105 protein-coding genes and 1 riboswitch are annotated in these 114922 nt (G+C 69.3%); of the genes, 20 read left to right on the forward strand and 85 right to left on the reverse strand.

Annotation, left to right across the window (positions count from 1 at the left end; genetic code table 11):
- Positions 1-273 precede the first annotated feature (273 nt).
- Positions 274-1122, forward strand: a complete 849-nt coding sequence (locus CJ197_RS03100; protein ID WP_102235305.1) for a hemolysin III family protein — start codon at positions 274-276, stop codon at positions 1120-1122.
- A 13-nt stretch (positions 1123-1135) separates the two neighbouring features.
- On the opposite strand, the gene CJ197_RS03105 is transcribed toward CJ197_RS03100, so the two are convergent.
- Both CJ197_RS03105 and mca read right to left on the reverse strand, forming a co-directional pair.
- Complete coding sequence (locus tag CJ197_RS03105) at positions 1136-1576, reverse strand: hypothetical protein (RefSeq protein WP_158239355.1); 441 nt, start codon at positions 1574-1576, stop codon at positions 1136-1138.
- Complete coding sequence (gene mca / locus CJ197_RS03110) at positions 1573-2484, reverse strand: mycothiol conjugate amidase Mca (protein ID WP_102235306.1); 912 nt, start codon at positions 2482-2484, stop codon at positions 1573-1575. The genes CJ197_RS03105 and mca overlap by 4 nt, the downstream gene beginning before the upstream one ends.
- A gap of 171 nt (positions 2485-2655) precedes the next feature.
- Here mca and CJ197_RS03115 point away from each other — a divergent pair, with 171 nt between their 5' ends.
- Together CJ197_RS03115 and greA are read left to right on the forward strand one after the other, a co-directional pair.
- Entirely contained in the window at positions 2656-3048 is a 393-nt protein-coding gene (locus CJ197_RS03115; protein WP_102235541.1) for a DUF4307 domain-containing protein, read from the forward strand.
- A 239-nt stretch (positions 3049-3287) separates the two neighbouring features.
- Positions 3288-3782: a transcription elongation factor GreA gene (greA, locus tag CJ197_RS03120; RefSeq protein WP_102235307.1), complete on the forward strand. Its 495-nt coding sequence runs from the start codon at positions 3288-3290 to the stop codon at positions 3780-3782.
- Positions 3783-3892: 110 nt separating this feature from the next.
- Here the strand turns inward: greA and CJ197_RS03125 are convergent, their stop codons facing one another.
- Positions 3893-5056: an AI-2E family transporter gene (locus tag CJ197_RS03125; RefSeq protein ID WP_102235308.1), complete on the reverse strand. Its 1164-nt coding sequence runs from the start codon at positions 5054-5056 to the stop codon at positions 3893-3895.
- Positions 5057-5208: 152 nt separating this feature from the next.
- On the opposite strand from CJ197_RS03125, the gene CJ197_RS03130 reads away from it, so the two are divergent.
- Entirely contained in the window at positions 5209-6159 is a 951-nt protein-coding gene (locus tag CJ197_RS03130) for an ABC transporter ATP-binding protein (RefSeq protein ID WP_102235309.1), read from the forward strand.
- The gene (locus CJ197_RS03135) at positions 6144-7859 is read left to right on the forward strand and encodes a hypothetical protein (RefSeq protein ID WP_102235310.1); all 1716 of its coding nucleotides are present in this window, start codon (positions 6144-6146) and stop codon (positions 7857-7859) included. The genes CJ197_RS03130 and CJ197_RS03135 overlap by 16 nt, the downstream gene beginning before the upstream one ends.
- Here the strand turns inward: CJ197_RS03135 and CJ197_RS03140 are convergent.
- The 7 genes from CJ197_RS03140 to glmS form a co-directional block, all read right to left on the reverse strand.
- Complete coding sequence (locus CJ197_RS03140; protein WP_102235542.1) at positions 7847-8365, reverse strand: GNAT family N-acetyltransferase; 519 nt, start codon at positions 8363-8365, stop codon at positions 7847-7849. The two genes, CJ197_RS03135 and CJ197_RS03140, sit on opposite strands and share 13 nt — an antisense overlap.
- 16 nt (positions 8366-8381) lie before the next feature.
- On the reverse strand, positions 8382-9104 hold the full coding sequence (tsaB, locus tag CJ197_RS03145) for a tRNA (adenosine(37)-N6)-threonylcarbamoyltransferase complex dimerization subunit type 1 TsaB (protein WP_102235311.1): 723 nt from the start codon (positions 9102-9104) through the stop codon (positions 8382-8384).
- Complete coding sequence (tsaE, locus tag CJ197_RS03150) at positions 9104-9661, reverse strand: tRNA (adenosine(37)-N6)-threonylcarbamoyltransferase complex ATPase subunit type 1 TsaE (protein WP_102235312.1); 558 nt, start codon at positions 9659-9661, stop codon at positions 9104-9106. Before tsaE ends, tsaB begins: the two co-directional genes overlap by 1 nt.
- Positions 9658-10830, reverse strand: a complete 1173-nt coding sequence (gene alr / locus CJ197_RS03155; protein WP_102235313.1) for an alanine racemase — start codon at positions 10828-10830, stop codon at positions 9658-9660. Before alr ends, tsaE begins: the two co-directional genes overlap by 4 nt.
- A 13-nt stretch (positions 10831-10843) precedes the next feature.
- Entirely contained in the window at positions 10844-12370 is a 1527-nt protein-coding gene (locus CJ197_RS03160; RefSeq protein WP_102235314.1) for an NAD(P)H-hydrate dehydratase, read from the reverse strand.
- On the reverse strand, positions 12367-12876 hold the full coding sequence (locus CJ197_RS03165) for a holo-ACP synthase (protein ID WP_102235315.1): 510 nt from the start codon (positions 12874-12876) through the stop codon (positions 12367-12369). The genes CJ197_RS03160 and CJ197_RS03165 overlap by 4 nt, the downstream gene beginning before the upstream one ends.
- 87 nt (positions 12877-12963) lie before the next feature.
- Complete coding sequence (glmS, locus tag CJ197_RS03170) at positions 12964-14832, reverse strand: glutamine--fructose-6-phosphate transaminase (isomerizing) (protein ID WP_102235316.1); 1869 nt, start codon at positions 14830-14832, stop codon at positions 12964-12966.
- Positions 14833-15057: 225 nt separating this feature from the next.
- On the opposite strand from glmS, the gene coaA reads away from it, so the two are divergent.
- Complete coding sequence (gene coaA / locus CJ197_RS03175) at positions 15058-16014, forward strand: type I pantothenate kinase (RefSeq protein WP_233190626.1); 957 nt, start codon at positions 15058-15060, stop codon at positions 16012-16014.
- A 141-nt stretch (positions 16015-16155) separates the two neighbouring features.
- On the opposite strand, the gene glmM is transcribed toward coaA, so the two are convergent.
- Positions 16156-17502 carry a phosphoglucosamine mutase gene (gene glmM, locus CJ197_RS03180; protein ID WP_102235317.1) on the reverse strand — a complete coding sequence of 449 codons (1347 nt, stop codon included), beginning with the start codon at positions 17500-17502 and terminating at the stop codon, positions 16156-16158.
- Positions 17503-17661: 159 nt separating this feature from the next.
- On the opposite strand from glmM, the gene CJ197_RS03185 reads away from it, so the two are divergent.
- Positions 17662-20967 carry a DEAD/DEAH box helicase gene (locus CJ197_RS03185; RefSeq protein ID WP_102235318.1) on the forward strand — a complete coding sequence of 1102 codons (3306 nt, stop codon included), beginning with the start codon at positions 17662-17664 and terminating at the stop codon, positions 20965-20967.
- A 153-nt stretch (positions 20968-21120) separates the two neighbouring features.
- Here CJ197_RS03185 and CJ197_RS03190 read toward each other — a convergent pair whose 3' ends face one another.
- The 8 genes from CJ197_RS03190 to truA all read right to left on the reverse strand — a co-directional run bounded on the left by CJ197_RS03190 (position 21121) and on the right by truA (position 28433).
- Entirely contained in the window at positions 21121-22797 is a 1677-nt protein-coding gene (locus tag CJ197_RS03190; protein ID WP_233190627.1) for a sulfurtransferase TusA family protein, read from the reverse strand.
- 89 nt (positions 22798-22886) lie between these two features.
- Positions 22887-23249, reverse strand: coding sequence for a DsrE family protein (locus CJ197_RS03195; RefSeq protein ID WP_102235319.1), 363 nt, complete (start codon positions 23247-23249; stop codon positions 22887-22889).
- Complete coding sequence (locus CJ197_RS03200) at positions 23246-23509, reverse strand: sulfurtransferase TusA family protein (protein WP_102235545.1); 264 nt, start codon at positions 23507-23509, stop codon at positions 23246-23248. Before CJ197_RS03200 ends, CJ197_RS03195 begins: the two co-directional genes overlap by 4 nt.
- A 164-nt stretch (positions 23510-23673) precedes the next feature.
- Positions 23674-24672 carry a D-2-hydroxyacid dehydrogenase gene (locus tag CJ197_RS03205; protein WP_102235320.1) on the reverse strand — a complete coding sequence of 333 codons (999 nt, stop codon included), beginning with the start codon at positions 24670-24672 and terminating at the stop codon, positions 23674-23676.
- Positions 24669-25919: a PTS transporter subunit IIC gene (locus tag CJ197_RS03210; protein ID WP_199173861.1), complete on the reverse strand. Its 1251-nt coding sequence runs from the start codon at positions 25917-25919 to the stop codon at positions 24669-24671. Before CJ197_RS03210 ends, CJ197_RS03205 begins: the two co-directional genes overlap by 4 nt.
- A gap of 278 nt (positions 25920-26197) precedes the next feature.
- Entirely contained in the window at positions 26198-26701 is a 504-nt protein-coding gene (rpsI, locus tag CJ197_RS03215) for a 30S ribosomal protein S9 (protein WP_102235321.1), read from the reverse strand.
- Between the two features lie 50 nt (positions 26702-26751).
- Entirely contained in the window at positions 26752-27195 is a 444-nt protein-coding gene (gene rplM, locus CJ197_RS03220) for a 50S ribosomal protein L13 (protein ID WP_102235322.1), read from the reverse strand.
- Between the two features lie 272 nt (positions 27196-27467).
- A complete protein-coding gene (gene truA / locus CJ197_RS03225; RefSeq protein WP_102235323.1) occupies positions 27468-28433 on the reverse strand; it encodes a tRNA pseudouridine(38-40) synthase TruA in 966 nt (321 codons plus the stop codon).
- Positions 28434-28508: 75 nt separating this feature from the next.
- On the opposite strand from truA, the gene purD reads away from it, so the two are divergent.
- Positions 28509-29870, forward strand: coding sequence for a phosphoribosylamine--glycine ligase (gene purD, locus CJ197_RS03230; RefSeq protein ID WP_102235324.1), 1362 nt, complete (start codon positions 28509-28511; stop codon positions 29868-29870).
- Complete coding sequence (locus tag CJ197_RS03235) at positions 29867-30772, forward strand: phosphoribosylaminoimidazolesuccinocarboxamide synthase (protein WP_102235325.1); 906 nt, start codon at positions 29867-29869, stop codon at positions 30770-30772. The genes purD and CJ197_RS03235 overlap by 4 nt, the downstream gene beginning before the upstream one ends.
- Positions 30773-31018: 246 nt before the next feature.
- On the opposite strand, the gene CJ197_RS03240 is transcribed toward CJ197_RS03235, so the two are convergent.
- The 4 genes from CJ197_RS03240 to CJ197_RS03255 all read right to left on the reverse strand — a co-directional run bounded on the left by CJ197_RS03240 (position 31019) and on the right by CJ197_RS03255 (position 36084).
- Complete coding sequence (locus CJ197_RS03240; RefSeq protein ID WP_233190628.1) at positions 31019-33352, reverse strand: ATP-binding cassette domain-containing protein; 2334 nt, start codon at positions 33350-33352, stop codon at positions 31019-31021.
- Complete coding sequence (locus CJ197_RS03245; protein WP_102235327.1) at positions 33342-33998, reverse strand: ECF transporter S component; 657 nt, start codon at positions 33996-33998, stop codon at positions 33342-33344. Before CJ197_RS03245 ends, CJ197_RS03240 begins: the two co-directional genes overlap by 11 nt.
- Positions 33995-34693 carry a YkoF family thiamine/hydroxymethylpyrimidine-binding protein gene (locus CJ197_RS03250; protein ID WP_102235328.1) on the reverse strand — a complete coding sequence of 233 codons (699 nt, stop codon included), beginning with the start codon at positions 34691-34693 and terminating at the stop codon, positions 33995-33997. The genes CJ197_RS03245 and CJ197_RS03250 overlap by 4 nt, the downstream gene beginning before the upstream one ends.
- Positions 34694-34732: 39 nt before the next feature.
- Positions 34733-34840: riboswitch (TPP riboswitch) on the reverse strand.
- A 461-nt stretch (positions 34841-35301) separates the two neighbouring features.
- Positions 35302-36084 (reverse strand): MBL fold metallo-hydrolase, encoded by a 783-nt coding sequence (locus tag CJ197_RS03255; protein ID WP_102235329.1) that lies wholly within the window; start codon positions 36082-36084, stop codon positions 35302-35304.
- A gap of 300 nt (positions 36085-36384) precedes the next feature.
- On the opposite strand from CJ197_RS03255, the gene purS reads away from it, so the two are divergent.
- Together purS and purQ are read left to right on the forward strand one after the other, a co-directional pair.
- Positions 36385-36636: a phosphoribosylformylglycinamidine synthase subunit PurS gene (gene purS, locus CJ197_RS03260; protein ID WP_102235330.1), complete on the forward strand. Its 252-nt coding sequence runs from the start codon at positions 36385-36387 to the stop codon at positions 36634-36636.
- Positions 36636-37361, forward strand: coding sequence for a phosphoribosylformylglycinamidine synthase subunit PurQ (gene purQ / locus CJ197_RS03265; protein ID WP_102235331.1), 726 nt, complete (start codon positions 36636-36638; stop codon positions 37359-37361). The genes purS and purQ overlap by 1 nt, the downstream gene beginning before the upstream one ends.
- 60 nt (positions 37362-37421) lie before the next feature.
- Here the strand turns inward: purQ and CJ197_RS03270 are convergent, their stop codons facing one another.
- Together CJ197_RS03270 and CJ197_RS03275 are read right to left on the reverse strand one after the other, a co-directional pair.
- Positions 37422-37739: a transcriptional regulator gene (locus tag CJ197_RS03270; protein ID WP_102235332.1), complete on the reverse strand. Its 318-nt coding sequence runs from the start codon at positions 37737-37739 to the stop codon at positions 37422-37424.
- Positions 37729-38130 carry a hypothetical protein gene (locus CJ197_RS03275; protein ID WP_102235333.1) on the reverse strand — a complete coding sequence of 134 codons (402 nt, stop codon included), beginning with the start codon at positions 38128-38130 and terminating at the stop codon, positions 37729-37731. Before CJ197_RS03275 ends, CJ197_RS03270 begins: the two co-directional genes overlap by 11 nt.
- Positions 38131-38312: 182 nt before the next feature.
- Between CJ197_RS03275 and CJ197_RS03280 the strand changes: the two genes are divergently transcribed.
- Both CJ197_RS03280 and CJ197_RS03285 read left to right on the forward strand, forming a co-directional pair.
- A complete protein-coding gene (locus CJ197_RS03280; RefSeq protein ID WP_102235334.1) occupies positions 38313-38735 on the forward strand; it encodes a PadR family transcriptional regulator in 423 nt (140 codons plus the stop codon).
- Positions 38732-39847 carry a hypothetical protein gene (locus CJ197_RS03285; protein WP_102235335.1) on the forward strand — a complete coding sequence of 372 codons (1116 nt, stop codon included), beginning with the start codon at positions 38732-38734 and terminating at the stop codon, positions 39845-39847. Before CJ197_RS03280 ends, CJ197_RS03285 begins: the two co-directional genes overlap by 4 nt.
- On the opposite strand, the gene CJ197_RS03290 is transcribed toward CJ197_RS03285, so the two are convergent.
- Positions 39819-40976 carry a class I SAM-dependent methyltransferase gene (locus CJ197_RS03290; RefSeq protein WP_102235336.1) on the reverse strand — a complete coding sequence of 386 codons (1158 nt, stop codon included), beginning with the start codon at positions 40974-40976 and terminating at the stop codon, positions 39819-39821. The genes CJ197_RS03285 and CJ197_RS03290 overlap by 29 nt on opposite strands.
- Positions 40973-42016 carry a pirin family protein gene (locus tag CJ197_RS03295; RefSeq protein WP_102235337.1) on the reverse strand — a complete coding sequence of 348 codons (1044 nt, stop codon included), beginning with the start codon at positions 42014-42016 and terminating at the stop codon, positions 40973-40975. Before CJ197_RS03295 ends, CJ197_RS03290 begins: the two co-directional genes overlap by 4 nt.
- A 34-nt stretch (positions 42017-42050) precedes the next feature.
- On the opposite strand from CJ197_RS03295, the gene CJ197_RS03300 reads away from it, so the two are divergent.
- Entirely contained in the window at positions 42051-43025 is a 975-nt protein-coding gene (locus CJ197_RS03300; RefSeq protein WP_102235547.1) for a nucleoside hydrolase, read from the forward strand.
- A 21-nt stretch (positions 43026-43046) separates the two neighbouring features.
- Here CJ197_RS03300 and CJ197_RS03305 read toward each other — a convergent pair whose 3' ends face one another.
- The 5 genes from CJ197_RS03305 to CJ197_RS03325 are packed head-to-tail and all read right to left on the reverse strand — an operon-like array spanning position 43047 to position 47351.
- Positions 43047-43439 carry a type II toxin-antitoxin system VapC family toxin gene (locus CJ197_RS03305; protein ID WP_102235338.1) on the reverse strand — a complete coding sequence of 131 codons (393 nt, stop codon included), beginning with the start codon at positions 43437-43439 and terminating at the stop codon, positions 43047-43049.
- Positions 43436-43663 carry an antitoxin gene (locus CJ197_RS03310; protein ID WP_102235339.1) on the reverse strand — a complete coding sequence of 76 codons (228 nt, stop codon included), beginning with the start codon at positions 43661-43663 and terminating at the stop codon, positions 43436-43438. Before CJ197_RS03310 ends, CJ197_RS03305 begins: the two co-directional genes overlap by 4 nt.
- 48 nt (positions 43664-43711) lie before the next feature.
- Entirely contained in the window at positions 43712-44659 is a 948-nt protein-coding gene (locus CJ197_RS03315; RefSeq protein ID WP_102235340.1) for a MaoC/PaaZ C-terminal domain-containing protein, read from the reverse strand.
- Positions 44660-44664: 5 nt separating this feature from the next.
- Positions 44665-46005 (reverse strand): 3-oxoacyl-ACP reductase, encoded by a 1341-nt coding sequence (locus tag CJ197_RS03320; protein ID WP_102235341.1) that lies wholly within the window; start codon positions 46003-46005, stop codon positions 44665-44667.
- A 29-nt stretch (positions 46006-46034) separates the two neighbouring features.
- Positions 46035-47351 (reverse strand): acetyl-CoA C-acetyltransferase, encoded by a 1317-nt coding sequence (locus CJ197_RS03325; RefSeq protein ID WP_102235548.1) that lies wholly within the window; start codon positions 47349-47351, stop codon positions 46035-46037.
- 223 nt (positions 47352-47574) lie between these two features.
- Here CJ197_RS03325 and CJ197_RS03330 point away from each other — a divergent pair, with 223 nt between their 5' ends.
- Together CJ197_RS03330 and CJ197_RS03335 are read left to right on the forward strand one after the other, a co-directional pair.
- On the forward strand, positions 47575-48207 hold the full coding sequence (locus CJ197_RS03330; RefSeq protein ID WP_102235342.1) for a TetR/AcrR family transcriptional regulator: 633 nt from the start codon (positions 47575-47577) through the stop codon (positions 48205-48207).
- The gene (locus CJ197_RS03335) at positions 48204-50354 is read left to right on the forward strand and encodes an acyl-CoA dehydrogenase (RefSeq protein ID WP_102235343.1); all 2151 of its coding nucleotides are present in this window, start codon (positions 48204-48206) and stop codon (positions 50352-50354) included. Before CJ197_RS03330 ends, CJ197_RS03335 begins: the two co-directional genes overlap by 4 nt.
- Before the next feature lie 12 nt (positions 50355-50366).
- On the opposite strand, the gene CJ197_RS03340 is transcribed toward CJ197_RS03335, so the two are convergent.
- Entirely contained in the window at positions 50367-51125 is a 759-nt protein-coding gene (locus tag CJ197_RS03340) for a deoxynucleoside kinase (protein ID WP_102235344.1), read from the reverse strand.
- Positions 51122-51826, reverse strand: a complete 705-nt coding sequence (locus CJ197_RS03345; protein WP_233190629.1) for a deoxynucleoside kinase — start codon at positions 51824-51826, stop codon at positions 51122-51124. The genes CJ197_RS03340 and CJ197_RS03345 overlap by 4 nt, the downstream gene beginning before the upstream one ends.
- 262 nt (positions 51827-52088) lie before the next feature.
- On the opposite strand from CJ197_RS03345, the gene purL reads away from it, so the two are divergent.
- Positions 52089-54416 (forward strand): phosphoribosylformylglycinamidine synthase subunit PurL, encoded by a 2328-nt coding sequence (gene purL, locus CJ197_RS03350; protein WP_102235345.1) that lies wholly within the window; start codon positions 52089-52091, stop codon positions 54414-54416.
- Positions 54417-54477: 61 nt separating this feature from the next.
- On the opposite strand, the gene CJ197_RS03355 is transcribed toward purL, so the two are convergent.
- The 21 genes from CJ197_RS03355 to rplN form a co-directional block, all read right to left on the reverse strand.
- Positions 54478-56811 (reverse strand): polysaccharide pyruvyl transferase family protein, encoded by a 2334-nt coding sequence (locus CJ197_RS03355; RefSeq protein WP_102235346.1) that lies wholly within the window; start codon positions 56809-56811, stop codon positions 54478-54480.
- 133 nt (positions 56812-56944) lie between these two features.
- Entirely contained in the window at positions 56945-59245 is a 2301-nt protein-coding gene (locus CJ197_RS03360) for an S-layer homology domain-containing protein (RefSeq protein WP_102235347.1), read from the reverse strand.
- Between the two features lie 299 nt (positions 59246-59544).
- Positions 59545-60063, reverse strand: coding sequence for a 50S ribosomal protein L17 (gene rplQ / locus CJ197_RS03365; protein ID WP_102235348.1), 519 nt, complete (start codon positions 60061-60063; stop codon positions 59545-59547).
- A 27-nt stretch (positions 60064-60090) separates the two neighbouring features.
- Positions 60091-61086, reverse strand: a complete 996-nt coding sequence (locus CJ197_RS03370; protein WP_102235349.1) for a DNA-directed RNA polymerase subunit alpha — start codon at positions 61084-61086, stop codon at positions 60091-60093.
- Between the two features lie 155 nt (positions 61087-61241).
- Positions 61242-61646 (reverse strand): 30S ribosomal protein S11, encoded by a 405-nt coding sequence (rpsK, locus tag CJ197_RS03375; protein ID WP_102235350.1) that lies wholly within the window; start codon positions 61644-61646, stop codon positions 61242-61244.
- 106 nt (positions 61647-61752) lie between these two features.
- A complete protein-coding gene (rpsM, locus tag CJ197_RS03380) occupies positions 61753-62127 on the reverse strand; it encodes a 30S ribosomal protein S13 (protein WP_102235351.1) in 375 nt (124 codons plus the stop codon).
- A gap of 283 nt (positions 62128-62410) precedes the next feature.
- Positions 62411-62524 carry a 50S ribosomal protein L36 gene (gene rpmJ, locus CJ197_RS03385; RefSeq protein ID WP_015776353.1) on the reverse strand — a complete coding sequence of 38 codons (114 nt, stop codon included), beginning with the start codon at positions 62522-62524 and terminating at the stop codon, positions 62411-62413.
- Between the two features lie 22 nt (positions 62525-62546).
- On the reverse strand, positions 62547-62768 hold the full coding sequence (gene infA, locus CJ197_RS03390; RefSeq protein WP_010550308.1) for a translation initiation factor IF-1: 222 nt from the start codon (positions 62766-62768) through the stop codon (positions 62547-62549).
- 321 nt (positions 62769-63089) lie between these two features.
- Positions 63090-63932: a type I methionyl aminopeptidase gene (gene map / locus CJ197_RS03395; protein ID WP_102235352.1), complete on the reverse strand. Its 843-nt coding sequence runs from the start codon at positions 63930-63932 to the stop codon at positions 63090-63092.
- On the reverse strand, positions 63932-64555 hold the full coding sequence (locus tag CJ197_RS03400; RefSeq protein WP_102235353.1) for an adenylate kinase: 624 nt from the start codon (positions 64553-64555) through the stop codon (positions 63932-63934). Before CJ197_RS03400 ends, map begins: the two co-directional genes overlap by 1 nt.
- Positions 64552-65856 (reverse strand): preprotein translocase subunit SecY, encoded by a 1305-nt coding sequence (secY, locus tag CJ197_RS03405; RefSeq protein WP_102235354.1) that lies wholly within the window; start codon positions 65854-65856, stop codon positions 64552-64554. Before secY ends, CJ197_RS03400 begins: the two co-directional genes overlap by 4 nt.
- 153 nt (positions 65857-66009) lie before the next feature.
- Positions 66010-66474, reverse strand: coding sequence for a 50S ribosomal protein L15 (rplO, locus tag CJ197_RS03410; RefSeq protein ID WP_102235355.1), 465 nt, complete (start codon positions 66472-66474; stop codon positions 66010-66012).
- A gap of 1 nt (position 66475) precedes the next feature.
- Positions 66476-66658 carry a 50S ribosomal protein L30 gene (gene rpmD, locus CJ197_RS03415; protein WP_158239369.1) on the reverse strand — a complete coding sequence of 61 codons (183 nt, stop codon included), beginning with the start codon at positions 66656-66658 and terminating at the stop codon, positions 66476-66478.
- Positions 66655-67329 carry a 30S ribosomal protein S5 gene (gene rpsE, locus CJ197_RS03420; RefSeq protein ID WP_102235357.1) on the reverse strand — a complete coding sequence of 225 codons (675 nt, stop codon included), beginning with the start codon at positions 67327-67329 and terminating at the stop codon, positions 66655-66657. The genes rpmD and rpsE overlap by 4 nt, the downstream gene beginning before the upstream one ends.
- Before the next feature lie 33 nt (positions 67330-67362).
- Entirely contained in the window at positions 67363-67749 is a 387-nt protein-coding gene (gene rplR / locus CJ197_RS03425) for a 50S ribosomal protein L18 (RefSeq protein WP_102235550.1), read from the reverse strand.
- Positions 67750-67751: 2 nt separating this feature from the next.
- On the reverse strand, positions 67752-68294 hold the full coding sequence (gene rplF / locus CJ197_RS03430) for a 50S ribosomal protein L6 (protein WP_102235358.1): 543 nt from the start codon (positions 68292-68294) through the stop codon (positions 67752-67754).
- A 22-nt stretch (positions 68295-68316) separates the two neighbouring features.
- Positions 68317-68715, reverse strand: coding sequence for a 30S ribosomal protein S8 (gene rpsH / locus CJ197_RS03435; protein WP_102235359.1), 399 nt, complete (start codon positions 68713-68715; stop codon positions 68317-68319).
- 66 nt (positions 68716-68781) lie between these two features.
- On the reverse strand, positions 68782-68967 hold the full coding sequence (locus CJ197_RS03440; protein WP_102235360.1) for a type Z 30S ribosomal protein S14: 186 nt from the start codon (positions 68965-68967) through the stop codon (positions 68782-68784).
- Position 68968: 1 nt separating this feature from the next.
- Entirely contained in the window at positions 68969-69538 is a 570-nt protein-coding gene (rplE, locus tag CJ197_RS03445; RefSeq protein WP_102235361.1) for a 50S ribosomal protein L5, read from the reverse strand.
- 1 nt (position 69539) lies between these two features.
- Positions 69540-69926, reverse strand: coding sequence for a 50S ribosomal protein L24 (rplX, locus tag CJ197_RS03450; RefSeq protein WP_102235362.1), 387 nt, complete (start codon positions 69924-69926; stop codon positions 69540-69542).
- 1 nt (position 69927) lies between these two features.
- Positions 69928-70296 carry a 50S ribosomal protein L14 gene (rplN, locus tag CJ197_RS03455; RefSeq protein WP_102235363.1) on the reverse strand — a complete coding sequence of 123 codons (369 nt, stop codon included), beginning with the start codon at positions 70294-70296 and terminating at the stop codon, positions 69928-69930.
- 579 nt (positions 70297-70875) lie between these two features.
- Between rplN and CJ197_RS03460 the strand changes: the two genes are divergently transcribed.
- The gene (locus tag CJ197_RS03460; protein WP_102235364.1) at positions 70876-71280 is read left to right on the forward strand and encodes a hypothetical protein; all 405 of its coding nucleotides are present in this window, start codon (positions 70876-70878) and stop codon (positions 71278-71280) included.
- 524 nt (positions 71281-71804) lie between these two features.
- Here the strand turns inward: CJ197_RS03460 and rpsQ are convergent.
- The 14 genes from rpsQ to ngcE form a co-directional block, all read right to left on the reverse strand.
- On the reverse strand, positions 71805-72140 hold the full coding sequence (gene rpsQ, locus CJ197_RS03465; protein WP_102235365.1) for a 30S ribosomal protein S17: 336 nt from the start codon (positions 72138-72140) through the stop codon (positions 71805-71807).
- Between the two features lie 20 nt (positions 72141-72160).
- The gene (gene rpmC, locus CJ197_RS03470; RefSeq protein WP_102235366.1) at positions 72161-72394 is read right to left on the reverse strand and encodes a 50S ribosomal protein L29; all 234 of its coding nucleotides are present in this window, start codon (positions 72392-72394) and stop codon (positions 72161-72163) included.
- A complete protein-coding gene (gene rplP / locus CJ197_RS03475; protein ID WP_102235367.1) occupies positions 72394-72813 on the reverse strand; it encodes a 50S ribosomal protein L16 in 420 nt (139 codons plus the stop codon). The genes rpmC and rplP overlap by 1 nt, the downstream gene beginning before the upstream one ends.
- 5 nt (positions 72814-72818) lie before the next feature.
- A complete protein-coding gene (rpsC, locus tag CJ197_RS03480) occupies positions 72819-73652 on the reverse strand; it encodes a 30S ribosomal protein S3 (RefSeq protein ID WP_102235368.1) in 834 nt (277 codons plus the stop codon).
- A 13-nt stretch (positions 73653-73665) separates the two neighbouring features.
- The gene (gene rplV, locus CJ197_RS03485) at positions 73666-74019 is read right to left on the reverse strand and encodes a 50S ribosomal protein L22 (RefSeq protein ID WP_102235369.1); all 354 of its coding nucleotides are present in this window, start codon (positions 74017-74019) and stop codon (positions 73666-73668) included.
- 53 nt (positions 74020-74072) lie between these two features.
- The gene (gene rpsS / locus CJ197_RS03490; RefSeq protein WP_010550329.1) at positions 74073-74354 is read right to left on the reverse strand and encodes a 30S ribosomal protein S19; all 282 of its coding nucleotides are present in this window, start codon (positions 74352-74354) and stop codon (positions 74073-74075) included.
- An 18-nt stretch (positions 74355-74372) separates the two neighbouring features.
- On the reverse strand, positions 74373-75209 hold the full coding sequence (gene rplB / locus CJ197_RS03495) for a 50S ribosomal protein L2 (RefSeq protein WP_102235370.1): 837 nt from the start codon (positions 75207-75209) through the stop codon (positions 74373-74375).
- Between the two features lie 46 nt (positions 75210-75255).
- Entirely contained in the window at positions 75256-75558 is a 303-nt protein-coding gene (gene rplW / locus CJ197_RS03500; RefSeq protein ID WP_102235371.1) for a 50S ribosomal protein L23, read from the reverse strand.
- Positions 75555-76523, reverse strand: coding sequence for a 50S ribosomal protein L4 (gene rplD, locus CJ197_RS03505; protein ID WP_102235372.1), 969 nt, complete (start codon positions 76521-76523; stop codon positions 75555-75557). The genes rplW and rplD overlap by 4 nt, the downstream gene beginning before the upstream one ends.
- Positions 76524-76528: 5 nt before the next feature.
- Complete coding sequence (gene rplC / locus CJ197_RS03510) at positions 76529-77209, reverse strand: 50S ribosomal protein L3 (protein WP_102235551.1); 681 nt, start codon at positions 77207-77209, stop codon at positions 76529-76531.
- 11 nt (positions 77210-77220) lie between these two features.
- Positions 77221-77529, reverse strand: a complete 309-nt coding sequence (gene rpsJ / locus CJ197_RS03515; protein ID WP_089064423.1) for a 30S ribosomal protein S10 — start codon at positions 77527-77529, stop codon at positions 77221-77223.
- A 434-nt stretch (positions 77530-77963) separates the two neighbouring features.
- Positions 77964-78863 (reverse strand): carbohydrate ABC transporter permease, encoded by a 900-nt coding sequence (locus CJ197_RS03520; protein WP_102235373.1) that lies wholly within the window; start codon positions 78861-78863, stop codon positions 77964-77966.
- Positions 78860-79867, reverse strand: a complete 1008-nt coding sequence (locus CJ197_RS03525) for a carbohydrate ABC transporter permease (RefSeq protein ID WP_102235374.1) — start codon at positions 79865-79867, stop codon at positions 78860-78862. The genes CJ197_RS03520 and CJ197_RS03525 overlap by 4 nt, the downstream gene beginning before the upstream one ends.
- Before the next feature lies 1 nt (position 79868).
- Positions 79869-81329 (reverse strand): N-acetylglucosamine/diacetylchitobiose ABC transporter substrate-binding protein, encoded by a 1461-nt coding sequence (ngcE, locus tag CJ197_RS03530; RefSeq protein ID WP_102235375.1) that lies wholly within the window; start codon positions 81327-81329, stop codon positions 79869-79871.
- 300 nt (positions 81330-81629) lie between these two features.
- Between ngcE and CJ197_RS03535 the strand changes: the two genes are divergently transcribed.
- Positions 81630-82346: a general stress protein gene (locus CJ197_RS03535; RefSeq protein WP_233190631.1), complete on the forward strand. Its 717-nt coding sequence runs from the start codon at positions 81630-81632 to the stop codon at positions 82344-82346.
- Positions 82347-82575: 229 nt separating this feature from the next.
- Here the strand turns inward: CJ197_RS03535 and tuf are convergent, their stop codons facing one another.
- The 10 genes from tuf to rplJ form a co-directional block, all read right to left on the reverse strand.
- Positions 82576-83763 (reverse strand): elongation factor Tu, encoded by a 1188-nt coding sequence (tuf, locus tag CJ197_RS03540; protein ID WP_102235376.1) that lies wholly within the window; start codon positions 83761-83763, stop codon positions 82576-82578.
- 145 nt (positions 83764-83908) lie between these two features.
- The gene (fusA, locus tag CJ197_RS03545) at positions 83909-86056 is read right to left on the reverse strand and encodes an elongation factor G (protein ID WP_102235377.1); all 2148 of its coding nucleotides are present in this window, start codon (positions 86054-86056) and stop codon (positions 83909-83911) included.
- Positions 86057-86143: 87 nt separating this feature from the next.
- Entirely contained in the window at positions 86144-86614 is a 471-nt protein-coding gene (rpsG, locus tag CJ197_RS03550; RefSeq protein WP_102235378.1) for a 30S ribosomal protein S7, read from the reverse strand.
- The gene (gene rpsL, locus CJ197_RS03555; protein WP_102235379.1) at positions 86614-86988 is read right to left on the reverse strand and encodes a 30S ribosomal protein S12; all 375 of its coding nucleotides are present in this window, start codon (positions 86986-86988) and stop codon (positions 86614-86616) included. The genes rpsG and rpsL overlap by 1 nt, the downstream gene beginning before the upstream one ends.
- Before the next feature lie 527 nt (positions 86989-87515).
- Positions 87516-88712 (reverse strand): resuscitation-promoting factor, encoded by a 1197-nt coding sequence (locus tag CJ197_RS15795; protein WP_102235380.1) that lies wholly within the window; start codon positions 88710-88712, stop codon positions 87516-87518.
- Between the two features lie 524 nt (positions 88713-89236).
- Positions 89237-93127 (reverse strand): DNA-directed RNA polymerase subunit beta', encoded by a 3891-nt coding sequence (locus tag CJ197_RS03565; RefSeq protein WP_102235381.1) that lies wholly within the window; start codon positions 93125-93127, stop codon positions 89237-89239.
- A 102-nt stretch (positions 93128-93229) separates the two neighbouring features.
- Positions 93230-96718, reverse strand: coding sequence for a DNA-directed RNA polymerase subunit beta (gene rpoB, locus CJ197_RS03570; RefSeq protein ID WP_102235382.1), 3489 nt, complete (start codon positions 96716-96718; stop codon positions 93230-93232).
- Between the two features lie 420 nt (positions 96719-97138).
- Positions 97139-102520, reverse strand: coding sequence for a S8 family serine peptidase (locus CJ197_RS03575; protein ID WP_102235383.1), 5382 nt, complete (start codon positions 102518-102520; stop codon positions 97139-97141).
- 209 nt (positions 102521-102729) lie between these two features.
- On the reverse strand, positions 102730-103119 hold the full coding sequence (gene rplL / locus CJ197_RS03580; RefSeq protein ID WP_102235384.1) for a 50S ribosomal protein L7/L12: 390 nt from the start codon (positions 103117-103119) through the stop codon (positions 102730-102732).
- A 165-nt stretch (positions 103120-103284) separates the two neighbouring features.
- On the reverse strand, positions 103285-103803 hold the full coding sequence (rplJ, locus tag CJ197_RS03585; RefSeq protein ID WP_102235385.1) for a 50S ribosomal protein L10: 519 nt from the start codon (positions 103801-103803) through the stop codon (positions 103285-103287).
- Positions 103804-104612: 809 nt separating this feature from the next.
- On the opposite strand from rplJ, the gene adhE reads away from it, so the two are divergent.
- Positions 104613-107378 carry a bifunctional acetaldehyde-CoA/alcohol dehydrogenase gene (gene adhE / locus CJ197_RS03590; RefSeq protein ID WP_102235386.1) on the forward strand — a complete coding sequence of 922 codons (2766 nt, stop codon included), beginning with the start codon at positions 104613-104615 and terminating at the stop codon, positions 107376-107378.
- Between the two features lie 168 nt (positions 107379-107546).
- On the opposite strand, the gene CJ197_RS03595 is transcribed toward adhE, so the two are convergent.
- The 6 genes from CJ197_RS03595 to CJ197_RS03620 form a co-directional block, all read right to left on the reverse strand.
- Positions 107547-109691 (reverse strand): hypothetical protein, encoded by a 2145-nt coding sequence (locus tag CJ197_RS03595; RefSeq protein WP_146007692.1) that lies wholly within the window; start codon positions 109689-109691, stop codon positions 107547-107549.
- Between the two features lie 92 nt (positions 109692-109783).
- Entirely contained in the window at positions 109784-110512 is a 729-nt protein-coding gene (locus CJ197_RS03600; RefSeq protein ID WP_199173863.1) for an ABC transporter ATP-binding protein, read from the reverse strand.
- Positions 110513-110548: 36 nt separating this feature from the next.
- The gene (locus CJ197_RS03605) at positions 110549-110899 is read right to left on the reverse strand and encodes a hypothetical protein (RefSeq protein ID WP_102235389.1); all 351 of its coding nucleotides are present in this window, start codon (positions 110897-110899) and stop codon (positions 110549-110551) included.
- A gap of 110 nt (positions 110900-111009) precedes the next feature.
- Positions 111010-111690: a response regulator transcription factor gene (locus tag CJ197_RS03610; RefSeq protein ID WP_102235390.1), complete on the reverse strand. Its 681-nt coding sequence runs from the start codon at positions 111688-111690 to the stop codon at positions 111010-111012.
- A gap of 225 nt (positions 111691-111915) precedes the next feature.
- Positions 111916-113133, reverse strand: coding sequence for a hypothetical protein (locus CJ197_RS03615; protein ID WP_102235391.1), 1218 nt, complete (start codon positions 113131-113133; stop codon positions 111916-111918).
- A 110-nt stretch (positions 113134-113243) separates the two neighbouring features.
- Positions 113244-114893, reverse strand: coding sequence for a peptide MFS transporter (locus CJ197_RS03620; RefSeq protein WP_233190632.1), 1650 nt, complete (start codon positions 114891-114893; stop codon positions 113244-113246).
- Positions 114894-114922: the final 29 nt, after the last annotated feature.

A 114922-nucleotide genomic window follows, 5' to 3' on the forward strand; every position in this document is an offset into this window, starting at 1 on the left:
TCGGAACCTCCCTCCCCTGCTGCGCTCTGCCGAGCCGCACTCGCATCACGAGCCCGGTCATCGGCGCCCGGTGATCCTCCGGGTCTGACCCATTATCGGCCACGGCAGGCCACGCGCTGCTCTCTGCGCGGAATCCACACCGGACAGACACAGCCGGCCGTCTCCCGAGCAGCAGACACTCGCAGATCCCGCCGCGAACTCCTCGCCCCCGCGCCGGTCTCGAATCCTGCCGACGGTCTCGTAACCTACGGCCTCGTAGGTTACGGTTGCGCCATGCACACCACGCTGCGCCAGGGCCGCGCCTCCGGCCCCTCCCCCGCCGAGGCGCCCACCACCGCTGGAAGCGCCGCACAGGAGCTCACCGCCGCGGTCGCCGAGAGCGGTGGGACCCTCGAGGTGGCCGATGAGGATCTGCCCACCGCCGAGAAGTTCCCCTTCGCCCCGCGCACCCTGACCCGGGCGATGGCGCGCCGCGCCACCCAGCTGGGACTGCAGCTGCCCAAGCCGCGGCTGCGCGGCATGCTGCACCTGATCGCCTTCCCCACCTCGCTCGTGGCCGGGCTGGTGCTCGTCGCCCTCGGGCAGACCCTTCCCGTGCGGCTCGCGAGCGCCGTGTTCGTTCTCACCGCCGCGATGCTGTTCGGCATCAGCAGTATCTACCACCGCGGCACATGGACTCCGCAGCGCGCCGTGATCCTGCGCCGTTTCGATCACGCGAACATCTTCCTCATCATCGCGGGGACCTACACCCCGCTGGCGGTCGCGCTGCTCGAGGGGCGTGCGGCCATCACGCTGCTGGCGATCGTGTGGGGCGGGGCGCTGCTGGGCGTGTGCTTCCGTCTGTTCTGGACCGGTGCGCCGCGCTGGCTGTACGTGCCGGCGTATGTGGCGCTCGGCTGGGTGGCCGTGTTCTACATGCCGCAGCTGCACGCCGGGGGCGGCTGGGCGGTGGTGTGGCTGCTGATCGCAGGTGGGGTCGCCTACACGGCGGGCGCGGTCATGTATGCGCTCAAGCGCCCGAACCCCTCATTCGTGTGGTTCGGCTTCCACGAGATCTTCCATGCCGGCACCCTGATCGGCTTCGGCTGCCACTTCGCCGCGGTGCTGGTCTCCGTGCTGTGAGCGCGCCGACGCTTCAGCGCCCCGTCGGCTCCGCCCCGGGACCATCCTCCGGCTCGGCCGACGGCTCTCCCTCATGCGGCGGCTCCTCGAGGCCCGAGCGCGGCTCGACCGGCTCCTGCTGCGCGGTGCCCTCCGCCTCCTGCTGCGCAGTGTCCTCCGCGGCGTCATCCTCTGCTCCGCTCACGCCGCCATCACGCTGCGGATCCTGGCCCCGCGCCCGCTGATCGGCCTGCTCCTGGCGGGCCATCCGCTCGGCGACGCGATCCTGCGCCTGGACTCGACGGGTGCGGCGCGTCATATCCACCACGAGCAGCAGCACCAGCAGGGCGAGCACGAACATCGCGAAGAAGCCCGGCAGCCCTGGGGAGACGGTGACGAGGTTGAACTCCTCCCCGTCCGAGGGGCCCGGTGCGGCGTGCAGCAGCGCGGGCAGCAGCCGCAGGTCGCCGCTCATGCCTGGGCCTGCAGCTCGTCGTGGCGCAGCCCCGCGAACAGGTCCGTCTCCGGCAGTCGCACCCCGATGCGGGAGATGTGCAGCTCGTAGTCCTCGGTCCCCCAGGCCTCATGCTCCACATCGTGGGCGATGCGGAAGAAGGGCCCATCGGGATCCACCTGGGTGGCGTGGGCGCGCAGCGCATCATCGCGGATCCCCAGGTATTCACGCACATCGATACGGGTGGTCAGCAGACGGTCGTGGCTCTCGTCGTAGCGCTGCAGCATCGCATCGAGCTCCTCGCTGGGAGTCCCGCGGCCATGCAGGAATCGGGTGATCGCGCTGAAGCGCTGCCGATGGAAAGCATTGATGTAGTACAGCTTCGCCACCGCCCAGGGCTCGCCGAGCTCCGGCGCATAGTCCCGGTCCGCAGCGAGGTCGAAGGCCATGAGGCTCACCCGGTTGACCATGATGTGATCCGGGTGCGGGTAGCCGCCGTTCTCGTCGTACGTGGTCATCACGTGGGGGCGCAGCCGCCGCAGCGCCGCCACCAGGGGGCGGGCGGCCTCCTCGACGGGGAGGGTCGCGAAGCTGCCCTCGGGCAGCGGCGGCAGGGGGTCGCCCTCGGGCAGTCCCGAGTCCTCGAAGCCCAGCCACTCGTGGTCCACGCCCAAGATGTCCCGCGCCGCCTCCATCTCGCGGCGCCGCACCGCGGGCAGAGTCTGGGCGGTCAGCTCCGGGTCATTGCGCAACCGCGGATTGAGCACATCGCCACGCTCCCCACCGGTGCAGGTGATGACAGTCACCTGTACGCCCTCGCGGGCATAGCGCGCGGTGGCGCCGGCGCCCTTGGACGATTCATCGTCCGGGTGGGCGTGGACGGCCACCATGCGCAGGGGCTCGTCGGGGGCGGGACGCTGCACGGTCACGAGGCTCCTCCCAAGTCGTGGGGTGGGGCGGCTGCCCCGCGGGGGTGGTGGCGCCGTCAATGCCGCCCGACGGGGTCGGGGCGGGGCGCTCATCCTCGTGGGATCGTACGCCACCTGTGGGAGAAGCTCATGGTCGCCGCGGTGATCCTCACGATGGGCGAGAATGGCTGCATGCCCGATGTCAGCTCCCGTCTCGCAGACCGCTACGGCGGCCCTCTCGTGTCCGCCTCCACCGCCCGGATCCTCGTGACCCTCGGCGCGGTGGCGTTCCTCGCGGTCGTGGTGGTCGTGGGGATGCGGCTGGCCACGCCGGCGGTGCGCGCCGATGTGATCTCGTATGAGCATCTGGCCGATGACCAGATCGGCGTCGGCTTCGTGGTGACGATGGACCCCGGCACGGAGGCGAGCTGCCGCATCCAGGCGCTGAACAAGGGCCGCGCCCAGGTCGGCTTCGTCGAGGTCGCCGTACCGGCGCAGACGGCCCGGCAGTCCACACACCACGTCGAGATCGCCACCCAGGGCGAGGCGGTCTCCGCGGAGATCGTCCGCTGCGACGCCCGCTGACCGCGCAGCGACCACCGCGCCCGCTGACCGCGCAGCGGCGGCCGCAGTCCTCGAATGCGCCACAGCCGACCCGTCGGTCCTCGGGTTTCGCGCGACAGTGTGTAAAATAGCTCGGAACCGGCAGCGTGCCGGTCATCATCACCCGCACACGGGGCGCATGAGGACATGTGCCCCGTGATTCGCGTTCAGGGGCCCTCGTATCGGGCCCCTGCGCCACAGACATCGACAGGAGTGACCCTATGAGCGACCAGCCGAACGGCACCTGGCTCACCCAGGACGCGTACGACCGCCTGGCGAAGGAGCTCGAGGAGCTCGAGGGCCCCGGCCGCACCGAGATCACCGAGCGCATCGCCGCGGCTCGGGACGAGGGCGACCTCAAGGAGAACGGCGGCTACCACGCCGCCCGCGAGGAGCAGGGCAAGATGGAGGCCCGCATCGCGGACCTCAAGCATCTGCTGAAGCACGCCGTGGTGGGCGAGGCGCCCAAGGATGATGGCGTCGTCGAGCCCGGCATGGTCGTGAAGATCTCGATGGCCGGTAAGGAGCGCACGTTCCTGCTGGGCAACCGTGAGATCGCCGACGATGAGGAGAACCTCGAGGTGTTCTCCTCGCAGTCCCCGCTGGGCAGCGCCATCCAGGGCTCGAAGGTGGGTGACACGGTGGAGTACACCGCGCCCAACGGGAAGTCCTTCCCGATCGAGATCCTGCGCGCCAAGCCTTACCGCTCGGCCTGAGCCCCGTCGGCCCGCTGCGGCCGGCCCCGTACACGAGCGCGGCCCCGTCCCGGTGATTCCGGGGCGGGGCCGCGCTCTTCGTCGTCGCGATGCGGGATGCCTGCGCGGCGTCAGCTGTGGCGGCGCCTGCCCGTGAGCTGGGCGAAGTGCTCCTGCAGCGCGACGTCCTCCCCCATATCCGGGTCGGGGTCACGCCCCACCATGTACAGCACCGTGGCGTTGACGAAGGCGATCACCGGGATCGCGAACAGCGCGCCGGGGATCCCGGCGATGATCGCGCCGGTGGCGACCCCGAGGAACACCGCCAGGGGGTGCAGCTCCACGGCCTTGCCCATGAGGAAGGGCTGGAGCACATTGCCCTCCAGCTGCTGCACCGCCAGCACAATCACGAGCATGATGATCGCGCCCACCCAGCTGTTGAGCACGAGCACCAGCAGGACGGCGATCGCTCCGGAGACGACCGCTCCCACCAGCGGGATGAAGCTGAACAGGAACACCAGCAGCCAGATCGGCACGGCGTAGGAGCCGAGCCCCAGCCCCACCATGCCCAGCGCGATACCGGTCGCGTCCACGGCGGCCACGAGGATCTGGGTGCGCATGTAGGCCGACAGCGCCTTCCAGCCGCGGCGGAACGCCTCATGCGTGGGCACCCGAGCCTCCGGCGGCAGCAGACCGATGACCCACCGCCAGATCCCGGTGCCGCTGGAGAGCAGGAAGAACAGTGTGAACAGGCAGATCAGGATGCCGGTGCCGATGTTGCCGAGCACCGCGGCGGTGCTGAGCGCACCGGTGACCAGCTGATCGGCGTTTTTCTGCAGCTGCTCGAGACCCTCGTCGATCGCGGCGTTGACCGTCGGGGTCTTCACCTGGAAGGTGGTGGTCACCCAGTCCACGAGGTTCTGAAAACCGGTGACGGCCTTGTCCTGGATATCCGCCCACTGCGCGAACAGCTGCCGACCGGCCAGGGTGAACATCCCCGCGATCACCAGCAGCAGGCCCAGCAGGGCGATGCCGCTTGCGGCAGCACGCCCCAGGAAGGTGTAGCGGGTCAGGACCCGGACGATCGGCGCCAGCATCGAGGCCAGCAGCACAGCGATCAGCACCGGGATGACGATGGTGGTGATCTTCAGCAGCGCCCACACCACCAGGGCGCCGGCGGCGAGGATCAGCATCAGACGCCAGGACCAGGCGGCCAGGCGCCGGATCCCCAGCGGGATCTCCTCGACCTCGGGCGCAAGGGCCGGTGGCCGGGGCGTGGGGCGCAGCTTGGACATGAGGCTCCTTCCATGAGCCGGACGGCTCAGCGAAATCCTAGTGGGCCCCGCCCACTGCGCCCTCAACCGGCAGGTGGATTGCCGACGAAGGTCGGAGAAACCCTCTCCGAGCGGGGGACCGACGCTATGGCCACAGGGTCTAGCGTGAAGGCATGTCTGAGACGAGCCCGCACTCCCCCACTCCGTTGCCACCCGATGGGTCCGTCCCCGACGCGGCGCCTGGCCGATCCGGATCCGGCGCGTCGGATCTCGGCGCGCCAGCACCTGACGCATCGGACCCCGACACCCCTGCCCCGGCACCGCTGGCCGGCGTGGCAGCCCCGATCGCCGCAGATGCGGCACGCCCCGAGCAGGCCGCCCTGTCCCTGCGCGGACTGCGGAAGTCCTTCGGCAAGACGGAGGTGGTCCACGGCATCTCCCTGGACGTCCCGCGCGGCTCCTTCTACGGGATCGTCGGCCCCAACGGCGCCGGTAAGACCACCACGCTGTCGATGGCCACCGGTCTGCTGCGCCCCGATGCGGGGACCGCACATGTGCTGGGGCACGACATGTGGACCACGCCGCTGGAGGCGAAGGCCCGGCTGGGCGTGCTGGCCGATGGGCTGCGCACCTTCGACCGACTCACCGGCCGAGAGCTGCTGAGCTACGTCGGCCTGATCCGCGGGATGGAACCCGACGTCGTGACCGAGCGCAGCGACTCACTGCTGGCCGCCCTGGACCTCGCCGGTGAGGACGGCAAGCTCGTGGTGGACTACTCCGCCGGCATGACCAAGAAGATCCTGCTGGCCTGCGCGCTGCTGCACGCACCGCGCCTGCTGGTGCTCGATGAGCCGCTGGAGGCCGTCGACCCGGTCTCCGGGCAGGTGATCCGCAAGATCCTCACCGCCTATGTCGAGGGCGGCGGCACCGTAGTGCTCTCGAGCCATGTGATGGAACTGGTGGAGGGGCTGTGCAGCCATGTGGCGATCATCTCGGGCGGCGAGCTGCTGGCCGACGGGACGCTGGATGAGGTGCGGCAGGGCGGTTCGCTCGTGCAGACCTTCATCGATCTGGTGGGCGGCGGAGACGTTGCGGAGGGGAGCCTGTCGTGGCTGGAGTCCTGACGCATGAGCACGCTGCGACCGCCGCTGCCCAGGATGTCCACCATGGGCAGGTCAGCCACAAGGATCTGATCCGGGGACTGGCCCGGCTGCGGTGGACGCTGTGGAAGCGGTCCTACCGCAAGAACATCGGCAAGCTCATCGGCACGATCATCGGGGCGCTGTACGGGATCGGCGCCATGGTGGCCCTGGTGTTCATCTTCCTGGGCACCACGCTGTGGGCCGGTGAGGGAACGGTGTTCCCCGCAATCATCCGCGGGCTCGGCGCGCTGACAGTCCTGCTGTGGGTTCTGGTCCCGCTATTCGCCTTCGGCGTCGATGACACGCTGGATCCCCGGGCCTTCGCCCTATACCCACGCAGCGCCCGCAACCTGCAGCCCGGGATGGCCGTCGCCGCAGCGCTCAGCCTGCCCAGCCTGTTCACCCTCATCGCGATCCTCATCGCCACCGGTTTCGAAGCCCTGTGGCTGGTGCTGTTCGGGCAGGGCATCGGCTGGGTGGTCGCGGCGATGATCGCGCTGCTGCCGGCGAATCTGGCGGGCTTCGTGCTGTGCCTGCTGCTGCTGCGGGCAGTGTTCGCGCACTCCGCCTCCCGCTCCTCCTCCCGCAGCGGTCGGGAGCTCGGCGGGATCGTCGCGTTTTTGGGCATGTTCGTGCTGATCTACGCCGCGTCCCTGCTCATGCAGCGCATCCCGAATGCTGTCGCCGTGGTGGACCTCTCCCTGCTGTCACGCATCGTGGAGGGTCTCGCCTGGACCCCGGTGGGGGCACTGTTCTCGGTGCCGATGGACCTGGCCGAGGGCCGGGCACTCACCGCAGCGCTGCGAGCACTGATCGGCACGGCGACCATCGTGCTCGTATGGCTGTGGTGGCGGCGCTCGATCGACGCCTCCCTCACCTCCGCGCTGGCCGGTGATGCATCCTCGGGCACCACCAGTGTCTCGCCGCTCGTGCCGCGCTTCGTGCCATCCGGACCGTTCGGCGCGGTGCTGGGCAAGTCGCTGCGGTACTGGCGGCGGGACACCCGCTACCTCGCTGCGCTCGGCACCTACCCGATCGTCGTGGTGTTCCTGGTGGCGATGGGCTTCGTGCTACCGGAGTCGCGCGGGATGATGCTGGGCATGGCCATCTTCATGCTGGGCATGAGCGGACTCAGCCTCGCCAATGAGATCGGTTTCGATGGCCCCTCCGGCTGGGTGAACATCACCGCATCGCTCCCGGCCCGCGCGAACCTGCTGGGGCGGGTGGCGGCGCAGGCGCTGCTGATGGGCCCGCCGGCCCTGCTCCTGGCGGCGCTGATCCCCCTCGTCTTCGGCATGCCGGAGATGATCGGCCTGTTCGTCCTCGGCGTGACCGGCGCGATGATCGCCAGCTGGGGAATCTCCATGCTGATCGCGACGCTCATGCCGTATCCGGCGTCCCCGCCCGGCACCAATCCGATGAAGGACAAGTCCGCGAACTCCACGAATGCGATGCTCGCCATGACCGTGTCGATGCTGGTGCTGCTCCTCGCCCTGGCACCGGCGATCGGCGTGGGGATCTGGGGAGCCGCCGTCGGCAGCACCGGACTCACGCTGCTGGCTGGAGGCCTGGCGATCCTCGCCGGGGCGATCGTGTTCGTCGTCGGCCTGCTCCTGGCGGAACGGCGGCTCGATGCGCAGTATCCGGATCTGTTCCAGAAGGTGCGGGATTACGTGTCCTGACCGGGGGTCTTTCCCGCGAGCGTGCGCTGCATGACCAGGGCGTCGATGCTGCGGCCGCGCAGGCGGTAGTAGCCGCGGCGCCGCGCGATCTCCTCATACCCGGCCGCGGCGTAGAACGCGCGGGCGCGGGAGTTGTCCTCGCGCACCTCGAGCAGCATGCGCTGCGCTCCCTGGGCGCTGGCCTGCTGCTCGCACCAGGCCAGCAGGGCGCGACCGATGCCGCGCCCGGGGTGGAGGGTGCCGATGGTGTGCAGGTCCGCGGTGTCCCCGGCGAGCATGATCCCGGCATAGCCGAGCAGCTCACCGCTCGCATCGGCCCCCGTCGCGGCGATGACGTAGCGGCGGTCGGGGTGGTCGATCTCCGCGGCGAGCTGGAAGACGGTCCAGGCTTCGTCGGGGAACAGCTCGAGCTCCGCGAACGCGATCGCTTCGACATCCTCGAGGGTGACGGGGCGCAGGGCCCACGGCCCCGTGCCCCCGTCGGCTCCGCCTGGGGTGTCGGGCATATCGGGATCGGGCATGTCAGCGCTGCCGCCGGGCATCGGGCAGGCCCAGGGCGCTCTTGCGGGCGGTGGGCTTCGCGGCATCAGGCTCGCGCAGGTACAGCGGTTCGGTGCTGGCAAGGTCCGCGCCGCGGGCGGTCTGCTGGGCGGCGGCGAGGATGAGGTGCCCGGCGTCGGCGTGGGGCATGTCGGCGGTGGCGGGCAGCAGCTCGGGGTACAGGGCGCAGCCGGAGCCGACGAGAACGTCGCAGGCTGTGAGCTCCGCGGCGACCTCGGCGGGGGCGGCCACGGCCGGGTCGGCGATGCGCTCCACTCCCCCGTCGGCGGTGCGGCGGTAGCGGGCGTGGTAGACCTCGCGGCGCCGCGCATCCAGCGCCACACCCACCGTGGTCTGGCCGGTCGCGCGCGCATGCTCAGCCAGCGCCTGGTGGGCGAGAGCATCCAGGGAGCTGAGTCCCACCAGCGGCACCCCGAGCACCGCGGCGATGGTGCGGGCGGTCACCAGGCCCACCCGCAGTCCGGTGAAGGGGCCGGGGCCGCGGCCGACCACGACGCCGGTGAGATCACGGCGCGTGATGCCGGCCTGCGTGAGGGTGTCCTCGATGAGGGCGAGAAGCACCTCGTCGTGGTGGCGGGCACGCGCATCGGTGCGCACGGCGAGGACCTCGGGGGCGGGCCCGTTCAGGGCGCCGCGAGCCACGGCGATGCTCACCGCCCCGGATGTGTCGATCCCCAGCAGCATCAGTGCGTCTCCTCATCCTGGGGAGCGCGGACCAGCCCGTCGGCCCCCGTGATCTGTGCCAACAGGGCCGCGAGGCCCTCCCGGGTGGCGGTGTCCCAGCGGGGCCCGTACCCGGTCATGACCAGGGTGCGGGGTTCATCGGGGTCGCTGGGGTCCTCCACCGCGGCGGGGCGCTCGAGCTCGATGAGCAGCACCGAGTCGGCCAGGTGCTCCACGCGGTCCCGGCCCCACTCGACGACGGTCACGGCCCGATCCAGGTCCGCATCGAGGTCCAGGTCGTCGATCTCTCCCTCTCCGCCGAGGCGATACGCGTCCACGTGCACGAGCGCGGGGCCGCCGACGAGGCTGGGGTGCACCCGTTCGATGACGAAGGTCGGGGAGGCGACGGGGCCGCGGACCTGCAGACCCGCCCCGAGGCCCTGGGTGAAGGTGGTCTTCCCGGCGCCGAGCGGACCGTCCAGGACCAGCAGATCCCCGGCCTTCAGGGCGGCGGCCAGGGTGCGGGCCACGTGGCGGGTGCCCTCGGCGTCGCGGGTGCGCACCGTCAGGCGCGTCATGCGCGCACCTCCCGCGCCACCCGCCCGGAAATCGAGGTGAGGATTTCGTAGGGAAGCGTGCCGGCGGCAACCGCCCAGTCCTCGGCCGAGGGCGCCGAGGGGCTCTCGGGGTCCCCACCGGCGTCGCCAAAGAGGAACACCTCATCGCCGGCCTGTGCGGTGCTGTCCGGCCCCAGGTCGATAACGATCTGGTCCATGGAGATGCGACCCACCTGGGGGGCGAGCTGGTCACCGCCCTCGGCGCGCACCAGGACGTGGCAGCGATCGGAGGCGGCACGGTGCAGCCCGTCGGCGTACCCGAGGGGGACCAGGCCCAGACGGGTGGTGCGCGTGGTGTGGTAGGTGCGGGAATAGCCGATGCTCTGCCCCTCGGGGACCTCCTTGACGAGGGCGAGGCGGCTGGTGAGGGTCATCGCGGGACGCAGTGGCACCTCGGAGGGCACGGGCGGGTAGCCGTACAGGGCGATGCCGGGCCGGACGATGTCACGGTGCAGGTCAGGCCGGGTGAGCGTGAGCGCGGAGTTCGCCAGGTGCTGCAGCGGGATGGGGCCGACGATCTCCTCGAGCAGCGTGCACGCGGAGTCGAAGGTCTCCACCTGCTGATCGGTGGCGGGGTCGTCGGGGTCCTCGGCGCTGGTCATATGGGTCCAGGCGGCGGTCAGGCCCAGGAAGTCGTCCTCCCGGATGGTGATGGCGACCTCGCGCACCTGCCAGGGCATGACGCCGCCGCGCCCCATGCCGGTGTCGATCTTCAGGTGCACGCGAGCGCGGCGCTCCACCTGGTGGGCGGCCTCGGAGACGAGGGCCAGCATCTGCGGGGAGGAGACGGCCACATCGATCCCGGCGCCGATGACATCGGGCAGCACAGCCCGGGCGGTCACCGGTTCGTACAGCCAGGTGAGGATCTGGGCGTCGAGCCCAGCGCGGTGCAGGGCGAGCGCGCTCGCGGGATGGGCGACGCCCAGCCAGGTCGCACCGCCTTCGAGGGCGGCGCGGGCGGCGGTGAGCATGCCGTGGCCGTACCCGTCGGCCTTCACCACGGCCATCAAGGCAGTGTGCTCCTCCAGGAGGGTTCCGAGCGCCCGGGTGTTCTGCGTGATCGCGGAGGGGTCGATCACGGTGCGGCTGGGCAGATGCCGGGGATCCTCGGCGGGCATGGGCAGGCTCATCGGGCTCCTCAGGTCAGGGGGCGCCAGGAATGTTCAGGATAGTCCCGGCGGCTGCAGGCAGGTGGTCGGCGACGTCGAGGGCTACGAGGGGCAGGCGTCCGTCGTGGGAGGCGAGGCGACCGGCCCGCCCGTGCAGCGCCGCCGCGGTCGCCGCCGCCTGCGGTCCGGGGATACCGGCGGCGAGCAGGGCGCCGAGGATCCCGGCGAGGACGTCTCCGGTGCCGGCGGTGGCCAGGCGCGGGGTGCCATCAGCCTGGCTGAGCAGGGGCCCGCCGTCACCGGGGGCGATAAGGGTGATCGCGCCCTTGAGCAGGATGGTCGCGCCGGTGGCCGCGGCAAGAGCGCGGGCGAGCTCGGCGGCGGGCAGGCGCGCATCCAGGCGCAGGCGGCGGGCCAGGCGCTCGGCTTCACCGCGGTGCGGGGTGAGCACCATGTCAGGGTGCAGGCGCGTCGCGGGGTCGAGCACGCTGAGCGCTCCGGCGTCGATGACCCCCGGCATGGACGCGCTGCTGGTGAGCAGGCGTACCCCGGCGAGGGCGCGAGGGTCCTCAGGCGGCAGGCCGGGTCCGATGACGAGCGCGTCGGTGCGGCCGATGGCATCGGCCGAGAGGTCCAGGGTGCGGCCGTCCGCGCCTGGCTCGACCAGGTGGCCGATGATCTCCGGGCGGGCGCCGAGGACCAGGTCCACGACCCGGCGCGGCGCGAGGACGCGGACCATGCCAGCGCCGGTGCGGGCCGCCCCGGAGGCGGCGAGCAGCGCGGCGCCGGGGTACTGCTCGCTGCCGGCGGCAAGCGCAACGACACCCTGCGTGTACTTCGTGGAGGCGGCGGTGGGGCGCGGCAGGTGGGCGGCGAGGTCGACGGTCTCCAGGCGCTGCACGGCAGGGGCCGTCGGCAGATGCGGCTCCAGCCCGATATCCACGAGGTGGAGGTTCCCGGCGAGCTCGGCGGCGCCGGGCAGCAGCAGACCGGTCTTCACCGCACCGACGGTGACGGTCTCCCGCGCGGCGAGTGCGCCGGGGGCGGCGCGACCGGTGGTGGCATCGACGAAGCTCGGCACATCCACAGCGATCACGGGCAGGTCATGCTCCCGCACGGCATCCAGCAGCGGTGCGATGGGGGCGGGGATCTCGGGGCGGCCGCCGATGCCGAGGATCGCATCGAGTACGACGGTGGTGGAGGTGAGGAGCTCGTCGATCTGCCCCGCGGTGAGGTCCGCGAGGCGGTGGATGGCGCCGCCCGCATCCCGCAGGGCCTGCGCGCCTTCGTCATGCAGGCTGGCGCCGGTGGCGAGGGCGTCGGCGGAGATCCGCTCGCGGCGCAGCATCGCCGCGGCGTGCAGGCCGTCACCGCCGTTGCTGCCGGGCCCGGCGAGGACCAGGATCCGGTGGTCTCCGAGGTGGTGGCCGGTGAGCTCCGGCAGCAGCGCGGCGGTGCGATCGGCCAGGGCGCGAGCGGCGCGGAGCATGAGCGGCTCCCCGGCGGCCAGCAGCGGCTGCTCTGCGGCGCGGACCTGGTCGGCGTCGTATCCACGGATCATCGGGATGGTCCCGCGGGAGCGTCGGTGCCCGTCGGCCCCACCCCGTTTCCTGAGGCGGCCTGGGCCGCAGGACCGCGCTCGGCGATGACGATCGCGGTGGCCACATCCCCGTCGTGGGAGAGGGACAGGTGCAGGTGGGTGATGTTCTGGGCTTCGGCGGCGCGGAGGGTCGCGCCGCGCAGCCGCAGGTAGGGCCGACGGGTCACGGTGCGCTCCACGGTGACGTCCTGCCAGGAGAAGTCCCCGGGGGCGCCGAGTGCCTTCCCGACGGCTTCCTTCGCGGCCACGCGGGCGGCGCGGGAGGCGTCGGAGAGGTTCCGTTCACCGTCGGTCAGCAGTCGCTCGGCCAGCGCGGGGGTGCGCTCGAACATGCTGGTCAGCCGGGCGATATCCACCACATCCACGCCGACCCCCGCGACGGCGCCGTCCTGCCGTGGGGCGAAGGCGCGTCCGCCGAAGCCCTCGGTGGGGCCGGGTTCGGGCGTCGCGGTGGGAAAAGTGCTCACCTGGGCAGTATCACACCGTTCGCGCACCCGCGGGCGCGCCGGCCGTACCCATCGGCCGCTCGATCCGGGCCGGCGAGCGCCCCCTGCTCATTCCACGGTCACGGACTTGGCGAGGTTGCGCGGCTGGTCGACGTCCAGGCCCTTCACGGTGGCGAGCTCGCAGGCGAAGATCTGCAGCGGGATCACGGTCAGCAGCGGTGCGAACAGGGTGCGGGTGCGGGGCACACGCAGCACCACATCGGAGTACGGGACCACGTCCTCATCCCCCTCTTCGGCGATCACCAGGGTCTTCGCACCGCGGGCACGGACCTCCTGGATCGTGGAGACCACCTTGGCGTGCAGGGACTCGCGGCCGTGTGGGGAGGGGACGATGACGAACACCGGCTGCCCCTCCTCCACCAGGGCGATCGGGCCGTGCTTGAGCTCCCCGGCAGCAAAGCCCTCGGCGTGGATGTAGGCGATCTCCTTGAGCTTCAAGGCGCCCTCCATCGCGGTCGGGTAACCCACGTGACGGCCCAGGAACAGCACGCTCGTGGCGTCACGCATAGCGCGGGCCAGCTGCTCCACCTCGTCGGCGCGGTCCAGGACCTGCTGGATCTGGGCGGGGATCTGCTCGAGGTCCTCCATCAGCGCGGCGATCTCATCGGCGAAGAGGTTCCCGCGCACCTGCGCGAGGTACAGGCCCAGCAGGTAGCTGGCGATGATCTGCCCCAGGTAAGCCTTGGTGGAGGCCACCGCGATCTCGGGGCCCACGTGCAGATACAGCGCCGCATCGGACTCGCGTGGGATGGAGGAGCCGCGGGTGTTGCACAACGCCACCACCTTCGCGCCCTGCTCACGGGCGTGCCGCACCGCCATCAGGGTGTCCATGGTCTCGCCCGACTGGGAGATCGCGACCACGAGGGTCTTCTCCGTGACGACGGGGTCGCGGTAGCGGAACTCATGGGCGAGCTCCACCTCGGTGGGGATGCGGCACCAGTGCTCGATCGCGTACTTCGCGACACTGCCGGCATGGGCAGCGGTGCCGCAGGCGATCACGACGATCTTGTCGATGCTGCGCAGCACGGACTCATCCACGCTCATGTCATCCAGCTGCAGCGTCCCGCCCTCGATGCGGCCGCGCAGCGTATCGGCCACGGCGCTGGCCTGCTCGTGGATCTCCTTGGCCATGAAGGAGGCGTAGCCGCCCTTCTGCGCAGCCCTCGCGTCCCAGTCGATCGCGTAGCGCCTGGGGTCGGTGATCTCCTGACCCTCGGCGTCGGTGACGGTGACGACATCGGCGGTGACGGTGACAACCTGGTCCTGGTCGATCTCGAGCGCCTCCTGGGTGGCGTCCACGAAGGCGGCGACGTCCGAGCCGAGGAAGTTCTCACCCTCGCCGAGCCCCACGACCAGCGGGGAGTTACGGCGCGCGGCGACGACGGTGCCGGGGGCATCGCGATGGATCGCCAGCAGCGTGAAGGCACCCTCGAGGCGGGCGGTCGCAGCACGCATCGCGGCCGTGAGGTCACCGGTGCGCTGCATCTCCCGGGCCACCAGGTGGGCAGCGGCCTCCGAGTCGGTGTCCGAGGTGAAGGTGTACCCGTCGCGCTCGAGCTCGGCGCGCAGGGCGGCGAAGTTCTCGATGATGCCGTTGTGCACGAGCGCCAGCTCGCCGTCGTACCCGCCATGGTGGGGGTGGGCGTTGCCGTCGGTGGGGGCGCCGTGGGTGGCCCAGCGGGTGTGGCCGATGGCGACAGCGCCCGCGGTCACCGGGTTCTCGCCGAGGACCTCCCGGAGGTTCTGGAGCTTCCCGGCACGCTTGGTGACCTGCACTCGCTCGCCCTCGAGGGTGGCCACGCCCGCGGAGTCGTAGCCGCGGTATTCGAGGCGCGCGAGACCTTGGAGGGCCACATCCAGCGGACGGGTGGTGGGCTCAGGATGCTGGGGGCCTGCATAGCCGACGATTCCGCACATGCCGCTCACGCTAACCAGCGACGGCCCGCTCGCCTGCCACAACGGCCGATCCGGGCGAGGTCTCGGTCACGTTTCGGAGCGTCTGCGCGCGGGCCTGGTCGAGAGGTGCGCGCAGCGGTCATGAATACGCACCGCCTCCTGTGCGGCGCCCTGGCGAGCATCCCGTGCCGCACTGCGCAGGCGGCGGCCGCCGTCGCGGGCCGACGGATGGAACAATGTCCTGCCATGAAGACCGCGTCGCCCACCCACGCCGTCACCCCGTTCGAGGAGATCTCGCGGGAGAACTGGGCGCGGCTGTCCCAGCAGACCCCGCTGCCGCTCAGCGAAGAGGATGTGCAGCACCTGCGAGGACTGGGGGATCAGGTGGATCTCACCGAGGTCGATGCGGTCTATCGGCCCATCTCCCGGCTACTGAACATCCAGGTCGCAGCCGCGCAAGCCCTGCGGCGGGCCCGCGAGGACTTCCTGAACCAGCATCAGCACCGCACCCCGTACATCATCGGCGTGGCGGGCTCGGTGGCGGTCGGCAAATCCACGACGGCGCGTCTGCTGCGCGAGCTCATGGCGCGCTGGCCGGACACCCCGCGGGTGCAGCTGGTGACCACCGACGGGTTCCTGTTCCCCAATGCGGAGCTGACCGCGCGCGGGATCATGCACCGCAAAGGCTTTCCCGAAAGCTACGACCGACGCGCCCTACTGCGCTTTGTGGCCGATGTGAAGTCCGGGCAGCAGCGGGTGGAAGCGCCGGTGTACTCGCACCTGACCTACGACATCATCCCCGGCGAGCGCATCGTGGTGGAGCAGCCGGATGTGCTGATCGTGGAGGGCCTGAACGTGCTGCAGCCGGCCCGGCCGCGGCGCGATGGACGACTCGGCATGGCCGTCAGCGACTTCTTCGACTTCTCCGTGTACGTAGATGCGCGGGCGGAGGATGTGCAGCGCTGGTACGTGGAGCGCTTCGGGCAGCTGCGGCGCACCGCCTTCTCCGATCCGCGCTCCTACTTCACCCGCTACGCGGATCTCACCGATGAGGAGGCCCGGCAGACCGCCACCCGCATCTGGGAGACGATCAACGGCCCGAACCTGCGCGAGAACGTACTGCCCACACGCGGCCGTGCGGACCTGGTTCTGCGCAAGGACGGGCAGCACCGGGTGCATTCAGTGCTGCTGCGCAAGGTGTGAGGGGGGCACGCCGCCATGCAGCGCCGAGTGCACCGATCTGTGGCGCTCAGGAGACAGATCGGTGCACTCGGCGGGCGTGTCGCGTCAGGGGGTCCTGAGGCCAGGCGTGCGCACAGAGTCAGGCGTGCTCACGGCCCCGGCTCACAGCGCGAGGCGCTCGCGGACGATGCCCGCCAGGCGCTCGGCGATGGCAGTCGCCTCCTCGTCGGTGGGCGCCTCAACCATGACGCGCACAACCGGCTCGGTGCCGGAGGGGCGCAGCAGCACGCGGCCGGACTCCCCCAGCTCGCGCTCGGCGGCCTCGACGGCGGTGCGCACCTCGTGGTCGATCGTGGCGCGCGCCTTGTCCACGCCGCGCACGTTGATGAGCGCCTGCGGCATGCGCGTCATCACCGAGGCGAGGTCGCGCGCGGTGCGGCCGGTCTGCACCATGCGCTGCAGCAGATGCAGGGCGGTCAGCTCCCCATCGCCGGTGGTGGCATGCTCGGCGATGATGACGTGGCCGGACTGCTCGCCGCCGATGGAGAAGCCGCCCAGCGTCATCTCCTCCAGTACGTAGCGGTCCCCCACGGCCGTCTGCCCCAGGATGATGCCGTGATCGCGCATGGCGAGCTTCAATCCCAGGTTGCTCATCACGGTGACGACGAGCGTGTCCTCATGCAGCTTGCCGCGCTCCTTGAGGTCCAGTGCCAGGATCGCCATGATCTGGTCGCCATCGATCTCGTGGCCCTCAGCATCGACGGCCAGGCAGCGGTCCGCGTCCCCGTCGAAGGCCACGCCGATATCCGCGCCGTGCTCGCGCACCGCGGCCTGCAGCGCCTCCAGGTGGGTGGAGCCCACGCCGTCATTGATGAGCCCGCCGTCGCTGCGGTCACCGATCACGTGCACAGTCGCCCCCGCGCGGCGCAGCGCCTCCGGGCCGGTGATCGCCGCGGCGCCGTTCGCGCAGTCGACCACCACGCTGATGCCCTCGAGAGAGATGTCGAGGGTGCCCACCAGGTGGGTGACATACTGCTCGATCGCCCCCTCGTACGGGGTGATGGTGCCGACGTCGGTGCCCTGCGGGCGTTCCCACTGCTCGCCCAGGCGCGCCTCGATCGCGTCCTCCACCTCATCGGGGAGCTTGGTGCCGCCGCGAGCAAAGAACTTGATGCCGTTGTCGGGCGCCGGGTTGTGGGAGGCGGAGATCATCACACCCAGATCCGCGCCGGAGGCCTGCACCAGATGGGCGAGGCCCGGGGTGGGGAGGATTCCTGCGTCCAGCACATCCACCCCGGCGGAGGCGAGGCCCGCGGAGACCGCGGCGGAGAGGAAATCGCCCGAGGGGCGGGTGTCGCGGGCGAGGATCGCGCGGGGGCGGGTGCCGCCGAAGGCACCCAGGGTGCCCAGCACGTGGGCGGCTCCCACGGACAGTTCGACCGCGAGCTCCGCGGTGATGTCGTCGTTCGCGCGTCCGCGCACTCCGTCGGTGCCGAAGAGTCGTGCCACACGGGCCTCCTTGGGTGGGGTTCTCGCCGTGAGAGTACCGGGGTCGAGCAGCGGGACGGGCGGGAACCGCCGTCCCGGCCGCGCGGGACCGGTCACGTCCAGGCGGTGGCGCACCGCCGTCGCTGCAGCGGCGTGGGTGCTGCGCGGTACGTTGGATGGATGCCCGATCCCTCGTCTCTGCCCCGGCCGCTGCCCTCGGCGATCAGTCTGCTCGTGGGTGATCGCACGGCCTCGCGGGGCCTCGCGGCAGCCCGCGCCGGCCGGGTCGACGACCTGGCCTGGGATGCGGCGGAGCAGACCGTGCGCGGGACCGTCACCGATGAGGAGGGTGCCGCGCACCGCCCATCGGCCGTTCTCGTGGAGTACGACGAGGATGCGGTGAGTCGCCGTTTCCAGCCCGCGGGGCCGGGCGGTCTGTGGCGACCGACGGTCTCGCGCTGCGGCTGTCCGGCCCAGGAGGCATGCCAGCATGTGGCGGCTCTGCTGTATCACCTGGGCGAGGTCGCCGCGCAGGCGGTGCTCGAGCAGCCGGTGGCGGAGTGGCGCAGTGTGCTGCGGCCCGTGCTGTCCTCTGCGGCGCGACCCACCGGCACTGCGGCGCCGAAGCCGCTGGCCCTGCGGGTGGATCTGCAGGCCGCGCCCGCGGCGGGTGCCTCGCGTCGGCGGCGCGTCCCGGCCACGGCGGGTCTGGTGCGCGAGGGCGCGGAGCTGTGGGTGGGGCTGCGGCCGATGACCCGCGGCAGCCGCGGCACCTGGGTGAAGGGGCAGCTGTCCTGGCGGACCTTCGAGCAGCGGGCCGCGCGGCGGGATCTGGATGAGACGCAGGCCGAGGCGCTCGCGCGGCTGTTCGCGGCCGCGGGGGTGGAGCGGTCCTATGCGGCCGGCAGCATCGAGCATCTGTGGCTGGGCACGATCACCTCCCCGCTGCTGTGGCAGGCCCTCGCGCAGGCCCGCTCGCACGGCGTGGAGCTGCTGCCCGGTGACGGCCTCGCGTCGGTGGAGCTGCTGGGGCGGGCGGAGGCGGGCCTGGATCTGCGCGCAGATGAGCATGGTGACCTGCAGCTGCGCCCCCTCATCGACGTGGAGGGCGAGGCCGCTGAGCGGGGCCGTCTGCTGGGCGGGGCCGGGGTGCTCGATGTGCTGATCGACGAGGAGGACGCGCTCCACGCGCGGATCGCGCCGCTGGCCCGCGCCGTGCCGCGCGAGCTGCGGACCCTCCTGCAGCGCCGGAGGCCGCTTGCCGTGCCCACCGCGGAGCGGGAAGCGTTCCTCGAGCTCGCCTACCCGCAGCTGCGCACTCTCACCGCCATCACCAGCAGCGATGACAGCGTTGAGCTGCCCGCAGCGCGCCGCCCCACCCTGCTGCTGCAGGCCGCCTACGCCTCCGGGGATCGGCTCACGCTGCGCTGGTCCTGGCGCTACCACGAGCCGGAGCTGAGCTTCCCGATCGACCAGCGCCACGGCGCGCATCGGGATCTCGCCCATGAGGATGCCGTGATCGCCGCGGCGATGAGCGTATGGCCCACGGTGATCGACGACTCCGCCGAGCTGCTCTCCGGCCCGGACACCGCCCGCTTCAGCGAGCATGCCCTGGATGCGCTCGCGGCGCTTGAGCATGTGGACGTGCAGATCACCGGGACCCGCCACGCCTACCGGGAGCTCGACGGCGCCCCGCAGGTGCGGATCACCCAGCATGAGAGCCCCGGGAAGAACGACTGGTTCGACCTCGGCTTCGACATCACGATCGAGGGGCGCCAGATCCCCTTCCCCACCCTGTTCGTGGCCCTCGCGCAGGGGCGTAGCCGCCTGCTGCTGCCGGACAAGACGTACTTCGCCCTGGACCATCCGGCCTTCGACGCGCTGCGGGAGCTGATCGCCGAGGGTGAGGCGCTCGCGGAATGGGAACCGGAGACCCAGCGCATCTCCCGCTACCAGGTGGATCTGTGGGATGACCTGGCGGAGGTGGCGCAGCAGGCCACCGCGAGCGCCGCCTGGGAGCGCGGCATTGCCGGGGTGCTCGCCGGAGATCCGCCGCCTGCTCCCCCGCTGCCGACGCACCTCACCGCCGAGCTGCGGGACTACCAGCAGGAGGGCTTCGCCTGGCTCGCGATGCTGTTCGCGCATGAGCTGGGCGGGATCCTCGCCGATGACATGGGGCTCGGCAAGACGGTGCAGACCCTCGCGCTGATCGCGCACGCCCGCGAACGCGTCCCGTCGGCCCCTCCGTTCCTGGTGGTGGCCCCCGCCTCGGTGCTGCCGGTGTGGCGGCGCGAGGCCGAACGTTTCACCCCGGGGCTCACGGTGCGGGTGCTGGATGCCACCGCCGCCGCGCGCGGCACCGAGGTTCCCGCGGCGATCGATGGCGCGGATCTGGTGGTCACGAGCTACACGGTGCTGCGGATCGACCAGGAGGCCTTCGCCGCGGCAGGACCGTTTCAGGGGCTCGTGCTCGATGAGGCGCAGTTCGTGAAGAACCCCCGCTCGCGCACGCACCTCGCGGCCGCGGGGATCCGGGCGCGGATGCGGCTGGCGATCACGGGCACGCCGATGGAGAACTCCCTGGCGGACCTGTGGGCGATCGCGGATCTCGTGGCCCCGGGCCTGCTGGGCACCGCGATCGGATTTCGGCAGCGCTTCACCCTGCCCATCGGCTCCGGGGAGCACCCGGAGCGCCTAGCCCTGCTGCGCCGACGGATCCGCCCGTTCCTGCTGCGCCGCACCAAGGAGCAGGTGGCCGCCGAGCTGCCCGCGAAGCACCAAGAGGTCATCACGGTGCCGCTCAGCCCGGAGCATCGGGAGGTCTACGACTCGGTGCTACAGCGGGAGCGCAAGAAGGTGCTGGGGCTCATCGAGTCCGATGTGGAGCGCGCCCGGTTCATCATGTTCCGCTCGCTGACCCTGCTGCGGATGCTGGCGCTGGATCCCGCGCTCGTGGACGCCGAGGCGTACGCGGATGTGCCCGGCAGCAAGCTCGAGGCGCTGCTGGATCGGCTCGCGGAGGTGATCGGGGATGGGCACCGGGTGCTGCTGTTCAGCCAGTTCACGAGCTACTTGGACCTGATCGGGGAGCGCCTGGCGCGTGAGGGCATCGCGCATGAGCGCCTGGACGGTTCCACACGGGACCGCGATCTGGTGGTCACGGCGTTCCGTGAGGGGCAGGCGCCGGTGTTCCTCATCTCGCTGAAGGCCGGTGGTTTCGGGCTCACCCTCACCGAGGCGGATTATGTGTTCCTACTGGATCCGTGGTGGAACCCGGCGGCGGAGAACCAGGCGATCGACCGCACCCACCGCATCGGCCAGGACCGCCCGGTGATGGTGTACCGGATGATCGCCGAGGACACGATCGAGCAGAAGGTCCTCGCGCTGCAGCAGAAGAAGGCCGAGCTGTTCGACGCCCTGACCGACGGCGGCGAGGCGTTCCGCGCCGCGATCACCGCAGAGGATCTGCGGGAGCTGTTGGGCTGAGTCGGCGCGCGATCAGACCGCCCAGCGCGGCGGGGACGCCCCAGAGGGGCCGACGGGGCGCTCGAGGGTCGCGCCGTCCCCGCGCCGCGGAGGCGGAACCGCCTCGAGCATCCCCGTCCCCGCGCCGCCACGGCGATGCCGCCTCCCTGCGCCTCAGTCGGGGACCGCTCCGTGGCGCTCCCGCAGCACGTCACGGGCCTGCGCCATGAGGCCCAGCACCCGCTCCGCCTCGCGCGCGTCGTCGATGGGGTTGTCGGCGAAGGTCGCGAAACCACAGTCGGTGGACAGCAGCACCCGTTCGGGCCCGAAAACGGCGATGGCCTTCTCCGCCCGCTCCAGGACGTCCTCGACTGTGTCGGCCTCGCTGTCCTTCTGGTTCACCACGCCCACGCACACCCGCTGATCCTCGCGGATGCCGCGCAGCGCGGAGAGCTCTCCGGCACGCGGGGTGCACAGCTCGAGCACGAGCGTGCCCACGTTCGCGGCCCGGAACAGCGGCACCAGCGGCCCGTAGTCCCCGGCGAGCGCCGCGGATTCATCCCGCGTCCAGTTGCCGCGGCACACATGCAGCGCGAGCCGCTCGGCGGGGAAGCCGTCGGTGACCCGGGTGATGAGCTCCTGGGCGAAGGCGAGTTCGGCGATGGTGTCACCGCGATCGCCCAGCGCGCCGCACATGAAGGTGCGACCGCCCTCGCCCACCTGCCCGTACAGCACTTCGGTGAGGACCGGCTCATCGATCTGCACCAGCGGCGCCCCGGCGGCCAGGAGGTCGGCGATCTCCTCGCGCAGCACCCGCACGATGTCTTCGGCGAGCTGTTCACGGTCGTCGTAGGCGCGGTCGGAGATGCACTCCATCCACATGGTGCGCGTCAGCAGGTAGGGGCCGGGCAGGCACACCTTGACCGGGCGGGAGCTGATCTCCGCGGCGGCTTCGTACTCGTGGCGTACCAGGGGCTTGTCCCGGCCCAGCGGCCCGAACACGGCCGGGTGGCGCACCTCTCCGGCGGGCACATCGAGGGCGTCCAGCTCGCGGCGGAACTCCTCGGGGTCATCGACGTAGGGCAGCAGGTCGGTGATGGGGATCAGCTGGCAGTTCTGCAGCAGACCGCCCACGAAGGAGGAGTAGTTGTCGCGGCGCTGCTCTCCGTCGGTCACCAGGTCCACCCCGGCCCGCTCCTGCGCGGCGATCGCCAGGCGCACCGCATCCTCGGCATCGGCCGCGAACTGGGCCTCATCCGCACGGCCCTCGAGGTGCTCATGCAGGGTGCGCAGCATCCAGCGCGGCCGCGGCCACGACCCCATGGTGAGCACCGACAGCGGGGCGATCGCGGGGGCCGGGGCCGGCTCGGGCAGGGCGTCGGGGATGTGCGGGGTCACCACCTCCTGGGTGATGGCCATCTGCTCCTTCGCCAGGCGCTTGCGCTGCTTCTTACGGCGCGGGGCAGGCTGAGCGGCCTCATCATTCTGTGCTGCGGCAGGAGTGGCTGGGGCTGCATCGGCGGTCGTGGTAGCCGGTGTCTCCGGCGCGGCCGCGGCGTCCGACGGTTCCTCCCCCTCTGGCGGAGTGAACGGTCCCTTGGAGACCAGGAAGCGCCAGATCTTCTCCTCCCCGTCCTCGACGTACCAGTGGACCAGGTCGTTCTTGGTCAGGCGGCACCAGGAGGGCAGATCCACCTCCACGGTGGAGTCCCGCGAGAGGATCTCCAGCAGCTGCCCGGGCTCCAGCGGATCGATGTGCTGGCGGATCATCAGCAGCAGGCCGTTGCCGCAGTCGAGGTGGCCACCGTCGAAACCGGCGGTGGGCGGGTACGGATGAGCGGTGGTGGACACGCGGGGACCTTTCGCAGCAGGGGCACGACGGCCCCCGTCAGAGCCCCGGAACAGGGCCGACGGGGACCGTCGTGGCAGGGTTCAGGGGATCAGTAGGAGACGGACGGGGTGCCGCCGGCGAGGAACTCGACGAGCTTCGCGCCGCCCACGACGGTGGCGCCCTCGACGAGGTTCTCGGTGTCGATGCCACGCTTCTTCACGCAGGGGGCGCACACATAGATGGTGCCGCCTGCCTTGACGAAGTTGCTCATGAGCTCGCTGAGCGGGGCGAAGCCCTCCTCGTGGATGTCATCGGCGTAGCCCTTCTCCGCCAGGCGCGCGCCCTCGGTGGAGAGGAACACCATGGTCTCCTGGTCGGAGCCGACGGCGGCGTTGGCGATGACGAAGCCGACGGTCGCCTTGTCGGTGTCGTTCTTGGCGTTGTTGATGATGACGTTGAACTTGGTGCTCATGCGCGCTCCTCGGGTGCGTCGGCGGTAGGGGCTGGACCTTTGCGGATGAAGAACAACGGGGGTTCAGCGTGGACCAGCTCATTGCCGGTCAGCCCGCACCAGGCGGGCATATCCCACTGCAGACCCTCGTCGGTGCCGTGGAGGCGAATGATCTCCCCTGCGGTCATCTCGTCGCGCAGCTTCAGCTTCAGCAGCACCACGAGCTCACCGCAGCCCAGGTCACCGGCATCCCACTCGTGGGTGTAGGCAGGGTGGGTCATCGGGGGTGCCTCCTCGGCGAGTGCTTCATCCGGCATTAGTGCCGGTGACCTGCAGAAACCGTAACACTCCAGCACACCTGCCCGGAGTCCGAGGTCCCGCGGCGAGGCAGAACAGCAGAAGGCCCCCGACCGGGCTGGTCGGGGGCCGCCTGACAGACTGCGGCTCAGGCCGGTTCCACCACCGTGGGGGCAGTGCCGGTCTCCGCGGCGAGCACAGCGTTGTCGAGCCCGCCGGTGACGAGGTTCTGCACCGCGGTGTCGGTGTAGAAGGCCACGTGCGGGGTCATGAGCACATCCTCACGGCCCAGCAGCTCCTCGAGCACCGCATCACCGAGGTCCTTGCCGGTCCAGTCGTAGCGGTAGTAGGGGGCTTCGTTCTCGTAGGTGTCCAGCGCCGCTCCGGACAGGTGCCCGGAGTTCAGCGCCTCCAGCAGCGCTGCGGTGTCCAGCAGGCCACCGCGGCCCGCGTTGATGACCACCGCACCGGGGGCGAGCCGCGCGAGCACGGCCGCATCGACCACGTGGTGGTTCGTGGCCAGCAGCGGCATGTGCAGGGTGAGCACATCCGCCCCCTCGACCGCCTCCTCGAGGGTGGGGGCGTACTGGCCCACCTCCCCGAAGTCCGGTCGCGGGTAGGGGTCATAGCCCACCACCTCGGCGCCCAGGGCATGGAACAGCCGGGCGGCCCGCAGACCGATCGACCCGGTGCCCAGCACGGCCACCCGCAGCGTGGCGAGCTCCCGGCCGATCAGACCCGCGAAGCGGAAATCGCGCTGGGAGTTCTTGCGCTCGATCTGCGCAAAGCGCCGCGTGAGGTACAGCGTCGAGGCGAGCACGAACTCGGCGATCGCATTGGGCGAGTACACCGGGACGTTGGTGACCACGATTCCGTGCTGCTTCGCGAGCGCCAGGTCCAGCATATCCACACCGGCGGTGCGGCTGGACAGCTGGCGGATCCCCGCCTCGGCGAGCGCCGAGTACACCTCCGGCTCGGGGCTGATGACCTGCTGCAGGCACACGGCCTGAACGCCCTTGAGCAGCGGAAGCGTGGCGGCGGTGAGGATCTCCTCGCGGGCCACCACCTCATGCTCGGGGTGCTCGCGCTGCCAGGCCTCCAGGGCCGGGCGCTCGTCCTCACGGATTCCCAGGAACAGGATCTTCATCGTGCATCTCCTTCCGCATCCGCGCTCACGGATGCCGGTGTCTGCGCGGTCTCGCGGTCCGCAGCGGTCTGAGGGGTGTCGGGGGTCTGCGGGGCGGTCGTCGCGGTGCCGTCCAGGGCGTCGCGGTCCTCGCGGGCGACGGATTCGAGCGGCTCATCGGCCTGTCCCTCGCTCACCGGTGCGCCCTGCGGGGTGAAGGCGAAGATCGAGGGCGAGTAGATGCCGGTGCGCACGCACAGAGCGTGGAACGCGAAGGCCAGGATGATCGGGGCGACGAAATACACGAGCACGACGATCCCGAGGGTCGCGATCGGCGAGGCGTCCAGGTCCTTCGCCGCCGCGATCGGGCCCACCAGACCGGACTGGCCGAAGCCCGCGGTCTCCGCGGTGCCGGTGATGTTCAGCAGGCCGCCCACCAGTCCCGTCAGGCCGCCCACCACCATGAGCGGCAGCGCCATGATCGGGTACTTCAGGAGGTTGCCCATCATCATCTTCATGGCGCCCAGGAACGTGGACCAGGTGACGCCAGCGTTGTTGACACGCAGGCTGCCGGCCAGCAGCACCGCGGCGGCGGCGCCGATGCCGACGCTGGCCGCACCGGCGGCCGGGCCGCTGATGCCAATCGCGAGGCAGACGCCGACGGTGGAGATGGGCGAGACGATCATGACCGAGAAGATCATGGCGATCAGCACGAAGGCGATCAGTCCCAGGCCCTCCTGCACGGCGATGGCGTTGACGAGCGCGCCGATGCCGGTGGTGATGTAGCGGACGTATGGCAGTAGCAGGATGCCCACCAGGCCCGCGATGCCACCGCCGATAATAGGCAGGAACAGCACGGTGAGGCTGCCCAGGCGGTTGCCCATCCAGGCCAGGATGAGCACGGCCACGGAGGCGGTGATCATGGTGTTGATGAGGTCACCGATGCCCACGAGCATCACCCCGTCGGGGCTGAAGCTCATCGCACCGGAGCCCACGAAGGTGGCGGTGCCGATGATGACCGTCTGCACGGCGGTCATGGCGAACTGCATGCCGATCAGCACGCCCACGATCACCGGGACGGTGAACTGCAGGCCGATGACGACTTGCGAGAGGGTCGTGAACAGGTCGATGGAGGGGAAGGTGCGGGCGAGGAACTTGAACAGCTCGCCCGTAATGGCGTTGGGGATCAGACCCACCACGATGCCCACGGCCGCGCCGTTGAGGACGCGGTCAAGGAACAGTTTGGGGGTCATGGGAGTGTCGAACACGAACGGTCCCTTCGGTTGGGGTCCCGTGATCGACGGGACCGGAGGAAGGTCCCCGCGGGCGCCTGATGGGCAGCCGCGCAGGCTCGGCGAGGGGTGGGATGGTGCCCCCGCACCAGGGCCCACGCTAACGCTCAAGCGATTAAGGCCGCAGGCTGTTCGTCCCGAGGTATGCGAACGGCCCCCGACCGTGGTGGTCGGGGGCCGTTCGCTGTAGCCGTTGAGCAGGCGCGATGCGTGCCCGGCGGGCCGAATGTGATCTCAGCGCGCGGGGCACGGGATCAGCGCTTGGAGTACTGCGGCGCCTTGCGGGCCTTCTTCAGACCCGCCTTCTTGCGCTCGATGACGCGGGCGTCGCGCTTGAGGAAGCCGGCCTTCTTCAGGGTGGGCCGGTTGTTCTCCACATCGATCTGGTTCAGCGCGCGGGCCACACCCAGGCGCACCGCACCGGCCTGGCCGGAGGGGCCGCCGCCGGTCAGGCGGACGAACACATCGAAACGACCCTGCAGGTCCAGGATGGTCAGCGGGTCGTTCACCTCCTGCTGGTGCAGCTTGTTCGGGAAGTAGTTCTCGAGCGAGCGGCCGTTGATGGTCCACTGGCCGGAGCCGGGGACCAGGCGGACGCGGGCGATCGCACGCTTGCGGCGGCCGGTGCCGTAGCCGGGAGCGGTCGCGGACTGGCCGGTCCCCACAGTGCCCTCAGCGGCGGTGGACTCGGTGGTGTAGTTGCCCGAGGCGATCTCGTCGGTCTCGACCTCGTGGGAGTCGTTGGTGGTCTCGGTCACGGTTCTCCTTGGTTCTTCCGTGCGGCAGGGCGAGTGGCGGGAGCCCCCGCTTACTGCGCCACCTGGTCGAAGGTGTACGGGACGGGCTGCTGAGCGGCATGGGGGTGCTCAGGGCCCGCGTAGATCTTGAGGTGCTTGAGCTGCTGCACAGCCAGCTTGTTCTTCGGGAGCATGCCCTTGATCGCCTTCTCCACGGCGCGCTCGGGGTGCTTCTCGAGCAGCTCGGAGTAGGGGATGTCGCGCAGGCCGCCGGGGTAGCCGGAGTGGCGGTAGGCCTTCTTGGCCTCCCGCTTGTTGCCGGTCAGGGCGACCTTCTCAGCGTTGATGATGATCACGAAGTCGCCTGCATCCACGTGGGGTGCGAAGACCGGCTTGTGCTTGCCCCGCAGCAGCTGAGCAGCCTGGGAAGCGAGCCGGCCGAGGACGACATCCGTTGCGTCGATGACGTACCAGGAACGCTCGACATCGCCGGGCTTCGGGGTGAACGTACGCACTCGTGCCTTCTTCTCTCGTCAGTGGTGCCCGCGCGGCGGCGCCGCCCGGGCACGGTTCGATGGACCGTGGGCACGCTTCCTTCGGTCAAAGCATGGCCCCTATGGCTGCACCCGTCCCGTTCCGCATACGATGCGACGACGGTCCTGGATGTGGGTGAGACCCCTCCTCGCGCCGGAAGTGAGAGTTCGGCTGCGGAGTCGGGCACACATCAAGGCACAACGACGCTCAACTGTAGTGGTGGCCGCGATGGAGCGTCAACGCGCAGACCCGCTCAGACGATGTGATCTGCGCCGGGCTCCGACGGGTCCGCGGCGCCGGGGCCGCGCCAGGTGCGCGAGCGCTCCGCCTGCGCGGCCAGATCAGGATCGGCCGGGTAGGCGACATGTTCGAGCGTGAGACCTTGCGGCGGCGCAAGCGGCGCGGCGCCCGGCGCGTTCCGACGGGCAGCCTCGCGGGTGCGGGCCTGAAGCACACGCTGCGGCCAGTCCTCGTCGCGCCGGCCCTCCCCCACCGGCAACAGCACGCCCACGAGTGAGCGGACCATGTGGTGGCAGAAGGCATCGGCCACAACCGTCGCGACGACAAGCCCTTCGTCGGCCCTTCCCGGCGCGGGGCGTTCCCAGGTGAGTTCGCGCAGCTCCCGCACGGTGCTCGCCCCCTTTCGCGGTTTGCAGAAGGACAGGAAGTCGTGCTCGCCCAGCAGCGCCCGGCTCGCGCGGGCCATCGCCTCCTCATCCAGCGCGGCGCGGTGGCGCAGCACATCCGTGCGCAGCGGGTCGTGGACGGCGGGAGCATCGGAGATGCGGTAGCGGTAGCGGCGCCACAGCGCCCCGAACCGGGCATCGAAATCCGCGGGCACCTGGCGGGCGGCCCGGATCACGAGGTCCGCCGGGAGGACCCCGTTCAGTCGGGTGAGCAGCGCCGCGGCGGGGCTGCGGTCCGAGCGGCCGGGGAGGGTGGCGGCCACCGGGCGGGGCAGGTCCAGATGGCAGACCTGGCCGCGAGCGTGCACGCCGGTGTCGGTGCGGCCCGCGACGGTGACCTGCACGGGAATGCGGGCGATGCGGGAGAGCGCCTGCTCGAGCTCCCCCTGGACGGTGCGCAGACCCGGCTGGGCGGCCCAGCCGTGGAAGCCGGAGCCGTCGTAGGCGAGGTCCAGGCGCAGGCGGATGGTGGGTCGGGCGGGAGGCTCGCCGGGTGTCCAGTCGGCGGTGCGGTCGAGGGGCTGCGAGGACATGCCTGCGATCGTAGTCAGAGCCTGCGGCGCGGGCGGCCGGGCACCTGCCCCGGGTAGCTCGGTACCCTGGCGGGCGTGAAGATCCTCGTCATCGGCTCCGGGGGTCGCGAGCATGCGATCTGCCGCCGCCTGTCCCATGATTCCCCTGCCCCTGAGCTCCATGCCGCCCCCGGCAATCCCGGGATCGCGCAGCTGGCCACCTGTCATGACGTGGCGGTGAGCGATCTGGATGGCCAGGTGCGCCTGGCCCGCGAGCTCGCGGTCGACCTCGTGGTCGTCGGCCCGGAGGCGCCGTTGGTCGCGGGGGCGGCGGATCGTCTGCGCGAGGCGGGCTTCGCGGTGTTCGGGCCGTCGGCGGCGGCGGCGCGTCTGGAGGGCTCGAAGTCCTGGGCGAAGGAGATCATGCAGGCCGCCGGGGTGCCCACGGCCGCATCGGTCACCGTGACTGATCCTGCCGAGCTCGAGGCGGGGCTGGACCGCGTGAACCCGCTGGGGGATGTGCCGTATGTGACCAAGGCCGATGGGCTCGCCGCCGGCAAGGGTGTGGTGGTCACCGCCGAGCGGGACGAGGCTCTCGCGCATGCGGCATCGGTGCTCGCCGCGGGTGGGACCGTGGTGCTCGAGGAGTACCTGGATGGCCCGGAGGTGTCGCTGTTCTGCGTGTGCGATGGCGAGCACGTGGTGCCGCTCGCACCCGCGCAGGACTTCAAGCGCGCGCTGGATGGCGATGAGGGCCCGAACACGGGCGGCATGGGGGCGTACTCGCCGCTGCCGTGGGTGCCGGAGGGCCTGGTCGAGGAGGTGATGGAGACGGTGGCACGGCCGACGGTGGCCGAGCTCGCCGCGCGCGACATCCCCTTCGTCGGCATTCTGTACTGCGGGCTGGCGCTCACCTCCCGCGGGGTGCGGGTGGTGGAGTTCAATGCCCGCTTCGGAGACCCGGAGACGCAGGTGGTGCTCGAACGGCTCGTCAGCCCGCTCGGACCGCTGCTGCTCGCGGCGGCGCGGGGTGAACTGGTTGAGGAGCCGCTCGCCTGGAGCGAGGATGCGGTGGTGAATGTGGTCATCGCTGCTGAGGGCTACCCGGCATCGGCCCGCACGGGCGATCCGATCACCGGGATCGCAGAGGCGGAGGCGCGCGGCGCCCATGTCATCCACGCCGGCACGGCGCTGCGCGACGGGGAGCTGGTCAGCGTCGGCGGGCGTGTGCTGTCGGTCGTGGGGCGCGGGGCGGATCTCGCCGCGGCACGGCAGACGGCGCTCGCGGCGGCCGAGCTCATCGGCCTGGAGGGCTCGCATCACCGCACGGATATCGCGGTGCGCGGCGCCCAGGGCCTGCCCTCGCTGAACCCGACCGCGAACATCGAGGACGATGCCGAGGAATCCGCTGATGCCCAAAGCAGTGGCACCGGGGCCGATGGGCAGGTGCGTGCATGAGCGCCCCGCTGACCTGTGCCCCCGAGCTGCCGGGCTGGGACCATGCCGTGACCGGCAAGGTTCGCGAGCTGTATGTGCCGGCCGGGCAGGATGCCGCATCGGCCACCGAGGTGCTGGTGGTGGCGACCGACCGCATCAGCGCCTTCGACCACACCCTGCAGCCGGGCATCCCGGACAAGGGGCGGCTGCTGACCGGTATCAGCCTGTTCTGGTTCGAGCAGCTCGCCGATCTGGTGCCCCACCATGTGCTCTCCGCGACCGATGTGCCCGCGGCAGTCAGAGGGCGGGCGCTGCGCTGCCGGGGCCTGTCCATGGTGCCGCTGGAGTGCATCGCCCGCGGGTACCTCACCGGCTCGGGACTCGCCGACTACCGGGCGGGCGGGGCCGTCGGCGGGCATGTGCTGCCCACCGGGCTCGGGGAGGCCTCGCGGCTGGACCCCGCGATCTTCACCCCCTCCACCAAGGCCGAGCAGGGCGATCACGATGAGAACATCACCGTCGCCGAGGCCCGCGACCGCCTCGGCGCAGAGCTCGTCGACCAGCTCGAGGAGCTGACGCTCGCGGTGTACGAGCGGGCGCGCACCATCGCCGCCGAGCGGGGGATCCTGCTGGCGGATACCAAGCTCGAGTTCGGGCACTCGCGGACCGACGGGACGCTGACCCTGGGCGATGAGGTGCTCACCCCCGATTCCTCGCGTTTCTGGTCCGCCGACCAGTACGAACAGGGCCGCACCCCGCCGAGCCTGGACAAGCAGTACGTGCGCGACTGGCTGACCTCCGCGGCCTCCGGCTGGGACAAGGGCTCGGCAGCCGCGCCGCCCGAACTGCCCGCCGAGGTCGTCGAGCAGACCCGGCAGCGGTACGTCGAGGCCTACGAGCGGCTCACCGGCCAGGAGTTCTGAGGCGCGAGCTCAGTGGCAGTTCCCCACGCGCGACATGCCCGCCGAAGCCGCCACCCCTCCCGCGACACGCCCGCCGAAGCTGCCGCCCCTCCCGCGACACACCCACCGAGTGCACCGATATGAGGCGAACCTGCCACGAATCGGTGCACTCGGCGGCTCGGGGCGGCGTGGCGCGCGAGGTATCAGGCAGGGTAGCGCTGGCCGGGCGTGACAGACGGGGCGCGGCGCGCGAGAGCGATCAGGCCGTCAGGCAGTGAGCAGCAGCACCGCGATCACGCATGCGACCACGCTGATCACCAGCACTGCGTCACCCCAGCCCAGCGCGACCGGTCGCCACACGGTGCGCTCTCCCTCTCCGAGACCACGGGACTCGAGCGCGAAAGCCAGATGGCTGGCGCTGCGCACAGCGTCCACCAGCACAGCGAACGCACAGCGCAGAAGCGTGCGCACTCCCGCCCGCGGCACCGTGCCGTCATCATGCAGCGGCAGGCGCACCCGATGCGCTCGAGTAATGGTGGCCCACCGGGCAGGCAGATCATCGAGCAGTCGTCGGCCAGCCAGCAGGGCGTAGGCGTAACGGGCCGGCAGCCGGGCATGCTGCTGCAGGCTGACCATCGTCTCCCGGGGATCGGTGGCACGGGTGACGGCGTACGCCCCGAGCCCGATGAGCAGGGCGCGCAGGGCGAGCGCCGTGCCCAGCACCGCCCCCTCGCGCGTGATCCGCACCGGAAGGTCCGGCCACAGCACCTCCCCGGGCCGCGAGAGCAGGTTGACCATCAGCACCCCGGCGGCGAACAGCGCAAACGGCACCTGAGCGCGCAGCAGGGCAAGGGGTCCGATCCGGCAGCCCAGCATCGTGCCGGCTGCAGCGAGGAGGTACAGCACGGCCAGCGGCAGCGGATCCGTCAGCAGGATCGCCACCGCGCTGAGGGCGGTGAGCAGGCCCAGCAGAACCGTGGGGTTACGGCGCGCCAGGACGCCGCGCCGGGGATGGCCAGACCGCGGATCGGGTGTCAGGCCAGGGCGGGCATCGGCTGCGGGCCGATGCTCGGGATCCGTAGCATCGCGCAGCCCTGCCCGGCGCAGAAGAGCGGTATCGGCCAGCAGTCGGCTCGGCGGCATCGGGCCGTGCAGCGTGCCGTCGGCGAGGACCACCACCTCATCGGCCGACTGCACCAGATGCAGGTCGTGGGTGGACAGCGCCACGGCCCGGCCCTCGCGCGCTGCGGCGCGCAGCAGGTCCGCGACGGTCCGGGCGGCGGCGCGGTCCAGGCCGAAACCCGGCTCATCGGCCAGCAGCACGGGACGCTCGGTGAGCAGCATCGCCCCGACGGACAGGCGTCGCTGCTGCCCGCCGGAGAGCCGGTGCGGGCTCTGCTCCGCCTGCTCGACCAGGTCCAGGGTGCGCAGCATCTGCTCTACGCGCTCATCGTCCGCTCCCGAGGCAGCGAGCTCCTCCCGGACGGTGTCGGCCACGAACTGCGCGGAGGGACGCTGAAAGACCAGCCCCGCGGCGCCGCCCTCGATCAGTCCGGCCGTGGGCGCATCCAACCGTGACAGCGCTCCCAGTAGCGTGGACTTTCCTGCGCCGTTGCGTCCCACCACGGCGAGGACGCGACCCGCATGCACGTCGAGGTCCACGTTCTCCAGCACGGGCACCGCCCCGCGGGACAGCGTCGCGTCGCGCATCGTGAGCACGGGATCCTCCGGGCTCGCGGGCGGCTCTGGTGCCGGTCCGGAGGAAGGTCGGGCATGGTCGTGCTCGAACTGCTGGGGCAGCCAGCATCCAGCCTCGCGCAGCGCCTCGGCGTGCTCGTCCAGCACCTGTCCCGTCGGCCCGTCGGCGATCACGTGGCCCGATCGGTCCAGCGCGATGGTCCGGCCGGGCAGCCCCTCCAGGCCCTGCTCCCCCGCCCACTCATCGAGGCGGTGCTCGACGAGGATCATGGCCGGCCTGGTCGTGGCCAGAGCAGTCTCGACGGCGCTGCGCACAGCCCGGATCGCGGGGGCGTCCAGCATCGCAGTGGGCTCGTCGAGCAGCAGCAGCGAAGGGCCGGAGACCTGGGCGGCAGCGAGCGCTACGCGCTGCAGCTCCCCGCCCGAGAGGGTCGAGGAAGCTCGCTCGGCGAGCTGCTCACCGTGCACGGCGGCGAGTGCGGCCTCGACCCGCGGGCCGATGCACCGAGCGTCGACCGCACTGTTCTCGAGCGGCAGTGCCACATCCTCATCCACCCGCGGCAGACACACCCCGGCGGAGGGATCCTGACCGAGGTAGCCCACGCGCCCGGCGACGGCGAGCACGCCGCCGGACACGGGATCGATACCGTCCACCTGCACCGTCCCCCTGACCCATCCGCGCTGGTGGGAGGGGATCGCACCGGCCAGTGTGCGCAGCAGCGTCGACTTCCCGCTGCCGCTGGGGCCCAGCAGGAGCACCTGCTCGCCGGCGCGGATCTCAGCGGACCAGGGCCCCACGCCATGGCCGTCAGGAAGGACCACCTCGAGCTCCTCGGCGCGGACGATTAGACGGTCCGCTTCCCGCTGAGCCGGGGATCCGACGGGGAACGGCTCAGTGGACACGGCGCCGCGGGGTCGCATCCGCGGGCGACCGGGCTCCGACGGGGAAGTCGGAGACCACCCCGGTGCGCTCCAGGCCGCGCACGAGCACCTTGGCCAGCAGCCCGCCGAGCACGAGCCCGGAGATCACCTGCATCACCAGGCGCAGCACGAGGATGTCCTGGCCGTACCAGCCCATCCGGAACGCGGTCCAGAAGAACACCAGACCCGCGCCGAGCGCGCCGGAAGCGGCGAAGACTCCCCAGGTGAAGCGTCGGTATCCGGTCAGCGCGAAGGGAATCTCGCTGCCCAGGCCCTGCAGAGTCGCGGAGATCAGCAGCATCGGCCCCACCGGGCTGCCGAGGAACACGACCTCGACCACAGCGGCGAGGATCTCCGCCAGGATGCCCACGCCCGGGCGGCGCAGGATCGCCAGCGCCACCGGTGCCACCAGCAGCCAGCTGCCGGATAGGACATGCTGGGCGAGATCCCCGGCCGGTCCCATCGCGATCGCGAGCAGGTTCCAGGCCTGGACGAATACCCAGTACAGGAAGCCGAAGACGACCCCGAGGACCACGATCAGCACGATCTCGCGCAGTGTGATCCGGCCCTGCGCGCGGTCGTCGGCGTGCGGGGTGGCGGAGGCAGCAGAGGAGGCGGGGGTGCTCATCGGTCGGTCTCCCCGGTACGGCGTCGGTCATGCGAGGGGCTGTTCAGCGAGATCGTGAGGTGGCTGGTGACGTGCTGGACGCTGCGCCCGACAAGGACCCAGCCGGCCAGGGCCGTCGCGATTACCTCGCCCACGTCTCCTTCCAGGCGGGTGACGAAGTGCTGCGATTCACGGAAGGTGCCCAGCTCCTTCGCATGATCGATCGCGGCGTAGATGTCGCGCATATGGTCCGGCTCCTCACCGTCGGCGAGAGCCTGGTCCGCGAGGGGGTACAGCGCCCATTCGGCCGATGCCCAGCGCCCGGTGCGTCGCACCGGCGGCATGTCGACGCTGCGCGGACCGGCTCCGCCGGGCAGCTCGCACTCCACTTCCCCGGGACATCCGCGGGAGAGCAGGATCTGCAGGGAGGCGTGGTGCTCCGTGGCCGCGAGATCCGCGGCCAGGTCGACGAGCCAGCGCTGGAGGTTCGCTTCGTGCCCGCCGGCGTAGGTGGAGACATCACCGGTCTCGAGCGTCAGCCCCGTGGTGTCCAGTCGGCTGAGCACGTCCACCAGGATGCGGGCATAGTCGTCGGCCATGACCGCGGCGGTGACACGGGCACCCACGCCGAAGCCGAGCGGCGTGGCGGTGAGTTCCGCGCGCGTGGCGGCATCGTGGTCGGTCAGGGAGGTGGCAGGGCTGGTCGTGCTGGTCACGGTCCGTGCCTTTCGATCGGCGGCACGGACTCGCGACGACCATCGCCGCGAGGAGCTCCCTGCGCCGGCATGATCCGGATCAGGTTCTACGGTCGGCGTTCACAACGCCCTCTCAGCCCGGTTCACCGGACTCCCGTGCACGCAATAGACCCTACCGCGAGAAGCGACGCAGTCCCCTCTTGCGGTCCTCACCCGGTCCGGTCGTCGGCCCGGCCACATGCGCGTGCCCGCGCTCCTCCCCGCGACACGCCCGCCGAAGTCGTCACCTTCCCCGCGACACGCCCGCCGAAATCGCCACCTTCCCCCGCGACACGCCCACCGAGTGCACCGATATGAGGCGAACCTGCCACGAATCGGTGCACTCGGCGAGCTGGGGCGGCGTGTTGAGCGGGGCCGGGGAACTGAGCCGGGGACGAGCCGAGAGGGGGCCGGGAAGGCTGCGGCGGCGTGTTGAGCGGGGACGGGGAGGCGGGGCGGCGTGACAGGCCGGGCCGGAGAAGCTACGGGGACGTGTCAAGCGGGGCTGCGCGGCTGAGCCGGGCATCTCGCGCTCCCGCCCCGGCGTTCACACCTCGACGACACGCTCCCCGTCCGGCCCGGCCCGGCGCTCACACCTCGACGACACGCTCGCCGCCGGGCCAGTCCCTCACCTCGGTACCCTCAGGGGCGAGGGCGGTGGACTGCCGCAGGTAGATCGCTCGCCCGCCGGGGCTGGCCACCGCATCGTGCACCGGCAGCGCCAGGCGCGGCCCCACGGCGCGCAGGAAGTCGATGGTCTCGGACATCTTCGACCATGGCGCGGTGACGGCGAAGGCCAGCACGTCGATGCCGTGGAACTCCTCGACGGGCTCGAGCGAGTCACCGGTGATGCCCAGACGCGGCCCGTCCCCGGCGCTCAGCACGAGGCCGGTGTTGCCCACCCGCGGGATGTCCGGGTGGATGATCGCGTGGCGGCCGCCGACGGCGCGGATCTCAAGCGCCGCCTCCTCCCCTACGGCCGACAGCTCATGGCGCTCCCCGGCGGCAAGCGGCACCAGCCGCTCCCGCGACACGGCACCTGCCGACCCGTCGGCCGAGGTGGTGCCGGATCCCGCGGCGGTGCCGGACGCCGGGGCACCCCCGTCGGCCTCCTCCTGACTGAGCAGCTGGGCCGCGGCCTCCGGTTCGGCGAGCACGACAGCGTCGGGGCTTGCGGCGAGCACGTCCCCCAGCAGCTCGGGGTCCACGTGATCGGGGTGCTGATGCGTGATGAGGACCGCATCCAGTCCGGCCAGGACCTCCTGCGGCAGGGCCCGCACGGCCTCGCCGGAGAAGGATCCGGGGTCTACGAGCAGACGTCGGCCCGCCATCTCGATGAGCAGGCAGGAATGGACGAGGTGACGGATCTTCATCGGAGCCTCCAGCTCTACGGCGTGCGCGCCGCTCGGTGACGGGTGCGACGCAGCGTCAGGTGCATCTGAGGGACAGGCGCATCTGAGAGGACACGCACATCTCGTGACGGGTGCATCTCGAACCTACCCCCGTCGGCCCGCGGGCTGCAGCCCATGGCCGTGCGCCCGGTACGATGAGGCGGTCGCTGCTGACCGGCCCGCGCCGGTCCCATCGGCCCCTCCCGCGCCGCACACTCGCGGCCGGAGACTGCAGCCCGTCCCCCGCCGCCCCGGCGGCCCCTCGCTCTCAGGAGAGTGCCCATGCCACGCGTCGTGGTCCACGTGATGCCGAAGCCCGAGATCCTCGACCCGCAGGGCAAGGCGGTCGCCGCCGCGCTGCCGCGGCTCGGCTTCGAGGGGATCTCCTCGGTGCGGCAGGGCAAGCGGTTCGAGCTCGAGGTGGACGGCGAGGTGACCGACGAGGTCCTCGCCCAGCTGCGCGAGGCCGCGACCACGCTGCTGTCCAACCCCGTGATCGAGGACGTCGTGGCGATCGACGTCGAGGAGAACTGATGCGCATCGGCGTGGTGACCTTCCCCGGCACCCTGGATGACCGCGATGCGCTGCGCGCCGTGCGTCTGGCGGGCGGGGAAGCCGTGACCCTGTGGCACGGCGATGATGACCTGCGCGACGTCCAGGCCGTGGTGCTGCCCGGCGGCTTCTCCTACGGTGATTACCTGCGCGCCGGCGCGATCAGCCGCTTCGCGCCCGTGATGGACAAGGTGGTCGACGCCGCAAAGGGCGGCATGCCGGTGCTGGGCATCTGCAACGGCTTCCAGATCCTGTGCGAGACGCACCTGCTGCCCGGCGCGATGATCAAGAACGCGCATCGCTCCTTCATCTGCCGCGACCAGCCGCTACGGGTGGAGAACACGCGCACCGCCTGGACCACGGAATACACCGACGGGCAGGTCATCCGCGTGCCGCTGAAGAACCAGGACGGCCAGTACGTGGCCGATGAGCGCACCCTCGCCGAGCTCGAGGCCGAGGGCCGCATCGTGTTCCGCTACGTGGCCAGGGCTACGCACGGCCCGGCGGGCTTCGAGGTAAACCCCAACGGCTCGCGCCATGACATCGCGGGCATCACCAACGCCGCGGGCAATGTCGTAGGGCTCATGCCGCACCCCGAGCATGCGGTCGAGACCGGCTTCGGCCCCGATCAGCCCGGGGAGGGCACCCGCACCGGCGTGGACGGCCTGGGCATGTTCACCTCGGTGCTGCGCGCCATGGCGAGCTGAGCGCGCGGGCAGGCGGGGTGCCCAACACACCGTGCGCAGCGCCCCGGGCCGACGCGCCGCTCAGACGTCGGGGCCCGCGGCGATCTGGCGCAGAGCCTCGACGTGGTCCCGCCAGCGGCGCAGCCCGTCCTTGGTCAGCGAGAGGGTGGTGCGCGGGCGCTTGCCCACAAAGCCCTTGGAAACCTGCACGAAGCCGGCCTTCTCCGGCTCACTGATCTGCTTGGACAGCACCGAGTCGGAGACCTCGACCGCATCGCGCAGGTCGGCGAAGGCCAGGTTCTCCACCGCGGCGAGCGCGGCGACGATCGAGAAGCGGACGTGATGGGCGAGCTCGGGGGCGAGGTCGAAGCGGGGGTGGGCCTTCTGCTCAGCGGTCATCGCGGCGGAACACGAGAATTGCCGCGATCCCTGCGAAGACCCAGCCCAGACCCATCAGGCCGACGAACAGCTGCGGGGCGAAATCCTCACTCGGGGCGATGCGGGAGGCCAGGTGCATGCCGAGCACGGTGAAGGTGCCGGCCACGCAGAGGATCGTGTAGAGGACGAACACAGAAGGCAAGGCACTGGGCAGCTGGCTGCGGCGGGCGTCCGCCTCGGCGAGCAGACGGCGGGCATCGGCGACGGTGGGCGCATCACCTACGGCGGCGCTGGGCGCATCACCTGCGGCGACGCCGGGCGCATCACCTGCGGCGCTGCCGACAGCAGCCGGTGCGGCGCCGGCGCCAGCTCCCTGCGGGGCGGCGGCGTGGTCGGTACGGGGTTCGGTCATGTCGGGTTCTCTTCCTGAGCGGGGCCCGGGGTGGGCCGGTCGTCGTGACACCCCACGTGCCGCAAGTACTTTTCAATTTGGCAACTACTTTCGTCGATGTGCGCCCCGACGCTCGTCGACACCTCCCCGGAGGCCACCCAGCAGGATTGACGTGCCGCTACCTACGTGCCGTACTTAGATACATGAACACCTCCACCGGCACCTCCACGGATACCTTCGCGGACGCCTCCGCCCCCGAGACCTCTCAGGCCGGCGCCGTGTCGTCCGGCGCCGGGGAGCCGACGCCTCCGTCGGCACCGGTATATCCGCCCGGATGGGTCCGGGCGCTGCTGCCGCTCGGCATTCTCTGCACGCTCGAGGAGACCGGACGTCACGGCTACGCGATCGCCCACAGCCTCGGCACGCTGGGCTTCGGCATTCCGCGCGGTGGATCGCTCTACCCGGCGCTCACCCGTCTCGAGGAATCCGGGGAGATCACCGCCCGCTGGGCACCTGGCCCATCGGGCCCGGCACGCAAGGTGTACGACCTGACCGACCGCGGCCGGGACCGCCTGCGCACAGAGCGCGCCCTGCTGCAGCGACTGCGAGAGGAGCTCGGAGCATGAGCCACGCAGACAGCACCGGACACGAACACCCCATCGACACGGACCCGGACTACCTGCGGAAGACCTTCACCGCCGCCCGCGGGGTCCCGGCCGATGGCATCTGGGCTGAGCTGGCCCTGACCCGCCTGGTCTTCGCCGATGTGCGGATCGACCTGGCCAAGACCTTCGTGGGCACCCTCGCGGCCGATGTGGCCGCCGCGGGTGAGAGCCCTGAGGAGCTCTTCGGCCCTGCCGAGGAGTGGGCGGCGCAGACCGTCACCGCCCTACGGGAGGACGGCGTGGACGTCTTCGACGATCCGCTGCGCATGTCCTTGCGCGATGCCGTGGGAACCGCGTTCTTGGTCGCGACGGGGATCGCCGTGCTCTTCGCCGTGGTGGCCGTGGCCCGCTGGCTGCTCGGGGGTGAGCCGCTGGCGCTGTCCGCCTCGATGGCGGTCGCCCCCGGCCTGCTGGGGGCTCTGCTCACCGGCCTCGCCGCCGGCTGGGGGCATCTGCGCTCCCGGCTCGCATTCCCCGTGCTCGCGGGGCTCGGGGTGCTCACGGTGATCATCGGCGCCCTGGGCATCGCCCTGCTCTTTCAGGCACTGAACCCCCTCGGGGATATCGCACCCTGGTGGGGGCTGGGCCTGATGGTCCTCGGCTACGGCACCGCGGCAGCGGCCGTGTCGGCACTCCCCTCCCGGAAAAAGCCGCCGGTCAGCACTGCGCAGCTGCCGACGAACCCGTCGCCGCTGAGCGATGAGCAGTGGCTCGAGCAGGCCCGCGCCGGGCTGCGAGAGCGGGCGGATCTGCCCGAGTCGCGGGTGCGTGAGCATCTCGAGGAGGCACGTGCCCTCGCGCAGGAAAATGCCCGCTCTCTGGACGAGGAGTTCGGCAACCCGCGCGCCTTCGCCCGCTCCCTATCCGGCGATCCGGGGCTCGCTCCCCGACGCACTGCGGTGCTGTATGCCGTGGTTGCGGTCGCCTGGGCGGTGCTGGGCAGCGCCGGGATCCTCGAGCGAGGCGGCACGGCCTGGATGGACCTCATCTACCTGGCCCTCACGGTGCTGTGCGCCTGGACGGCATGGGAGAACCTGCGGAAGGTCAGGGCCGCACGGCGCTCAGCACGGTGAAGCGGCGGTCCCGGGCACGCTCGCGCACCTGCGTGAACCGGGCCTCGAGCTGGCCGCGGTAGCGCAGATGCGAGTTGTGCACGAACCACAGCTGTCCGCCCGGAGCGAGCACCCGGGCGGCAGCATCCAGGAGGTGCTGCACGAGCGTTGCGTCGATTCCGGTGCCGTCGTGGAACGGCGGGTTCAGCAGCAGCAGGTCTGTGGACGTATCGGGCTCCCCAGCGAGCGCATCATCCCAGGTGATCCGCACGTTCGGGCGTTCGAGGTGGTTCGCGGCGAGGGTCGCGCGCGTGGAGCGGACCGCATCGGCGTCATCATTGCTGCCGAGCACCAGGGCCTCCGGGAATGCGGCGGCAAGGTAGGCGGTGAGCACCCCGTTGCCGCTCCCCAGGTCCACTGCACGCGTCGCCGTGACCTCTCCGGCGGTGACAGCGCGGTCCAGGTGGGTGAGCAGCAGGAGGCTGCCGACATCGGCCTTCGCACCGCCGAACACCCCGCCACCGCCCTGCAGGACCAGCTCGCGCTGTGTCCCTGCAATGGTCACGGGGATGGGGCCGACGGGATCCTGCGCGGCAGGGGCCTCGGCGCGGGGGCTGCTCGCCACGAGCGCGCGGGACTTGCCGACGCCGCGGGCGGCGCGGACCTCGTCGAAGCAGGTGGCTAGCGCCGCGTTCTGAGAGCGGCTCATGTGCTTGACCCGGTCGCCGAGGATCACCTCAAGATCCGTGCGGTCCGCAGCCTGTGCGTACGCGACAAGCTCCCGGGCGAGGGTCTCCAGGGCCGCGAGCCCCTTGGGGAGCCGGCCGATGACGAGGTGCGCATCGGCGCCGGTGAGGAACGCCTTCAGCGGCACCGGGTCGGGCCCGGCCGGGAGGGTGAGGCGCTGGGCGGCGACGTCGGCGGGGAACTGCGCGGCGAGCGCGGTCGCGCGGGCCTGGGAGCGGGTCCAGGACCAGACGCGGCCGCCCTCATCCCCGGTCCAGTCCAGGGCCGTGGTGGTGAGGGTGCCGGTCGCATCGCCGATGACGATCACGTCGCAGGGGCAACCGGGGCCGGTCTCCTCGGCGGCGGCGAGGATGGCCCGCTCGGTCTGGTCCGGGCTGCTCACGGTGGTGGGCTGGGCGTTCATCGGCGCATCCCTCGGCGGCCGCGGGAGCGCAGGCGGCCGTTCGGCAGCGCCGGGGCGGGCAGGGCAGCCGGGGTGTGCGCGGCGAAGGGACCGAACTGCTCATTGCCTGTTGCCAGGTGCCCGCGTTCGCGGACGATCGCGGCGATCGGTGCGTCAGCGAGGGTGCCTTCGGCGCCGATCTCCGCCTGGTAGCGGGCGCGGAACTGCTCGATCTCCTCATGGGTGCGGCCGATGAAGTTCCACCACATGATGATCTCCTCCCCCAGTGGCTCCCCGCCCAGCAGCATGACCCGCAGCGGTTCCGCGCCCTCCGCGGTCACGTCCAGGGTGCGCGTACCGTCGGGCAGCACGATGATCTCGCTGCGCTGCGCGGTGATCTGCTGCTCCCCGGTGCGTAGATGCGCGGTGCCGCGGTCCACGAGGATACCGTGCTCGAACCCGGGGTTGAGGTCCAGGTGAAGCGTCGCCCCGGCGGTGAGGTCCAGCTGCGCCATGAGCAGGTCGGTATCGGTCTGGACCGGGCTCTGATCCGTCAGCACGGTGCCGCGGGAATCGGTGGCGTGCAGGGAGCCGAGGCCTACGCGAGCCTGGGCGAGGTCGGTGGTCTGCGTGCTCGGGGTGTGGACGGTGAACTCCTGGGCGCGGAACCGGGTGCGGTCCGGCAGGGCGTACCACAGCTGCACACCATGCAGCACCGTGGTGTCCAGGGTGGAGAACTCGGAGTGGGTGATGCCGGAGCCGGCGACCATGAGGTCCACGTCCCCGGGGCGGACCAGGGTGTGGGAACCGATGGAGTCGCGGTGCGTGATCGCGCCCTCGAACAGCCAGGAGACGGTTGCGAGCCCGGTGCGCGGGTGGCGGGCCACGCGCATCCCACCACCGGCGGTGACATCGTCGGGCCCGAAGTGGTCCACGAAGCACCAGGCGCCGATGAGGGAGGTCTGCCGCGCCGGCAGGGCGCGCCGTACCGTCATCCCGCGCGGGCCGCCGAGCGGCACATCACGAGGCTCCAGGCGAAGGAACTCCTCGAGAAGGCTCATGGAGCGAGTCTACGAACGCGCCTACCCTGGCTCCATGCCCCGCTGTTTCCTCATCGACTGCGACACCGGGATCGATGACGCCATCGCCCTTGCCTATCTTGCCGCGCACCCCGCTGCCCGGATCGCGGGCATCGTCTCGACCGGCGGGAATGTGCGGACGGACCTGGTGCATCGCAACAACCGGGGGCTCGCTGAGCTGCTGGGTATCACTGCGCCGGTGGCGCGCGGCGCGGACGTCCCGCTGGTGGAGCCGCCGATGTACGCCGATGACACGCACGGCCCGGGCGGGCTGGGGCATGCCACGCTCCCGGAGTCCGCTGCCGCCGGGGATCCGCGCTGCGGCGCACAGCTGTGGGTGGACCTCGCCCGCGAGCACCCCGGGGAGCTGACCGGCCTGGTGCTGGGCCCGCACACGAATCTCGCGCTCGCCCTCGAGATCGAGCCGGAGCTGCCGCGCCTGCTCGCGGGCCTTCACATCATGGGTGGGGCGATCAACCATCGCGGCAACACGGGAGCGACCAGCGAATGGAACATCGCGGTGGACCCTGAGGCCGCCCAGCAGGTCCTCGCCGCCTTCGCCGCTGCGCCGCGCCGCCCGGTGATGGGGGCGCTGCAGGCCACCGAGCAGGTGCGGTTCACGCAGCGCGAGCTGGATGCGTTCACCGGCCTCGCGCAGGCCACGGGGCATCCGGTGGCGCAGATTCTGGTGGATGCGCTGCGGTTCTACTTTGCGTTCCATGAGGCCGACGGGTTCGGCTGGAGCGCGCATGTGCACGATCCGCTGGTCGCCGCGCACGCGCTGACCGGTGATTTCGCGAGCACCCGGCCGCTGCCGGTGGATGTGGAGCTGATGGGCACCCTGACCCGGGGACAGACCGTGGCCGATGAGCTGGGCCGCTGGGGCCGGGAGCCGAATGTTGACGTGCTCACCAATGTGTGCGCGGACGATTTCATCGCGCATCTGCTGGACACGCTCCGGTCAGCGTGGGCGGCGCCGCCGCGTCCCTGAACCGGACGATCGCAGCGCTGTTCAGCTGCCCCCGCGCAGCACCCGCACCCGAGCCTGATGCCCGCCGGAATCGAGCTTGGCGTCGCTCGTGACCAGCTCGGCACCCAGTGCCTCGGCGAGCGCGATATACGCAGCGTCATAGGCGGTGTACTGATGCCGCAGCTCCCAGATGCGCTCGGCGAGCGGTGCCGCTTCATGGCGATGGATGGTGAGCTGCGCGAAGAGGTCCCGCGCTCGATCCACCTGTGAGAGAGCGACATGACCACTCCGTGCCAAGCCGCGCAGGGCGGAGAGCACCTCGATGTCCAGCAGATGCGGTGCATGGATCTCCCCGGCGAGGAGATCGAGCAATTCCATGGGCGCGTCCCTGCCCACCAGCGCCGTGACCGCGGCGCTGGTGTCCAGGACGATCACCGTCGACCCTCGTCCCGTGCGGCGATGATCTGCTCATGAGTGGCACCACTTTCCGTGGGGCGGTCCCGCAGGCGCGCGACGATCTGCTCGTTGGTGGGCCGACGCGCGGTGAGCGTGAGCTCCTGGACCAGGTAGGCGGACAGCGACTGCCCGCGCGCGGCCGCGCGCTCCTTGAGCGTCACGGTGACGTCCGCGGGCACGTCACGGATGTAGAGCGTGGACATGCCGCCATGCTAGCAGCCTGCTAGCGGACTGGACAGTGTCCTTCCCCCTCACCCCAGCGCGCTGACCTCCACCTCGAAGCAGCGCCTGGCGGGTTTCTCGCCGCGGCCGGGCCGCCAGCCCACACAGCGCACCTCCCCCGCACCGGCGTCCTCGAACGCGACGAGCACGGTGGAGGGCAGCAGCACCGGGGCGTCGAAGGTGACGTCCCAGCGCAGCGGCCGCGAGAGGTCCACGCGCGCTTCGGTGAAGGCGCGCGAGGCGGTGTACATGCCGTGGGCGATCGCGCGCGGGAACCCGAAGGCCTTCGCGGTCAGGGCCGTGAGGTGAATGGGATTCACGTCCCCGGAGACCGCGGCATAGCGCCGCCCGGTGTCAGCACCCAGGCGCCACCGGCCCGTCGGCCGCGTAGGAGCGAACCGTTCCCGACGGCTGCCGGACTCGCCGTCCTGCGTCTGCTGTGTCTTCTCCGCCGCGTCCCCAGTCCCCGCGCCCTTGGCGAGGTAGGTGGAAACGTCGGTGGCGATGATCTGCCCGTCCTGGCCGAGGATCGTGGCGACAGCTTCGAAGGTGCGGCCCTTGCGGTGGGGCCTGAGGTCCCGCACTCGGCACTCCACGTCCACGAGCTCCCCGACCTTCACCGGCCGATGCTGAAGCACCTGGTTTCGCAGATGCACCACGCCCAGCAGTGGGAAGGGGAAGTCGCGGCGGGCCATGAGCGCAAGCGCCACGGGAAAGGCGAGCACATGCAGCACTCCGGGGTGGACGAGGTCCGTCGCGGCCCCGCCCATGAGATGGTCGAAGTCCCGAGCCCGTTCGGCGTCGATCCGCACCTTCCGCACGCGGTAGGCGATGCTCGGCAGGCGCGGCTCGCGCCCTCCCCCGCCCCGCTTCGTCCGCGGGTCGAGCGCGGCCGCGTAGATCGCGGGGAACGAGGGGACGTCGGAGAGGTCCTTGATCCGCTCCTCGCCGCTGCGGGAGGCGTCGTGGCGGTTCATCCCACTCACCGCCCCACCATGTTCTGGCCGCACACCCGCAGCGTGGTGCCGCGGATGCCGCCGGCCTCCGATGACGCCAGGAAGCTCACCGCTTCGGCGACGTCCACCGGCAGTCCGCCCTGCTGCAGGGAGTTCACCCGCCGGGCGACCTCGCGGGTGAGGGCGGGCATGCGGGCGGTCATCTCGGTCTCGATGAAGCCGGGGGCGACGGCGTTGGCCGTGCCACCCAGCGGGTCGAGCTGCGCGGCGAGCGCCTCGACAAAAGCCATCACCCCGGCCTTGGAGGCGGCGTAGTTGGTCTGGCCGCGGTTGCCGGCGATGCCGCTGGTGGAGGCGAGCGAGACCACGCGCGGATGTGAGCCGAGCACCTCCCGCTGCTCGAGCAGATTCTGCATCATCGCGATCTGGCTGGTGATGTTCACGGCCAGCACGCTGTCCCAGCGCGCGGCATCCATATTGGCGAACATCTTGTCGCGCGTGATGCCGGCGTTCAGCACGATCACATCGAGCACCTTCCCGCGCTCACGCAGGAAGGAGACCAGGCGCTGCCCGGCGTCATCCGCGGTGACATCAAGCTGCAGCGGGGTGGCGCGCAGCTCATTGGCGAGCCGGGCGAGCTCGGTGCCGGCCGCGGGGACGTCGAGAACCACGAGGTCCGCGCCGTCCTTCGCGAGTGTTCGGGCGATCGCCGCGCCGATGCCGCGGGCCGCGCCGGTGACCAGGGCGGTGCGGCCGGCGAGCGGCCGGGACAGGTCCTCGGCGGCATGTCCGTCGGCCGTGGCGACAGTGATGAACTGCCCGGCGATGAAGGCGCTGCGGGCCGAGAGCAGGAACCGCAGCGCGCCCACGACGGACGGCGAATCGAGATCGACCCCGTCGGCCACGAGGATGCCGTTGGCCGTGCCGCCACCGCGCATCTCATGGGCGAGGGAGCGCAGGAATCCCTCGACGCCGCCGCGGGCGGCATCCCGCGCGGGGTCCTCGCCGGTGGCGGGCCGGGAGATCGTGACCACGCGCGCGCCCGGGGCGAGGGAGCGCATGGCGCCAGCGAGCGGCAGCACCAGCTCGCCGAGGTCGCTGGGGGCGGTGATCTCATCGGCGACGATCACGACGGTGCCGACGCTGCGCAGCTCCTCGAAGCGGCGCCGCACATCCACGCCCTGCTTCAGCAGCAGGTGAGCGATGGTGTCAGCACCATTGGAGGCGCCGAGCACGACAGCGGGGCCCAGCAGCGCCTCGGGGCGGTCCTCACGGCGCGGCAGGCGGGCGGGGCGCGGCAGGCCCAGCTGCTTGGCGAGGGCCTTGCCGGGTCCGGTGCGGACCAGACGGGTGTAGGTGTCGGTCATGGTCTCTCCTGGAGGGCTCGGCGGGGCGGTCAGGCGGTCGCGGATTCGAGCAGCAGCACGGTGCCCTGCCCGGCGGCGGCGCACACCGAGATGAGGCCGCGCTGAGTGCGTCCGGTCTCCTGGGCGCGCTGATGCAGGAGCTTGGCGAGGGTTGCGACGAGGCGCCCGCCGGTGGCGGCGAAGGGATGCCCGGCGGCGAGCGAGGAACCGGTGACGTTCAGCTTCTCCCGGTCGATCGTCCCGAGCGCCTGCTCGCGGCCCAGCTTCTCGCGGCAGAATTCCTCGGATTCCCAGGCCGCAAGGGTGGACAGCACGGTGGAGGCGAAGGCTTCGTGGATCTCCACGAGGTCCAGGTCCTGCAGGGTGAGGCCGTGTGCGTCCAGCAGCTCCGGCACCGCGTAGGCGGGAGCCATGAGCAGGCCCTCCTTGCCGTGCACGAAGTCCACGGCGGCGCTGCGGGAGTCGACCACACGGGCCAGCGGCGCAAGGCCCTTGCTGGCCGCGTATTCGGCGGTGCCAAGCAGCACGGCGGAAGCACCATCGGACAGCGGGGTGGAGTTCCCGGCGGTCATCGTGGGTTCGGCCACCTCGGGGCTCTTCACGCCGAAGACGGGCTTCAGGGAGGCGAGCTTCTCAAGGCTCGAGTCGGGGCGGAGGTTCTGGTCCTTCCCCAGGCCCCGGTACCCGGTGATGAGGTCATCGAAGAACCCGGCGTCATACGCGGCGGCGAGCTTCTGGTGGCTGGCGAGCGCGAGCTCGTCCTGCGCCTGGCGGCTGATGCCCCACTGTGCGCCGGTGAGGGCCTGGTGCTCGCCCATCGACAGGCCCGTACGGGGCTCGGAGTTACGCGGGGCCGACGGGGCGAGGTCCGCGGGGCGAATCGCCGACAGGGCCTTGACGCGCTGCAGCGCGGTCTTGGCCGAGAACGCGCGGTGGAGGATGCGGCGCAGGCGCGGGGTCACCTCGATGGGGGCGTCGGAAGCGGAGTCCACGCCGCAGGCGATGCCGGAGGTGAAGCGGCCCAGGCGGATCCCGTCGGCCACGTGCACGGTGGTCTCCAGGCCCGTCGCGCAGGCCTTGGACATGTCCACGGCGGGGGTGCGGGGATCCAGCGGCGTGCCCAGCGCGCTCTCGCGGGTGAGGTTGAGGTCTGCGGCGAGCTTCAGCACGGCGCCTCCGGCGATGGTGCCGAGCTTCTCGCCCTGCAGGCCGAAACGGGCCACGAGCCCCTCGAGGGCGGCGGTGAGCAGGTCCTTCTCGGAGATTCCGGCGTAGGGGCCGCCGGAGCGGGCGAACGGAATACGGTTGCCGCCCAGGATCAGGGCGTCGCGCGGGGTCTCGGTCACGGTGGGGCACCTCTTCGTGGTCGGCGTGGTCGTGATCTGCGTGGTCGTGGTCGGTGTGATGGTGGTCAGTGCGGTCGCGGTCGGAGTGCGTCCCTGGGCCGCGGGGGACGGCACTGCCCGTCGGGGGTGCAGCGGCCCTCGAACCCGCCGCAGCGGGTCATATCCCGTCGGATCCCGTCGGACACTTTACATAGAACCGGGAGTACTTGATACCGTAGGTCGCGTGAATGCGACGACGCAAGCCCCCGTGGACGGCCGCTCCGCCCGCTGGGCCCAGCACCGTGAGGAGCGGCGGGCCGCACTGCTGGATGTGGCCCGCCACCTGATCCATGAGCGCGGACCGGACGTGACAATGGAAGACATCGCCAGCGCCTCCGGCACCTCGAAGTCCATCGTCTACCGCTACTTCGAGGACAAGGCGCATCTGCAGCGCGAGCTGGGCCGGGCGATCTTGGCCTCGATGCACCGCAAGCTCATCGCGCAGCTCGAGGAGCTCGAACAGCGGCTGGGGCGCGAGCCCGAACCGGCCGAGCGCATCCACGCCATGATCTTCGCCTACGTCGAGACCGCCCGCCGCTCCCCCGGCGTGTACCGCTTCATCACCCGGCCCAGCGACGGGCTGAACCATTTCCTGGAATCGATCTCGCGCCTGGTCGCCTCCTTCCTGCCCGATGGGACGCCCGCCCCGCAGGTGTGGGCGCACGGGGCCGTCGGCTTCGTGGAGAGCGCCGTGGACACCTGGATGACAGCGGATGAGGAGTCCTCCCGCCGGCCCGACCCCGCTACCGCCCGCCTGACCTCCGATCAGCTCGTGACCCATCTGGTCACCTGGCTCATGAAGGGACTGACCCCATGACCGTCGATGCCCGCTCCCCCCGCACCTCCGATGCGCCGCTCGTCTCCGCCACCCCCACCGGCCCGATCCCGCTGCCGCCGCCGGATGGCCCCCGCCTGGACCCGGATCTGGTCTCCACCGCACTGAAGGGCCGCTGGGCCGCCTCCCGCGATGCCGCCCGGGAGCGGGCGGCCCGGCCCGAGCTGCACCGCCCGCTGGATGTGACGATCTCAGAGCACCGTGAGCGCGTCTTCGAACAGATGCAGCTGCTGGCCAAGGAGCAGGTCTCCTTCCCGATGCTGCCCGAGCACCTGGGCGGCCCCAATGACAACGGCGCCAACGTCTCCGCCTTCGAGGAGCTCGTGGTCGCCGACCCCTCCCTGCAGATCAAGGCGGGTGTGCAGTGGGGGCTGTACACCTCGGCAATCATCCAGCTGGGCGATGAGGAGCAGCAAAAGCGCTGGGTGCCCGATGCGATGAGCCTCAAGACCCCCGGGGCGTTCGCCATGACGGAGATCGGCCACGGCTCCGATGTGCAGTCCCTGGCGACCACCGCGACCTTCGACCCTGAGGGCGGCGAGGACGGCGAGTGGATCATCCACACCCCGTTCCGCGCCGCCTGGAAGGACTACCTGGGCAATGCCGCCCTGCACGCGAAGGCCGCGACCGTGTTCGCGCGCCTCATCACCCGCGGCGTGGACCACGGGGTGCACTGCTTCTACGTGCCGGTGCGGGATGACGACGGCGAGCTGCTGCCCGGGGTCTCGAGCGAGGACGACGGCGAGAAGGGCGGCCTGAACGGCATCGACAACGGACGCCTCGCCTTCGACCACGTGCGCGTTCCGCGGCGGAACCTGCTGAACCGCTACGGGGATGTGGCGCCCGACGGCACCTACACCTCCCCCATCGAATCCCCTGGCCGACGCTTCTTCACGATGCTCGGCACCCTCGTACAGGGACGCGTGTCCCTGGACGGCGCCGCGAACCGCGCCTGCCAGCTGGCCCTGCACATCGCGATCACCTACGCCACGCAGCGCCGCCAGTTCACCGCCGCGGACCCCACGCAGGAGACCGTGCTGATGGACTACCAGGCCCATCTGCACCGCCTGCTGCCGAGGCTCGCCGCCACCTACGCCGGCGCCTTCGCCCACGAGCAGCTGCTGCAGGCCTTCGACGACGTGTTCTCCGGCCGCGGTGACACCCCCGAAGGCCGCGAGGACCTCGAGACCCTGGCCGCCGCGCTCAAGCCCACCTCCACCCGCCTGGCCCTGGACACCATCCAGGAATGCCGGGAGGCCTGCGGAGGCGCCGGCTTCATGGCGGAGAACCAGCTGGTGGGTCTGCATCAGGATCTCGACGTGTACGCCACCTTCGAGGGTGACAACACGGTGCTGCTGCAGCTGGTGGCCAAGCGCCTGCTGGCCGACTACACGAGCGAGCTGAAGAGCGTGGACCGCGCCGGGATCGGCCGCTTCATCGCCCAGCGCGCCGAGGTGCTGGCCCGGCGCCACACCCCCTGGGCGGATCTCTCGCAGTCGATCGCCGATCGCGGCGACCGTCGGCGCGCCTTCGACTCCCTGCGCTCCGCGGAGTTCCAGGAAGAGGTGCTGGCCGCGCGGGCCCGCGTGAAGGTCGAGGAGGTAGCGCTCGCCCTGCGGCCGGCCGCGAAGATGAGCCCGGCCGATGCGGCCGCGCATGTGAACAAGCATCAGGTGGAGATGCTCGATGCTGCCCGGGCACATGCGGACCTGGTGCGCTGGCGGGCCTTCACCGCCGGGATCTCGGCGATCGAGGATGCGGGCAGCCGCACGGTGCTCACCGATGTGCGGGACCTGTTCGGGCTCACGCTCATCGAGGATGACCTGGCGTGGTTCCTGCTCTCGGGCCAGCTCTCGGCCCAGCGTGGGCGGCAGATCTCGGCCGATGTGCGCCGTCTGCTCTGGCGTCTGCGCCCCCATGTGCTGGATCTCGTGGAGGCCTTCGACATCCGGCCCGGGCATGTGCGCGCCCCGATCGCCCTCGGCGGGGAGCAGCAGCGGCAGGAGGAGGCCGCCGCTTATTACCGGGCGCAGCGAGCGAGCGCGGACGCTCCGGTCAGTGAGAAGGCGCTGCGGGACCGCGAGAAGCAGGCCCGCCGCGGCGGTGGCGGGCGCGCCCGGCGCCGCTGAGGTTCCGGTCTCTCACCACAGCCCCGGGCGGGGATCCATCGCCCGGTGCGTGCGGATGGTGCGGCCGATCGCCCTGACCAGCGGGTCCAGGGTGTGCAGGCCGTCGTGGAGGTCATAGTCGCGCACGTCCACCCGCACCACGGGACACGCGGTGAACGAGCTGATCCACTGCTCGTACCGGGAGTGCAGGTGCCGCCAGTAGTCCACGTCGGTCTCGACCTCCATCGAGCGGCCGCGCCGGGCGATCCGCGCGAGCACCTCGTCCAGATCCGCCTCGAGGTAGATCAGCAGGTCCGGCGGCGGGAAGTACGGCGTCATCGCCATCGCCGCGAACAGCTCCGTGTAGGTGCGGTAGTCCTCCGGGCTCATCGTGCCCTGCTCGGCGTGCATCGCGGCGAAGATGTCGGCATCCTCGTAGATCGAGCGGTCCTGCACGAACCCGCCGCCGTACTCGAACATGCGCTTCTGCTCCTTGAAGCGCTCAGCCAGGAAGTAGATCTGCAGGTGGAAGCTCCACCGCTCGAAGTCGTCGTAGAAGCGCTCGAGGTACGGGTTGCCGTCGACGGACTCAAACGAGGTCTTGAAGCCCAGCCGCTCGGCCAGCGCCGCGGTCAGCGAGGACTTTCCGATGCCGACGGTGCCGGCGATGGTGATGATCGCATCGGTCGGGACGCCGCCGGCGGCATCCGGCAGCTCCAGAGCCTCGTTCTGCTCAGTGTTCTGCTCTGGGCTCTGCGCAGTGCTCTGCTCTGGGTTCTGCTCGGTGCTCATCGCTCCTCCTCCCCGCTGCGCTGCATGGCCTGCGGCGCATCGGCCGTGTCATCGTCGGCGCCCTTGCGTCCGGTGAGGTCCAGGCGGTGCTGCCCCAGCTCCGCCGCGGCGCGCACAGTCTCCAGGATGCTCTCGAGGTCCGCGGGGCGGGAGACGAAGTCCATGGTGGTCGTGTCGATCTCCACCGAGCGCAGCCCTTTCTCCCGCAGCGAGGCGGCGTAGTCGTGGTAGTCCTCGCGCAGATCCAGCAGGTACCGGTCGGTGATGAGGTGCTCGGTCTCGCGTCCGCGCCGCTCGATGCGTCGGCGCAGCACCGGCAGCTGGGCATCGAGGATCACGGTCAGATCCGGCTGCGGCAGACCGTCCACGAGGATGTCGTAGACCGCCTCGAGCTTCGCGAGCTCCTCCGGGCCCAGCGTGCGCCGCGCGAAGATGAGGTTCTTGTGGATGTTGTAGTCGCTGACCACTCCGGCGCTGCGGCCCCGCAGATCCCGCAGCTGCGTGTAGCGGCTGGTGAGGAAGAACATCTCGGTCTGGAAGGACCACTTTTGGATATCGCTGTAGAACTCGGCGAAGAACGGGTTCTCCCCGACGATCTCGGGCTGCTCGCGCAGCCCCCAGCGCTCAGACACCGCGTGCATGAGCGATGTCTTCCCCACGCCGATGGGGCCCTCCACGGCGATGAACATCTCCTGGACCACGAGCTCTTCTCTCCTCACCGCGGCGCTGCTCCGATGCCCGGGGCGTCCCGGGCAGAGACCTCACTGTAGGCCCGGCGGGGGACGAAGCAGCCCTCCACGGCGGGCCGACGGCGCACAGATCACGTCGGCCCCTGCCCACTGCCGCCCCCTGTGCCCTCCGCCACCTCCGGTGCCACCGGGCGCGCCGCGCGCCGCCGTAGACTGTGGGGGCCGCGCTATCGGCACCCCCGTACCTCGCCACCAGAACGGATCACCTGCTGCGATGACCGCTGAGCACTCCCCCGCCGCCTCCTCTGCCGCCGCCGCGGAGGTGGACACCGTCGAGCATGCCGCCGCCACCCCGGAGCAGACGCAGCCCTACGCCGATCTGGGGCTGAAGGAGGACGAGTACACGCTGATCCGCGAGATCCTGGGGCGCCGACCCACGAACGCGGAGCTGGCCATGTACTCGGTGATGTGGTCCGAGCACTGCTCCTACAAGTCCTCCAAGAAGCATCTGCGCACCTTCGGGCAGCGCACCACCGAGGCGATGCGCGAGAAGCTCCTGGTGGGCATGGGAGAGAACGCCGGCGTGGTGGACATCGGCGACGGCTGGGCGGTGACCTTCAAGGTCGAGTCCCACAACCACCCCTCCTATGTGGAGCCCTACCAGGGGGCGGCCACCGGCGTGGGCGGCATCGTGCGCGACATCATCTCGATGGGCGCCCGGCCGGTCGCGGTCATGGATCAGCTGCGCTTCGGCGCCGTGGACCATCCGGACACCGCCCGCGTAGTGCACGGTGTGGTCTCCGGGATCGGCGGCTACGGCAACTCGCTGGGCCTGCCGAACATCGGCGGGGAGACCGTGTTCGATGCCGCCTACCAGACCAACCCGCTGGTGAACGCGCTCGCCGTGGGGGTGCTGCGCCATGAGGACATCCACCTGGCCTCCGCCACCGGCGCCGGCAACAAGGTGGTGCTGTTCGGCGCGCGCACCGGCGGCGACGGCATCGGCGGCGCGTCGATCCTGGCCTCGGAGACCTTCGAGGACGAGGGCCCGGCCAAGCGGCCCAGCGTCCAGGTGGGCGACCCGTTCATGGAGAAGGTCCTCATCGAGTGCTGCCTGGAGCTGTTCGCGGCCGGCACCGTGGAGGGCATCCAGGACCTCGGCGCGGCCGGGATCTCCTGCGCCACCAGCGAGCTCGCGGCCAATGGCGGCTCCGGCATGCATATCCATCTCGAGGAGGTGCTGCTGCGGGACCCCACCCTGAACGCCGGGGAGATCCTCATGAGCGAGTCGCAGGAGCGCATGATGGCGGTGGTCGCGCCGGAGAAGCTCGAGGAGTTCTTGGCGATCGCCGCGCGCTGGGATGTTGAAGCCGCGGTGATCGGCGAGGTCACCGGCAACGGGCGGCTGACGATCGATCATCACGGCCACCGGATCGTGGATGTGGATCCGATGACCGTGGCTGTGGACAGCCCCGTCTACGACCGCCCCTACGCTCGCCCCGACTGGCAGGATGCGCTGCAGGCCGACCGCGCGGAGGACCTCCCCCGCCCGGAGAGCGCCGAGGAGATCGCCGCGACGCTGCGCACCCTGATCGCCTCCCCGAATCTTGCCTCCGCCGGGTGGGTCACCGACCAGTACGACCGGTACGTCGGCGGCAACACGGCGCTGGCCATGCCCGATGACGCCGGGGTGCTGCGCGTGGATGAGAGCACCGGGCGCGGTATCGCGATCTCCACGGACGCCAACGGTCGCTACGCGAAGCTCGACCCGCGCACCGGTGCTCAGCAGGCCCTCGCCGAGGCGTACCGCAATGTCGCCACCACCGGGGCGGTGCCGCTGGCGGTCACGGACTGCCTGAACTTCGGCTCCCCCGAAGATCCGGGGCCGATGTGGCAGCTCGTCGAGGCGATCGGCGGTCTCGCCGAGGCCTGCGAGGCCCTCGAGGTGCCGGTCACCGGCGGCAACGTCTCGCTCTACAACTCCACCGGAGAGCCGGGGCTGATCGACTCCGCGATCCACCCCACCCCCGTCGTCGGCGTGCTGGGCGTGCTGGCCGATGTGGCGCGCCGCGTGCCGACGGGCTGGCAGGACGATGATCTGCAGGTACTGCTGCTGGGCACCACGCGCGAAGAGCTCTCCGGCTCCGCCTGGGCCGATGTCATGCACCAGCACCTGGGCGGTCTGCCGCCCCGCGTGGACCTCGAGGCGGAGAAGGCGCTCGCCCGCGTGCTGATCACCGCGGCCGATGAGAGCCTGGGCAGCGCCGCGCATGACCTCTCCCAGGGCGGTCTCGCCCAGACCCTCGTGGAGTGCGTGACCCGCTTCGGCGTCGGCGCGCAGGTGGACCTCGGCGTGCTGACCGCGCGCGATGGCGTGGATACGTTCACGGCCCTGTTCTCCGAATCGCAGGCCCGCGCCGTCGTGGCGGTGCCGTCAGAGAAGGTCGAGCGTCTGCAGCAGGTGGCCGCGGAGCATGGCGTGCCGATGCTGCGCCTGGGCACAACCGGCGGAGACGCCCTCGCGATCGAGGGCGTCGGCGAGTTCGGTATGGCGGAGCTGCGGGAGCTGCGGGAGGGCACGCTGCCGCGCTACTTCGGCTGAGGCGGGACGCAGGCACAGCGGCCAGCCCCGGCGGAATCGGGAAAGGCCGCTGCGGTCGAGCTCAGCCCCGCAGCCGCCGCAGCACTCGGCGAGCCACGCGAGCACCGTGATGTGCGCCGGCGGCCAGGACCTCGCGGGCGCCCCTGCGCAGTGAGGGAGCCGAGTGCTGCGCCTGATGCTGCTGGAGCTGATGTTTTTCGATGCGTTCCAGGCGCACGGTCAGGTCTGCGAGCATCTCCTGGAGCTGTTCGCTCTGCCGGTCGGCGGTGTGCGCGATGAACAGGGGCAGGCCGATCCCATGCTGGTCGGTCCATTCCCGCAGCGCCCTGTCGCGCAGTCTGCGATCAGCGCTGATATGCAACGCGTCCTGGGCGTACATCGAGTTCGCGGAGTCACCGTGGGCGACCAGGCGATGGCGCCACTGCGCGAGCGGACGATCCACGAAGGCGAAGGGGCGCAGCGCGATCGCACGCAGGTAGAACTCGTAGTCACCCACGACACGGAAGCTCTCGTCGTAGGGGCCGACGGCCTCATGCAGGCTCCGCCGGTAGAGCACGCCGATGGGGACCGTGCGGTTCAGCTGCATCATCTCCAGCAGCCGCACCTCATCGAGCTGTCCCCAATGGATGTGACCGCCTTCCTCGACGATTCCCGCGCTGATCTCCCGCTCATAGACGAGCTGGATCTGCACCGCCGCCGCGTCCACCTCGGGGCGGGCCTCGAGCTCGGCGATGGTGTCCTGCAGGAACAGCGGGCTCCACGTGTCGTCGTCATCGTGGATGACGAGCAGCGGAGCGCTCGAGGCGGCGATCCCGACGTTGCTGGCCTGCTCCATCCCGGTGCTGTGCGTGCGATGGAGCACGCGGGCTCGTCCCGCCAGGAGCTCGGCGTACCGATCGACCACTTCTTCGACGATCGCCCGGTCACCACAGTCGTTGACGATGACCAGCTCCCAGTCCTGGCGGCTCTGGGAGATGACGTCCTGCAGCGCCCGGTCCAGCATCGTGGGCCGGTTGCGGGTGCGCATGATGATCGCGACCGCCGGTGCGGGCGGGGCGGAGGGCTCCACAGCCTCGGTATCGGGGGCCCGATAGGGGGCCAGGAGCTGCGTGAGCTCCCCGGTGAAGCGGGGACGGGCGGCGGGCTGCTCGGTGAGCATCTCGGGCAGGCCGGGGCAGTTTTTGCGGTCGTGGTCTCTGCGCAGGACCTGATCGACGTGGTGCCACCAGGACCGCTGACGCTCCAGGGCGGCCTGGCGCCCTTCCCGCAGGGTCTGTGCTTCGCCCTCGGAGTCCGCGACCACCGCGTCGACCAGCTCGTCGATCAGCGCCCGGCAGGGAGTCTGCAGGACCGGGTCCCACAGGGCGCTGCAGGGAACCGTCGCGTCACGGAGCCCGAGGGTCTCGAAGGCGCCTTCTGTGCGGATGCGTCCGTAATGGTTCAGCGGGAGCGCGAGCACACCGGATTCGGTGGCCGCTCCCAGCACCGCGGGGTGAAAGCGGGTGGTCAGCACCCAGCGGGCCGAGGCGACCTTCTGCACCGCGTCGACATCGCGCAGCAGGGGCAGCAGCTCCACCTCCCCGTCGAGTCGCTCTGCGAGCTCTTCGTGCAGGGCGAGATCTCCCCCACCGTCGTCGGGATCGGCCATATGTGCAAGCAGCTCGATACTCGCGCCCGTGCGGCTCACCAGGCTCGCCAGAGCCGTCGCAGCGATCTGCAGGTACGGCTCGCGCTCCAGCGGATCGGGGTCTGCTCCGAGGGTGACGGAGATGACGTTGCGCTGCTGTGGTATGTCCGCCACCAGGGCGAGGGCGTCATCGGGGATCAGGCCGAGTCGCGGATGCTCCGGGACCAAGCTCCGGGCCAGGCGCAGGCTGGCCATGTCACGCACCGCCACGCTCGTGCACAGCTCCAGCAGTTCCCCGAGCAGCGCACGGTCCGACGGCATCAGCTCGGGCCCCAGGGTCTGTCCGCTGAGGATCACCGGCAGCCCGAGGGAGCGGGCCACCAGGGCGGTGGCCAGCCGTTCGGACAGCAGCCAGCCATAGCGGGAGTTCAGGCCCCCTCCCCCGCCGATGACCAGAGCGTCCACGTCACGCATCGCCTCGATGAAGCCGAACAGCTTGTCCCCGCCGTCCAGGGCCTCGGGCCGACCATCGAGCACAGCCCGGATCTCGGCGAGGTAGCGGGTGCGATCCTCCAGCGGCCAGGGGAAAACCAGCGCCGGGATCTCCGGGCGCTCGGGGGATTGGCCCGGCCCGGTCTTCTCCTGACGTGACAACCGCACCACCGTGTGGCCGCGTGCCCGGAGCAGCTGCTCCTCAGCAGTGAAGATCGCTTCATCACCGACGTGGTAAACGCGTTGGTCCACGTCGCACAGCAGCGCTACGCGCATGAATCCTCCCTCGGGGCGGGCTCTCGGGATGAGGAGCCCGGACGCCCGAGGCTCATCCTGTCACGTCCCACCGCGCACAAGGCACTGCCCGCGTCAGCGCGTTCGGGGGCTCGGGGCTCCGTCGCGGCAGGCCTCAGGTCGCGTCGAGCCAGCGGGTGATGAAGGCTGCCATGGCGTCCCGCTTGGTCCCGGCGCGGGGGCGGAACGTCTTGTCGCGCCACCCCGTGGTGATGCCCAGGTTCGCCATCCAGGTGATCTCCTTGGCGAACTGGTGGGAGGAGGGCACGTCAGAGAAGCGGTTGGACGTGGAGGTGGAGGTGGCGCGCGAGACCCGGTAGAGGAATGCTGCGAACGCGCCACGCTCCACGGGATCCAGCGGACGGAACGTCCCATCGGACCAGCCCTCGGCAATCCCCTGGCTGTGGGCCCAGCAGATCTCCTTGTAGAACGTGCGCCGTGGGGAGACATCCCGGAAGGGCGAGACCGCCGGTGGGGTGTACGCGGGAGAGCCCTTGGCACGATAGATGAACGCGATCATGGCATCACGCGCGATCGGCAGGTGCGGGCGGTAGGTGCCATCGGACCACCCGGTGGTGATCTTCGAGGCCGCGAGCTCCTCGATCTCCTCGAAGAACTGCATAGTGGCCGGAACGTCCGTAAAGGTGCGAGTGATGAAGCTGTTGCGCCCGCCCTCCCGGATCGCCAGGCCGTTGTCGAAAGGCTGGGTGTACCGTCCGTCCTGCCCGCGGACGTCGGCCAGCGGGCGCCCCCAGCTGGGCCGCCAGCTGCGCCGAATCGAATCCGTTGTGGTCGCCGCCCGGGCCGAGAGCTTCGGCCCCGACACGACGATGCCCTTGGTCAGACGCGTGATGGTGAGCCCGCCCTCCTTCTGCGCCGAGGTGAGCACGGTACCGAGCGCGGACTCACCGCCGGCGGCGACGAAGGCTCGCAGGTGGTGGCGCCACCCGGAATTCATCCGGGACTGGATCCCCCATCGGAGGTTGTCCATCGTCGAGTACAGCCCGTTGCCCGGGCACGAGGTGAGGTTCACGTCCCGATGCCCGAAGAAGCGGGGCATGCTCACCATGGTGCCCCTGCTCCAGCGGGTGCCATTGACGCTCACGCGCCACGACGACTTCTCGTGGATATCGCTGCGGAAGGTCGACAGCAGCTTCCACGCCGCGACCTTCATGACGGAGTCTCGAGCCACCGCGCTGGCCGCCAGCGACGAGTAATCCCCCATCACGGAGATGCCGAAGCTGCCGGTGTTGAAGCCCAGCGCGTGGGCGCCGTTCACGTTGCGGGTCAGACCGCCCCGTCGGCCCTCGTAGATCGTTCCGTAGCGGTCGATCAGCACGTTGTAGCCGATGTCCGCCCAGCCCAGCGTGCGCACGTGATAGTCGAAGATCCCGCGGATCTGCTGCGCGGCCTGCGAGGGCGAGTAGTTGTTGGTGCCGGCAGTGTGGTGCAGCACCACCGCCTGCAGCGCAGAGCTGGTGGAGCTGGAACGGGCGGCTCGCTCATCGGCGCCCCACTGGGCGCGGGTCACGATCCGCGGCGCCCCGGGGATACCGAGATCCCGCGGGACCAGGGACATCGGCACGATCGGCCCGAGGGCAGGCCGCGCGGCCCCTACTCCCCCGCCGCCCACGGTCGCGCCGGTCGCGCCGCCGCCATCGGAGGGCGCCGGCGCATCCGCCGGGTCCTCACCTTCACCGGTCTCCTCGGCCGGGGCGGTCTCCTCGGTGAGGCGCTCCTGCGGCTCCTGAGAGGGCGTGGCCGCCTCGCCCTCGGCAGGAGGCTGCTCGCTGCGCTCCTGGGCTGCATCCTCCGCAGAGACAGCCCCCTCATCTAGCTCCAGCGGCGCCTGCTTGGGATCATCGGGGAAGTCGATCAGGTGGGCGTTCAGCGCCTCGGTGACATCCTCACCGTCGATCTCACCGATCACCTCCACCTCGGTGACATCAGCGAAGAACACCGGCTCGGTGCCGTTGGAGCGCACGCCGGTGTCCAGGTCCACAGCGACCTCGAGGTCATGCCAGGGGCTCCAGGCCCCATCCACCTGCAGGCCACGCACGGAGACGGTCGGCTCCACGCCGCCTTCCTCCCAGGTCACGCCCACCAGAGCGGCCGGATGCCCGACGATGTGGCGAGCCAGGCGGCCGTCGCGCTCGATATGCTCCGCCTCGCGCAGCGCGATGGTCGTGGTGCGCGGCTGGGCAGCCTGCGTGCCGGCTCCGGCGGCCGACGACGGCTGATCCTCCGTACCGCTGACCGGGGCATCCTCCTCACCATCGGCCAGGGCGGTGCCGCCGCCGGTGACCACGGAGGAACCCACCAGGGCTGAGCCGGCGAGGAGGGAGCGGCGCCGTGGACGCAGATCCGGTGTGCGGCCGGATGCATCGGGCAGGGGACGGCGGAGGGAGGCGGACATCGCGGATCTCCTGGGGAAGCGGGGAAGCTACAGAGTGTCCACGGCACAGCGCGAACGCGTCCACCATAGGCACCAGGTCTCGGGTGCTAGGCAAAGATTCTGCAACAACCGTTCGAATCCCGGATGACCCGCCCCACGTCGTTCCGCGTGGGGGTGAGGTCGCCACACCCCATCAGCCCGGCGGGACGACATCCCTTAGCGCCGCAGCCGCCGGCCCGCCGCGCAGCCCCCGCACAGCATGAGGCCCCGGCACCTTCCGGTGCCGGGGCCTCACGCGCAGCTGTCAGCAGCTCATCCGATCAGTCCTCGGACTTCTGCTCCTCCGCAGTGTCCTCTGCCGGAGTCTCCTCCGCCGGGGTCTCCTCGGCCGGGGTCTCCTCCGCGGGCTCAGCAGCGTCGGCCTTGGCCGCGTTCTTCGCCGCGCCCTCAGCCTCCTTCACCACGGCCTGCTTCGGGGAGTACTCCTCGGTGACCAGCTCGATCACAGCCATCGGGGCGTTGTCGCCCTTACGGGGACCCACCTTGGTGATGCGGGTGTAGCCGCCGGGACGCTCCGCGAACGTCGGGGCGATCTCCTCGAACAGGGTGTACACGACGCCCTTGTCACGCACGGTCTGCATGACGCGACGACGGGAGGCGAGGTCACCCTTCTTGGCCTGGGTGATCAGACGCTCGGCGTGCGGGCGCAGCCGCTTGGCCTTGGTCTCAGTGGTGCGAATGGCGCCGTGGCGGAACAGCTCGGTGGCGAGGTTCGCGAGGATCATCTTCTCGTGCGAGGGGGATCCTCCGAGGCGCGCGCCCTTGGTGGGTGCAGGCATGGTCGTTCTCCTTGGTGGAAATGAAGGTCAGTACTGGTCGCCGAAGTCGTCGGAGTAGGAGTCCATGGCCGACGGGTCCAGCCCGCCCACGGAATCCTTGAGCGACAGCCCCAGCTCGGCGAGCTTCGCCTTGACCTCGTCGATGGACTTCTGGCCGAAGTTGCGGATGTCGAGGAGGTCCGCCTCCGAGCGAGAGGTCAGCTCGCCGACGGTGTGCACGCCCTCGCGCATCAGGCAGTTGTAGGAGCGCACCGTGAGGTTCAGGTCGTTGATCGGCAGCGCCAGATCCGCGGCCAGAGCCTGATCCGTGGGCGAGGGGCCGATCTCGATGCCCTCCGCCTCCTGGTTCAGCTCGTGGGCCAGACCGAACAGCTCGACGAGGGTCTTGCCGGCGGAGGCCACCGCATCCCGCGGGGAGATCGCGGGCTTGGTCTCCACGTCCACGATCAGCTTGTCGAAGTCCGTGCGCTGCTCCACACGGGTCGCCTCGACCTTGTAGGTCACCTTCAGCACCGGCGAGTAGATCGAATCGACCGGGATCCGGCCGATCTCGCCGTCCATGCCCTTGTTCTGCTGGGCGGAGACGTAGCCGCGACCGCGCTCGACGATCAGCTCGATCTCCAGGCGGCCCTTGTCGTTCAGGGTCGCGATGTGCAGGTCAGGGTTGTGGATCTCCACACCGGCGGGCGGGGTGATGTCCGCGGCGGTGACCTTCCCGGCCTCCTCGCGGCGCAGGTACATCACGACCGGCTCATCGTTCTCCGAGGAGACGACGAGGTTCTTGATGTTGAGGATGACCTCGGTGATGTCCTCCTTCACGCCGGGCACGGTGCTGAACTCGTGCAGCACCCCGTCGACGCGGATCGAGGTGACCGCGGCACCGGGGATGGAGGACAGCAGGGTGCGGCGCAGGGAGTTGCCGAGGGTGTAGCCGAAGCCCGGCTCGAGCGGCTCGATGACGAACCGGGAGCGGTTGTCCGACACGACCTCTTCGGTCAGCGTGGGGCGCTGTGCGATGAGCACTGGTGGATCCTTTCAGCGAACGTCCGCCATATGACGCTCAGAAGGGGGGCGGTGGGCCTAGATGACAGATGGTCTGGTCCGTCCCGGACACGGCGATGCCCCGTCCGGCACGGCAGGCCGGGACGGGGCGGGCCCCGTCACGGCCGATGACGCGATCAGACGCGGCGGCGCTTGGCCGGGCGGGTGCCGTTGTGCGGCTGCGGGGTGACGTCCTGGATCGAGCCGACCTCGAGACCCGTCGCGGTCAGCGAACGGATCGCGGTCTCACGGCCGGAGCCGGGGCCCTTGACGAAGACGTCTACCTTCTTCAGGCCGTGCTCCTGCGCCCGGCGCGCGGCGGCCTCAGCGGCCATCTGCGCGGCGTACGGGGTGGACTTGCGCGAGCCCTTGAAGCCGACCTGACCGGCCGACGCCCAGGAGATCACGGCACCGGTCGGATCCGTGATGGACACGATCGTGTTGTTGAACGTGCTCTTGATGTGGGCCTGGCCGTTGACGACGTTCTTCTTGTCCTTGCGGCGCGGCTTGCGGGCCGCGGCCTGGCGGGTCTTGGTTGCCATGCGGCAGAACTCCTCTGGTGGGTTGCGGATGCGCCGGATCCCTCAGCGGCGCGAAGTGACTGCGGGCTCGAGCCGGATCAAGCGGCCGAGCTCAGCGCTCAGGGGATCAGCGGGTCTTCTTCTTGCCGGCGACGGTGCGCTTGGGGCCCTTACGGGTGCGCGCATTGGTCTTGGTGCGCTGACCGCGCACGGGCAGGCCGCGGCGGTGGCGCAGGCCCTGATAGCTGCCGATCTCCACCTTGCGGCGGATATCAGCGGCGACCTCGCGGCGCAGGTCACCCTCGACCATGTAGTTCGCCTCGATGTGATCGCGCAGCTTCACGAGCTCCTCGTCGGTCACCTCGCGGACGCGCTTATCGCCGGAGACGCCGGTCGCGGCCAGGGTCTCCAGGGCGCGGGTGCGACCCACGCCGAAGATGTACGTCAGGGCGACCTCGAGGCGCTTCTCGCGCGGAAGATCGACTCCCACCAGACGTGCCATGTGCAGATTCTCCTACTGTCTCGGAGGCCTGATCCGACTCCCCGCCCTGGGATGCCTCCCGGGCGCCGCAGCCTCCGTCCTGCGGGTGGCCGGCTGATGCCGGTGGAATCGTCTCTTCTGTTATGTGCCCGCAAGCGGGCAGGTGCCCCGAAGGGCTTGCCGCCGGTGCGGCGGCAGGGTCACACCAGCGGGGCAATCAGCCCTGCTCGCTGTGCTGATCTCCTCCCGTTCGACCTCGGGGACGGCTCGTACCTCGCCGGCCCTCGGCCTCACAGTTCGTCGATCAGCCCTGACGCTGCTTGTGACGGGGGTTCGAGCAGATGACCATGACGCGCGCGTGGCGACGGATCACCTTGCAGTTGTCGCAGATCGGCTTGACGCTCGGCTTGACCTTCATTGCGTTCCTTCTCCCGGGACGATCACTTGTAGCGGTAGACGATGCGGCCCCGATCGAGGTCGTAGGGGCTCAGCTCGACGACCACGCGGTCCTCGGGAAGGATGCGGATGTAGTGCTGGCGCATCTTCCCGGAGATGTGCGCGAGCACCATGTGCCCGTTGTCGAGCTCCACGCGGAAGCGCGCGTTCGCGAGCGCCTCCGTGACCGTGCCTTCGACCTCGATCACTCCGTCCTTCTTCGCCATGCCTCCCCAATCTCTCGCCTCCGGGGCCGGAGGCTGAGTTCCGCGTTGCTGAGTTCCTGACTTATCAGGTCCTGCACACCGCGACGCCAGGTGACGAGGCGGTGAGGGTGCTGCTCCCATCAGATGCCGATGCGGCACTGCCGCTGGACCATCGACGGGCCATCCGGCGAGCCCACAGACTCACCCAGAGACGCCGCGCGTGCGGAGCACACCCGATGAATCAGCTTACACGGGCACGGTCAGCAAGACCATGGCCTCGTACGATGACGCCGGTCACTCCCGCGGGGCAGCTCAAGGCCCGAAACCTCCCTCGTCGGACCCTCACTCCCCCGCCACCGGGTCCGGGGCGGCGCGCACTCCGCGCCGCGCCAGCTCCTCCTCGCCGCCATCCCCAGCAGTCAGCACGAGCAGACCCTGCTCGGTGACGGCCACCGAATGCTCTTCATGGGCAGCGCGACCGCCACCGGTGGCGCGCACCGTCCAGTCATCCTCGTCGAGCTCCCAGGTTCCCGAGCCCTGGATCAGCATCGGCTCGATCGCCAGGCACATGCCGGGACGGACCTTCGGGCCGCGCGAGCGGGTGCGGTAGTTCATGACATCCGGCGGCTGATGCATCGCGGTGCCGATCCCGTGCCCACCGAAGCCCTCCAGATGCGAGAGCGCATCCCCGGCGGCGTCGGCGACGAAGTCCTCGATCGCCGCGCCGACATCGCCCACCCGCTGAGCGGTCGCGAGCGCCGCGATACCGGTCCACAGCGCATCCCGGGTGACCTCCACCAGATCCTCATCGGCCACCGAGCGGGGCTCGCCCACCACATGGGTGCGGGCGGCATCGGAATGCCAGCCATCCAGGATCAGACCGCCGTCGATCGAGACCAGATCCCCCTCCTCGAGCACCTGCTCGCCGGGGATGCCGTGGACCACGACCTCGTTGACGCTGATGCACAGCGTGGCCGGGAAACCCATGTACCCCAGGAAGTTCGGGGTGCCGCCGAGGTCCCGGATCATCTCATGCGCGAGATCATCGAGGTGGTCGGTGGTGATCCCGGGGCGGATCTGCTCGGCGAGCATCTCGTGGACCTGATGCAGCGCCAGCCCACTGCGACGCATCTGGTGGATCTGCTCCGGGGTCTTGAGCTCCACCCGTTCCGGACGCAGCCCCATCAGGCGCCGAGAGCATCGCGCAGGGACGCGGTCACCTGGTCGATCGAGGCCATGCCATCCACGCGGCGCACCAGGCCGCGCTTGTCGTACACGTCGATCAGCGGGGCGGTCTGCTCGGCGTACACCTCGAGGCGACGACGGATCGTCTCCTCGGTGTCATCGCTGCGCCCCTGCTCCTGACCGCGGGCCACCAGACGCTCGATCACCGCGTCGGTCTCCACGACCAGCAGCAGTACGGCGTCCAGCTCGGTGCCGAGCTCGGTGAGCATCCCGTCCAGCGCCTCGACCTGATCCAGGGTGCGCGGGTAGCCGTCCAGCAGGAAGCCGTCCCGCGCATCGTCCTCATCCAGGCGGGAGCGGACCATGTCATTGGTGACGGAATCGGGCACGTACTCGCCCTTGTCCATGTAGGACTTCGCGAGCACCCCCAGCTCGGTCTGACCCGAGACGTTGGCGCGGAAGATGTCGCCGGTGGAAATCGCGGGGATGGCCAGCTCCTGTGCGAGGCGCGCCGCCTGGGTGCCCTTGCCGGCGCCGGGCGGGCCCACGATCAGCAGACGGCGGGCGCGGGGGCGACCGTCGGCGGTCTGCGGAGCGTTGGAGGCATCGGACGTGGTGGTCACCGGAGGATCCCTTCGTAGTGATGCTGCTGGAGCTTGGCGTCGACCTGCTTCACGGTGTCCAGCCCCACACCGATGATGATCAGCAGCGAGGCGCCACCCAGCGGGAAGTCCTGCGAGGTGCCCAGGTACACCAGGGCCAGCAGCGGGATGAGACAGATGATTGCGAGGTACACGGCCCCCGCGGACTGGATGCGATTGATGACGTAGCGCAGGTACCGCTCAGTGGGCTTGCCTGCGCGCACATTCGGGATGAAGCCGCCGTACTTCTTCATGTTGTCGGCGATCTCCTCCGCGTTGAACGTGATGGAGACGTAGAAGAACGCGAAGAAGATGATCAGGGCCACGAACACCACGGCGTAGACCCAGGAGAAGCTGTAGCCCATCACCAGGTGCTGGTTGATCCACTGCACCCAGGCGGCATTCGGGTCACCGAAGCTCGAGGCCATCTGCGGCAGCGCCAGGATCGAGCTGGCGAAGATCACGGGGATCACACCGGCCTGGTTGACCTTGATGGGGATGTAGGTGGAGGTGCCGCCGTACATGCGTCGGCCCACCATGCGCTTGGCGTACTGCACGGGCACGCGGCGCTGGGACTGCTCGACGAAGACCATGCCCACCATGACCACCAGCGCCACGAGGAGCACCAGGCCGAAGACCATCCAGCCCTTGAGCATCCACACCTGACCGAAGGCGGTCGGGAAGGACGCGGCGATCGAGGAGAAGATCATCAGCGACATGCCGTTGCCGATGCCACGTTCGGTGATCATCTCGCCCATGAACATGATCAGCACGGTGCCGACGGTCATCGTCAGCACCATCAGCAGCAGCGTAGGCACGGACTGATCGGGCACCAGCTCGAGATTGCAGCCCACGAAGAAGTTGCCCGAGCGCACCAGGGTGATGATCGTGGTGGCCTGTAGGACCGACAGTCCGATCGTGAGATAGCGGGTGTACTGCGTGAGCTTCGCGGTGCCGGAGGCGCCCTCCTTGTGCAGCGCCTCGAACCGCGGGATCACCACGCGCAGCAGCTGCACGATGATCGACGCGGTGATGTACGGCATCACGCCCAGCGAGAACACCGACAGCTGTAGCAGCGCCCCGCCGGAGAACATGTTCACCATGCCCAGCACGCTGCCGTTCTGCGCGCCCAGCGCGGCATCTGCACAGCGCTGGACGTTGGTGGCGTCGAACCCCGGCGTAGGGACGAACACGCCCAGCCGGTACACGGCGATCATTCCGAGGGTGAAGAGGATCTTCGCCCTGAGCTCAGGGGTGCGCAGCGCGCGCACAATTGCGTTCACCAGTTTCCCTCCTGGAGGTCCGCGGTCGAGATCGCACTCGTCACGATCTTCCCTCGGGCCGTGACATACAGGCACCCGACGGACCGGCCCCGGTACGGCGACGGGGCACCGCGGCGCACACTATCCGCGCCGCGATGCCCCGTCAAAAGTGGTTCACGCGATGGTGACGGATCCGCCAGCCGCCGCGATCTTCTGCTCCGCCGAGGCGGAGAACTTCTGCGCGGTGACATCGAGCTTGACGCTCACGTCGCCGGAGCCGAGCACCTTCACGGGCTGGTTCTTGCGCACCGCGCCCTTGGCCACGAGGTCCTCTACCGTGACAGTGCCGCCCTCGGGGAACAGCTCCTGCAGGGTCGAGAGGTTCACGACCTGGTACTCAACGCGGAACGGGTTGGTGAACCCGCGCAGCTTGGGCAGGCGCATATGCATCGGCATCTGGCCGCCCTCGAAGCCCAGCGGAACCTGGTACCGGGCCTTCGTGCCCTTGGTACCGCGGCCCGCGGTCTTACCCTTGGATGCCTCGCCACGGCCCACGCGAGTGCGCGCGGTCTTGGCACCGGGCGCGGGGCGCAGGTCGTGGAGCTTCAGCGGCGCGCCGCTGTTGTCAGTGTTGTTCATGTCAGTCCACCTCTTCGGTCGTCACCAGATGGGTGACGGCGCGGATCATGCCGCGGATCTCGGGGCGGTCCTCCTTCACCACGGTGTCACCGATGCGCTTGAGGCCGAGGCCGCGCAGGGTGGCTCGCTGGCTCTGGTTGCCGCCGATCTCGGATCGAATCTGCGTCACCTTGATCTGCATCAGGCACCCACCTTCTCCGCACGGGCCGCGGCGCGACCCTCGGCCTGGGCTCGCAGGAGCGGCGCCGGGACGACGTCCTCGACCGCCAGGCCACGGCGCGCGGCCACGGCCTCGGGCTCCTCGAGCTGCTGGAGCGCGTCCACGGTGGCCCGCACGATGTTGATCGCGTTGGTCGAGCCGAGGGACTTCGACAGCACGTCCTGCACGCCCGCGCACTCCAGCACGGCGCGCACCGGACCGCCGGCGATCACACCGGTACCGGGAGCGGCCGGACGCAGCAGAACGGTGCCTGCCGCATCGTGCCCCTGCACGGTGTGCACGACGGTGCCCTGGATGCGGGGGACGCGGAAGAAGTTCTTCTTCGCCTCCTCGACCCCCTTGGAGATCGCCGCGGGCACCTCCTTGGCCTTGCCGTAGCCGACGCCGACGGTGCCATCGCCGTCACCGACCACCACGAGGGCGGTGAAGGAGAAGCGACGGCCACCCTTGACGACCTTGGAGACGCGGTTGATCTTCACCACGCGCTCGAGGAGCGCCGACTTATCGGCGTCCTGACCGCGGTCCCGACCGCGGCCGCCCTGACGCCCGCCGCTCTGGCGAGCGCCGCGCTCGTTGTTGTTGTCATCCCGCCGGCCGGAGGCCGCGGGACCATTGCCACGCTGCTGTGCAGCCATTTCAGATCCTCTTCTCGTCCTGGGTCCGGGGGGTCACAGTGCCAGACCGGCCTCGCGGGCGCCGTCGGCGACGGCGGCCACACGGCCGTGGTACTTATTGCCGCTGCGGTCGAACACGACAGACTCGATCCCGGCGGCCTTGGCGCGCTCGGCGATCAGGGCGCCGACGGTGCGGGCCTTGTCCGTCTTGGTGGCGTCCGACTGGCGCAGATCCGCCTCCATGGAGGAGGCCGAGACCAGCGTCTTGCCCAGGGAGTCGTCGACGACCTGGACGAACACGTGGCGCGAGGACCGGGTGACGACCAGGCGCGGACGCTCGGCGGTGCCGATGACGCGACGGCGCACGCGCAGGTGACGCCGACCGCGAGCGCGCAGCTTGGAGCCGCGGTTGCCCTTGGTGTGCTTGAGTGCGTACCCCATGATCACTTACCAGCCTTTCCGGCCTTGCGGATCACGACCTCGTCGGCGTACCGCACGCCCTTGCCCTTGTAGGGCTCCGGCTTGCGGATCTTGCGGATGTTCGCGGCGACCTCGCCCACCTGCTGCTTGTCGATGCCGTTGACCGAGAACTTGGTCGGCGACTCGACGGCGAAGGTGATGCCCTGGGGCGCCTTCACCACGACGGGGTGGGAGAAGCCGAGGGCGAACTCGAGGTCCGTGCCCTTCGCGGTGACGCGGTAACCGGTCCCCACGATCTCCAGCTTCTTGGTGAAGCCCTCGGTCACGCCGAGGACCAGGTTGTTGATGAGCGTGCGGGTCAGGCCGTGGAGGGCCTTGGACTCCCGCTCGTCGTCGGGGCGATTGACGACGATGGAGCCGTCCTCGCCGCGCTCGACGGTCAGCGGAGCCGGCACCACGTGCTTGAGCTCGCCCTTGGGACCGGTCACCGTCACGGTGCGGTCCTCGATGGTGACGTTCTGGACAGAGGCCGGCACTGCGACCGGCAGGCGTCCGATGCGGGACATATTCGGTGTTCTCCTCTCCCGCTCACCAGATGTAGGCGAGGACTTCCCCACCCACACCCTTCTGGGCTGCCTGCTTGTCCGTCAGGAGGCCGGAGGACGTGGACAGGATCGCCACGCCCAGGCCGCCGAGGACCTTGGGCAGGTTGTTCGACTTCGCGTACACGCGCAGGCCGGGCTTGCTGATGCGGCGGATCCCGGAGATCGCACGCTCCCGGCTGTCGGAGTACTTCAGCTCGAGGACGAGGTTCTTGCCGACCTCGGCCTCCTCCTCGTGCCAGCCCAGGATGTAGCCCTCGGCCTTGAGGATGTCCGCGATGCGGGCCTTCAGCTTCGAGTACGGCATGGACGCGGTCTCGTGGTACGCCCCGGAGGCGTTACGGATCCGCGTGAGCATGTCCGCGATCGGATCGGTCATGGTCATGTCTGTTGCTTCTTCCTCACCTGGTTTCCCCGTGCCCTGTGGGCCGAGGACCTGTGGCGGTAGTCCTTACCAGCTGCTCTTCGTGACGCCGGGCAGTTCGCCGCGATGGGCCATCTCGCGCAGGCACACGCGGCACAGGCCGAACTTGCGGTACACGGAGTGCGGGCGACCGCAGCGCTGGCACCGCGTGTACGCGCGGACCGCGAACTTGGGCTTGCGCTCCGCCTTCTTGATCAGGGCAGTCTTGGCCATATCAGTTCTCCTTGAAGGGGAAGCCGAGCGCCTTGAGCAGCGCGCGCCCCTCGTCGTCGGTCTTCGCAGTGGTGACGACCGTGATGTCCATGCCGCGGACGCGGTCGATCTTGTCCTGGTCGATCTCGTGGAACATGACCTGCTCGGTGAGACCGAAGGTGTAGTTGCCGTTGCCGTCGAAGTGCTTCGGCGACAGACCGCGGAAGTCGCGGATGCGCGGCAGGGCGGTGGACAGCAGACGGTCCAGGAACTCCCACATGCGTGCACCGCGCAGGGTGACGTGGGCGCCGATGGGCATGCCCTCACGCAGCTTGAACTGCGCGATGGACTTGCGGGCCTTGGTGACCTGGGGCTTCTGGCCGGTGATGGCGGCGAGGTCCTTGATCGCGCCGTCGATCACCTTGGAGTCGCGAGCGGCGTCGCCGACGCCCATGTTCACGACGATCTTCGTCAGGCCGGGCACGAGCATGACGTTCTTGTAGCCGAACTGCTCGGTCAGAGCCGGACGGACGGTCTCGTTGTACTTGGTCTTCAGACGCGGGGTGGGCGCCTGGGTCTGGGTCTCGGTCATCTCAGATGTCCTTCCCGGAGCGCTTCGCGTAACGGACGCGCACCTGCTTGGTGCGGCCGTTCTCGAGCTCGACGGTCTCGACGCGGTAGCCGATCTTGGTCGGCTTGTTGTCCTCGGGGTCCACGAACGCCACGTTGGAGACGTGGATCGGGGCCTCGCGCTGCTCGATCCCGCCGGCGCCGCCGGCCTGGGTGGGCTTGAGGTGGTGGGTACGACGGTTCACGCCCTCGACCAGCACGCGCTGGGTGTCGGGGAAGACCTGCAGGACACGGCCCTGCTTGCCCTTGTCGCCCGGCTCCAGACCGCGCTTGGCGGCCTTGTCGGCATCGCTGGTGCGACCGGTGATGACCTGCACCAGGTCACCCTTCTTGATCTTCATCTTTGCCATGTCACAGCACCTCCGGTGCCAGCGAGACGATCTTCATGAATCGCTTGTCGCGCAGCTCACGGCCGACGGGGCCGAAGATACGGGTGCCGCGCGGCTCGCCGTCGGTCTTGAGGATGACTGCGGCGTTCTCGTCGAAGCGGATGTAGGAGCCGTCGACGCGACGGACCTCCTTGGACGTGCGGACGACGACGGCCTTGACCACGTCGCCCTTCTTGACGTTTCCACCGGGGATGGCGTCCTTGACGGTCGCCACGATGGTGTCGCCGATGCTGGCGTAACGGCGACCGGAGCCACCGAGAACCCGGATGCAGAGGATCTCCTTGGCACCCGTGTTGTCGGCGACCTTCAGTCGCGACTCCTGCTGAATCACTCGTTCTCCTATCGTCTCGCCGGTTCTCTTCCCCCGTGTGCGGGGACCGAGCCTGGCGGAACGGAATCTGGACCGTGCCCGGCCGCCCCCGGATCGGGATCCGACGCGGGCGCTGCCGTCGACGGGCTCCGGGCACCGAAAAATCCTCGACCGGACTCAGGCACTGGCGTGCTGAACGCGGGGCGTTCGCCTCATGTGCGAGGTCTCCGGTGAGGAGGGATCTGGTGGTACCGGATCCTGTCGCGGAACCCCGGTGCCCCCTGCGCGGTCGGACCGCACGGAGAGCATGGCGTTCCGGCAACCGTTCAATCGTACGGGGGACGTGCGTGGATGTCACCCCCGAGGTTGGGGCCGATGCATGTGTGCTTGCTCTCCCCCGAGGCGTGTTTCCCCCGCACCCCCGCCCCAGCGCTCACTCCCCTGGCCCGCACCCCCGCCGCTCAGCCCTGCCCTCCCCTTGCGACACGCCGGCATCCGTCGACGAGTACACCGAGACGTCTCCCTATCGCCACAGATCGGTGCACTCGAAGCGCGGCCACGGCGTGGCGTGGGCGCCAGCGCAACGGGTAGCGTCACGGGATGATCGACATCGACGTTGCACGACGGCTGCAGGCGGCCGGACTCCGTTGGGATCCGGCGGACGGGGACCTCTTCGCGATCGACGCCGAGGAGCTGCGGGACGAGGTGTGGATGCTCTCCTCCATGGTCATCGAGCAGGACCTGGGCCGGCACGGCAGGCGGGTGTTCCGCTTCAACGGCACCACCGAGTGGGCGCTGGACTCCGTGGAGGAGGATGAGGCGATCTGGCTTCCGCGGGAGGATCAGCTGCGCAAGGCACTCGGGGTGCGGTTCCGCACGCTGCGGCAGGAGGCCGACGGGGGCTTCGTCGTCGAACTGGAGACCGACGGCAGAACCCGGGAGGTGCCCGCACCCCGCGCGGAGGACGCCTTGGCGGGCGCGCTGCTCATCGCTCTCGGCAGCTGAAAGGCGCCACCGCACCACATCAGCAGCCGGACCGCTGAACCACCAGTCACAGAACCGCCGGATCGCGAATGTCAGATCCCGGGGCATGCAAAGCACGAACATGCCTGCGGACCTGACAGGTGCGGAGGAAGCCCAGCCTCTGCGGGGCGGGTGGCAGACAGGCAATCACCCACGTCGACGAGCAACCCCTCCCCCGACACCGACACACCGGATAACCCAGCCGAGCACACCGATACGTCTCACTTTCGCCACGAATCGGTGCACTCGCGAGGCGTAGACGGCGTGGCGCAATGACAGACGGACACGAGGGAGTGGACGGGGCAGGTGGCAGGCCCGCGATGTCCTACGTCAACGGGCCCTCCCCCAACGCCGACGGGGCTGGCCCTCCCCCAACGCCGACGGGGCCGGCCCTCCCCCAGCGCCGACGGGGCCGGCCCTCCCGTGCAACGTCGACGGGCCGGCCCTCCCGTGCGGGAGGACCGGCCCGTCATGCTTCCGGTGCGGTCACGCGGACCGCAGCCGGATCACTTGGCGCGCTCGAGGATCTCCACCAGGCGCCACCGCTTGGACGCGGACAGCGGGCGGGTCTCCATGATGAGGACACGGTCGCCGACGCCGGCGGTGTTCTCCTCATCGTGCGCCTTGAACTTGCTGGTCTTGGTGGTCACCTTGCCGTAGCGGGCGTGCTTCACACGCTCCTCGACCTCGACGACGATAGTCTTCTCCATCTTGTCGGAGACGACGTAGCCGCGCTGGGTCTTGCGGTACGGGCGCTCGGACGAGGACGCGTGCGCGCCCTCCTTGTCGAGCTCCTCGACCTCGGGGGTCTCCACCTCGGTGTTGGCGGTCTTCTCAGTCATGTACGAATCCTCGCTCCGGGTCACTCGGCGTCGCCGGGGGCCTGACGGATGCCCAGCTCGCGCTCGCGCAGGATCGTGTAGATCCTTGCGATGTCCTTCTTGACGGACCGCAGACGGCCGGAGCTCTCGAGCTGACCGGTCGCGGACTGGAAACGGAGCTTGAACAGCTCGTCCTTCGCCTTCGCCAGCTCGTCGGCCAGCGTGGCGTCGTCCAGCTTGTCGAGCTCATCGGCGGTGAGCTTGGTCGCTGCCATCAGATGTCACCACTCTCTCGGCTCAGGATGCGGCACTTCATGGGGAGCTTGTGCATCGCCAGGCGCAGCGCCTCGCGAGCCACCTCCTCCTCAACGCCGGCCACCTCGAACAGGACGCGGCCGGGCTTGATGTTGGCGACCCACCACTCAACCGAGCCCTTACCGGAGCCCATGCGGACCTCGGCAGGCTTCTTGGTGAGCGGACGGTCGGGGTAGATGTTGATGAACACCTTGCCGCCACGCTTCATGTAGCGCGTCATGGCGATACGAGCCGCCTCGATCTGGCGGTTGGTGACGTAGGCCGGCGCGAGCGCCTGGATGCCGTAGTCGCCGAACGCGAGATCGGTGCCGCCCTTGGCCATGCCGCTGCGGCTGGGGTGGTGCTGCTTGCGGTGCTTGGTCCTGCGGGGGATCAGCATGTCGCTCAGGCCTCCGTTCCGGACTGCTGTGCGGGCGCGGCCTGCTCGGCGGGCGCGGACTGCTGGCTGGCAGCCTCGTTGCGCTCCCGACGGGCGTTGGCGTTGCGCTCGTTGCGACGACCGCGGGGACGCTCGGCGCGCGGGCCGCGACCGCCGGAGCGGGGACCCTGCTGGGCGGCCTGCTGGGCCGCGAGCTCCTTGGCGGTGATGTCGCCCTTGTAGATCCACACCTTCACGCCGATACGGCCGAAGGCGGTGCGGGCCTCGTGGAAGCCGTAGTCGATGTTCGCGCGGAGGGTGTGCAGCGGCACGCGACCCTCACGGTAGAACTCGCTGCGGCTCATCTCGGCGCCGCCGAGGCGGCCGGAGACCGCCACGCGGATGCCCTTCGCGCCGGCGCGCTGCGCGGACTGGATGCCCTTGCGCATGGCGCGGCGGAAGGAGACACGGGCGGCGAGCTGCTCGGCGATGCCCTGGGCGACCAGCTGCGCATCGGCCTCGGGGTTCTTGACCTCGAGGATGTTCAGCTGGATCTGCTTGCCGGTGAGCTTCTCCAGCTCACCGCGCAGCCGCTCGGCCTCCGCGCCACGACGCCCGATGACGATGCCCGGGCGGGCGGTGTGGAGGTCCACGCGGACACGATCACGGGTGCGCTCGATCTCGACCTTGGAGATGCCGGCGCGCTCGAGCCCCTCGGACATGAGCTTGCGGATCGCGACGTCTTCCTTCACGTAGTCGCGGTACCGCTGGCCCTCCTTCGAGGAGTCGGCGAACCACCGGCTGGTGTGCTCCGTGGTGATCCCGAGGCGGAACCCGTTCGGATTGACCTTCTGGCCCATACTTCGGTTCCCCTTACTTGTTCGCGGGAGCGACCACCACGGTGACGTGGCTGGTGCGCTTCTTGATCTGGAAGGCACGACCCTGAGCTCGCGGCTGGAACCGCTTCATGGTCGGACCCTCGTCCACATAGGCGGCAGAGACGACGAGCTCGCGCTCATCGAAGCGCTCCCCCGCCTGATCTGCCTTCACCCGCGCGTTGGCGATCGCGGACTCGACGAGCTTGAGGACGGGCTCGCTGGCGGCCTGCGGGGCGAACCGCAGGGTGTCCAGGGCCTCGGCCGTGCTCTTGCCACGAATCAGGTCCACAACGCGGCGAGCCTTCATGGGCGACATGCGGAGGTACCGCACCTGCGCCTTGGCTTCCATTGCTGTCCTGCTTTCTTCTGGATGTCGGGACGTGCTGCCGGGCTGACACGGGGTCAGCGGCGGCGGCCCTTCTTGTCGTCCTTCTCGTGGCCCTTGAAAGTCCGCGTGGGAGCGAACTCGCCGAGCTTATGGCCGACCATCGACTCGGTGACGAACACCGAGACGTGCTTGCGGCCGTCGTGCACTGCGAAGGTGTGGCCGAGGAAGTCCGGGGTGATGACCGAACGACGCGACCAGGTCTTGATGAGGTTCTTGGTGCCCTTCTCGTTCTGGGCGTCCACCTTCTTCTGCAGGTGGTCGTCGACGAACGGGCCCTTGGAAATACTGCGAGGCATGGTTTCGGCTTCTCCCTATCAGCGCTTCTTGCCGGTCCGGCGACGGCGCACGATGAGCTTGTCGCTCTCCTTGCCCGGCTTGCGGGTGCGTCCCTCGGGCTGACCCCACGGCGAGACCGGATGACGGCCACCGGAGGTCTTGCCCTCGCCACCACCGTGCGGGTGATCGACGGGGTTCATGACCACGCCGCGGACGTGGGGGCGCTTGCCCTTCCACCGCAGGCGGCCGGCCTTGCCCCAGTTGATGTTGGACTGCTCGGCATTGCCGACCTCACCGATGGTGGCGCGGCAGCGGGCATCCACGTTACGGATCTCCCCGGAGGGCATGCGCAGCTGCGCGTACGGGCCCTCCTTGGCGACCAGCTGCACGGAAGCACCGGCGGAGCGGGCGATCTTCGCACCGCCACCGGGGCGCAGCTCGATGGCGTGCACCACGGTGCCCAGCGGGATGTTGCGCAGCGGCAGGTTATTGCCGGGCTTGATGTCCGCGCCGGCGCCGTTCTCCACCCAGTCGCCCTGGCGCAGCCGCGCCGGGGCCAGGATGTAGCGCTTCTCGCCGTCCATGTAGTGCAGCAGCGCGATGCGGGCGGTGCGGTTGGGGTCGTACTCGATGTGCGCGACCTTCGCCTTGACGCCATCCTTGTCGTGACGACGGAAGTCGATCATGCGGTACGCACGCTTGTGGCCACCGCCCCGGTGACGGGAGGTGATACGACCCTTGTTGTTGCGGCCGCCGCTCTTGGACAGCGGGCGCACCAGGGACTTCTCCGGCGTGGTTCGAGTGATCTCGACGAAGTCGGCGCCACTCGAGCCGCGACGACCGGGAGTGGTCGGCTTGCTCTTACGAATTGCCATGTGGGTTTCCCTCAGACTCTCTTCGGCTCCTCGGATCTCGGCCGCTTCAGGCGACCGACCCTCCGAAGATGTCGATGGCTCCGTCGGTCAGGGTCACGATGGCGCGCTTGGTGTCCTTGCGCTTGCCCATCCCGAAGCGCGTGCGACGCGCCTTGCCCTGACGGTTGATCGTGTTCACCGAGTCGACCTTCACGTCGAAGATCTTCTCGACGGCGATCTTGATCTCGGTCTTGTTCGCGTCGGCAGCCACCAGGAAGGTGTACTTGCCTTCGTCCATCAGCCCGTAGCTCTTCTCGGAGACCACCGGGGCCAGCAGGACGTCGCGGGGATCCTTGTTCAGCGAGGTCACTTCGACTCCTCCTCATCGGCCGAGGTGGACTCCTTGACGGCGTTCACGAACCCGGCGGCCTGGGCGGCCTCCTCGGTCGCGAACCAGACCTCGGCCTTGGTGCGGCCGTACCAGGGAGAGTCCTCGGTGTGGTACTTCATCGAGTCCGCATTGCCCTTGATGGTGTAGCCCTCGGGCGCGGAGCCGTCGGCCAGCGCAGCCGCGGAGCCCTCGCCGTAGGGCGACTCGACCTTCTCGGCGGCCTTCGCGTCAGCCTTCTTCTCGGCCTTCGGAGCCTTCTCAGCCGTCGTCTCCGCCTTCGCCGCGGCGAAGGCGGAGGTGGGCAGCGACAGGGTCGCCTGGGCCACGAAGTCCTCGAGTGCGCCCTCGGTGAAGACCACGTCATCGCTGAGCATGACGTCGTAGGTGTTCACCTGGTCCGCGTACAGCACGTGCGCGGTGGGCAGGTTGCGGGTGCTGAGCGCCCCCAGGTCGTCGTCCCGACGCACGACCACCAGCAGGTGGCGACGATCGGAGACGCGCGAGAGGGTCTGGCGGGCAGCCTTGGTGGAGGCCACGTCGCCGTCCAGCAGCGCGGAGATGACGTGGACGCGACCATTGCGCGCCCGGTCGGAGAGGGCACCGCGCAGGGCGGCGGCCTTCATCTTCTTGGGGGTGCGCTGGGAGTAGTCACGCGGCACGGGACCGTGCACGGTGCCACCGCCGGCGAACTGCGGGGCGCGCAGCGAGCCCTGGCGGGCGCGGCCGGTACCCTTCTGCTTCCAGGGCTTCTTGCCGCCGCCGCGGACCTCGCCGCGGGTCTTGGCCTTGTGGGTGCCCCGGCGCGCCGCCGCCTGCTGGGCGACAACGACCTGGTGGATCAGGGGGACGTTGGTCTGCACGTCGAAGATCGACGCGGGCAGCTCGACGGTGCCGGACTTCTTGCCGGCCGGATCGAGCACGTCGACGGTCAGGTTCTCTGCCATCGGTCTCAGGCCTCCTTCGCGGGGCTCTTGACGGCCGAGCGGACCAGCACGAGACCGCCCTTGGGGCCGGGGACGGCACCCTTGACGAGCACGAGGCCCTTCTCGACGTCGACCGCGTGAACGGTCAGGTTCTGAACACTGGTGCGGTCGCCGCCCATCCGGCCCGCCATGCGCATGCCCTTGAAGACACGGCCGGGGGTGGAGGCGCCGCCGATGGAGCCGGGCTTGCGGTGGTTGCGGTGCTGGCCGTGGGAGGCCGCCACACCGGCGAAGCCGTGGCGCTTCATGACGCCCGCGGTGCCCTTGCCCTTGGAGGTGCCGACGACGTCGACCTTCTGGCCGGCCGCGAACACGGAGGCGTCGATCTCCTGGCCGACGCTGTAGTCAGTCGCGTCGGGGGTGCGCAGCTCCACGAGGTGGCGACGCGGGGTCACGCCGGCCTTCTCGAAGTGGCCGCGCAGCGGCTGGGAGACCTTGCGGGGATCGATCTGGCCGTAGCCGATCTGCACCGCGTCGTAGCCGTCGGTCTCGACCGAGCGGATCTGGGTGACGACGTTCCCGCCGGTCTGCACGACGGTCACCGGCACGAGCTTGCCGTTGTCGTCCCAGACCTGGGTCATGCCGAGCTTGGTGCCGAGCACGCCGGTCACCGGGAGGGCCCGCTGGCCCGTCAGTTCGTTGCTCATGTCCACCACCCTCAGAGCTTGATCTCGATGTTGACGTCCGCCGGCAGATCGAGGCGCATGAGCGAATCCACGGCCTTGGGCGTGGGATCGACGATGTCGATCAGTCGCTTGTGCGTGCGCATCTCGAAGTGCTCACGGGAGTCCTTGTACTTGTGCGGCGACCGGATGACGCAGAAAACGTTCTTCTCGGTCGGCAGCGGCACCGGGCCCACGACCGTCGCACCCGCGGAGGTCACGGTCTCGACGATCTTGCGCGCCGAGCTGTCGATCACCTCGTGGTCGTACGACTTGAGCCGGATGCGGATCTTCTGTCCCGCCATGGCGTCCTGTCTCTCTTCTCGTCTGGCATGAATGCAGCCTCTCCCCCACACCCGAGGACGGGCGTGTCGACCTCGCTGGGGCGCATGAGCCCAGCACGGGGCCGCCGAGGTTCGGCTGCGTCTGCACCTGGTTCCCTCTGACGATGCGCGATCCTCGCCGTGGGGCGTGGTTCGCATCCTCGGGACGGACCTCATCCGGTGATCATTCCCCCGACCGCTGGCCGCTGGGGAACGGAACCGGGCATGACGGCCCGCGCAGACAACTCGTCCAGTGTGCCAGAGGCGCGCGAGGGCCCACAAGAGCAGGCCGGGTGCGGCCTGTCACATGGCGACGGGTCCGGGCGGCGGTGCGCCGCGCGCCCGGACCCGTCGGACCCTCCTTTCGGGGGCCTCCCGCTGGGGTTCCCCCTCTTCTCCGGCACCTCTCGCAGGGGTTATTTGTTCGTGCTGCGTCCCAGCCCGCCCTGCAGCTGGCGCTGGAAGATCACGTACACGATGAGCACCGGCAGGATCGTGATCGTCACCGAAGCAAACATCGCGCCCCAGTCCGATTCATAGCCCTGTTGGGCCTGGAGGCTCTTGAGCCCCTGGGCGAGCACGTACTTGTCCTTGTCAGTGTTCAGCACCACCGGCAGCAGGTACTGGTTCCACAGGCCCAGGAAGTTGAAGATCGTCACGCTCGTCAGGCCTGGGACGGCCAGCGGCACCATGATCTGGAAGAACGTGCGGAAATCTCCGGCGCCGTCGATCGCAGCCGCCTCAGCGATCTCCTCCGGCAACTGTCGGAAGAACGCGTACAGGAAGAACACGGTGAACGGCAGGGCGAAACCCACGTAGGTGAGGATCAGCCCGATGTAGGTGCCGCGCAGCCCCATGTTCTGCAGCACGAAGAACAGCGGCACCACGGCCAGGAAGATCGGGAAGGTGAGCCCCGCGATCATGCCGTAGTAGATGAGCTGGCGGCCGGGGAACTGGAAGCGCGCCAGCACGTAGGCGCACATGGCCCCCAGCAGCATGACCAGGAACAGCGCTCCGCCCACCACGATGATGGTGTTGAAGAAGTACCGGCCGATCCCCGCCTCGGTCCAGGCCGTGACAAAGTTGTCCAGGTTCAGGGCGCTCGGCGGCGTGAACGGTGAGGTGAGGATCTCCCCGGAGGTCTTGAACGAGCTGTAGAACGTCCAGATCAGTGGCAGGACCACGATCAGGGTCCAGATGATCAGGATCGTATGGGCCACAGTCGAGAAGACGCGGTCCCCGGTGCTGCGCCGGTGCTCGCGGGTGGTGATCTCCTCCGCGCGCATCCGCGGATCGGTGCTGGTGGCAGTGCTCATGCGTCATCCTTCCGCCGAGTGCCGAACAGGACGATCACCGCCATCAGCATGGTGACCAGCGCGAGAACCACGCCCATCGCAGAGGCCAATCCGAATTGCGAACGGGAGAAGGCTGTCTCGTACAGGTACCGCGAGACCACTTCGGTGCTCTTGTCGGTGCCACCGCTCGGGGTCATCACCGAGATGTACACGAACATGTCCAGCGCCATGATCCCGACGTATACGACCGCGGTGGAGACGTTCTCCCGGATCTGCGGGAGCACCACCTGCACGGCCATGCGCAGCCTGCCGCAGCCGTCCAAGCGCGCGGCCTCGATCATCTCCGAGGGGATCGCCTTGATGGCCGCGACGAACAGGACCATGTAGAAACCGACGAGGGACCACACCACCGCCGCCACGATGGCTCCCAGCGCCAGCTTCTCCTCCCCCAGCCACGCGAGACCGACCGGGGCGATGTCCACCCCGAGCGCATTCAGCAGCCGGATCGGAATGTTCAGCAGACCGTTCAGCAGGCCCCCGTAGGGCGAGTAGATGAAGGCGAACAGGATGCCGATGACCACCGCCGGCAGCACGTAGGGGAAGAAGCTCACCACGCGGTACACGTTCGAGCCCTTGATGCCGAGGATCTCGCCGCGCGAGTCCCCGCCGATCGTGACCATGACGGCGAGGGCGAAGGCCAGTGTGATGGTAATCGTGGGCAGCACCAGCAGCAGGATGAGGTTGTTCGTCAGGGCCTTGAGGTACGTCGGATCAGCGAAGATCCTCCGATAGTTCTCCAGGCCGATGAAGTCCATGTTGGCGCTCACCCCGCGCCAGTTGGTCATCGAGTAGTAGAAGGCCTGCAGGAACGGGGAGACCACGAAGATGATGTAGATCAGCAGCGGGATCCCGAGGAACACCGCGAAGAACAGCAGACGGGAGGGCGACGGCCGACGGCCGGCCCGGCTGCGGGGAGCAGCCGAACCGGCCGAGGGCGTCGCCACGGTAGGAGCGGGCGCAGTCATATCAGGCGACGTCAAACTTCTCGATGCCATCGTCCTCACGCACCCGATCCAGCACCTCCTGCGACCGGGAGCGGACCTCGGCAGCATCGATCTTGCCGCTGAGGAACTCGTTCCAGATCGGCTTGAAGTCCGGCCCCAGGCCGTACCAGTCGGTGAAGTTCCAGGTGTAGATGTTGTCCCCGGCGTCCTGGATCATCGAGTTCACCGAGGCCAGTGCCGTGGAGCCGAAGGCGTCCTCGGGCACGGAGTCCTTGACGATCGTGAGGGAGCTGGTGAGCTCGGCGAAGTTCTGCGCCTGCTCCTTGGAGAGCATGATGCGCAGGAACTCCAGGCCACCGGCGCCGTTCGCGGCGTCGGCGGGCACCTGGAAGGGCTCGCCCGCGGTGCCGCGGATGGCCTCAGCCGGGAAGGAGGAGTCCGAGCCGAGCTGCGGATCGGGGCATCCGGTCATCTCGTAGTCATCGGGCGTGACGCCCTTCTGCTCGTTCTCGATCCACGAGCCGGAGGGATACATGACCGCCTTGCCGGTGACCCACTGGGCCTGGGCCTCGGTGTGCTTGATACCCGCGCCGCCGGAGAGGAAGAAGTCCGCCTTCACGGCGTCCTCGATGGCGTCGAAGGCCTGCACCACCGCGTCCTGCTCGTAGGCGCCGGCGTCGAGCTTGTCGAGGTTCTTGGCGACGTCGATGCCGCCCTGCTTGACGGCCATACCGAGCGCGAGCGTGTGGTAGTAGTCCGCCGCGTTCTGGCCACCGAAGGCGAACAGGCTGATGCCCTCGCTCTTGGCCTGCTCGCCGATGGTCATGACGTCATCCCAGGTTACCGGCGCATCCCAGCCCATGTCGTTGAACTGCTTGGCGGAGTACCACAGCGCGAAGACCGTGTACACGTAGTTCAGCGAGTAGAGCTTGCCGGAATAGGTGCCCGGATCCAGCGAGCCCGGCAGCAGGGAATCGCCGACGGTGCCGCCGTCCAGGGACGGCGCTTCGATGAGGGCATCGAGCGTGGAGAGCTGCCCCTCGGAGATCAGGGCGGAGGAGTTCATGGCCTGCGCGCCGGAGTTGTCGAACAGGTCCGGCGGGTTGCCACCGACGAAGCGGGGCTGCAGCTCCGGCTGGATGTCCACGGTCGAGTTGACCTGCACATCGGCCTCGGGGTACATCTCCTTGTACTTCTTGCCGGCGTCCTTGCCGTACTGGTCGCCGAAGCCGCCATTGAAGATGACCACTTCCAGCGGCGCGGAGCCGTCGACGCCGAAGGGGTTGTCCTCGGAGACCTCGCCGCCGCCCTCGGAAACGCCGCCGCCTCCCTCGGAATCCTTACCGCCGCCGCCGGCGGCACAGGCGGCTAGGGCGCTGGCGCCTGCACCGGCCCCGGCGAGCGCGAGGAAGCGCCGGCGGGACGCTGCGAGGCGATCCAGCGGGGTCAGGGGCATGGTGGTGTCGTCCTGCTCAGTGCCCATCAGAACCTCTTTCATCGTTGAAAGGGACCCGAGCGCGGGGCGCCCCGGTCAGCTGTCGGAGACACTGTACGCCGGACAGGTGCCCGGAACTGCGCAGGTCCGTCTCAGCCGTGTCACGATCGCGCACTCTTCTGCGCTCGGACCAGACCGCGAGCGGGCCGCACAGTCCCCTCATCGCCAGCAGGCCCCGGGCTGCGCTGGTGTCGGGTTCTGGCGCACAATAGTCCGTGTTCTGCGCGTGGGAACAGGGGTTCGGCTGCTTTCCAGTCAGGGGCAGCGGCCTCCGATACCGTGAGTCCCATGAGCCAGACACCGCGTTCCTCCCCGGCAGCCGCCTCGCCGCTGACCGCTCGGCTGTACGACCTCGAATATCCGCGCTCCCTCGGCGTGTACAACACCTATGAGGAGGTGCAGTCGGTCGTGGACACCCTGGCGGACAACCAGTTCCCCGTGCAGTCTACGCTCATCGTCGGCACCGACCTGAAGCTCATGGAGCGGGTGACCGGACGCAAGACCTGGGGGCGGGTGATCGGCCAGGGTGTGCTGTCGGGTCTATGGATGGGGCTGTTCCTGGGCCTGCTGCTGATGCTGCTGAACCCCGGCACGTTCCTGCCGCTGATCTCCAGCATGATCATGGGCGTCATCTTCTTCACCCTGTGGCAGGTGGTGGCCTATGCCCTCACCCGCGGGCAACGCGACTTCACCTCGATGACCGCGACGATCCCCATGCAGTACGAGCTGCTGGTGGAGCACAAGCACGCCGAGCAGGCCCGGCAGCTCCTGGCCTCGACCGGCGCGTCTCCGGTGCCGCCGCAGATGCCCGCCCCGGCACCGACCCCGACGGATCGCCCGGCTCGCCCGAGCTACGGCCTGCCCGCTGAGCAGTCCCCGCAGCAGCCGCAGCAGCCGTCTCACCCGCAGCAGTCGCCGCAGCCGCAGCAGCAGTCGCGGTCTCAGCAGTCTCAGGCCCCGTCGGCCCCCGAGCAGCGCGCACCGCAGCCGCCCCACGAGAGCTGACGCCTCCGCCGAGCTGCCCTCGCTCCGCTGTCGACTGAGCCCGCCCCGCACTCGGCACCTCTGAGGTCGGCATCCCTGACCTCGGGCGCATACGCGCTTGCGGCGTCGCTGCGCCAACGGCCCGGGCTGAACATGCGAAAGGGCCCCGATCCGGTCTCCCGGATCGGGGCCCTTCGGCTCAGCGGACGCTGAGCGGTTGCCTCACGGCAGCGGGGTCACCCCCGCCAGGTCACTTGATGACCTTGGTGACGCGGCCGGAGCCCACGGTGCGGCCACCCTCACGGATGGCGAAGCCGAGGCCCTCCTCCATGGCGATCGGCTGGATGAGCTCGACCGTCATCTCGGTGTTGTCGCCGGGCATGACCATCTCGGTGCCCTCGGGCAGCGTGATGACGCCGGTGACGTCGGTGGTCCGGAAGTAGAACTGCGGACGGTAGTTCGAGTAGAAGGGGTTGTGGCGGCCACCCTCGTCCTTGGAGAGGATGTACACCTGCGCCTCGAACTCGGTGTGCGGGGTGATGGTGCCGGGCTTCACGACGACCTGGCCGCGCTCGACGTCCTCACGCTTGGTGCCGCGCAGCAGCAGGCCGCAGTTCTCGCCGGCCCACGCCTCGTCCATCTGCTTGTGGAACATCTCGATGCCGGTGACGGTGGTCTTCTGCGGAGCGCGCAGACCGACGATCTCGACCTCGGAGTTGATGGCGAGCTTGCCGCGGTCCACCTTGCCGGTGACCACGGTGCCGCGGCCCTGAATGGTGAACACGTCCTCGATCGGCATGAGGAAGGGCTTGTCCATGTCGCGCTCCGGGTCCGGGATGAACTCATCCACGGCCTCCATGAGCTCCTCAACGGACTTGACCCACTTCTCGTCGCCCTCGAGGGCCTTGAGCGCGGAGACCTTGATGACCGGCGCGTCCTCGTCGAACTCCTGGGAGCCCAGCAGCTCGCGAACCTCCATCTCGACGAGCTCGAGGATCTCCTCGTCATCGACCATGTCGGACTTGTTGAGGGCGACCAGCAGCGCCGGCACGCCCACCTGGCGGGCCAGGAGCACGTGCTCACGGGTCTGCGCCATGGGGCCGTCGGTGGCGGCGACCACGAGGATCGCGCCGTCCATCTGGGCCGCACCGGTGATCATGTTCTTCACGTAGTCGGCGTGGCCGGGGGCGTCGACGTGCGCGTAGTGACGCTTGTCGGTCTCGTACTCGATGTGCGAGACGTTGATCGTGATGCCGCGCTGCTTCTCCTCGGGCGCGTTGTCGATCGTGTCGAAGTCGCGCTTCTCGTTGAGGTCCGGGAACTTGTCGTACAGAACCTTCGAGATCGCGGCGCTCAGCGTGGTCTTGCCGTGGTCGACGTGACCGATGGTGCCGATGTTGACGTGCGGCTTGGTCCGCTCGAACTTGGCCTTCGCCATAGTGGTGTCCTCCTAGGACTTCTACTGGTGGTACTTCTGGATCGGGATCGGGCGGCGCCTGCTCAGGTGCCGGTCCGACGGGGTTCCGAGGGAAGCAGGTCCACAGGGTACCTCGTGGCACCTGGGACCTGCCGCCCCCGAGTCCTCACTCGCCCCGGGTCTTCGCGACGATCTCCTCGGCGATGGACGAGGGGACCTCCGCGTAGCTGTCGAACTGCATGGTGTACATCGCACGACCCTGGGTCTTGGACCGCAGGTCGCCGACGTAGCCGAACATCTCCGACAGCGGGACGAGAGCACGGACGATCTTGACCCCGCTCGCGTCCTCCATCGACTGCACCTGCCCGCGACGCGAGTTCAGGTCGCCGATGACATCTCCCATGTACTCCTCCGGAGTACGGACCTCGACATCCATGAGCGGCTCGAGGAGGACCGGATTGGCCTTCCGCAGAGCCTCCTTGGTGGCCATGGAGCCGGCGATCTTGAAGGCCATCTCCGAGGAGTCGACGTCGTGGTAGGCGCCGTCGATCAGGGAGGCCTTCACGTTCACGACCGGGTAGCCGGCCATGACGCCCGACTGCAGGGCGTCCTGGATGCCCGCGTCCACGCTCGGGATGTACTCGCGCGGGATGCGGCCGCCGGTGATGAGGTTCTCGAACTCGTAGAACACGCCATCCTCGGCGTCCTCCAGCGGGCCGAAGGTGATCTGGACCTTCGCGAACTGGCCGGAGCCACCGGTCTGCTTCTTGTGGGTGAAGTCGAACTTCTCCACCGTCCGCTTGATGGTCTCGCGGTAGGCGACCTGCGGCTTGCCGATGTTCGCCTCGACGTTGAACTCGCGGCGCATGCGGTCCACGAGGATGTCGAGGTGGAGCTCACCCATGCCGCGGATGACGGTCTGGCCTGTCTCCTCGTCCAGCTGCACCTGGAAGGTGGGGTCCTCCTTGGCGAGCTTCTGGATCGCCACGCCCAGCTTCTCCTGGTCACCCTTGGTCTTGGGCTCGATGGCCACGGAGATCACGGGCTCGGGGAAGCTCATGGACTCCAGCTGAATGGGCTGGGTCGGATCGGTCAGGGTGTCACCGGTGGTGGTGTCCTTCAGGCCGATGAAAGCGTAGATGTGGCCCGCGAAGGCCTCCTCCACCGGGTTCTCCTTGTTGGAGTGCATCTGGAACAGCTTGCCCACGCGCTCCTTCTTGCCGGTGGTGGCGTTCAGGACCTGCTCGCCCTGCTTGACCTGACCGGAGTAGACACGCACGTAGGTGAGGGAGCCGAAGAACGGGTGGCTGGCCACCTTGAAGGCCAGCGCCGAGAACGGCTCGTTCCAGTCCGCGGCGCGGGTGAGGGTGGCCTCCTCATCGCCCGGCTTGTGGCCCTCCATGTCCGGCACGTCCAGCGGCGACGGCAGGTAGTCGATGACGCCATCGAGCATGGGCTGGACGCCCTTGTTCTTGAAGGCGGAGCCGCAGAAGACGGGGTACGCCTCGGAGTTCACGGTGAGCTTGCGGATGCCGGCCTTGAGCTCCTCAATGGAGAGGTCACCCTCTTCGAGGTACTTGTCCATGAGCTCCTCGGAGCTCTCGGCCACATCCTCGACCAGCTTGGAGCGGTACTCATCGACGGTGTCCTGGAGCTCAGCAGGGATCGGGATCTCCCGCTGCCACTGCCCCAGCGCCGCATCGCCCTTCTTGGCGTTGATGACCGGCATGTCCTCCTCGAGGGTCTCCGGCCACTCGTAGGCCTTCATCTCCACGAGGTCCACCACGCCGCGGAAGTCGCTCTCCGCACCGATCGGCACCTGCATCACCAGCGGCTTGGCACCCAGGCGATCGACGATGGTGCGCACGGTGAAGAAGAAGTCGGCACCCAGCTTGTCCATCTTGTTGACGAAGCAGATGCGGGGCACGTCGTACTTGTCGGCCTGCCGCCACACGGTCTCCGACTGGGGCTCCACGCCCTCCTTGCCGTCGAACACCGCGACCGCGCCGTCCAGGACACGCAGCGAACGCTCCACCTCGACGGTGAAGTCCACGTGGCCGGGAGTGTCGATGATGTTGATCTGGTTGTCGTGCCAGTAGCAGGTGGTCGCGGCGGACGTGATGGTGATGCCGCGCTCCTTCTCCTGCTCCATCCAGTCCATGGTGCCGGCACCGTCATGGGTTTCGCCCATCTTGTAGTTGACGCCGGTGTAGAAGAGGATGCGCTCGGTCGTAGTGGTCTTACCGGCATCGATGTGAGCCATGATGCCGATGTTGCGGACCTTCTTGAGGTCGCTGAGCACTTCAAGTGCCACGGGCTTAAGCCTTTCTGGAGAACGGTGATCGAGCAGCCGGAGGGCGATCGGTGGGGCCCGCTCCGTAGTGCGGGCCCCACCGTGTGCTCACCAGCGGTAGTGCGCGAAGGCTCGGTTGGACTCGGCCATCTTGTGCGTGTCCTCGCGGCGCTTGACAGCGGCGCCGAGGCCGTTGGAGGCGTCGAGGATTTCGTTCATCAGACGCTCGGTCATGGTGTGCTCGCGGCGGGCGCGGGCGTAGCCCACCAGCCAGCGGAGCGCCAGCGTGGTCGCGCGACCGGGCTTGACCTCGATCGGCACCTGGTAGGTCGCACCGCCCACACGGCGAGAGCGGACCTCGAGCGAGGGACGGATGTTGTCCAGCGCCTTCTTGAGGGTCACGACCGGGTCCTGACCGTTCTTCGCCCGCGCGCCTTCCAGCGCGTCGTAGACGATGCCCTCGGCGACGGTCTTCTTGCCGTCCAGGAGGATCTTGTTGATGAGCTGCGTGACGATCGGCGAGCCGTAGACGGGATCGACGACCAGCTGGCGCTTGGGAGCGGGGCCCTTACGAGGCATTACTTCTTCTCCTTCTTCGCACCGTAGCGGGAGCGCGCCTGCTGGCGGCCCTTGACGGACTGGGTGTCGAGCGCGCCGCGCACGATCTTGTAGCGCACGCCCGGGAGGTCCTTCACACGACCGCCGCGCACGAGCACGATGGAGTGCTCCTGGAGGTTGTGGCCCTCACCGGGGATGTAGGCGGTGACCTCGATGCCGGTCGACAGCTTCACACGCGCGATCTTGCGCAGCGCGGAGTTCGGCTTCTTCGGGGTCTGGGTGTACACACGGGTGCAGACACCACGGCGCTGGGGCGAACCCTTGAGCGCCGGCGTCTTGGAGGCGGACGACCGGGCGTCCCGCCCCTTGCGCACCAGCTGCTGAATAGTCGGCACTGATTCTCTTCCTCGTCGGCCCACGATGCTGTTCGCACCGGGGGATCACCTTCTTCGACCGCGGTTGCGGCCGGCGACCCGTCTCGCCGCTCCCGGACCCGGGAGCTTCTGCGGGACGACCCGCCCGTCAGACGATGGCGCCTGCCGGGCGTCCGCAGGACCGTGATCGGCGCCCGGGGGCGGGGGCCGGGTCCGGCCTGCCGCCCGTATTCGGGCACACCGCGAGGATCCGCTCCTCGCGGGGGACCCCCTCGACCGCGCCCAGGGATGAACCTGGCGGGCGGACGATGGGTCCCGGGTCACGACCAGAGGGCACTCCGGACGCAACGTTCAGTCTAGTGAGACGCTCTCGACGGGGTCAAAGCTTCTGTGGGCATCCGACGCAGATCACACGCTCGCGTCCGGCGGGCCGGACAGCGCCCCTCCCCGACATACATCCCTCTCCCGCCATGCACCCCTCCCCCGACATGCGACGAGCGCGCCGCGGATTGCGACGCGCTCGTGGCGTGGTGAGGTGTGAGGTCCGCTCAGCGGATGCCGAGCCGCGCGGTGCAGGCGGGCCAGGCACCCCAACCCTGCGCGGCCTGGGTCTTCTTGGCGATCGCGATCTGCTGCTCGCGGGTGGCCAGGTTCGCGGTGGGGGCGTACTGGCCGCCGCCATAGGCGAGCCAGGTGCCGCGGTTGAACTGCAGTCCGCCGTAGTAGCCGTTGCCGGTGTTGATCGACCAGTTGCCACCGGACTCGCACTGCGCCAGGCGATCCCAGACGCTGCCGGAGGGCTCGGCCGGGGCCGCGGCACCGGTGTTGCCGCCGGAGGAGTCACGATCGCTCGAGCGGGAGGACTGGGTGTTCTGGCGCGGCCGCTGCTCCTCGCGCGGCTCGGGCTCCGGGCGCTGCTTGGTGCCCTCGGCGACCACCTGGGTCACGGGCTTCTCGACGACCTTCTCGGAGAGCACCTCAGACTCGGTGACCTCACCGTCGACGATGGTCTCCTTGATGACCTTCTTGCGTTCGCCGACCTTGCCCTCGGTGGTGGTCCGCTTCTCGCCGACGTAGAGATCGCCGTCCTCGACCGTCTTGGTCTTGAAGGGGATCTCCTCGGTCTCGGAGCGCTTCGTCGAGCGAACCCGCTTGACGGTGTAGGTCGCGCCATCCTCGAGCAGCTCATCGCGCGGGACATTCGCGGTGTCGGTGTCCTCGATGTCGCCGAGCACCTTCTCCATCGCCTCGCCGACGGTCAGCGCGGCCACCTCAAAGGTGTCCTGGCCGTACTGGCCCTTGAAGGTCACGGTCTTGCGGGTGACGACCTCGACGGCGCCGGCGGCCTCATCCAGGGAGGCCTCGACGGCGGGGGTGATCGCTGCGCCCTCGGTCTCGGCGTCGATCTCCGCGAGGGCATCGGCCACGGTGTCACCGGTGGTGAGCACCTCGGTGTCCTGCCCGTCCACGGTCACGGTCACGGCGTTGCGGTGGATGACCTGGATCTGCATCCCGTCAGTGACGGTCTCGTCCAGGCCCGGCAGCACGAGGTCGGTGTCCTTGACCTCGATGTCCTGCTCGGCGAGCAGGTCACGCACCGTGGTCTGGGAGAACGTGCGCGCGGAGCTGAGCTCGCCGTACACGTCGATCTGGGCCTCGTCGGACATCGCGAACGCGGTGCCGCCACCGCCGACGGCCAGCACGCAGGCTGCCGCGGCGCCGATGATCCACGGGGACTTCTTCACTGTTCCACCTGTTTCCCTGCCGCGCGCGGCGCGGCGATAGCACGTCAATCCGGTCCGGACCCTCCAGGAGCCCGTCGCCGCGGTGCGAGCGCGCGCTCGGGGCCGGGGAGCCAGGAGGCGCTGCGGGAAGGTCGCGGTGCGGCAGACGTTCTCCATCGTCGTCGTGATCGGGCGCGCGCGTAAGGGAAACACCCAGACTTTGGTCAAGGCTGACAGGGGTCTTTACCGTCCGCTGACCGTCGATGCCGCACAGCTCACGCCGGGCGCCGGTCAGGCCACGCTGCGTGGCGGTCAGGTCACGCTGTACGGCGCTCACAGCGCGCTGCGCGGCGGTCCGGGGCGGCACGCGCCGTCGGGACAGGGCGCTGCGATGCGCAGCAGCGGCCCGTCGGAACACGGCAACAGCCCACAGGAACACGACAGCGGCCCGCCGGACCCAGAGGGCGGCAGAAACGACACGGGCGGCCCCACCAAAGCGGTGGGACCGCCCGTGCGCGGTCAGCGGGCGCCGCAGCGCCGCTGGATCAGCGGAAGTCCGTCCGGAACGGGTCCGCGTAGTCGATGTCGTCGAGGTTCACCGCACCGGTGGTGCCGAAGCCGGAGAAGTCCAGCTCGTCGTAGCTGGGCACCTGGTACATCTGCGCCTTCGCCTCATCGGTGGGCTCCACCGCGATGCGGCGGAACCGCGACAGGCCGGTGCCCGCCGGGATCAGCTTGCCGATGATGACGTTCTCCTTGAGCCCCATGAGCTGGTCGCTCTTGCGGTTCAGGGCGGCCTCGGTGAGCACGCGGGTGGTCTCCTGGAAGGAGGCCGCCGACAGCCACGACTCGGTCGCGAGCGACGCCTTCGTGATGCCCATCAGCTCCGGTCGGCCGGAGGCGGGCTTCCCGCCCTCAGCGAGCACCCGACGGTTCTCCCGCTCGAAGGTCACCCGCTCGGCGAAATCACCGGGCAGCAGCTCGGTGTCCCCCGACTCGATGACGGTCACGCGGCGCAGCATCTGCCGCACGATCACCTCGATGTGCTTGGCGTGGATGTCCACACCCTGGCTGATGTACACCTTCTGGACCTCGTCCACCAGGTGCTGCTGCACGGCACGCGGGCCGAGCACGCGCAGCACCTGCTTGGGGTCGATCGAGCCCTGGGTGAGCTGCTGGCCCACCTCGAGGTGGTCGCCGTCCTCGATGAGGAGAGCCACGCGGCGCGAGACCGTGTAGGTCACCGGGTCCGAACCGTCGTCCGGGGTGACCGTGATCTTGCGCTGCTTGTCGTTCTCCTCGATCTCGGCGCGGCCGGAGAACTCGGAGATCGGCGCGAAACCGGCCGGGGTACGGGCCTCGAACAGCTCCTGCACACGCGGCAGACCATGGGTGATGTCACCCTCGGCGCTGGCCACACCACCGGAGTGGAAGGTCCGCATCGTCAGCTGGGTGCCGGGCTCACCGATGGACTGCGCCGCCACGATGCCGACGGCCTCGCCGATGTCCACCAGCTTGCCGGAGGCCAGGGATCGGCCGTAGCACTGAGCGCACGTACCCACCGCGGAGTCACAGGTCAGCACGGAGCGGACCTTGACCTCGCGCACACCGGCCTCGACCAGCTGCTCGATGAGCACATCGCCCACCTCGGCGCCGGCCGGAGCCACCTCGGAGCCGTCCTCGCCCACGGCGGCGGTGGCGAGCACACGCCCGTAGACAGTCGACTCCACGTGCTCATGGGCGCGCAGAGCCCCGGCCTCCTCCACCGCGATGGGGAGCACCAGGCCCTTGGCGGTGCCGCAGTCGTCCTCGCGCACGATGACGTCCTGGGACACGTCCACCAGACGACGGGTCAGGTAGCCGGACTGGGCGGTCTTCAGCGCCGTATCCGCCAGGCCCTTCCGGGAGCCGTGGGAGGCGATGAAGTACTCCAGCACCGACAGACCCTCCTTGTAGTTGGAGAGGATCGGACGCGGGATGATCTCACCCTTGGGGTTGTTCACCAGGCCGCGCATACCGGCGATCTGACGGATCTGCATCCAGTTGCCACGGGCGCCGGAGTCCACCATCCGGAAAATGGTGTTGGTGGAGTCGAAGTTCTCGCGCATCGCCTGGTCGACCTCATTGGTCGCCTCGGTCCAGATGTCGATCAGCTCCATGTTGCGCTCGGCCTCGGAGACCAGACCCAGGTCACGGTTCTCCTGCACCTGCGAGGCCTTCGCCTCGTACTTGGCGATGATCTCCGCCTTGTTCGGCGGGGCCACCACGTCCGAGAGCGCGAAGGACGCACCGGAGCGGCCGGACCACGAGAAGCCGTAGGCCTTGAGCGCATCCAGCGACGCGGCCACCTGGCCCTTGTCGTAGCGCTCGGCGAGGTCGTTGACGATCCCGCCCAGGCGCTTCTTGCCCACCTGGCCCTCCACGTAGGGGAAGTCCTCCGGCAGGGTCTCGTTGAAGTACACGGTGCCCAGCGTCGTGGTCAGGATGTACGGATCGCCCTCACCATGCCCCTCGGGGGCCTGCCAGCCCTTGGGCGGCACGATCTCATCGGCCCCGAAGCGGATGGTCACCGGAGCGTTGAGGTGCAGCTCATCGCGGTCGAAGGCCATGATCGCCTCCGCCACGGAGGAGAAGGCCCGGCCCGCGCCCTCGACGTCCTCGCGCACCGTGGTCAGGTGGTAGAGGCCGATCACCATGTCCTGCGCGGGCATGGTCACCGGGCGACCGTCAGAGGGCTTGAGGATGTTGTTGGAGGACAGCATGAGGATGCGGGCCTCCGCCTGTGCCTCCGCGGACAGCGGCAGGTGCACAGCCATCTGGTCGCCGTCGAAGTCCGCGTTGAACGCGGCGCACACGAGCGGGTGCAGGTGGATGGCCTTGCCCTCCACCAGCTGCGGCTCGAACGCCTGGATGCCCAGACGGTGCAGGGTGGGCGCACGGTTCAGCAGCACCGGATGCTCGGTGATGACTTCCTCGAGCACGTCCCAGACCTCGGGGCGGGCCCGCTCCACCATGCGCTTGGCGGCCTTGACGTTCTGCGCGTGCGACAGCTCCACCAGGCGCTTCATGACGAACGGCTTGAACAGCTCGAGCGCCATACCCTTGGGCAGACCGCACTGGTGCAGCTTCAGCTGCGGGCCGTTGACGATCACGGAGCGAGCGGAGTAGTCCACGCGCTTGCCCAGCAGGTTCTGACGGAAGCGGCCCTGCTTGCCCTTGAGCATGTCCGAGAGCGACTTCAGCGGGCGGTTGCCCGGGCCGGTCACCGGACGGCCTCGGCGGCCGTTGTCGAACAGGGAGTCGACCGACTCCTGCAGCATGCGCTTCTCGTTGTTCACGATGATCTCGGGCGCCCCGAGATCCAGCAGCCGCTTGAGGCGGTTGTTGCGGTTGATGACGCGGCGGTACAGGTCATTGAGGTCGGAGGTCGCAAAGCGGCCACCGTCCAGCTGCACCATGGGGCGCAGGTCCGGCGGGATCACCGGGACCGCGTCCAGCACCATGCCAGTGGGCGAGTTGGTGGTGGTCAGGAACGCGGAGACCACCTTGAGGCGCTTGAGGGCACGGGCCTTCTTCTGGCCCTTGCCGCTGGCGATCGTCTCGCGCAGCGCCACCGCCTCGGCCTCGAGGTCGAAGTCCTGCAGACGGCGCTGGATCGCCTCGGCGCCCATGCCGCCCTCGAAGTACGTGCCGTAGCGCAGCTTCATAGCGCGGTACAGCTGCTCATCGCCCTCGAGATCGGCGACCTTCAGGCCCTTGAAGCGCTCCCACACGCGGGTGATGCGGTCGATCTCCTGGTCGTACTTCTTGCGGATCTGCGCCTGCTCACGCTCGGAGGAGTCGCGGACCTTGCGCTTGGCATCGGCCTTGGCGCCCTCCTCCTCGAGCTGGGCGAGGTCCTTCTCTGCGGAGACGGCGCGCTGGTTGATCGCGGCATCACGCTCGTTCTCGAGCTCCTTGATCTCCAGGTCGAAGCGGGCCTGCAGATCGGGCATGTCGTCGTGGCGAGCCTGCTCGTCCACGTCGGTGATCATGTAGGCGGCGAAGTAGATGATCTTCTCCAGATCCTTCGGCGCCAGGTCCAGCAGGTAGCCCAGGCGGCTGGGCACGCCCTTGAAGTACCAGATGTGGGTGACGGGGGCGGCGAGCTCCACGTGGCCCATGCGCTCACGGCGCACGGAGGACTTGGTGACCTCCACGCCGCAGCGCTCGCACACGATGCCCTTGAAGCGCACGCGCTTGTACTTGCCGCAGTAGCACTCCCAGTCCCGGGTGGGACCGAAGATGCGCTCGCAGAACAGGCCCTCCATCTCGGGCTTCAGGGTGCGGTAGTTGATGGTCTCCGGCTTCTTGACCTCGCCGTGGGACCAGCCGCGGATGTCCTCGGCCGTGGCCAGGCCGATGCGCAGCTCATCGAAGGTGTTGACGTCGAGCACAGGTGTCCTTCTCTCGATCGGAAGTCATGAGGGTCTGAGGGAACAGGGGTCGTGGGGTCGGGACCGTCGGCGCGCGGTGGTGGGCCGACGGTCCACCGTCCCTCAGACCTCTTCGATGGAGCCGACGCCCTCGTGGGGCCGGCGGGACAGGTCGATGCCGAGCTCCTCCGCGGCGCGGAAGACCTCTTCGTCGCTCTCCTGGACCTCCTGGGCGATGCCGTCGGAGGACAGCACCTCCACGTTCAGGCACAGCGACTGCATCTCCTTGAGCAGCACGCGGAAGGACTCCGGGATGCCGGGCTCGGGGATGTTCTCGCCCTTGACGATCGACTCGTAGACCTTCACGCGGCCGGAGATGTCATCGGACTTGATGGTCAGCAGCTCCTGCAGGGCGTAGGCGGCGCCGTAGGCCTCCAGGGCCCACACCTCCATCTCGCCGAAGCGCTGGCCGCCGAACTGGGCCTTACCGCCCAGCGGCTGCTGCGTGATCATCGAGTACGGGCCGGTGGAGCGGGCGTGCAGCTTGTCGTCCACCAGGTGGTGGAGCTTGAGCATGTACATGTAGCCCACGGAGATCGGGTCCGGGAACGGCTCGCCGGAGCGACCGTCGAACAGACGGGCCTTGCCGTCCTCCTTGATCATCCGCTCACCGTCGCGGTTGGGCCGGTAGGTGCCCAGCAGACCGGTGACCTCCTCGGCGGTCAGACCGTCGAACACGGGCACGGCCACCGGGGTGCCGGCCTCGCCGTGCAGCGCCGCCTCGGGGATGTCCGCGGCGATCGGATCGTCCTTCTCCAGATCCCAGCCGGACTTCGCCACCCACCCCAGGTGGGTCTCCATGACCTGGCCGATATTCATACGGCCGGGCACGCCCATGGGGTTGAGGATGATGTCGATCGGGGTGCCGTCCTCGAGGAACGGCATGTCCTCGACCGGCAGGATCTTGGCGATGACGCCCTTGTTGCCGTGGCGGCCGGCGAGCTTGTCACCGTCGGTGATCTTGCGCTTCTGCGCCACGTACACGCGGACCATCTCGTTCACGCCGGTGGGGAGGATGTCGCCGTCCTCCTCCTCGGTGAACACGCGCACGCCGATCACGGTGCCGGACTCGCCATGCGGGACGCGCAGCGAAGTGTCGCGGACCTCGCGGGCCTTCTCACCGAAGATAGCGCGCAGCAGGCGCTCCTCGGGGGTCAGCTCGGTCTCGCCCTTCGGGGTCACCTTGCCCACCAGGATGTCGCCCGGTTCGACCTCGGCGCCGATGCGGATGATGCCGCGCTCGTCGAGGTCCGCCAGCACGTCGTCGCCGACGTTGGGGATGTCTCGGGTGATCTCCTCCTTGCCGAGCTTCGTGTCGCGGGCGTCGACCTCGTGCTCCTCGATGTGGATCGAGGTGAGGACGTCATCCTGGACCATCCGCGAGGACAGGATGATGCCGTCCTCGTAGTTGTGGCCCTCCCAGGACATGAAGGCGACCAGCAGGTTCTTGCCGATGGACAGCTCGCCCTGGTCGGTGGAGGGGCCGTCGGCCAGGATGGAGCCAGCCTCGACGCGGTCGCCCTCGTCGAACAGCACGCGCTGGTTGTAGGAGTTGCCGGCGTTGGAGCGCTGGAACTTCCCGATGGGGTAGGTCTGGCGGGTGCCGTCGTCGGCCATCACGACGATGAGGTCGGCGCTGAGCTCCTCGATCACGCCACCCTTCTCAGCCACGACCACATCGCCCGCGTCCACCGCGGCGCGGCGCTCCATGCCGGTGCCCACCAGCGGCATCTCGGCCCGCAGCAGCGGCACGGCCTGGCGCTGCATGTTCGAGCCCATGAGGGCGCGGTTGGCGTCGTCGTGCTCGAGGAAGGGGATCATCGCGGTCGCGACGGAGACCATCTGACGGGCGGAGACGTCCATGTAGTCCACCTCGGAGGTGGCCACGAGGTCCGGCTCGCCGCCGGTCAGACGCACGAGGACCTCGTCCTCGAGGAAGCGGCCGTCCTCGTCGATCTTGGCGTTCGCCTGGGCGATGACGTGCCGGTCCTCGTCGTCTGCGGTGAGGTAGACGATCTCATCGGTCACGCGGCCGTCCACGACCTTGCGGTACGGGGTCTCCACGAAGCCGAAGGGGTTGATGCGCGCGAAGGTCGCCAGCGAGCCGATCAGGCCGATGTTCGGACCCTCGGGGGTCTCGATCGGGCACATGCGGCCGTAGTGGCTGGGGTGGACGTCACGGACCTCCATGCCCGCACGGTCGCGGGAGAGACCGCCGGGGCCCAGCGCCGAGAGGCGACGCTTGTGAGTCAGGCCCGACAGAGGATTGTTCTGGTCCATGAACTGCGACAGCTGCGAGGTGCCGAAGAACTCCTTGATCGCCGCCGTGACGGGGCGGATGTTGATCAGGGTCAGCGGGGTGATCGCCTCGACGTCCTGCGTGGTCATGCGCTCGCGCACGACGCGCTCCATCCGGGACAGGCCCGTGCGGACCTGGTTCTGGATCAGTTCGCCCACGGCGCGGATACGACGGTTGCCGAAGTGGTCGATGTCGTCGGTCTCCACGCGCACGGTGCGGCCGTCGGCGGAGGTGTACTCGCTCATGCCGTCGTGCAGCGCGACGATGTACTTGATGGTCGCCACGATGTCCTGCAGGCGCAGGGTCGACTCGGACAGCGAGCCCTCCAGGCCCAGCTTCTTGCCGATCTTGTAGCGCCCCACCTTGGCCAGGTCGTAGCGCTTGGGGTTGAAGTAGAGGTTGTTCAGCATCGCCTCGCCCGCATCGCGCGTGGGCGGCTCGCCCGGACGCTGCTTGCGGTAGATGTCGATGAGAGCCTCATCGGTGGAGGTGATGCGGTCCTTCTCCAGGGTGGAGCGCATGGACTCGAACTCGCCGAACTCCTCGAGGATGTCGCTGTGCGACATGCCCAGGGCCTGCAGGAGCGTGGTGACGGACTGCTTGCGCTTGCGGTCGATGCGCACGCCCACCTGGTCGCGCTTGTCGACCTCGAACTCGAGCCAGGCGCCGCGCGAGGGGATCACCTTCGCGGAGAAGATGTGCTTGTCGCTGGTCTTGTCGATGCTCTCCTCGAAGTACACGCCCGGGGAGCGGACCAGCTGGGAGACGACCACACGCTCGGTGCCGTTGATGATGAAGGTGCCCTTGTCGGTCATGAGCGGGAACTCGCCCATGAAGACCGTCTGGGTCTTGATCTCACCGGTCTCGTTGTTCATGAACTCCGCGATGACGTACAGCGGAGCAGCGTAGGTGAGGTCCTTCTCCTTGCACTCCTCGACGGAGTACTTGGGGTCGTCGAAGGTGTGGTCACGGAAGGACAGCGCCATGTTCCCGGCGAAGTCCTCGATCGGGGAGATCTCCTCGAGGATGTCGGCGAGACCGGAGGTCTGGGGGACGTCCTCGCGCCCCTCAGAGGCGGCCGCCGCCGCCCGCTCCTGCCAGCGCTCGTTGCCGAGCAGCCAGTCGAACGACGTGGTCTGCAGACTCAGCAGATCCGGGACGTCGATGGGGTCGCCGAGCTTCGCGAAGGTGACGCGGGGCGAGGCGGTGCGAAGTGCGATGTCAGTGGTGAGATCGGTGCTCGAGGCAGCCAAGGGGGGTCCTTCCACAGGCCGATGACGGAATCCCAGGCGCGGCGAGAGCCCGTCGGGACGGTGGAGCAGGATCTGCGGTCGAGCAGGTCCGAGGACCGGCCACGACGTACGGAGCAGCAGAACCGACGGGCGGACGCACAGCGCAAGGACCGACGATACACAAGATCGCGGATGGACACAAGGGTCGCCGCAGCGACAGTTCCATCCGCGTCGACCGCTATATGTCTGGCGCGGGGCTGTGCAGGGAGCCTCCCCGCTCTCACCGGCGGCTGAGGCCTGACCGGAGGGGGTCGGAGGAGCTCCGTACGGGGAAAATCATGACCCCATTCACGCTGGGCGTCAAGCAGGCGCGCGGACGTCGAGGGGTCGACGTCCGCGCGCCTGCGGTCAGCTGCGGTGCCTCAGCGGGCTCCGCCCGGATCAGCGGCGGCGGCGCGCCACCAGCAGTCCGGCCCCCGCCAGCAGCAGGGATGCCCCTGCCAGCAGCGGGATGAGCGCCTCGGTGCCGGTGCGCACGAGGGGTCCGCCGGACCGGCCCGGCGCCTGGTCACCGGCGCCCGGCCCACCGGCGCCAGGACCGGGGTTCTGTCCCGGTGCGCCCGGCTGCTGCGGACCGCTGTCGGAGGGCGCTCCGGGCGGCAGCAGCAGGTAGGTGCCGTTCGAGGGCCCTTCGAAGACGAGCGTGCCGTCCTTCAGGGTCGAGCGCACGGGGATCCGGGTGCCGTCGGCGAGGATCCGCAGCACTCGCTCCCCCTTCTGACCGGGCACGGTGATCTTCGCGGTCAGCGGCGCATGCAGCGTGCTGAGGGTCAGCACCCGCGCTCCCCCTTCCGCGTTCTCGATGCTCGCGCTCAGCGCGTCATCGCTGCGGAAGGTCGAGGTCGCGGTGACGTCGCCATCGCGTAGGGTGCGCACCGTCAGCTCGATGCTCACCGTGACCTCTGCCTCCACGGTGCCGCCATCCGGGCGGGTGGCGAGCACGGTGACGGTCTGCTTCCCGTCGCGCAGGACGCTGCCGGGGGCCAGGCGGATCTGCACTCCGGCCTCGTCGGCCGCCTCGGCGCTGCCATCGAGCGTGGCGGTGAACTCCTCGAGCACCTGCTCGGCGAGCGCAGCCTGTTCCCCGAGCAGTTCACGGTCGATCGTCAGCTCCACGGTCTCAGGTCCGCTGAGCTCGAGCACCTCACGCAGGGTGAAGGCCCGGGCCTCCGTGGTGGTGTTGCCGGCCAGGTCGGTGGCGATCACCGTCAGGACGTGCTCGCCGGAGGCGAGATCCGCGGTTGTGACCGTGGCCTCGAGCATCTCCTGCGCCGCCGCGGTGCGGGCCCCGCTCGCGCGGAAGATCGCGGCCGGGGCCTCCTTCTCCGGCGCGGTCGTCTCTGCCGGAGCGTCCTCGGCCGTGGCCGCCGCCGCAGCATCGGCCGCAGCCTCAGCCTCTCCGTCGGCCGCATCCTCCGGCTCGAGGTCGCGCACGTCCACCAGGGCGTCCTCGACGCTGTGCTCGGTGGTGGCCAGCTCGGTGACTGCCTCGTGGACCACCGTGCCGTCGACCATCACCTGCAGGCTCGCCAGGTGCGGATCCTGGGCGGCGATCTCCAGCTCGGGCCGATCCTCGAGGACCTCGGAGTCCTGCACGCCCTCGATCTCGACGGTGGGGGCGTCCTGGTCGAGCACGACGGGGATCAGGCCTACCAGGACGTTGCCGTTGGCGTCGGAGAACTGCAGCAGCAGGGTGTCGCCGTCGGCCACGGTGAGGTCCGTGGAGAACTCGCGCCGGTTGGAAATCTCGCCGGGGCTGGAGAAGTCCATGCGCTCCACGACGGTGGAGTCGTTGAGCCTCAGCGCATAGCCCCAGCCGTCATCGGAGGCGGTGCCCACGAAGTGGACGTCGGGAGCGTTCGTGTAGAGGGTCCCGCCCACCAGCGTCGGCTCCTCGACGGTGAGGCTCGGGGCGACCACATCGACGTAGATCGCCACGCCGCGGTCGTACCGCACGGTGCCATCCGCATCGGTGATCACCATGCGCACGTGGTTCTCCCCGGTCGCCACGGGCACGTCCACGGTGAAGCTGCCGTCCTCGGCGATCTGCGCGGGGATAGGCGCGGGGTCACGGTAGGAGCCGTCCTCCCCCACGCGGTTGCCAGGCGTCAGGGTGAGGGTGCCGCCGCCGGGCAAGGTGCCGTGCAGGGTGAGCACCTCACCGGAGGCGTCGATGTCCGGGGTGTCGCCGGGCACGAACATCGCGCCGACCTCCGGCAGGAACTCGACGCCCTCGAAGGTGGGCATCTCCCAGGTCTGGGCGGGGGTGCGTCCGGACAGCGGGATCGCGGTCGCGTCCTTGTTCACGCCGTCGGAGGCCACGAGGGTGATCGCCGCGGCGTCCTCCGCCGGCGTCACCGTGATCTCGAAGCTTCCGTCGGGACCGACCTCGACGGTCTGATCGCCCGCGCTCACGGTGAGCTCGGCGCCCTCCCGTTCATCGGTGACGGTGCCGCCGATGGTGACGGTGCCATCGTCGCTGATCATGGCGCCGCCGTCGGTGTCGGTCTCGAGCGCGGTGATCTCCAGCACCGGGGCGGTGGAGTCATAGGTGACGGTGACGCTCTGCTCCTGGAGCACCTGACCATCAGCGCCCAGACCCTCGACGAGGATCTCCTGCTCCCCCTCGCGCAGGGGCACGCCGACGCGGAACCGGCCGTTGGAGGAATCCACGACCTCCTCGCCCACGCGCACCTCGACGATATCGGAGGAGACGTAGCCGTTCAGCAGCAGGGTGCCGTCCTGCACCAGCATGGAGCCGGGGCCGATAGGGGCTGCCGCGAACTGCTCGGCGCTGTCGACGATGAGGGTGGTGGGCTCGAAGACCTGCGTGCCCACCCCGAGGTTGAATCCGGCATCGAGCACGGAGACGGTCACGTAGGGGGCCTGCTGGGCCTCGACCTCGATGACGTAGCCGCCATCGGGCGTCTCGGTGACGGGCAGCTCCTGACCCGCGGCATCGGTGGCCGTGGGCGCGGCGAGAACGCCGGAGCCGTCTTCGATCACGGTGAAGGGCAGCTGACCGCCCTCATAGGCGCCGAACTCGATGACCGGGGCGGTTGCATCGATCCCGAAGGGCAGGTCCACGTGCTGCCAGGGCTGATCCTCGGACAGCCGGGTGCTGACGCGGTAGGTATACCGACCATCGGGCAGCGCGACGAAGTCCGCCTCCTGGGCGTCCCAGGTGATGCCGTCGAAGGTATAGCCGGTCCACTGCAGGGCGCGGGGGTCCTCGACCGCGGCGAAGTCTCCCAGCAGCGGCCGCCGCAGATCCTGCTCCTCACCGATCACCGTGACCTCCTCGCCGGAGGCATCCAGCACGGTGTAGCGCGCCTCGGCGGCGTTGCGCAGGAGCATGAGGTTCGCGGCGATGGTGTCCATATCGCCGTCACCGTTGGGCGAGAGCCAGAACTCGCCCATCTCGCTGCGCAGCGGGAGGGTCTGCCCGGCCCAGCTGGTGAGCAGCTCGGTCTGCACGCCCAGATCCGCGAGGTCCTCGCCGGCGGGCAGGAGAATCGGCTCAGCGTTCCACTCCCCCGCGAAGCCCAGGAAGGGAACCCGCAGATCAGGCTGCTGGGCATCAGCCGCTTCGAACAGCACCCAGCCGCCCAGGAAGTGGGGGTCGGTGCTCTCCGGGGTGACGGTCACCTCGACGGTCGCCGTGCCGCCGGCGGGGACGGTCACGGTATCCGGGGTGCTCACGCTGCCGCCGGAGACGCGCGTGGTGGTGGCAGCGCCGGGCTCATTGGTCTCGGCGATGACGTCAACCTGCGGCAGGGTGAAGCGCAGGTCCTCGCTGCCCGTGCTGGTGAGGGTCACGGTGAAGGTCTGCGGGCCGTCCATCTCGCGCAGCGCGGCCGCGCCCTCGCCGTCGACGGTCGCGATGACCTGGGAATCCAACGCCAGGTCAATCCGGGCCAGGCCCGCGCCGACGCGTCGGGGCGAGGTGGGCACGCCGGACTCCTCGACCGGGACCTGCGCGGTGTTCATGAGCATGACGGTCGCGAGATCCACACGCTCGGCGCCGGTGACCTCGGGGCGGGTCTCCGCCAGGTGCTCGAGCAGCAGGGCGCTCAGGCCCGCGACGTTCGGCGAGGCCATGGAGGTGCCGGAGCTGGTGCCGTAGGTGCCGTCGTTGTAGGTGGAGTAGACGTTGCCGCCGATTCCGGCGATCTCCGGTTCGAAGTCCAGGGTGGGGGTGGTGCCCCAGGACGTGAACGAGGAGGCGGCCAGGCCGTCGGCGCCCGGGAGGACACCCACCTCATCGGTGATACGGATGGTGGTGGGGCCGGCGGCGACCCGCGCGGCGAGCGCTTCGCCGACGGGGCCGGTCAGGGTGATGCCAGGAAGGGTCTGGTCCTCCACACCGGCCATGCCGAAGGGGGCATCCTCGGTGTTGTAGACGACCACGCCCTCGGCGCCGGCGGCGATGGCGTTGGCGTACTTCTCGGAGAAGGCGATCGCGCCGCGCTGGATCAGGGCGTAGGAGCCGCTGAGGTCCTTCCCCTCGACGTCCGCGGGCTCGGCCAAGCCGATGTCGACCAGCGGATGGGGCTCGCCGTCATGCTCGCCGGTCGCCGGGGAGTAGGGGATGCCCTCGGCGTCATCGTTCACGTACGCCATGAGCTGCGTGATGGCGGCGTTGTCGAGGGAGGCGACGGTCAGCGCGGAGCCCTGGGTGCCGGGAGCGCCGACAGTGCCGTCGTCGAGCAGGCCCAGAGCGTCGTCCGCGGAGCCGCTGGGCGAGAAGTTCTGGCCGTCGTTGCCGGCGGCGATCACGGTGAGCACCCCCGCCTCACGGGCGGCTTCGATCGCGAGGGAGGTGGCGTCCGAGGCGTTCTTGTGCCCGTTGGAGGAGCCGAGCGACATGTTGATGACGTCCGCATCGAGCTTCACGGAGTCCTCGATGGCGGCCACGATGTCGGAGTCCTTCGCGCCGCCGCCGGAGTTGGAGAAGACCTTCATCGCCAGCAGCTGAGCGTTGGGAGCCACGCCGTCGAGCTCGCCGGTGGTCGCGAAGTCACCGGGCTGCTCGCCCGGGGAGCCATTGGCGCCGACGATACCGGCCACGTGCTGGCCGTGTGCGTCGACGACGGCATCGGTGATCTCGTAGCTCTCGTCGGCGTAGTTGTACCCGTCGGGGATCTTGCAGGTGAAGCCGGCGTCGGCGGCGGGGTTGATGCGCTGGATCGCGGCAGCACCGCAGTCATCCAGGCGCATGGCGGGATGGCTGGGGTCCAGGCCCGAGTCGATGATCGACACGACCATGCCCGTGCCGTCGACGTCATGCTGACCGAACGCGGTGGGCACGCCGTGGGTGTCACGGGCGGTGTGCTCGGTGCGCTCGTAGATGCGTTCGCGACGCACCGAGAGAACCTCGGGCTCGAGGGAGAGATCGGCCAGGCGGTCCCCGGGGACGGTGGCGGAGAAGCCGTTGACGAGGTAGCCGAACTGGCGATCCACCTGCAGGCCGTAGGTGCTCGACCAGTCCTCGAGCAGCTGCTGCTGGGTGCGCAGGCGGTCCTTCTCGGCGGCGAGCGACAGCTGCGTGGGCTGGTCGCGCAGCAGGACGATGACCTGCACGGGCGCCGCATCCAGGGCGTCCGGGATGGTGGGGGTGCCGCCCGCCGGTGCAGCGCCGATGCCGGGCTTTTCGGGAGGCGGGGAGGGGTCCGCGGCGGCGCCGGTCACGCCCAGGCCCAGGGTTCCGAGGAGGAGGGCGCCGCTGAGGGCGCAGAGTCGACGCAGGGGCCTGATGGGCACGAAAAGCTCCCGAAAGATCGGAGGGACTGAAGTCCCGGCCCAGCCTAGAGTTCACTCAGAGTTCTCTCAGAGCTTTCTCATATTTCGAAAGTCACGAAAAGGTCTCAGACAGGCGGAAGGGCCGCCCCGCAGATGCGGGACGGCCCTTCCGATGAGTTGGCGGAGATACCGCCCTCAGGTGAGGCGCACGCGGTGACGTGCGCGGTCGATCACTTGAGGGTGACGGTGGCGCCGGCCTCCTCGAGCTTCGCCTTGGCGGCCTCGGCGTCCTCCTTCTTGGCACCCTCGAGGACGGGCTTGGGAGCCTCGTCCACCAGAGCCTTGGCCTCCTTCAGACCGAGGGAAGTCAGGCCGCGCACCTCCTTGATGACGGCGATCTTCGCGGAGCCGGCGGACTCGAGGATGACGTCGAACTCGTCCTTCTCCTCCTCGGCCGGGGCGTCGCCACCGGCAGCGGCACCGCCAGCGGCGGCGACGGCCACGGGGGCAGCGGCGGTGACCTCGAAGACCTCCTCGAACTGCTTCACGAACTCGGAGAGCTCGATGAGGGACATCTCCTTGAAAGCTTCGATGAGCTCGTCGTTGCTGAGCTTCGCCATGATGGCGTTCCTTCCTGTCGTGGGACCTGTGTCCCTGCGGTGTTGAACGGCGCGGGTGCGCCCGATGTCACGTGGCGCGGGTGCGCCAGGTCAAGCGGTGGCCGCTCCGTCGGAGCGACCGGGAACAGCGCTGCGGCTGTGGATGCGGTGGCCGTGAGCCGGGGCTCAGGCGGCCTCCTGCTTCGCCCGCAGCGCGTCCACGGTGCGCGCTGCCTTGGACAGCGGCGCCGCAAACACTGCGGCGGCCTGGGACATCGACGCCTTCATGGCGCCGGCGGCCTTGGCCAGGAGCACCTCGCGGGACTCGAGGTCCGCGAGCTTCTGGACGTCCTGCTCCGAGAGCAGCTTGCCCTCGAAGTAGCCGGACTTGACCACGAGCTTCTCGTGATCCTTGGCGAAGTCACGCAGAGCCTTCGCGGGCTCCACCGGCTCGCCCTTGATGAAGGCGATGGCGGTCGGCCCGCTGAGCGTGCCGTCGAAGACGTCGATGCCAGCCTCGCGGGCAGCGATCTCCGTGAGCGTGTTCTTCACCACGGCGTAGGTCGTCTCGGAACCCAGCGCGCGACGGAGCTGCTGGAGCTCCCCCACGCTGAGGCCGCGATACTCGGTGATGACGGCGGCGTCGGAGTCGCGGAACAGCTCCACGATCTCCTGGACCGCGGCCGCCTTCTCGGGGTTCGCCATGGCCCTCCTTCCAGAGGTCTCTCGCCACCGGGTGAAGGGCGCCCAGACATGAGAAAGGCCTCGACACGCAGGTGTCGAGGCCACAGGGCACGGCGGCACCGCACGCCGACAGCAGTCGGGCGGGTGCGACCATGCGGGGGTCGCTTCATCACCTGCGCAGGCCATCCCGTGCGGGAGATCTTCGGTCCCCCTCGGGGTCGAGGGCGACGACCGGCGGTCTTCGGTGGCTCCACAGTAGCCGAGGGGAACCACGCTGCGCCACGGGGTCAGCGGCGGAATGCGTCACACCTTGCGAGCACCGCGGCGCCGCGGGCGCGACAAGCCAGGGGGCGTCACGATTCAGGGAGCTCTGCGACCCAGGAGGCGCCCGGCAATCCCCCATCGGCGGTGATGTCCCTCACGCGCCATGTTGTCGAAGTGACGCAAAGGGACTCTCGTCCCCGCTACGCCTCGGGCGACCACCCGGACGATCCCGGCGCGCTGCGACTTCGCGGGAACGCCGCTCCTCCCCCAGGCTTCATCACATCATCGAATCCGCTGGTCGGGGCGGGACGAAAGACTTGGGGCACTTTCGCCAAGTCATCGCCGATCCGCGAGGTCCGGGAGCCGACGCCCACCCCACGCCACCACCGCCGACCCCCTACGCGCAACCCTGACCTGCATAAACACCCTTTTTGTCGAAGTTTCTTCAAGGGGGTGGCGCGCCCCGTCGGCCCTGGCTACCGTGATACCTGACGGACACCCAGAGCCGTCGGCCCCACCACCCGGAGGGGCTTCCCGCCGAACCAGGCAAGGACCGAGACGAGATCATGACCGGCAACGCCGATACCACGACCACCTCGCCGTCACCCACGCAGGCCACGATCGACGGCCTGGTCACCCGCGCCCAGGAGGCGCTCAAGGCCTTCGACTCCTACGATCAGGAGACCATCACCGCGATCGTCCACGCCATGGCGCTGGCCGGCGTGGACCAGCACATGCCCCTGGCGAAGCTCGCCGTCGAGGAGACCGGCCGCGGTCTGTTCGAGGACAAGTGCGTGAAGAACATCTTCGCCACCGAATACATCTGGAACGCGATCAAGTACAACCGCACCGTCGGCGTCATCGCCGAGGACAAGCAGAAGGGCATCACCGAGATCGCCGAGCCCGTCGGCGTGGTCGCCGGGGTCACCCCCGTCACCAACCCCACCTCGACGGTCATGTTCAAGTGCCTGATCTCGATCATGACCCGTAACCCGATCGTGTTCGCCTTCCACCCCAGCGCCCAGCAGTGCTCCGCCGCCGCCGCACGGATCATGCACGAGGCCGCGGTCGAGGCCGGCGCCCCGGAGAACTGCATCCAGTGGATCACCGAGCCGTCGCTCGAGGCGACCGACGCGCTGCTGAACCACCCCAGCGTAGCGCTGACGCTGGCCACCGGCGGCTCCGGCATGGTCAAGGCCGCCTACTCCACCGGAAAGCCCGCGCTCGGCGTGGGCCCCGGCAACGTGCCGGTGTACGTGGAGAAGACCGCGAAGATCTCCCGCACCGTGAACGACCTGCTGATGTCCAAGACCTTCGACAACGGCATGATCTGCGCCTCCGAGCAGGCGATCATCGTCGATGAGGAGATCGCCGATCAGCTGCTGGCCGAGTTCCAGAAGTACGGCACGCACGTCCTCAGCGACGCCGAGCGCGCCAAGCTCGAGGACTTCATGGTCACCGAGAAGGGCGGGATTGCCGCCTCCGTGGTGGGCCAGAGCGCCGCCGAGATCGCCCGCGGCGCCGGGATCGAGGTTCCCGAGGGCACCAAGCTGCTGCTGGCCCGCATCGAGGACGTCGGCGAGGACCACCCGCTCTCGCGCGAGAAGCTCTGCCCGGTGCTCGCGATGATGACGGTCTCCGGCCCTGAAGAGGGCTTCGAGAAGGCCACGAAGATGCTGGAGTTCGGCGGGCTCGGCCACACCGCCGTGATCCACACGCAGAATGCGGCGATCGAGCGGCAGTACGGGCTGCGGATGAAGGCCTGCCGCATCGTCGCCAACTCCCCCAGCGCCCTGGGCGGCATCGGCGATGTGTACAACGGCCTGATCCCCTCACTCACCCTGGGCTGCGGCTCCTACGGCCACAACTCCGTCTCGCACAACGTCAGCGCGACGGACCTCATCAACGTCAAGCGGATCGCGGAACGGCGGAACAACATGCAGTGGTTCAAGGTGCCCCCGAAGACCTACTTCGAGCGCTACTCGGTGCAGTACCTGCAGAAGATGCCGGAGATCAACCGGGTCTTCATCGTCACCGACCCCGGCATGGTGCAGTTCGGCTACGTGGACATCCTCATCGATCATCTCAAGCAGCGTCGGCAGGAGGTGGCCTGGACGATCTTCTCCGACGTCGAGCCGAACCCCTCCTCGCAGACCGTGTTCAAGGGCGCGCAGTGGATGCGGGACTTCCAGCCGGACTGCATCATCGCGCTCGGCGGCGGCTCCGCAATGGACGCTGCCAAGGGCATGTGGCTGTTCTACGAGCACCCCGAGGCCAGCTACTTCGGCATGAAGCAGAAGTTCATGGACATCCGCAAGCGCACCTACCGCTTCCCGAAGCTGGGGCAGAAGGCGGAGTTCGTGGCGATCCCGACCACCTCGGGCACCGGCTCGGAGTGCACCCCGTTCGCGGTGATCACCGACTCCGAGACCCACGTGAAGTACCCGCTGGCGGACTACGCACTGACCCCGTCGGTCGCGATCGTGGACGCGCAGTTCGTGGACACCGTGCCGCGGCGCACGGCAGCGGATTCGGGCCTGGATGCGCTGACCCACTCGATCGAGTCGTTCGTCTCGGTGATGGCCTCGGACTACACCCGCGGGCTCTCGCTGCGGGCCGGACAGCTGATCTTCGAGAACCTCCGCAAGGCGGTGCTCGAGGATGACATGGAGGCGAAGGAGAAGATGCACAACGCCTCCGCCATGGCCGGTATGGCCTTCGCCAATGCGTTCCTGGGGATCGTGCACTCGCTGTCGCACAAGTGCGGCGCCGAGTTCGAGATCGCCCACGGCCGCACCAACGCGATCTTCCTGCCGCACGTCATCCGCTACAACGCCACCAAGCCGTACAAGCACGCGATCTTCCCGAAGTACGAGAGCTACAAAGCCGATGAGGACCTCGCCGAGTTCGCGCGCTTCATGGGCTTCCCGGCCTCCACCACGGAGGAGGGTGTGCAGTCGCTGATCGACGAGGTGACGAAGCTGGCCGAGGACCTCGGCATCGAGCTGAGCCTCAAGGCGAACGGCGCCACCCAGGAGCACCTGGATGAGGTCATCGACGAGCTGGCCTACCGGGCCTTCGAGGATCAGTGCACCCCGGCGAACCCGAAGGAGCCGCTCGTGATCGAGCTCAAGGAGCTGATCATGGACGCCTTCGAGGGCGAGGTGGGGTACACCAAGCGCACCGGCGGCACCGTCGCAGCGCCGTCGACCACCGCCTCCGCGGTCGCGATCGAGGAGGCGCTGCCCGGCGATGCCGAGGGCGCCGATGACACCGCCGAGTTCGTGGACTCCGTGGACCCCGAGCGCGAGCGCGAGCAGGGCAAGGCGTGAGTCGCTGAGCAGCCGAGCAGCTGACGGGAGGGCCCCGCACCGGTGATCGGTGCGGGGCCCTTCGCTGAGTGCGGTCAGCCGCGCACAGCGGCTTGACCTCTCGTCCGTGATCTCGATGATGCGGGTCGGGGCATTGCCGTCTCCTGGGCGGAGTGCCACCGGGATGGCTCACGCAGACGACGCACCGGGCCGCCATCGACGCAGGGCTCGGTGCTGCGCGAGGGCCGCGATTGAGGCCATGACCAGTGCCGCCAGCACCGGCAGCACCGAGGTGGCCAGGAAGTATCCCGGCGGGAGGAATCCGTTGAAGGGTGGAAGTGTGTAGGGGAACGTCGTGGCGAAGGCGGTGACACCGCCGGTGACGATGGCAGCCAAGAGCGGGATCAGGACTCGACCGACTGCGACCCCGAGGGAGAGCCCCGGCCCGGGTGCCCACATGCTCAGCACCCCGAGCCGATCCGATGCTCCATCGGAGTCCCCGAGCACGACACCGGAGATCGCCAGCGCCAGCAGCACTGTTGCCACTACTGCGATCAACGGGTGCCAGCGGTAGAGGCTGTCGTAGCCGGTCCAGTAACCCAGCAGCCACTCTTCGCCGATGTTCGACAGCTCGGGGCGGGGCAGCACCTGCTGGGACAGTTCAATCGCGATCTCCTCGCGGGGAAGATCCTCGCCGTCCAGTGAGACGGCATAGATTGCGGGCGCTTCCCCATCGGGGGAGATATCCCAGGCGCTGCCCACGGCGATCTGCACCTCGTCGATGCCACCGAGCATCCAGCGTCCTCTGTCGTCATCCACCTGGTCCGACGTCTCCAGCGGACCATCGGTGCACGGCAGGCCGAGCGCTGTCAGCGCATCGCAGGATCCGGTGACCGTTGCGCGGACCGGGTCGCTCGGGGAGTTCCCGTAGTGGGTCATCACGGCGATGACATCACCGTTGCCCGAGAGCGCATCATCCACGAGCTGCGGCGCCTCATCACCGCTGCGGGAGATGTCCAGTACCAGCAGGGAGTCCCCGAAGCGGTCGCGCAGGGCAGCGGCCTCCCTGAATGTCGAGGTGGTCATGGTGCCGAGCGTCATGAGGTGGGCCACGAGGATGATGACCAGGGCCATGCCGGCACTGAGGCGACGCACCGCTCCCGGATCGGCCATCATGAGGCGTCCTACGACCAGGGCGCTCACGATGCCGTATCGCTGTCCCCACGCGGCGAGGGCACGTGCTGCGAGCGAGGTGATGATGCCGATGAACCCGGGAAGGCAGATGGCAATAGCTGCTATGCCGCCGTAGGTGACGAACAGCCGCAGGGCGCTGAGCTCCCATCGACCAGTGTTCAGCCACGCGATGATCATCGCCACGGCAACAAGCGGAAGCGGAAGCATCTGCCGGAGCTTGTCCGGACGCTGGGAGGACCGAGGGCGGGTGCCACGGTGCCGTCGGAGCTGGTTCAACCCGAGCAGCATTGCAGCGGCAATGCTCGCGCCGAGGAGGACAGCGCCGATCACCCACAGCAGATGGGCCCGCAGATCCGCCGATTGGATCGTGTAGCGGCCGATCGGGATGTAGAGATCAAAGACCATCAGAGCAGTGATGACTGCCCCCGCGCTCGCGATGCCTACCGTGAAGGGAACCGCGAAGACACCGAGGAGGAAGGCGATATCCTCCCTGCGCCCCGCGCCGAGGATGTGCAGCATCTGCCGCCGCTGGTCGCGTCGCGCGGATGCGGTGCGTGATGCGATGGCCATGAACAACAGGGCGGGGGCGATGACGCCGAGCGTAAAACCGATGGTGATGTTCCAGATGCCCCGTTGGCGCGCGGGGCCGCCGGTCAGCCCTTCGCTGGTCAGCTCAACGGGGGAAGGCATGCCGAACGATGAAACGGAGTAACCGAAGGTCTGCTGCTCGGTTGCAGCGCTGGGTCGGACATATGCGATGCGCTCTTGGGGTGAGACGAGACCTTCTGCCTGTACCTGCTGCTGGGACAAGACTCCATAGCGCTCGGCGATGATTGCACCATCAGGATGAGCGGCAAGTGCTGGTGACAGCACGACGGTCCCGGGCTCCGGCCAGGCCTCCAGCCCGGGAGGGAGGGGAGTGGATTCCTCGGGGACGACGATGATGACGTCGACCCATCGGTCCTCGACCGCGTCAGCGACGATGCGCCACCGTGCTCCCTCTGCCGTGGCGCTCTCACCGGAGAACCAGCCATCTGCGATACGGCTGTGGTCGGTCTCGAGCCGCTCCTGAAACGTCGCGCAGATGATCCCGAGGAACCCTGTGGACAGCACCATCGCAGCCGTGGCCAGCGCGATCATCGCCGAGGCGATACGCCGCTCGAAGTGTGTGGCGTCCCCCCGCCACCCAAGGCGAAACATCGTGGCCGCCTGAGGGGTGCTTCGGCCGATGCTCATGCAACCGCCTCCCACCGCGAGGACTCTCCTGGAACCGCCACAACGCGATACGAGGAATCGGCACGAGCCGCGAGGTCCGGATCGTGCGTCACCATGAGAACAGAGCTGCCCCACCGCTCGGGTATCGACAGCACGAGGTTACCGACCATGTCCCGGAACTCGGCATCGAGAGAACCGGTCGGCTCATCGGCGAGGACGAGCTGAGGCTTCGTGATGAGTGCCCTGGCCACGGCGACGCGCTGCCGCTCACCACCGGAAAGATCTCGTGTGAGGATCCCGGTGGCCTGCACGTCGAGATCACTCAGGAGCTGCGCTGCACTGTGACGGGCATCGTTGCGGCTCTGCCCCGCGAGCAGCGCCGCAACCTCGACGTTCTCCGACGGCTCGAGCTCATCGATGAGCTCACCGTGCTGGAAGACCATGGACACGGTGTGCCGGAGAAAATCTCGCCGCGCCGCCGAGCGCATTCTGATCACCGACTCGCCGTTGACAGTAATGTCCCCCGAGGACGGTGTCACCATGCCGAGGATCGCAGCGAGCAGAGAGGATTTTCCGCTTCCAGAACGGCCCTGCACGGCTGCCGACGCACCTGCTGGAAGCGTGAAATCAACACCGGAGAGGACTGTGCGCCGACCGTAGGCGATGACGAGCTGATGAACCTCGAGCATGGGCGAAGAGACTTTCGTGAAGGAAGTACGTAGTGGGGAAGCGCCCGCCTCGGCCATGTGGCGCTGCCGAGGCGGGCGTGGCGAGAGTGGGGATCAGATGTACTGTCGCTTGGCGCAAGTATCAAACTCGACGGGACGATCCAGGCACGCCCGGAAGGACGCTACCTTCTCTGAACCAGAGAGCTTTTGGGAGACGGTCTGGTTGTACGCCTTCGTCACCAGTTGGCGCTTGGCGCCGGTGTTGAGCCAGAAGTCGCCGTAGACCCGATTCCCATCTCCCTTGGTGTCCTTCACGGAGTAGGACGTGCGCGTGCTGCTTACATCGGCTCGGCCCGCACTATCAGCAAGGTAGGACGTGTAAGCACTCGCGGAGCTGAGCCCTCCGCCCAGCACGATGAGAGCTCCGGTCGCAGTAAGGATTGCCTTGGTCGTGAGGTTCTTCATCGAGGATCTCCTTCGGTGATGATGCGAGCCATCGTCGGCTCGCATCCACATCGTCACTGAGGCTCAGAGCCGCGGCATCATCTGTGCGAATGAACTACCGCCCGGCGGGGTCAGGGCAGGTCGATGAATCGGTACGCACGAGCCGTGACAAGCAGCTGTTGAAGGTTGCGTGCGTCGAGCTTCTGGCGGAGATGGCTGGTGTGCGTTTTCACGGTGTTGACGCTGACGACGAGGTGGGCGGCGATCTCCTCGTAGTTCCAGCCGCGGGCCAGCAACTGCAGGGTCTGAAGTTCCGCGGCGGTCAGGCGCGGCACCGGGTGATCTGTACCAGTGGAGGCATCGACCGCGTGCAGGAGCTCGGCCGTCTGCTCTCGCAGCGTTGCAGACGACGGTCCTGCCACGACGGAGAGCACGACGTCGACGAGCACATCAGCGGGGGCGTCCTTGGCCACAGCTCCGAGCGCTCCTGAGGCCAGGGCACGGCGCAGCGCCGGGCTGGGACATGAGGTCGTGATGAGGATGATCTTGGCCTCGGCATCGTTGCCCATCATGCGCTCGGTGGCATCGATGCCGTTCATGCCGCGAGGCATGGAGACGTCCATGAGGACCACATCAGGCCGATGGATCCGGAACAGCTCTACCGCAGCAGTGCCCTCGTGCGCATGCGCGACGATCTCGATCTGACCGGAGGCGGTGATGGTCTGGGCCAGTGCGCGTGCGGTCCATGTGTCGTCGTCCACGATCAGGACCCGCACGACGTCCTTCTCTCCCGGGCGCGGATTCACCGTCATAGGCACTCCTTGGCGTACCGCGCGTGGTCGAACAAGCGCCAGAGCTGACACCGAATCTCGTGCCCATCGGGATGCTGAGCGATGGCCACGGAATTGATATGTGCTTCGCCGGAGAGAACCTCAGTACGGCCAGAGGGCACCCCGAACACTAAGAGTACGGAGCATAGAATGATGAGCAGCGTCCTTCCCATAGAAGCATTGGATCGGTTACGTAGTCGGAGCGCATCATCTGCACGGATGAGCTTCAGGATGATCGGACTGGCACTTGAGGGGGATCGTGACGCGCACGTGGACCCAATGATCCCGCTGAGCCATGGTGCAGGCGCCATCGAGACGTCGTGCGCGATGCTCGATCGACCACGGGGCCGCAGGAAGATCATCTCGGGGCGATGCTGGATTAGAGGTGGCGAGGATCAGCTCCCGGCCATGTGACCCGGACGAGGTCGAGACTTCCAGGGTGGCCCGATCGGGCGACCCGGAGTGTTTGAGAATGTTCGTCACCAACTCGAAGAGGATCAGCTGAACCTCATCGACGAAGCTGGCCGATACCGGCATGCCTACGATGCTCATGGTACTGCGGATGGTGTACCCAGCGGCCTCCGTGCTGGAGCGGATCGTGAGCATCGTGCGCTCGATCTCCCGCAGCAGATCGACAGGGCTCGCAGCCGACCGGGTGCCGTGGATCCGTGCGAGGAGCTGCCGAAGACCCAGCTGCGCCCGCGAGTTCACCAGAGCCAGCTCTCCCAGGATCTGGCGGTCCACTGTGGACTGAGGAGAGCCGGCAAGAACGGTGATGATCGCCTTCTGGGTCATCAGGGCATTCGAGACGGTGTCGTGCGTGTCAGCAGCGTGTTGGAGCCGAATCAGCTCCAGCTGACGCTCTGCCTCGACGGCAGAGTCTGTTGCGTGGGCGACAGCGCGATCGAGATGGATCTGGAGAAGCAGAGCTCCTCCCGCGAGGGTGATGGCCAAGAGCCAGATCACCCAGTCACCCCAGACGGGCGGACTCGACGCAGGATCCGGCCAGGTGAAGGTCTGGACTATCGTGGCCAGGCCAAGCCCTGCTGTAGCACCGGTCATGGCGCCCCACCGCTGATGCACTAACGCCACGGCTCCGGACACGATCAGCGGCAGAAAAAAGTTTCCCAGTGATGCCGGGAACAGAAGGGTCTCTCCCATGAATCCGGCCGTGGAGAGCAGCGCAACTGTGCCAGGGAACCATGCCCCGAGCAGAGTGAGTACCGCGCAGGCAACCACCGTCGCCGCGTACAGCGGGCCGGGCTGATCGAAGTTTGTGGGCAACAGGCTTAACACCATGAGAAGCAGCGCGATGCCACGCACAGGGCCGTCGATCAGACGTGGCCCGAACACACGGCGTCGCCAGCGCATCGCCCGGGGGTCCTCCATCTCGCCGGGAAGCTCGAGCGTTCCGATGAGCGTCATGACCTGATCATGCCGCACAGCGAAAGAACGGGGCGACTGTGCAACGTCCCGCCCACCGCGGGGTGGACGGGACGCCTCACGATCCTTGAGGACTCAAGGCTCCGCGGGAATCAGCCCTCGACCGACACGGCCTCCTCGTCGGCCTTCTTATCGTGTCGGGTCTCCACGTCGTCCATCTTGGACTGCACCCAGGGGGCGATCGCGAACATGCCCAGGGAGACGAGCAGCGTCACACCACCGAGGACCGCGTAGTACACACCGTCGGAGAAGCCGGACATGAGCTGGATGACCACGGAGGTGAGGCCCATGCCGACGGCCGGGGCGAGGTACCACAGCGTCATCGTCTGGGAGGCGAAGTGGCGCGGAGCGAGCTTGGTGGTGACCGACAGCCCCACCGGGTTCATAAGCAGCTCCGCGACGGTCTGCACGAAGAACACGGCGATGAGGAACCAGAACGGGGCCAGCGCCGCACCGCCCGGGAAAGCACTGAACCCGTAGCCCATCATGAGCGCCGAGATGCCGATGATCACCAGCGAGATCGCGAACTTCTGCGCCGTGGAGGGGAAGCGCCCCTGCCGCTTCAGGAACAGCCAGCCCAGGATCGGGGCGAGGATCAGCACGAACGTCGGGTTGAAGGACTGGTACGCCTCGGGGGTGAGGTCGAACAGACCCAGCACTGAGCGGTCCGTGTGCTCCAGGGCGAAGGTGGCCATCTTCCCGGCGGCCTGCTCGAAGATCAGCACGAACAGGACGTTGCCCACCCACAGCGGGGCGAAGGCGCCCAGGTGCACCCGCTCCTCGGGCGTCACCTTGGGACTCTTCACCATGGTCACGAAGTAGACGCCGGCGGTGCCGAGGGCGAACAGGAACAGCGCCCAGGCGATCGCACTGGTCAGCTCCCCCAGCAGCAGCTGGAACAGGACCACCAGCACCGTGGCGACCACGGCGATGAGCGCCGCCAGGCCCAGCAGCTTTTTCCCCTCCCCTGGCTTGAGGGGGTTCGGGACGGTGTAGGCGAAAGTGGAGAGCTTCTTGCGGCCGTACCAGAAGGAGATCAGGGCCAGCGCCATGCCGATCGCAGCGGCGATGAAGCCGATGTGGTACCCGAAGGCGTGGCGGAGCGCGCCGACGATGAACGGTGCGACGAGGGAGCCGACGTTCACCGACATGTAGAAGTACATGAAGCCGGTGTCGCGGCGCGGATCGTCCTGGTCATACAGCCCGCCGACCACGGTGGAGAGGTTCGGCTTGATGAAGCCGGTGCCCACGGCGATGAGGATCAGGCCCGCCCAGGAGGTGGCGACCATCGGGATCGCGAGCACGACGTGGCCGGTCATGATGATGGAGCCGCCGACCAGGGTGGACATCCACGGACCCAGGATGCGGTCGGCGAAGATGCCGCCGGGGATCGTCATGAGCAGCACGGCTGCGCCGTAGGCGGAGACGACCACCTGGCCAGCGGTGGTGCTGAGCCCCAGGCCGCCGTTGGCGACCGTGTCCACGAGGAAGTACAGCAGGATCGCGCGCATGCCGAACCAGCTGAAGCGCTCCCACATCTCCACCTGCAGCATCCACGGCAGACCCCCGGGATGGCCGATGAAGGACCTGTCCTCCGCCGACGGACCGTCACGCAGGGTGTCGGGGGCGAAGCGCATCCGCGGTTCGGTGACGCCATCGGGTCCGAGGGCGGTGGTGCCGGTGCCACCCGATCCCTGGCGAGAGGGCGGCTCTGTGGGCATCGGGGGTCGGGATTGGGTCATGGGGAGATGGTCCTTCCAGGCACGTCTTC

Origin of the sequence: Brachybacterium sp. UMB0905, from assembly GCF_002871795.1 — a bacterium.
Taxonomy (GTDB): domain Bacteria; phylum Actinomycetota; class Actinomycetes; order Actinomycetales; family Dermabacteraceae; genus Brachybacterium.

Coding starts and splice junctions, on each gene's coding strand:
- CJ197_RS03100 (WP_102235305.1), top strand. CDS start 274: ATGCACACCACGCTGCGCCAGGGCCGCGCCTCCGGCCCCTCCCCCGCC.
- CJ197_RS03105 (WP_158239355.1), bottom strand. CDS start 1,576: ATGAGCGGCGACCTGCGGCTGCTGCCCGCGCTGCTGCACGCCGCACCG.
- CJ197_RS03115 (WP_102235541.1), top strand. CDS start 2,656: ATGCCCGATGTCAGCTCCCGTCTCGCAGACCGCTACGGCGGCCCTCTC.
- greA (WP_102235307.1), top strand. CDS start 3,288: ATGAGCGACCAGCCGAACGGCACCTGGCTCACCCAGGACGCGTACGAC.
- CJ197_RS03125 (WP_102235308.1), bottom strand. CDS start 5,056: ATGTCCAAGCTGCGCCCCACGCCCCGGCCACCGGCCCTTGCGCCCGAG.
- CJ197_RS03130 (WP_102235309.1), top strand. CDS start 5,209: ATGTCTGAGACGAGCCCGCACTCCCCCACTCCGTTGCCACCCGATGGG.
- CJ197_RS03140 (WP_102235542.1), bottom strand. CDS start 8,365: ATGCCCGACACCCCAGGCGGAGCCGACGGGGGCACGGGGCCGTGGGCC.
- tsaB (WP_102235311.1), bottom strand. CDS start 9,104: ATGCTGCTGGGGATCGACACATCCGGGGCGGTGAGCATCGCCGTGGCT.
- tsaE (WP_102235312.1), bottom strand. CDS start 9,661: ATGACGCGCCTGACGGTGCGCACCCGCGACGCCGAGGGCACCCGCCAC.
- alr (WP_102235313.1), bottom strand. CDS start 10,830: ATGAGCCTGCCCATGCCCGCCGAGGATCCCCGGCATCTGCCCAGCCGC.
- CJ197_RS03160 (WP_102235314.1), bottom strand. CDS start 12,370: ATGATCCGTGGATACGACGCCGACCAGGTCCGCGCCGCAGAGCAGCCG.
- glmS (WP_102235316.1), bottom strand. CDS start 14,832: ATGTGCGGAATCGTCGGCTATGCAGGCCCCCAGCATCCTGAGCCCACC.
- coaA (WP_233190626.1), top strand. CDS start 15,058: ATGAAGACCGCGTCGCCCACCCACGCCGTCACCCCGTTCGAGGAGATC.
- CJ197_RS03185 (WP_102235318.1), top strand. CDS start 17,662: ATGCCCGATCCCTCGTCTCTGCCCCGGCCGCTGCCCTCGGCGATCAGT.
- CJ197_RS03195 (WP_102235319.1), bottom strand. CDS start 23,249: ATGAGCACCAAGTTCAACGTCATCATCAACAACGCCAAGAACGACACC.
- CJ197_RS03200 (WP_102235545.1), bottom strand. CDS start 23,509: ATGACCCACCCTGCCTACACCCACGAGTGGGATGCCGGTGACCTGGGC.
- CJ197_RS03205 (WP_102235320.1), bottom strand. CDS start 24,672: ATGAAGATCCTGTTCCTGGGAATCCGTGAGGACGAGCGCCCGGCCCTG.
- truA (WP_102235323.1), bottom strand. CDS start 28,433: ATGTCCTCGCAGCCCCTCGACCGCACCGCCGACTGGACACCCGGCGAG.
- CJ197_RS03235 (WP_102235325.1), top strand. CDS start 29,867: ATGAGCGCCCCGCTGACCTGTGCCCCCGAGCTGCCGGGCTGGGACCAT.
- CJ197_RS03245 (WP_102235327.1), bottom strand. CDS start 33,998: ATGAGCACCCCCGCCTCCTCTGCTGCCTCCGCCACCCCGCACGCCGAC.
- CJ197_RS03255 (WP_102235329.1), bottom strand. CDS start 36,084: ATGAAGATCCGTCACCTCGTCCATTCCTGCCTGCTCATCGAGATGGCG.
- purS (WP_102235330.1), top strand. CDS start 36,385: ATGCCACGCGTCGTGGTCCACGTGATGCCGAAGCCCGAGATCCTCGAC.
- purQ (WP_102235331.1), top strand. CDS start 36,636: ATGCGCATCGGCGTGGTGACCTTCCCCGGCACCCTGGATGACCGCGAT.
- CJ197_RS03270 (WP_102235332.1), bottom strand. CDS start 37,739: ATGACCGCTGAGCAGAAGGCCCACCCCCGCTTCGACCTCGCCCCCGAG.
- CJ197_RS03275 (WP_102235333.1), bottom strand. CDS start 38,130: ATGACCGAACCCCGTACCGACCACGCCGCCGCCCCGCAGGGAGCTGGC.
- CJ197_RS03280 (WP_102235334.1), top strand. CDS start 38,313: ATGAACACCTCCACCGGCACCTCCACGGATACCTTCGCGGACGCCTCC.
- CJ197_RS03285 (WP_102235335.1), top strand. CDS start 38,732: ATGAGCCACGCAGACAGCACCGGACACGAACACCCCATCGACACGGAC.
- CJ197_RS03290 (WP_102235336.1), bottom strand. CDS start 40,976: ATGAACGCCCAGCCCACCACCGTGAGCAGCCCGGACCAGACCGAGCGG.
- CJ197_RS03295 (WP_102235337.1), bottom strand. CDS start 42,016: ATGAGCCTTCTCGAGGAGTTCCTTCGCCTGGAGCCTCGTGATGTGCCG.
- CJ197_RS03300 (WP_102235547.1), top strand. CDS start 42,051: ATGCCCCGCTGTTTCCTCATCGACTGCGACACCGGGATCGATGACGCC.
- CJ197_RS03310 (WP_102235339.1), bottom strand. CDS start 43,663: ATGTCCACGCTCTACATCCGTGACGTGCCCGCGGACGTCACCGTGACG.
- CJ197_RS03315 (WP_102235340.1), bottom strand. CDS start 44,659: ATGAACCGCCACGACGCCTCCCGCAGCGGCGAGGAGCGGATCAAGGAC.
- CJ197_RS03320 (WP_102235341.1), bottom strand. CDS start 46,005: ATGACCGACACCTACACCCGTCTGGTCCGCACCGGACCCGGCAAGGCC.
- CJ197_RS03335 (WP_102235343.1), top strand. CDS start 48,204: ATGACCGTCGATGCCCGCTCCCCCCGCACCTCCGATGCGCCGCTCGTC.
- CJ197_RS03340 (WP_102235344.1), bottom strand. CDS start 51,125: ATGAGCACCGAGCAGAACCCAGAGCAGAGCACTGCGCAGAGCCCAGAG.
- purL (WP_102235345.1), top strand. CDS start 52,089: ATGACCGCTGAGCACTCCCCCGCCGCCTCCTCTGCCGCCGCCGCGGAG.
- CJ197_RS03355 (WP_102235346.1), bottom strand. CDS start 56,811: ATGCGCGTAGCGCTGCTGTGCGACGTGGACCAACGCGTTTACCACGTC.
- CJ197_RS03360 (WP_102235347.1), bottom strand. CDS start 59,245: ATGTCCGCCTCCCTCCGCCGTCCCCTGCCCGATGCATCCGGCCGCACA.
- rplQ (WP_102235348.1), bottom strand. CDS start 60,063: ATGCCTGCACCCACCAAGGGCGCGCGCCTCGGAGGATCCCCCTCGCAC.
- rpsK (WP_102235350.1), bottom strand. CDS start 61,646: ATGGCAACCAAGACCCGCCAGGCCGCGGCCCGCAAGCCGCGCCGCAAG.
- rpsM (WP_102235351.1), bottom strand. CDS start 62,127: ATGGCACGTCTGGTGGGAGTCGATCTTCCGCGCGAGAAGCGCCTCGAG.
- rpmJ (WP_015776353.1), bottom strand. CDS start 62,524: ATGAAGGTCAAGCCGAGCGTCAAGCCGATCTGCGACAACTGCAAGGTG.
- infA (WP_010550308.1), bottom strand. CDS start 62,768: ATGGCGAAGAAGGACGGAGTGATCGAGGTCGAAGGCACGGTCACGGAG.
- map (WP_102235352.1), bottom strand. CDS start 63,932: ATGGGGCTGCGTCCGGAACGGGTGGAGCTCAAGACCCCGGAGCAGATC.
- rplO (WP_102235355.1), bottom strand. CDS start 66,474: ATGAACAACACTGACAACAGCGGCGCGCCGCTGAAGCTCCACGACCTG.
- rpsE (WP_102235357.1), bottom strand. CDS start 67,329: ATGGCTGCACAGCAGCGTGGCAATGGTCCCGCGGCCTCCGGCCGGCGG.
- rplR (WP_102235550.1), bottom strand. CDS start 67,749: ATGGGGTACGCACTCAAGCACACCAAGGGCAACCGCGGCTCCAAGCTG.
- rplF (WP_102235358.1), bottom strand. CDS start 68,294: ATGTCCCGCATCGGACGCCTGCCGGTCGCAGTGCCGGCCTCTGTCCAG.
- rpsH (WP_102235359.1), bottom strand. CDS start 68,715: ATGACCATGACCGATCCGATCGCGGACATGCTCACGCGGATCCGTAAC.
- CJ197_RS03440 (WP_102235360.1), bottom strand. CDS start 68,967: ATGGCCAAGACTGCCCTGATCAAGAAGGCGGAGCGCAAGCCCAAGTTC.
- rplE (WP_102235361.1), bottom strand. CDS start 69,538: ATGACCGAGACCCAGACCCAGGCGCCCACCCCGCGTCTGAAGACCAAG.
- rplX (WP_102235362.1), bottom strand. CDS start 69,926: ATGGCAAAGATGAAGATCAAGAAGGGTGACCTGGTGCAGGTCATCACC.
- CJ197_RS03460 (WP_102235364.1), top strand. CDS start 70,876: ATGATCGACATCGACGTTGCACGACGGCTGCAGGCGGCCGGACTCCGT.
- rpsQ (WP_102235365.1), bottom strand. CDS start 72,140: ATGACTGAGAAGACCGCCAACACCGAGGTGGAGACCCCCGAGGTCGAG.
- rpmC (WP_102235366.1), bottom strand. CDS start 72,394: ATGGCAGCGACCAAGCTCACCGCCGATGAGCTCGACAAGCTGGACGAC.
- rplP (WP_102235367.1), bottom strand. CDS start 72,813: ATGCTGATCCCCCGCAGGACCAAGCACCGCAAGCAGCACCACCCCAGC.
- rpsC (WP_102235368.1), bottom strand. CDS start 73,652: ATGGGCCAGAAGGTCAATCCGAACGGGTTCCGCCTCGGGATCACCACG.
- rplV (WP_102235369.1), bottom strand. CDS start 74,019: ATGGAAGCCAAGGCGCAGGTGCGGTACCTCCGCATGTCGCCCATGAAG.
- rpsS (WP_010550329.1), bottom strand. CDS start 74,354: ATGCCTCGCAGTATTTCCAAGGGCCCGTTCGTCGACGACCACCTGCAG.
- rplB (WP_102235370.1), bottom strand. CDS start 75,209: ATGGCAATTCGTAAGAGCAAGCCGACCACTCCCGGTCGTCGCGGCTCG.
- rplD (WP_102235372.1), bottom strand. CDS start 76,523: ATGGCAGAGAACCTGACCGTCGACGTGCTCGATCCGGCCGGCAAGAAG.
- rplC (WP_102235551.1), bottom strand. CDS start 77,209: ATGAGCAACGAACTGACGGGCCAGCGGGCCCTCCCGGTGACCGGCGTG.
- rpsJ (WP_089064423.1), bottom strand. CDS start 77,529: ATGGCGGGACAGAAGATCCGCATCCGGCTCAAGTCGTACGACCACGAG.
- CJ197_RS03520 (WP_102235373.1), bottom strand. CDS start 78,863: ATGAGCACTGCCACCAGCACCGATCCGCGGATGCGCGCGGAGGAGATC.
- CJ197_RS03525 (WP_102235374.1), bottom strand. CDS start 79,867: ATGACTGCGCCCGCTCCTACCGTGGCGACGCCCTCGGCCGGTTCGGCT.
- ngcE (WP_102235375.1), bottom strand. CDS start 81,329: ATGGGCACTGAGCAGGACGACACCACCATGCCCCTGACCCCGCTGGAT.
- CJ197_RS03535 (WP_233190631.1), top strand. CDS start 81,630: ATGAGCCAGACACCGCGTTCCTCCCCGGCAGCCGCCTCGCCGCTGACC.
- tuf (WP_102235376.1), bottom strand. CDS start 83,763: ATGGCGAAGGCCAAGTTCGAGCGGACCAAGCCGCACGTCAACATCGGC.
- rpsG (WP_102235378.1), bottom strand. CDS start 86,614: ATGCCTCGTAAGGGCCCCGCTCCCAAGCGCCAGCTGGTCGTCGATCCC.
- rplL (WP_102235384.1), bottom strand. CDS start 103,119: ATGGCGAAGCTCAGCAACGACGAGCTCATCGAAGCTTTCAAGGAGATG.
- rplJ (WP_102235385.1), bottom strand. CDS start 103,803: ATGGCGAACCCCGAGAAGGCGGCCGCGGTCCAGGAGATCGTGGAGCTG.
- adhE (WP_102235386.1), top strand. CDS start 104,613: ATGACCGGCAACGCCGATACCACGACCACCTCGCCGTCACCCACGCAG.
- CJ197_RS03595 (WP_146007692.1), bottom strand. CDS start 109,691: ATGATCGCGCTGGCCACGGCTGCGATGGTGCTGTCCACAGGGTTCCTC.
- CJ197_RS03600 (WP_199173863.1), bottom strand. CDS start 110,512: ATGGCCGAGGCGGGCGCTTCCCCACTACGTACTTCCTTCACGAAAGTC.
- CJ197_RS03605 (WP_102235389.1), bottom strand. CDS start 110,899: ATGAAGAACCTCACGACCAAGGCAATCCTTACTGCGACCGGAGCTCTC.
- CJ197_RS03610 (WP_102235390.1), bottom strand. CDS start 111,690: ATGACGGTGAATCCGCGCCCGGGAGAGAAGGACGTCGTGCGGGTCCTG.
- CJ197_RS03615 (WP_102235391.1), bottom strand. CDS start 113,133: ATGACGCTCATCGGAACGCTCGAGCTTCCCGGCGAGATGGAGGACCCC.
- CJ197_RS03620 (WP_233190632.1), bottom strand. CDS start 114,893: ATGACCCAATCCCGACCCCCGATGCCCACAGAGCCGCCCTCTCGCCAG.